Annotated in this window: 104 protein-coding genes, 1 tRNA gene, 7 pseudogenes and 1 riboswitch (2 of these 113 running past the window's edge); of the genes and pseudogenes, 63 read left to right on the top strand and 49 right to left on the bottom strand. The window is 64.4% G+C overall.

The annotated features are described in order from the left end of the window. A protein-coding gene (locus AB3L03_RS17930; protein ID WP_018459695.1) for a DNA topoisomerase IB crosses the window boundary here: on the bottom strand, positions 1-1,071 show its 5' portion. 99 nt of this gene lie to the left of the window's left edge; only the first 1,071 of its 1,170 coding nucleotides appear in the window; its start codon is at positions 1,069-1,071; its stop codon lies beyond the left edge, outside the window. 400 nt (positions 1,072-1,471) lie between these two features. Here AB3L03_RS17930 and acs point away from each other — a divergent pair, with 400 nt between their 5' ends. Further along, complete coding sequence (gene acs / locus AB3L03_RS17925; RefSeq protein ID WP_204512902.1) at positions 1,472-3,418, top strand: acetate--CoA ligase; 1,947 nt, start codon at positions 1,472-1,474, stop codon at positions 3,416-3,418. A gap of 443 nt (positions 3,419-3,861) precedes the next feature. Continuing rightward, positions 3,862-4,377, top strand: a complete 516-nt coding sequence (locus AB3L03_RS17920; protein WP_018459693.1) for a L,D-transpeptidase — start codon at positions 3,862-3,864, stop codon at positions 4,375-4,377. A 54-nt stretch (positions 4,378-4,431) separates the two neighbouring features. Here AB3L03_RS17920 and AB3L03_RS17915 read toward each other — a convergent pair whose 3' ends face one another. Continuing rightward, a complete protein-coding gene (locus AB3L03_RS17915; RefSeq protein ID WP_368508989.1) occupies positions 4,432-5,019 on the bottom strand; it encodes a thermonuclease family protein in 588 nt (195 codons plus the stop codon). A 57-nt stretch (positions 5,020-5,076) separates the two neighbouring features. Beyond that, on the bottom strand, positions 5,077-5,286 hold the full coding sequence (locus AB3L03_RS17910; RefSeq protein WP_085359609.1) for a DUF1674 domain-containing protein: 210 nt from the start codon (positions 5,284-5,286) through the stop codon (positions 5,077-5,079). Between the two features lie 186 nt (positions 5,287-5,472). On the opposite strand from AB3L03_RS17910, the gene AB3L03_RS17905 reads away from it, so the two are divergent. The 3 genes from AB3L03_RS17905 to purH all read left to right on the top strand — a co-directional run bounded on the left by AB3L03_RS17905 (position 5,473) and on the right by purH (position 10,450). After that, positions 5,473-6,819 carry an RsmB/NOP family class I SAM-dependent RNA methyltransferase gene (locus tag AB3L03_RS17905; protein ID WP_204512903.1) on the top strand — a complete coding sequence of 449 codons (1,347 nt, stop codon included), beginning with the start codon at positions 5,473-5,475 and terminating at the stop codon, positions 6,817-6,819. A gap of 156 nt (positions 6,820-6,975) precedes the next feature. Further along, entirely contained in the window at positions 6,976-8,694 is a 1,719-nt protein-coding gene (locus AB3L03_RS17900) for a heparinase II/III family protein (RefSeq protein WP_026233860.1), read from the top strand. Positions 8,695-8,753: 59 nt separating this feature from the next. Then, positions 8,754-8,835, top strand: a riboswitch (ZMP/ZTP riboswitch). 22 nt (positions 8,836-8,857) lie between these two features. Continuing rightward, complete coding sequence (gene purH, locus AB3L03_RS17895; protein WP_368508988.1) at positions 8,858-10,450, top strand: bifunctional phosphoribosylaminoimidazolecarboxamide formyltransferase/IMP cyclohydrolase; 1,593 nt, start codon at positions 8,858-8,860, stop codon at positions 10,448-10,450. A 161-nt stretch (positions 10,451-10,611) separates the two neighbouring features. Here purH and AB3L03_RS17890 read toward each other — a convergent pair whose 3' ends face one another. After that, positions 10,612-12,000: an MFS transporter gene (locus tag AB3L03_RS17890; RefSeq protein WP_368508987.1), complete on the bottom strand. Its 1,389-nt coding sequence runs from the start codon at positions 11,998-12,000 to the stop codon at positions 10,612-10,614. A 99-nt stretch (positions 12,001-12,099) separates the two neighbouring features. On the opposite strand from AB3L03_RS17890, the gene ggt reads away from it, so the two are divergent. Both ggt and AB3L03_RS17880 read left to right on the top strand, forming a co-directional pair. Beyond that, a complete protein-coding gene (gene ggt / locus AB3L03_RS17885; protein WP_368508986.1) occupies positions 12,100-13,851 on the top strand; it encodes a gamma-glutamyltransferase in 1,752 nt (583 codons plus the stop codon). Positions 13,852-13,962: 111 nt separating this feature from the next. Beyond that, complete coding sequence (locus AB3L03_RS17880) at positions 13,963-15,258, top strand: MFS transporter (protein WP_368508985.1); 1,296 nt, start codon at positions 13,963-13,965, stop codon at positions 15,256-15,258. A 10-nt stretch (positions 15,259-15,268) separates the two neighbouring features. On the opposite strand, the gene AB3L03_RS17875 is transcribed toward AB3L03_RS17880, so the two are convergent. Next, entirely contained in the window at positions 15,269-15,934 is a 666-nt protein-coding gene (locus tag AB3L03_RS17875; RefSeq protein ID WP_368508984.1) for a glutathione S-transferase family protein, read from the bottom strand. Positions 15,935-16,085: 151 nt separating this feature from the next. Here AB3L03_RS17875 and AB3L03_RS17870 point away from each other — a divergent pair, with 151 nt between their 5' ends. The 4 genes from AB3L03_RS17870 (at position 16,086) to panE (ending at position 19,935) form a co-directional block, all read left to right on the top strand. Further along, positions 16,086-16,682, top strand: coding sequence for a DUF2239 family protein (locus AB3L03_RS17870; RefSeq protein WP_018459683.1), 597 nt, complete (start codon positions 16,086-16,088; stop codon positions 16,680-16,682). Between the two features lie 74 nt (positions 16,683-16,756). After that, a complete protein-coding gene (locus tag AB3L03_RS17865) occupies positions 16,757-18,121 on the top strand; it encodes an MATE family efflux transporter (RefSeq protein ID WP_368508983.1) in 1,365 nt (454 codons plus the stop codon). 89 nt (positions 18,122-18,210) lie between these two features. Beyond that, positions 18,211-18,825, top strand: a complete 615-nt coding sequence (locus AB3L03_RS17860; protein ID WP_085349218.1) for a 2-hydroxychromene-2-carboxylate isomerase — start codon at positions 18,211-18,213, stop codon at positions 18,823-18,825. A gap of 186 nt (positions 18,826-19,011) precedes the next feature. Next, positions 19,012-19,935 carry a 2-dehydropantoate 2-reductase gene (gene panE, locus AB3L03_RS17855; RefSeq protein ID WP_085359599.1) on the top strand — a complete coding sequence of 308 codons (924 nt, stop codon included), beginning with the start codon at positions 19,012-19,014 and terminating at the stop codon, positions 19,933-19,935. A 12-nt stretch (positions 19,936-19,947) separates the two neighbouring features. Here panE and AB3L03_RS17850 read toward each other — a convergent pair whose 3' ends face one another. The 4 genes from AB3L03_RS17850 to AB3L03_RS17835 form a co-directional block, all read right to left on the bottom strand. Beyond that, on the bottom strand, positions 19,948-20,541 hold the full coding sequence (locus tag AB3L03_RS17850) for a cytochrome c (RefSeq protein WP_018459679.1): 594 nt from the start codon (positions 20,539-20,541) through the stop codon (positions 19,948-19,950). Positions 20,542-20,757: 216 nt separating this feature from the next. After that, positions 20,758-22,038 (bottom strand): sorbosone dehydrogenase family protein, encoded by a 1,281-nt coding sequence (locus tag AB3L03_RS17845; RefSeq protein WP_085349220.1) that lies wholly within the window; start codon positions 22,036-22,038, stop codon positions 20,758-20,760. Positions 22,039-22,416: 378 nt separating this feature from the next. Continuing rightward, entirely contained in the window at positions 22,417-23,403 is a 987-nt protein-coding gene (locus AB3L03_RS17840) for an NAD-dependent epimerase/dehydratase family protein (protein WP_368508982.1), read from the bottom strand. A gap of 75 nt (positions 23,404-23,478) precedes the next feature. After that, positions 23,479-23,553: transfer RNA gene (locus AB3L03_RS17835), tRNA-Gly, on the bottom strand. Between the two features lie 276 nt (positions 23,554-23,829). On the opposite strand from AB3L03_RS17835, the gene trxA reads away from it, so the two are divergent. Both trxA and AB3L03_RS17825 read left to right on the top strand, forming a co-directional pair. Next, entirely contained in the window at positions 23,830-24,753 is a 924-nt protein-coding gene (gene trxA, locus AB3L03_RS17830; RefSeq protein WP_368508981.1) for a thioredoxin, read from the top strand. Positions 24,754-24,784: 31 nt separating this feature from the next. Then, entirely contained in the window at positions 24,785-25,462 is a 678-nt protein-coding gene (locus AB3L03_RS17825; protein WP_018459676.1) for an LON peptidase substrate-binding domain-containing protein, read from the top strand. Positions 25,463-25,474: 12 nt separating this feature from the next. Here the strand turns inward: AB3L03_RS17825 and AB3L03_RS17820 are convergent, their stop codons facing one another. After that, a complete protein-coding gene (locus tag AB3L03_RS17820) occupies positions 25,475-27,904 on the bottom strand; it encodes an EAL domain-containing protein (RefSeq protein WP_368509058.1) in 2,430 nt (809 codons plus the stop codon). Between AB3L03_RS17820 and AB3L03_RS17815 the strand changes: the two genes are divergently transcribed. Then, positions 27,869-28,036 carry a hypothetical protein gene (locus AB3L03_RS17815; protein ID WP_231191005.1) on the top strand — a complete coding sequence of 56 codons (168 nt, stop codon included), beginning with the start codon at positions 27,869-27,871 and terminating at the stop codon, positions 28,034-28,036. The two genes, AB3L03_RS17820 and AB3L03_RS17815, sit on opposite strands and share 36 nt — an antisense overlap. A gap of 231 nt (positions 28,037-28,267) precedes the next feature. On the opposite strand, the gene AB3L03_RS17810 is transcribed toward AB3L03_RS17815, so the two are convergent. The 3 genes from AB3L03_RS17810 to AB3L03_RS17800 all read right to left on the bottom strand — a co-directional run bounded on the left by AB3L03_RS17810 (position 28,268) and on the right by AB3L03_RS17800 (position 29,759). Further along, positions 28,268-28,861 carry a cytochrome b/b6 domain-containing protein gene (locus AB3L03_RS17810; RefSeq protein WP_198959232.1) on the bottom strand — a complete coding sequence of 198 codons (594 nt, stop codon included), beginning with the start codon at positions 28,859-28,861 and terminating at the stop codon, positions 28,268-28,270. Between the two features lie 47 nt (positions 28,862-28,908). After that, positions 28,909-29,187, bottom strand: a complete 279-nt coding sequence (locus tag AB3L03_RS17805) for a PepSY domain-containing protein (protein WP_007598654.1) — start codon at positions 29,185-29,187, stop codon at positions 28,909-28,911. A 221-nt stretch (positions 29,188-29,408) separates the two neighbouring features. Further along, positions 29,409-29,759 carry a hypothetical protein gene (locus AB3L03_RS17800; RefSeq protein ID WP_368508980.1) on the bottom strand — a complete coding sequence of 117 codons (351 nt, stop codon included), beginning with the start codon at positions 29,757-29,759 and terminating at the stop codon, positions 29,409-29,411. A gap of 104 nt (positions 29,760-29,863) precedes the next feature. Between AB3L03_RS17800 and AB3L03_RS17795 the strand changes: the two genes are divergently transcribed. Both AB3L03_RS17795 and AB3L03_RS17790 read left to right on the top strand, forming a co-directional pair. Next, the gene (locus tag AB3L03_RS17795; protein WP_018459671.1) at positions 29,864-30,394 is read left to right on the top strand and encodes a TetR/AcrR family transcriptional regulator; all 531 of its coding nucleotides are present in this window, start codon (positions 29,864-29,866) and stop codon (positions 30,392-30,394) included. 61 nt (positions 30,395-30,455) lie between these two features. Further along, positions 30,456-30,653: a Trm112 family protein gene (locus tag AB3L03_RS17790; RefSeq protein ID WP_007598651.1), complete on the top strand. Its 198-nt coding sequence runs from the start codon at positions 30,456-30,458 to the stop codon at positions 30,651-30,653. A gap of 118 nt (positions 30,654-30,771) precedes the next feature. Here AB3L03_RS17790 and AB3L03_RS17785 read toward each other — a convergent pair whose 3' ends face one another. After that, positions 30,772-31,992: a ubiquinone biosynthesis hydroxylase gene (locus AB3L03_RS17785; RefSeq protein ID WP_368508979.1), complete on the bottom strand. Its 1,221-nt coding sequence runs from the start codon at positions 31,990-31,992 to the stop codon at positions 30,772-30,774. 139 nt (positions 31,993-32,131) lie between these two features. Between AB3L03_RS17785 and tesB the strand changes: the two genes are divergently transcribed. Then, on the top strand, positions 32,132-32,995 hold the full coding sequence (gene tesB, locus AB3L03_RS17780) for an acyl-CoA thioesterase II (protein WP_018459668.1): 864 nt from the start codon (positions 32,132-32,134) through the stop codon (positions 32,993-32,995). 40 nt (positions 32,996-33,035) lie between these two features. Here the strand turns inward: tesB and AB3L03_RS17775 are convergent. Further along, positions 33,036-33,925, bottom strand: a pseudogene (locus tag AB3L03_RS17775) (DUF4339 domain-containing protein). A 238-nt stretch (positions 33,926-34,163) separates the two neighbouring features. Here AB3L03_RS17775 and AB3L03_RS17770 point away from each other — a divergent pair. The 13 genes from AB3L03_RS17770 (at position 34,164) to xth (ending at position 47,764) form a co-directional block, all read left to right on the top strand. Next, entirely contained in the window at positions 34,164-34,502 is a 339-nt protein-coding gene (locus tag AB3L03_RS17770; RefSeq protein ID WP_007598647.1) for a P-II family nitrogen regulator, read from the top strand. 125 nt (positions 34,503-34,627) lie between these two features. Continuing rightward, entirely contained in the window at positions 34,628-35,929 is a 1,302-nt protein-coding gene (locus AB3L03_RS17765) for an ammonium transporter (RefSeq protein WP_368508978.1), read from the top strand. 41 nt (positions 35,930-35,970) lie between these two features. Then, a complete protein-coding gene (locus AB3L03_RS17760; RefSeq protein WP_018459665.1) occupies positions 35,971-36,285 on the top strand; it encodes a helix-turn-helix transcriptional regulator in 315 nt (104 codons plus the stop codon). Beyond that, positions 36,282-36,656 (top strand): SRPBCC domain-containing protein, encoded by a 375-nt coding sequence (locus tag AB3L03_RS17755; protein WP_085349225.1) that lies wholly within the window; start codon positions 36,282-36,284, stop codon positions 36,654-36,656. Before AB3L03_RS17760 ends, AB3L03_RS17755 begins: the two co-directional genes overlap by 4 nt. Before the next feature lie 42 nt (positions 36,657-36,698). Further along, on the top strand, positions 36,699-37,301 hold the full coding sequence (locus AB3L03_RS17750; protein ID WP_018459663.1) for an ATP-dependent Clp protease proteolytic subunit: 603 nt from the start codon (positions 36,699-36,701) through the stop codon (positions 37,299-37,301). Between the two features lie 435 nt (positions 37,302-37,736). Then, positions 37,737-38,075 (top strand): P-II family nitrogen regulator, encoded by a 339-nt coding sequence (locus AB3L03_RS17745; protein ID WP_007598642.1) that lies wholly within the window; start codon positions 37,737-37,739, stop codon positions 38,073-38,075. 38 nt (positions 38,076-38,113) lie between these two features. Further along, positions 38,114-39,562: an ammonium transporter gene (locus tag AB3L03_RS17740; RefSeq protein WP_018459661.1), complete on the top strand. Its 1,449-nt coding sequence runs from the start codon at positions 38,114-38,116 to the stop codon at positions 39,560-39,562. Between the two features lie 204 nt (positions 39,563-39,766). Next, positions 39,767-41,365: a caspase domain-containing protein gene (locus tag AB3L03_RS17735; RefSeq protein ID WP_368508977.1), complete on the top strand. Its 1,599-nt coding sequence runs from the start codon at positions 39,767-39,769 to the stop codon at positions 41,363-41,365. 119 nt (positions 41,366-41,484) lie between these two features. After that, entirely contained in the window at positions 41,485-41,889 is a 405-nt protein-coding gene (locus AB3L03_RS17730) for a GFA family protein (RefSeq protein WP_368508976.1), read from the top strand. 310 nt (positions 41,890-42,199) lie between these two features. Further along, positions 42,200-43,414, top strand: coding sequence for an aminotransferase class I/II-fold pyridoxal phosphate-dependent enzyme (locus tag AB3L03_RS17725; protein ID WP_026233857.1), 1,215 nt, complete (start codon positions 42,200-42,202; stop codon positions 43,412-43,414). Between the two features lie 9 nt (positions 43,415-43,423). After that, a complete protein-coding gene (locus AB3L03_RS17720; protein ID WP_204512914.1) occupies positions 43,424-45,898 on the top strand; it encodes a DNA translocase FtsK in 2,475 nt (824 codons plus the stop codon). 151 nt (positions 45,899-46,049) lie between these two features. Continuing rightward, positions 46,050-46,805 carry an outer membrane lipoprotein carrier protein LolA gene (locus AB3L03_RS17715; RefSeq protein WP_018459655.1) on the top strand — a complete coding sequence of 252 codons (756 nt, stop codon included), beginning with the start codon at positions 46,050-46,052 and terminating at the stop codon, positions 46,803-46,805. A 143-nt stretch (positions 46,806-46,948) separates the two neighbouring features. After that, positions 46,949-47,764, top strand: a complete 816-nt coding sequence (xth, locus tag AB3L03_RS17710; RefSeq protein ID WP_368508975.1) for an exodeoxyribonuclease III — start codon at positions 46,949-46,951, stop codon at positions 47,762-47,764. Positions 47,765-47,885: 121 nt separating this feature from the next. Here the strand turns inward: xth and AB3L03_RS17705 are convergent, their stop codons facing one another. Continuing rightward, positions 47,886-48,329: a cyclic nucleotide-binding domain-containing protein gene (locus tag AB3L03_RS17705; RefSeq protein WP_007598631.1), complete on the bottom strand. Its 444-nt coding sequence runs from the start codon at positions 48,327-48,329 to the stop codon at positions 47,886-47,888. A gap of 58 nt (positions 48,330-48,387) precedes the next feature. Further along, positions 48,388-49,074, bottom strand: coding sequence for a response regulator transcription factor (locus AB3L03_RS17700; RefSeq protein ID WP_007598630.1), 687 nt, complete (start codon positions 49,072-49,074; stop codon positions 48,388-48,390). 235 nt (positions 49,075-49,309) lie between these two features. On the opposite strand from AB3L03_RS17700, the gene AB3L03_RS17695 reads away from it, so the two are divergent. Next, complete coding sequence (locus AB3L03_RS17695; protein WP_368508974.1) at positions 49,310-49,846, top strand: L,D-transpeptidase; 537 nt, start codon at positions 49,310-49,312, stop codon at positions 49,844-49,846. 6 nt (positions 49,847-49,852) lie between these two features. Next, positions 49,853-50,626 carry a 2-keto-4-pentenoate hydratase gene (locus AB3L03_RS17690; RefSeq protein WP_368508973.1) on the top strand — a complete coding sequence of 258 codons (774 nt, stop codon included), beginning with the start codon at positions 49,853-49,855 and terminating at the stop codon, positions 50,624-50,626. 138 nt (positions 50,627-50,764) lie between these two features. Here the strand turns inward: AB3L03_RS17690 and AB3L03_RS17685 are convergent, their stop codons facing one another. Beyond that, positions 50,765-51,454 carry a YggS family pyridoxal phosphate-dependent enzyme gene (locus AB3L03_RS17685; RefSeq protein WP_368508972.1) on the bottom strand — a complete coding sequence of 230 codons (690 nt, stop codon included), beginning with the start codon at positions 51,452-51,454 and terminating at the stop codon, positions 50,765-50,767. A gap of 108 nt (positions 51,455-51,562) precedes the next feature. Between AB3L03_RS17685 and AB3L03_RS17680 the strand changes: the two genes are divergently transcribed. From AB3L03_RS17680 to holA, 4 genes are all read left to right on the top strand, one after another. Beyond that, positions 51,563-53,260 carry a diguanylate cyclase gene (locus AB3L03_RS17680; protein ID WP_018459650.1) on the top strand — a complete coding sequence of 566 codons (1,698 nt, stop codon included), beginning with the start codon at positions 51,563-51,565 and terminating at the stop codon, positions 53,258-53,260. 197 nt (positions 53,261-53,457) lie between these two features. Continuing rightward, positions 53,458-56,082, top strand: a complete 2,625-nt coding sequence (leuS, locus tag AB3L03_RS17675; protein ID WP_368508971.1) for a leucine--tRNA ligase — start codon at positions 53,458-53,460, stop codon at positions 56,080-56,082. Continuing rightward, positions 56,069-56,620 (top strand): LPS assembly lipoprotein LptE, encoded by a 552-nt coding sequence (lptE, locus tag AB3L03_RS17670; RefSeq protein WP_018459648.1) that lies wholly within the window; start codon positions 56,069-56,071, stop codon positions 56,618-56,620. Before leuS ends, lptE begins: the two co-directional genes overlap by 14 nt. Before the next feature lie 47 nt (positions 56,621-56,667). Continuing rightward, on the top strand, positions 56,668-57,696 hold the full coding sequence (holA, locus tag AB3L03_RS17665; protein WP_368508970.1) for a DNA polymerase III subunit delta: 1,029 nt from the start codon (positions 56,668-56,670) through the stop codon (positions 57,694-57,696). A 154-nt stretch (positions 57,697-57,850) separates the two neighbouring features. Here holA and AB3L03_RS17660 read toward each other — a convergent pair whose 3' ends face one another. The 7 genes and pseudogenes from AB3L03_RS17660 to hemJ form a co-directional block, all read right to left on the bottom strand. After that, complete coding sequence (locus AB3L03_RS17660; RefSeq protein WP_085384736.1) at positions 57,851-58,735, bottom strand: ParB/RepB/Spo0J family partition protein; 885 nt, start codon at positions 58,733-58,735, stop codon at positions 57,851-57,853. 79 nt (positions 58,736-58,814) lie between these two features. Then, entirely contained in the window at positions 58,815-59,669 is an 855-nt protein-coding gene (locus AB3L03_RS17655) for a ParA family protein (RefSeq protein WP_027514828.1), read from the bottom strand. A gap of 29 nt (positions 59,670-59,698) precedes the next feature. Continuing rightward, positions 59,699-60,472: a 16S rRNA (guanine(527)-N(7))-methyltransferase RsmG gene (gene rsmG, locus AB3L03_RS17650; RefSeq protein ID WP_085359575.1), complete on the bottom strand. Its 774-nt coding sequence runs from the start codon at positions 60,470-60,472 to the stop codon at positions 59,699-59,701. A 7-nt stretch (positions 60,473-60,479) separates the two neighbouring features. Continuing rightward, positions 60,480-62,360, bottom strand: a complete 1,881-nt coding sequence (gene mnmG, locus AB3L03_RS17645) for a tRNA uridine-5-carboxymethylaminomethyl(34) synthesis enzyme MnmG (RefSeq protein ID WP_368508969.1) — start codon at positions 62,358-62,360, stop codon at positions 60,480-60,482. Between the two features lie 428 nt (positions 62,361-62,788). Further along, positions 62,789-64,146, bottom strand: a pseudogene (gene mnmE, locus AB3L03_RS17640) (tRNA uridine-5-carboxymethylaminomethyl(34) synthesis GTPase MnmE). A gap of 248 nt (positions 64,147-64,394) precedes the next feature. Further along, a complete protein-coding gene (gene rho, locus AB3L03_RS17635) occupies positions 64,395-65,660 on the bottom strand; it encodes a transcription termination factor Rho (protein ID WP_007598612.1) in 1,266 nt (421 codons plus the stop codon). Positions 65,661-65,906: 246 nt separating this feature from the next. Beyond that, positions 65,907-66,341, bottom strand: coding sequence for a protoporphyrinogen oxidase HemJ (gene hemJ / locus AB3L03_RS17630; protein ID WP_204512921.1), 435 nt, complete (start codon positions 66,339-66,341; stop codon positions 65,907-65,909). Between the two features lie 458 nt (positions 66,342-66,799). Here hemJ and AB3L03_RS17625 point away from each other — a divergent pair, with 458 nt between their 5' ends. From AB3L03_RS17625 to dnaQ, 4 genes are read left to right on the top strand one after another with little or no spacing between them, the layout of a single operon-like run. Then, positions 66,800-67,639: a pyruvate, water dikinase regulatory protein gene (locus AB3L03_RS17625; protein WP_018459640.1), complete on the top strand. Its 840-nt coding sequence runs from the start codon at positions 66,800-66,802 to the stop codon at positions 67,637-67,639. Between the two features lie 17 nt (positions 67,640-67,656). After that, entirely contained in the window at positions 67,657-68,265 is a 609-nt protein-coding gene (locus tag AB3L03_RS17620) for a nucleoside triphosphate pyrophosphatase (protein ID WP_204512922.1), read from the top strand. A 23-nt stretch (positions 68,266-68,288) separates the two neighbouring features. After that, positions 68,289-68,888: a dephospho-CoA kinase gene (gene coaE / locus AB3L03_RS17615; protein WP_085349243.1), complete on the top strand. Its 600-nt coding sequence runs from the start codon at positions 68,289-68,291 to the stop codon at positions 68,886-68,888. A gap of 28 nt (positions 68,889-68,916) precedes the next feature. Further along, complete coding sequence (dnaQ, locus tag AB3L03_RS17610) at positions 68,917-69,633, top strand: DNA polymerase III subunit epsilon (protein WP_018459637.1); 717 nt, start codon at positions 68,917-68,919, stop codon at positions 69,631-69,633. Here dnaQ and secB read toward each other — a convergent pair. Next, complete coding sequence (secB, locus tag AB3L03_RS17605; RefSeq protein WP_007598595.1) at positions 69,630-70,112, bottom strand: protein-export chaperone SecB; 483 nt, start codon at positions 70,110-70,112, stop codon at positions 69,630-69,632. The two genes, dnaQ and secB, sit on opposite strands and share 4 nt — an antisense overlap. A gap of 415 nt (positions 70,113-70,527) precedes the next feature. Here secB and AB3L03_RS17600 point away from each other — a divergent pair. The 3 genes and pseudogenes from AB3L03_RS17600 to AB3L03_RS17590 all read left to right on the top strand — a co-directional run bounded on the left by AB3L03_RS17600 (position 70,528) and on the right by AB3L03_RS17590 (position 73,311). Further along, a pseudogene (locus tag AB3L03_RS17600) lies at positions 70,528-71,224 on the top strand (Tim44/TimA family putative adaptor protein). Beyond that, complete coding sequence (locus tag AB3L03_RS17595) at positions 71,202-72,725, top strand: murein transglycosylase A (protein ID WP_368508968.1); 1,524 nt, start codon at positions 71,202-71,204, stop codon at positions 72,723-72,725. Before AB3L03_RS17600 ends, AB3L03_RS17595 begins: the two are co-directional and overlap by 23 nt. After that, positions 72,722-73,311 (top strand): annotated as a pseudogene (locus AB3L03_RS17590) (Smr/MutS family protein). Before AB3L03_RS17595 ends, AB3L03_RS17590 begins: the two are co-directional and overlap by 4 nt. Here AB3L03_RS17590 and AB3L03_RS17585 read toward each other — a convergent pair. The 5 genes from AB3L03_RS17585 to hslV all read right to left on the bottom strand — a co-directional run bounded on the left by AB3L03_RS17585 (position 73,308) and on the right by hslV (position 77,480). Then, entirely contained in the window at positions 73,308-74,432 is a 1,125-nt protein-coding gene (locus AB3L03_RS17585; protein ID WP_368508967.1) for a hypothetical protein, read from the bottom strand. The pseudogene AB3L03_RS17590 and the gene AB3L03_RS17585 overlap by 4 nt on opposite strands. Positions 74,433-74,460: 28 nt before the next feature. Then, a complete protein-coding gene (gene hslU / locus AB3L03_RS17580) occupies positions 74,461-75,741 on the bottom strand; it encodes an ATP-dependent protease ATPase subunit HslU (RefSeq protein ID WP_368509057.1) in 1,281 nt (426 codons plus the stop codon). A 75-nt stretch (positions 75,742-75,816) separates the two neighbouring features. Further along, a complete protein-coding gene (locus AB3L03_RS17575; RefSeq protein ID WP_085349248.1) occupies positions 75,817-76,434 on the bottom strand; it encodes a DUF2585 domain-containing protein in 618 nt (205 codons plus the stop codon). After that, positions 76,431-76,916 (bottom strand): GNAT family N-acetyltransferase, encoded by a 486-nt coding sequence (locus AB3L03_RS17570; RefSeq protein ID WP_085359563.1) that lies wholly within the window; start codon positions 76,914-76,916, stop codon positions 76,431-76,433. The genes AB3L03_RS17575 and AB3L03_RS17570 overlap by 4 nt, the downstream gene beginning before the upstream one ends. 3 nt (positions 76,917-76,919) lie before the next feature. Then, a complete protein-coding gene (gene hslV / locus AB3L03_RS17565; RefSeq protein WP_018459630.1) occupies positions 76,920-77,480 on the bottom strand; it encodes an ATP-dependent protease subunit HslV in 561 nt (186 codons plus the stop codon). 189 nt (positions 77,481-77,669) lie between these two features. Between hslV and hisB the strand changes: the two genes are divergently transcribed. From hisB to coaA, 7 genes are all read left to right on the top strand, one after another. After that, positions 77,670-78,263 (top strand): imidazoleglycerol-phosphate dehydratase HisB, encoded by a 594-nt coding sequence (gene hisB / locus AB3L03_RS17560; protein WP_368508966.1) that lies wholly within the window; start codon positions 77,670-77,672, stop codon positions 78,261-78,263. A 66-nt stretch (positions 78,264-78,329) separates the two neighbouring features. Further along, positions 78,330-78,860, top strand: a complete 531-nt coding sequence (locus AB3L03_RS17555; protein WP_368508965.1) for a DUF2628 domain-containing protein — start codon at positions 78,330-78,332, stop codon at positions 78,858-78,860. Beyond that, positions 78,857-79,507, top strand: coding sequence for an imidazole glycerol phosphate synthase subunit HisH (hisH, locus tag AB3L03_RS17550; protein ID WP_018459628.1), 651 nt, complete (start codon positions 78,857-78,859; stop codon positions 79,505-79,507). Before AB3L03_RS17555 ends, hisH begins: the two co-directional genes overlap by 4 nt. Further along, positions 79,495-80,241, top strand: coding sequence for a 1-(5-phosphoribosyl)-5-[(5-phosphoribosylamino)methylideneamino]imidazole-4-carboxamide isomerase (gene hisA, locus AB3L03_RS17545; protein WP_368508964.1), 747 nt, complete (start codon positions 79,495-79,497; stop codon positions 80,239-80,241). The genes hisH and hisA overlap by 13 nt, the downstream gene beginning before the upstream one ends. A 10-nt stretch (positions 80,242-80,251) precedes the next feature. After that, the gene (hisF, locus tag AB3L03_RS17540; protein WP_085349252.1) at positions 80,252-81,028 is read left to right on the top strand and encodes an imidazole glycerol phosphate synthase subunit HisF; all 777 of its coding nucleotides are present in this window, start codon (positions 80,252-80,254) and stop codon (positions 81,026-81,028) included. 100 nt (positions 81,029-81,128) lie between these two features. Then, complete coding sequence (locus tag AB3L03_RS17535) at positions 81,129-81,455, top strand: phosphoribosyl-ATP diphosphatase (protein ID WP_007598445.1); 327 nt, start codon at positions 81,129-81,131, stop codon at positions 81,453-81,455. A gap of 20 nt (positions 81,456-81,475) precedes the next feature. Beyond that, the gene (coaA, locus tag AB3L03_RS17530) at positions 81,476-82,432 is read left to right on the top strand and encodes a type I pantothenate kinase (RefSeq protein ID WP_007598451.1); all 957 of its coding nucleotides are present in this window, start codon (positions 81,476-81,478) and stop codon (positions 82,430-82,432) included. 431 nt (positions 82,433-82,863) lie between these two features. Here the strand turns inward: coaA and AB3L03_RS17525 are convergent. The 5 genes and pseudogenes from AB3L03_RS17525 to AB3L03_RS17505 all read right to left on the bottom strand — a co-directional run bounded on the left by AB3L03_RS17525 (position 82,864) and on the right by AB3L03_RS17505 (position 88,483). Then, a pseudogene (locus AB3L03_RS17525) lies at positions 82,864-83,491 on the bottom strand (histidine phosphatase family protein). 101 nt (positions 83,492-83,592) lie between these two features. Continuing rightward, the gene (locus tag AB3L03_RS17520) at positions 83,593-85,818 is read right to left on the bottom strand and encodes a PAS domain-containing hybrid sensor histidine kinase/response regulator (RefSeq protein ID WP_204514031.1); all 2,226 of its coding nucleotides are present in this window, start codon (positions 85,816-85,818) and stop codon (positions 83,593-83,595) included. Positions 85,819-85,958: 140 nt separating this feature from the next. Further along, entirely contained in the window at positions 85,959-86,426 is a 468-nt protein-coding gene (locus AB3L03_RS17515) for a hypothetical protein (RefSeq protein WP_204512927.1), read from the bottom strand. 119 nt (positions 86,427-86,545) lie between these two features. Continuing rightward, the gene (locus AB3L03_RS17510; RefSeq protein WP_204512928.1) at positions 86,546-86,887 is read right to left on the bottom strand and encodes a hypothetical protein; all 342 of its coding nucleotides are present in this window, start codon (positions 86,885-86,887) and stop codon (positions 86,546-86,548) included. Between the two features lie 55 nt (positions 86,888-86,942). Continuing rightward, a pseudogene (locus tag AB3L03_RS17505) lies at positions 86,943-88,483 on the bottom strand (YifB family Mg chelatase-like AAA ATPase). Positions 88,484-88,711: 228 nt separating this feature from the next. Between AB3L03_RS17505 and AB3L03_RS17500 the strand changes: the two are divergent. Together AB3L03_RS17500 and AB3L03_RS17495 are read left to right on the top strand one after the other, a co-directional pair. Continuing rightward, positions 88,712-88,957, top strand: coding sequence for a PilZ domain-containing protein (locus AB3L03_RS17500; RefSeq protein WP_007598461.1), 246 nt, complete (start codon positions 88,712-88,714; stop codon positions 88,955-88,957). Between the two features lie 80 nt (positions 88,958-89,037). After that, positions 89,038-89,823: a tetratricopeptide repeat protein gene (locus AB3L03_RS17495; protein ID WP_204512930.1), complete on the top strand. Its 786-nt coding sequence runs from the start codon at positions 89,038-89,040 to the stop codon at positions 89,821-89,823. A 69-nt stretch (positions 89,824-89,892) separates the two neighbouring features. Here AB3L03_RS17495 and AB3L03_RS17490 read toward each other — a convergent pair whose 3' ends face one another. The 7 genes from AB3L03_RS17490 to rsmI all read right to left on the bottom strand — a co-directional run bounded on the left by AB3L03_RS17490 (position 89,893) and on the right by rsmI (position 96,959). Further along, on the bottom strand, positions 89,893-91,182 hold the full coding sequence (locus AB3L03_RS17490; RefSeq protein WP_085349264.1) for an AAA family ATPase: 1,290 nt from the start codon (positions 91,180-91,182) through the stop codon (positions 89,893-89,895). After that, entirely contained in the window at positions 91,179-91,913 is a 735-nt protein-coding gene (locus tag AB3L03_RS17485) for a CpaD family pilus assembly protein (RefSeq protein ID WP_204512931.1), read from the bottom strand. Before AB3L03_RS17485 ends, AB3L03_RS17490 begins: the two co-directional genes overlap by 4 nt. A 57-nt stretch (positions 91,914-91,970) precedes the next feature. Further along, complete coding sequence (locus AB3L03_RS17480; RefSeq protein WP_026233853.1) at positions 91,971-93,488, bottom strand: type II and III secretion system protein family protein; 1,518 nt, start codon at positions 93,486-93,488, stop codon at positions 91,971-91,973. A gap of 10 nt (positions 93,489-93,498) precedes the next feature. Beyond that, a complete protein-coding gene (cpaB, locus tag AB3L03_RS17475; RefSeq protein ID WP_018459615.1) occupies positions 93,499-94,302 on the bottom strand; it encodes a Flp pilus assembly protein CpaB in 804 nt (267 codons plus the stop codon). 363 nt (positions 94,303-94,665) lie between these two features. After that, positions 94,666-95,610 (bottom strand): glutathione synthase, encoded by a 945-nt coding sequence (gshB, locus tag AB3L03_RS17470; RefSeq protein WP_204512932.1) that lies wholly within the window; start codon positions 95,608-95,610, stop codon positions 94,666-94,668. Positions 95,611-95,620: 10 nt separating this feature from the next. Beyond that, positions 95,621-96,022: a YraN family protein gene (locus tag AB3L03_RS17465; RefSeq protein ID WP_018459613.1), complete on the bottom strand. Its 402-nt coding sequence runs from the start codon at positions 96,020-96,022 to the stop codon at positions 95,621-95,623. Next, positions 96,009-96,959, bottom strand: coding sequence for a 16S rRNA (cytidine(1402)-2'-O)-methyltransferase (rsmI, locus tag AB3L03_RS17460; RefSeq protein WP_018459612.1), 951 nt, complete (start codon positions 96,957-96,959; stop codon positions 96,009-96,011). Before rsmI ends, AB3L03_RS17465 begins: the two co-directional genes overlap by 14 nt. 408 nt (positions 96,960-97,367) lie before the next feature. On the opposite strand from rsmI, the gene AB3L03_RS17455 reads away from it, so the two are divergent. Next, positions 97,368-98,558 carry a penicillin-binding protein activator gene (locus AB3L03_RS17455; RefSeq protein WP_368508963.1) on the top strand — a complete coding sequence of 397 codons (1,191 nt, stop codon included), beginning with the start codon at positions 97,368-97,370 and terminating at the stop codon, positions 98,556-98,558. Positions 98,559-98,609: 51 nt separating this feature from the next. On the opposite strand, the gene hemW is transcribed toward AB3L03_RS17455, so the two are convergent. Genes hemW through rph form a run of 3 tightly spaced genes read right to left on the bottom strand, consistent with a single transcriptional unit; the run spans position 98,610 to position 101,111 of the window. Continuing rightward, on the bottom strand, positions 98,610-99,764 hold the full coding sequence (gene hemW, locus AB3L03_RS17450; protein ID WP_018459610.1) for a radical SAM family heme chaperone HemW: 1,155 nt from the start codon (positions 99,762-99,764) through the stop codon (positions 98,610-98,612). Further along, complete coding sequence (rdgB, locus tag AB3L03_RS17445) at positions 99,751-100,386, bottom strand: RdgB/HAM1 family non-canonical purine NTP pyrophosphatase (RefSeq protein WP_018459609.1); 636 nt, start codon at positions 100,384-100,386, stop codon at positions 99,751-99,753. The genes hemW and rdgB overlap by 14 nt, the downstream gene beginning before the upstream one ends. Positions 100,387-100,397: 11 nt before the next feature. After that, positions 100,398-101,111: a ribonuclease PH gene (gene rph / locus AB3L03_RS17440; protein ID WP_368508962.1), complete on the bottom strand. Its 714-nt coding sequence runs from the start codon at positions 101,109-101,111 to the stop codon at positions 100,398-100,400. Positions 101,112-101,291: 180 nt separating this feature from the next. On the opposite strand from rph, the gene hrcA reads away from it, so the two are divergent. Both hrcA and grpE read left to right on the top strand, forming a co-directional pair. Further along, positions 101,292-102,380 (top strand): heat-inducible transcriptional repressor HrcA, encoded by a 1,089-nt coding sequence (gene hrcA, locus AB3L03_RS17435; protein ID WP_007598483.1) that lies wholly within the window; start codon positions 101,292-101,294, stop codon positions 102,378-102,380. Positions 102,381-102,477: 97 nt separating this feature from the next. Then, entirely contained in the window at positions 102,478-103,095 is a 618-nt protein-coding gene (grpE, locus tag AB3L03_RS17430) for a nucleotide exchange factor GrpE (protein WP_085349936.1), read from the top strand. A 142-nt stretch (positions 103,096-103,237) separates the two neighbouring features. Here the strand turns inward: grpE and pncA are convergent, their stop codons facing one another. Both pncA and AB3L03_RS17420 read right to left on the bottom strand, forming a co-directional pair. Further along, positions 103,238-103,960: a bifunctional nicotinamidase/pyrazinamidase gene (pncA, locus tag AB3L03_RS17425; RefSeq protein ID WP_026233851.1), complete on the bottom strand. Its 723-nt coding sequence runs from the start codon at positions 103,958-103,960 to the stop codon at positions 103,238-103,240. 146 nt (positions 103,961-104,106) lie between these two features. Continuing rightward, entirely contained in the window at positions 104,107-105,048 is a 942-nt protein-coding gene (locus AB3L03_RS17420) for a hypothetical protein (protein WP_018459606.1), read from the bottom strand. Between the two features lie 395 nt (positions 105,049-105,443). On the opposite strand from AB3L03_RS17420, the gene dnaK reads away from it, so the two are divergent. The 8 genes from dnaK (at position 105,444) to AB3L03_RS17380 (ending at position 112,908) form a co-directional block, all read left to right on the top strand. Further along, entirely contained in the window at positions 105,444-107,345 is a 1,902-nt protein-coding gene (dnaK, locus tag AB3L03_RS17415) for a molecular chaperone DnaK (protein WP_007598490.1), read from the top strand. Between the two features lie 274 nt (positions 107,346-107,619). Beyond that, complete coding sequence (gene dnaJ, locus AB3L03_RS17410) at positions 107,620-108,753, top strand: molecular chaperone DnaJ (RefSeq protein ID WP_018459605.1); 1,134 nt, start codon at positions 107,620-107,622, stop codon at positions 108,751-108,753. A gap of 88 nt (positions 108,754-108,841) precedes the next feature. Further along, positions 108,842-109,441: a class I SAM-dependent methyltransferase gene (locus tag AB3L03_RS17405; protein WP_007598495.1), complete on the top strand. Its 600-nt coding sequence runs from the start codon at positions 108,842-108,844 to the stop codon at positions 109,439-109,441. A 57-nt stretch (positions 109,442-109,498) separates the two neighbouring features. Then, positions 109,499-110,077 (top strand): NADPH-dependent FMN reductase, encoded by a 579-nt coding sequence (locus AB3L03_RS17400; RefSeq protein WP_368508961.1) that lies wholly within the window; start codon positions 109,499-109,501, stop codon positions 110,075-110,077. 6 nt (positions 110,078-110,083) lie between these two features. Next, positions 110,084-110,794: an orotidine-5'-phosphate decarboxylase gene (gene pyrF, locus AB3L03_RS17395; RefSeq protein WP_018459602.1), complete on the top strand. Its 711-nt coding sequence runs from the start codon at positions 110,084-110,086 to the stop codon at positions 110,792-110,794. Positions 110,795-110,817: 23 nt separating this feature from the next. Then, the gene (locus AB3L03_RS17390) at positions 110,818-111,129 is read left to right on the top strand and encodes a DUF1330 domain-containing protein (RefSeq protein WP_027566211.1); all 312 of its coding nucleotides are present in this window, start codon (positions 110,818-110,820) and stop codon (positions 111,127-111,129) included. Between the two features lie 258 nt (positions 111,130-111,387). After that, positions 111,388-112,203, top strand: coding sequence for a 4-hydroxy-tetrahydrodipicolinate reductase (gene dapB / locus AB3L03_RS17385; protein WP_018459600.1), 816 nt, complete (start codon positions 111,388-111,390; stop codon positions 112,201-112,203). A gap of 81 nt (positions 112,204-112,284) precedes the next feature. After that, positions 112,285-112,908, top strand: a complete 624-nt coding sequence (locus AB3L03_RS17380; protein WP_085359533.1) for a 2,3-bisphosphoglycerate-dependent phosphoglycerate mutase — start codon at positions 112,285-112,287, stop codon at positions 112,906-112,908. A 94-nt stretch (positions 112,909-113,002) separates the two neighbouring features. Here the strand turns inward: AB3L03_RS17380 and AB3L03_RS17375 are convergent. Further along, positions 113,003-113,341 (bottom strand): annotated as a pseudogene (locus tag AB3L03_RS17375) (methylated-DNA--[protein]-cysteine S-methyltransferase); it runs 557 nt beyond the window's last position.

Genomic DNA, 113,341 nt, shown 5'->3' with positions numbered 1-113,341 from the left:
GTCCTCGAACGCGGTGACGATGGTATCGTGAACATAGCTCTTGCGGCAGATCGCCGGCGTGTTGGAGAGCTGGTCGGCAGCGCCGCGGATCGCCTCCAGCACCTGCTTCTTGCGGCCGCGCTGGCTGGTCGCCGGCGTGATCCGCGACAGCGATTCCACGACGACGGCAGAGGCCATCAGCGTGCGGAAATCCTTCAGCGAGATCTTGATGCCGGCGATCTCGCGCAGAAACGCGTTCACCTGCGTGGTGCTGACCGCGCGCACGATGCCATAGGGATCGCGATACTGGAACATGCGCTTGCCGGGAACGCCCTGCAAGATCCCGATGGCGCGCACGAGCTTGGCCGCGTCGCACTCCTTGCGCACCGCCTTGCCGCCCTTCGCCTTGAAGGTCAGCACGAAGCTGTCGTCTTCCAGCGAGACGTTGGACTTCAGCAGCGTGGTGGCGCCGCGGGTGCCGTTGAGACGGGCATAGGATTCGTTGCCGGGGCGGATCGCGGTGCGCGCGATCAATTCGATGACGGCGGAGAGCGCGAACTCGCGGGTCGGCTCGTCGCCCGACAGGAACGCCGAGACCTTGCGCCGGATCTTGGGCAGCGCGCCGACGAGCTTTTCCAGGCGATGCGCCTTGCGTTGCTCGCGGACCTTCTCCCAATCGGCGTGATAGCGATATTGCAGCCGGCCCGCGGCATCGCGTCCCACTGCCTGGAGATGCGTGCTCGGATCGGCCGAGTAGCGCACCTCGCGATAGGCCGGCGGCACCGCCATCGAATGCAGCCGCCGAATGGTGCGGGCATCGCGGATGTGGACGCCGTTAGGCCGCACGAACGAATAGCCCTTGCCGCGCCTGACGCGGCGGATGGTCAGCTCGTTCTGGTCGCCGAGCCGCAGGCCCAGTTCCTTGGCGAGGGCCTCGACCGTCGTCGACGGCGCCGCGTCGAACACTTTCTTCGGGCTGGGACGGCCGGAACCGGCCGGTTTCGGCCATTGTCCGAGGGCTTTGGCCAGCGCGATGGCTGCAGGATCGGCTGAAGCGGGCCGTATCGTCCCGAGATTCTGCTGATCCATCATAGTCTTATGCCTTAGCCCTGTCTGTTGTCGGTCAATGCCGCTGTTCTGATTTTTGTTCCAAGGGGTCTCGTTGGACCCGGGTTGGCCATTTAGGGTGTTCCGAACCGCATTGCGAGTCCCGAATCAGTGAGAGGCGGTTTCTAAATACCTCTGCTGAATGCACGGCGCTCTGCGCGGGCCCATTCCGAGCATCTGGGTGAAGACCCCAAAGCCGCCCGTCGCCCTGTTTCAAAACTGCGACAGTCGCACGAAACGGCTTGATCCTCCGCATGGCAGGCTGCTCGCCGAAGGTCCAGCTTGTGCACCTTGTCGGGTCCGGTTAGCCCGACGCATAATCGGTTCAACGATCAAGTCGGCTCGCCAGTGGTCCGTGCTCGGCTCGCCGTATGTGGAGGGAAACATGTCCGAGAAGATCTACGACGTCCCCGCAGAATGGGCGAAGCGCGCCTGGGTCGACCAGGCCAAGTACAAGGACATGTACGCCCGCTCGATCTCGGACCCGAACGGTTTCTGGGCGGAGCAGGCCAAGCGCATCGACTGGATGCACGCGCCGACCAGGATCGAGAACGTCTCCTTCGCGCCCGGCAACATCTCCATCAAATGGTTCGAGGACGGCGTTCTCAACGTCGCCCATAATTGCATCGACCGGCATCTCCACAATCGCGCCAACCAGACCGCGATCATCTGGGAAGGCGACGATCCCTCCCAATCCCGGCACATCACCTACAAGGAGCTGCACGACGAGGTCTGCCGGATGGCCAACATCCTGCGCACCCGGAACGTCAAGAAGGGCGACCGCGTCACCATCTACCTGCCGATGATTCCGGAGGCGGCCTACGCGATGCTGGCCTGCGCGCGGATCGGCGCGATTCACTCCGTGGTGTTCGCCGGCTTCTCGCCCGACAGCCTCGCCCAGCGCATCAACGACTGCCAGTCCAAGGTGATCATCACCGCCGATGAGGGCCTGCGCGGCGGCAAGAAGGTGCCGCTGAAGGCCAATGTCGACGCGGCGCTCGCCAAGGCAGACGGCGTCGACTGGGTCGTCGTGGTCAAGCGCACCGGCGGCGCGGTCGAAATGAATCCCTCGCGCGACCTCTGGTACCACGACGCCGCCAAGATGGTGACGACCGAGTGCCCGGTCGAGCACATGCACGCCGAGGATCCGCTGTTCATCCTCTACACCTCGGGCTCGACCGGCCAACCCAAGGGCGTGCTGCACACCTCCGCCGGCTATCTCGTGTTCGCCGCGATGACGCATCAATACGTCTTCGACTATCACGACGGCGACATCTACTGGTGCACCGCCGACGTCGGCTGGGTCACCGGCCACAGCTACATTCTCTACGGACCGCTCGCCAACGGCGCGACCACGCTGATGTTCGAAGGCGTGCCGAATTACCCGGATAATTCGCGATTCTGGAACGTCATCGACAAGCACAAGGTCAACATCTTCTACACCGCGCCGACCGCGATCCGCGCGCTGATGCAGAGCGGCGACGCGCCCGTGAAGAAGACCTCGCGCGCCAGCCTGCGCCTGCTCGGCTCGGTAGGCGAGCCGATCAATCCGGAAGCCTGGGAGTGGTATCACCGCGTCGTCGGCGACGACCGCTGCCCGATCGTCGATACGTGGTGGCAGACCGAGACCGGCGGCATTTTGATCACGCCGCTGCCCGGCGCCACGAAGCTCAAGCCGGGCTCGGCGACGCAGCCGTTCTTCGGCGTGGTGCCTGAGATCGTCGACGCCGACGGCAACGTGCTGGACGGCGAGACATCAGGCAATCTGTGCCTGACGCGGTCATGGCCGGGCCAGATGCGCACGGTCTATGGCGACCACGCCCGCTTCGAGCAGACTTATTTCTCGACCTACAAGGGCAAGTACTTCACCGGCGACGGCTGCCGGCGCGATGCGGACGGTTATTACTGGATCACCGGCCGCGTCGACGACGTCATCAACGTCTCCGGCCACCGCATGGGTACCGCCGAAGTCGAAAGCGCGCTGGTGGCGCATGAGAAGGTCTCGGAAGCCGCCGTGGTCGGTTACCCGCACGACATCAAGGGTCAGGGCATTTACGCATATGTGACCCTGATGGCCGGCATCGAGCCAACCGAGGATCTACGCAAGGAGCTCGTCACCTGGGTGCGCAAGGAGATCGGCCCGATCGCTGCGCCCGACCAGATCCAGTTCTCGCCCGGCCTGCCCAAGACCCGATCCGGCAAGATCATGCGCCGCATCCTACGCAAGATCGCCGAGGACGAACCGGGCAGCCTGGGCGACACCTCGACCCTGGCCGATCCCGGCGTGGTCGACGACCTCGTCAAGAACCGTCAGAACAAAAAGGCGGTCTGAGCCACATCGTCCTGTGCCCCGGACGCAGCGTAGCGCGCACTTCGCGGTGCGCTGCAGAGTCGGGGCCGATGCAACGGCAGACTCTGTGGCCTTCTAGATCCCGGCTCTGCGTCGCACCGCTTCGCGCTGCGCCGCGTCCGGGACACGAGATCGCATCCCCGCGTTAGCGCTCCCCCGAACAACGGCCGTTCACATCCTCACGCACTTGTCAGGCCGCGCCCCGGCGCCCGGGCATCTTTCCCGCCAAGTGTTGTTTTCAGGTCATTTACTTTGTTTCGAACATTTCCTTTGTTCCCCCTGCTGGCTGGCCCTTGGCGGCCGTGCGTGGAAACCATCCGGTTAACAGGCGCGGTTAAGAATGTCCCCTAACAAGGACTTGGCGAGCCGGCGATTGCCGGTTTTGCGTAATCTTGGACGGTCCGTTCGGGGCAAGGGGAAAATCGATGTCGATGAGGATTGCTGTGGCGCTGGCCGCCACCGTCGTGACTGGGGTCTTGACGTTGACGGCGGCGCAGGCGCGGCCGGAAATGGTGGGGACGAACCTGGCTGACTATTCGCCGGGCACCATCGTGGTCAAAACCAACGAGCGTCGGCTCTATCTCGTCCTCGATAGCGGCCACGCCGTGCGCTACCCGGTCGGCGTCGGCAAGTCCGGCAAGCAGTGGGCCGGCACCACCCGCATCGACGGCAAGTACCGCAATCCGGCCTGGGCGCCGCCCGCCGAGGTGAAGCGCGACAAGCCCAGCATCCCGGACGTCATCCCGGGCGGCTCGCCCCGCAATCCGATGGGCGTCGCGGCGATGACGCTGTCCGGCGGTGAATACGCGATCCACGGCACCAACGTGCCGGGCTCGATCGGCGGCTTCGTCTCCTATGGCTGCATCCGCATGCTCAACGACGACATCACCGATCTCTACAGCCGCGTCTCGGTCGGCACGACGGTGGTCGTGACGCGCTGATCGCCGGCATCAGGACGACACGGCAATAGCCGCGTCGTTCGACGCGGCTTTTTGTCACCAGAAGCGCCAGCTCCGCGCGCACCAGCCGTCGCGATGGCCGCCATTGTAGCTCCGCGCGTAACCGCCCGCGAGCAACGCCGCCGAGACATTGGTCGTGCGTTTGGTCGCGACGTCGGCGAGAACGCGACCATATTTGTCGGCACCGAGGTTGGTGATCGTCACGCCACCCTGCGCGAGCAGATCGCGCAATGCGCGGGCCGCGGCTTCGGCCTTGTCCAGTTCCTCCTGGCAGGATGCTTTCATCTCGGGTGCGTCGATGCCGCGCAGGCGAACGCGCACGATGAGATCGCGGCCGTCGCGCTGACGAACGCGTGCGAAGGTGTCGCCGTCAATGGTGCGAACGACATCGACCGGCTCGCGACGATCGGGATGGCCGCCTTGCTGGAGCACAATCTCGGCGTCTCGTGATTGACCGTCGGTCACGTGAGGGAACTGCCAGTTCATCCCATGCCGGGACGTGAACACCACGGCCACGACGATTCCAACCACGAACATCCACGGCAACAGCCCTGAGAACCGGCGACCAAATGGCGAGCCGCTGTATGAAGGCCGATATGGATGGCTTGGATCGAAACGCGACATCCGCGCACGCTAGGGCTGAGTCGGGCAGTCCGGCAAGCGAGCCTCAAAAGACAAGCTTCAGAAGTCGGAAGCGATGCCCTTGCGCTCCCAATCGCCATAGCGGGTCGGTTCGGGTCCTTTTGGGCCCTGCAACTCCTTTGGCGCCGCCTGGCCGTCGTTTTTAGTTCCGACTGCCGCAGCCTGACGGCGCGCTTCGGCCTCGGCCAGCGCGCGCTGGGCGGCCGGCGTAAGCTGCTTGCGGTCGGGAACGGGAGGCTGGTCGCTCATCGCCGGCTTTCTAGCGCGGGATGGCCCGCGACGCGACGCCCAATAACGCATTCCTGAAATGGCTCCGAAAGGGCTGAAAAACCCGGAAGCGATTCTTACATTTGGCATATTCGCGTGCCAGAGATCGCCTTCTCAAGGCATGCGCCCATTACGGCGAACTGCCGCTGCTCAGAACCTTGTTTCCGCATGCCTTCTCAACGTTTCGCTCCTCCATCCGAAGTGCCCGGTCTCGCGGCGCGGCGGATTGCCGCCGACATCGTCGACGGCGTGCTGCAAAAGCACCGCACACTTGACGAGCAGCTCGACGGCAGCGGCGCCCATCCCGGACTGAAGACGCTCCCCGACCGCGACCGCGCGCTGATGCGCCGCCTGGTCGCCACCGTGCTGCGCCGGCTCGGCACGCTCGGCCATGTGCTGTCCCGCCTGCTCGACAAGGGCATTCCCTCCGACGCGCCGCGCGCGCAGAGCGCGCTGTTGATCGGCGCCGCCCAGATCCTCTGGATGGACGTGCCCGATCACGCGGCCGTCGATCTCTCCGTTCGCCTCGTGCAATCCGACCGGCGCGCCGCGCGCTATGCCGGCCTCGTCAACGCCGTGCTGCGCCGCTGCGCCCGCGAGGGCAAGGCGCTGGTGGACGAGGTTGCCGCGCAGTCGCTGGACCTGCCGCCCTGGATGGTCGCGCGCTGGAGCGCGCATTATGGCGAGACGGTCGCAAGGGACATGGCGCTCGCGCTCAGCCATGATCCGTCGCTGGATCTGACCGTGAAGTCGGACGCCGCGCAATGGGCGAGCCGGCTCCATGGCGAAGTGCTACCGACCGGATCGGTGCGCACGGTGCTGCACGGCGCGGTGACCATGCTTCCCGGCTTCGCCGAAGGACAATGGTGGGTGCAGGACGCCGCCGCTGCGTTGCCAGCCCGGCTGTTCGGCGACATCAAGGGCAAATCCATCGCCGATCTCTGCGCCGCTCCCGGCGGCAAGACCGCGCAACTGGCGCAGGCCGGCGCGCACGTCACCGCCATCGACCGCTCGCCTGCCCGGGTGGCACGGCTGCGCGAGAATCTGACGCGGTTGTCGCTGCAGGCCGAGACCGTCGTCGCCGACGCCGCGGAATGGGCCGGCCCTGCCGATGGCTTCGACGGCATCCTCATTGATGCGCCTTGCACATCGACCGGGACGATCCGCCGCCACCCCGATGTATCCTGGCTCCGGCAGGAATCCGACATCGCCGCAATGACCGCGCTCCAGCGGCGGCTGCTGCAAAAATCGGTCTCGCTACTCAAGCCCGGTGGGACGCTAGTTTATTGCACCTGTTCGCTGGAACCTGAAGAGGGCGAGCATGCGGTCGCCGCGCTGCTGACCGCGGAGCCCGGTCTCCGCCGGGTTCCGATCGATGCGTCCGAGGTGTCTGGGCACAGCGAGATCATTACCGCCGAGGGCGATCTGCGCACCCTGCCCAGCCATCTGCCGAACGCCGATCCCAAGCTCGGCGGCCTCGACGGATTTTTCGCGGCCCGGCTCGTTAAATCCTGATTTTGCACTGGATTTTGCAAACACGGCACTGATTCGCGTCGTTCAAGGTGGTGTCGGCCGTCCGATTTTGGGATTAATAAGGATTCGTCGGAATCCTCTCCCCCATCAAGGCAAGGCGTGTCGGTCGCTCAACGCAGACGTATCTCGACGCTGGTGATGAACCGCTTCGCGCGGAACATGCTCGCGCGCGCGAGCGGCGGTTCCGTCGCCCTGTCGCGGGTTTGGCCCGGCCGCGCCGACCGGCTGATCATCGCGCCGCATGATCTACGCACCGCGGATGCGACCCGCGCCGCCGAGATCTATGCCGGCCGCTTCGTCTTCGCCGGCAAGATCGTCAATTGCCACGGCCGCTCGATCTTCGATCTCGAGCCGCCGTCGGAAGATTGGGAAGTTGCGCTGCTCGGCTTCGGCTGGCTGCGCCATTTGCGCGCCGCCGACACCGCGCTGACGCGCGCGAATGCGCGCTCGCTGATCGAGGACTGGATCGGCAACCCCGCCAGCAAGCGCCGTCCCGTCGCGCGACGCGCCGACGTGCTGGCGCGCCGCGTGATCTCCCTGCTGTCGCAGGCGCCGCTGGTGCTGAACGATACCGACAACAAATTCTATCGTCGGTATCTGCGCGCGCTGGCGCGCGAAATCCGCTTGCTGCGCTACACCATGGTCAACATCCCCGACGGAGTGCCGAAGCTCCAGGTGCTGATCGCGCTGTGCTATGCGGCGTTGTGCCTTGCCAACCAGGCAAGTCACATCCGCAGCACCTCGAAAAAGCTCTCGGATGAATTGCAGCGGCAGATCCTGCCCGACGGCGGGCATGTCTCGCGCAACCCGGGCGCGCTGATCGAGCTCTTGATCGACCTGTTGCCGCTGCGGCAGACCTTTGCCGCGCGCAACATCGCGCCGCCGCCCGCGCTGCTCAACGCGATCGACCGCATGATGCCGATGCTGCGCTTCTTCCGCCACGGCGACGGCAATTTCGCGCTTTTCAACGGCATGAGCGCGACCCCGTCGGACCTGCTCGCGACGCTGCTTGCCTATGACGACACCCACGGCGCGCCGATGTCGAACATGCCGCATACCGGTTTCCAGCGCCTCGATGCCGGCCAGACCACTTTGATCATCGACACGGGCCCGCCGCCGGCGGCCAGCGTCAGCCACGACGCCCATGCCGGCTGCCTGTCGTTCGAACTCTCCTCCGGCATCAGCCGCATCGTCACCAATTGCGGCATGCCGGCCACGGGCCGCGACAATTGGCGGCCGTTCGCACGCGGCACGGCGGCGCATTCGACGCTGACCTATCACGACACCTCGTCATGCCAGTTCGTGGAGATGTCGGCGATGAAGCGGCTCTTGCACGGTGCTCCGGTCACCAGCGGCCCGGTCGAGGTCGAGAGCTATCGCGAAATCGTGCAGAACGGCACCCTGCTCACGACGTCGCATGACGGTTACCTGACAAAATTCGGCGCGATCCACCGCCGCGTACTGATGATCGCCAATGACGGCGCGCGCATCGACGGCGAGGACACGTTGTCGCCGCCGCAAGGCGGGCGCTTCAAGGGTCCGGACGCCGATTTCGCGCTGCGATTCCATCTGCACCCGGCGGTGAAGGCGAGCCGGCTGTCCGACGCCCGCGGCGTCATGCTGGTGCTCCCGAATCGCGACGTCTGGACCTTCGAGGCGCTCGACGACAAGGTGGAACTCGAGGACAGCGTGTCCCTGGCCGGCAATGACGGCCCGCGCCGCACCGCGCAGATCGTGATCCGTCAGGATGCGCGGCAGGCGCCCTCGATCCGCTGGAGTTTTGTCCGCTCCACCGCCTCGCCGGCGGTCACGAATGCCCGCAGAAATGCACGGCGGGAGCCGGAACTTCCGCTGTAGACGCATGCGATTCGGCACCATCTGGTCGTTGTGATAGCGACCGAAAACTGCTATCGAGCCCTCGCTCGCGCGACTGGCGACCTTGGATGGAGCACCATCGGGAAGCGCGGGACACAGCTGCCGCGCGCCTGGGCATTACTCCTTCAGACAGAGGATCTTGCTCATGACTGACCATCCCCGCCGCGTCACCCGCGCACTTCTCTCCGTTTCCGACAAGACCGGCCTGATCGACTTCGCAAAGGCGCTTGCCGCGCACGATGTCGAACTAATCTCGACCGGCGGCACCGCAAAGGCGATCGCCGCGGCCGGCCTCGAGGTGAAGGACGTGTCCGAGCTGACCGGCTTCCCCGAGATGATGGATGGCCGCGTGAAGACGCTGCATCCGAAGGTGCACGGCGGTCTGCTCGCGATCCGCGACAACAAGGACCATGCGGATGCGATGACGGCGCATGGGATCGCGCCGATCGATCTCCTCGTCGTCAATCTCTATCCGTTCGAGGCGACCGTCGACAAAGGCGCGGGCTTCGAGGATTGCATCGAGAACATCGACATCGGCGGCCCCGCGATGATCCGCGCCGCCGCGAAGAATCATGACGACGTCGCCGTCGTGGTCGAGGCGCAGGACTATCAGGCCGTGCTCGATGAGCTCGCCGCCAACAGCGGTGCAACCACGCTGAAGTTGCGCCGGCGCCTTGCCGCCAAGGCTTACGCGCGCACTGCCGCCTATGACGCCGCGATCTCGAACTGGTTCAATCGCCAGCTCGAGATCGACGCGCCCGATTTCCGTGCCTTCGGCGGCCGGCTGATCCAGTCACTGCGCTATGGCGAGAATCCGCACCAGACCGCGGCGTTCTATGCGACGCCCGACAAGCGGCCGGGTGTCTCGACCGCGCGGCAGCTCCAGGGCAAGGAGCTCTCCTACAACAACATCAACGACACGGATGCGGCCTATGAATGCATCGGCGAGTTCGACGCCAAGCGCACCGCAGCCTGCGTCATCGTCAAGCATGCCAATCCCTGCGGCGTCGCGGAGGGCTCCGACCTCGTCGGCGCCTACCGCAAGGCGCTGGCCTGCGATTCCACCTCGGCGTTCGGCGGCATCATCGCGATGAACCGCGCACTCGATGCTGACACCGCGCGCGAGATCACGAAAATCTTCACCGAGGTGATCATCGCGCCTGACGCTAGCGAGGAAGCGATCGCCATCATCGGCGCGCGCAAGAACCTTCGGCTTCTGCTCGCCGGCAGCCTGCCCGACCCGCGCGCGCCGGGCCTCACCGCCAAGACGGTGGCGGGCGGTCTCCTCGTGCAGAGCCGCGACAACGCCGTCGTCGACGACATGACCTTCAAGGTTGTCACGAAGCGCGCGCCCACTGATGCCGAGATGCGCGACCTGAAGTTTGCTTTCCGTGTCGCAAAACACGTCAAGTCCAACACCATCATCTACGCCAAGGATCTCGCGACCGTCGGCATCGGCGCCGGCCAGATGAGCCGGGTCGATTCAGCGCGGATCGCGGCACGCAAGGCTCAGGATGCGGCCGCCGAGCTGAAGCTCGCCGAACCGCTCACCAAGGGCTCGGTGGTGGCGTCGGATGCGTTCTTCCCGTTCGCCGACGGCATGCTCGCCTGCATCGAGGCCGGCGCCACCGCCGTGGTGCAGCCCGGCGGCTCCATGCGCGACGACGAAGTGATCAAGGCCGCCGACGAGCATGGCATCGCCATGGTGTTCACGGGCACGCGGCACTTCAGGCACTAGATCTGTCGTGTACTAAACTCGACGGGTCGTCCCGGCGAAGGTCGGGACCCATAGCCCAGGAAGTAGTTTGGTGTGCGGTACTGGCCGTGTCGCGGCAACGAGCAATCACGCGGTATGGGTCCCGGTCCCCATGCGCAATTGCGCACTAGGCCGGGACGACGCTAATTTTCCCGCACCCGCATCAACAGCGCCAGACCCGCGACGAAGAACACCACCAGCACGGCCATGCCGGCCTTCTGGCTCGCCGTCACCGCGGTGATCACGCCGATCAGCAGCGGGCCGATGAAGGAGGTCACTTTCCCCGTCAGTGCGAACAGACCGAAATACTGCGCGATGCGGTCCTTCGGTGCGAGACGGATCAGAAGCGTACGTGAGGCCGCTTGCAGCGGACCACCGGCCGCACCGATCAGGCAGCCCAGCACCAGATACGCGCGCTCTGACGCAGCCGCGAACAATGCACCGCCGGGCGTGGGCGGCGCGACCTTGATGAAGAGGATCGAATCCTTGTCGACCAGCAGGATCGCCGCCAGCGCCAGCAGCAGGATCAGCATGCTGCCGGCGATCACGCGCTTCGGCCCGAAGCGATCGTCCAGCTTGCCGCCGGACCACGCGCCAAACGCGCCGGCGATCGCGAGCATGATGCCGAAGGTGCCGATCTGGATCGTGTGCCAGCCGAACGTGCCCGCGGCATAGATGCCGCCGAAGGCAAACAGCGACACCAGACCGTCGGTGTAGATCATGTTGGCGAGTAGAAACGCCGCAAGCGATTTCTGCTGCGGCAGCCCCTTGATCGATTGCTTCAGCTCCGACAGGCCTTCGTGCAGCGCCTCACGCACCGGACGCTTCGCGGGATAGTCCGGCGTGAACAGGAACATCGGCGTCACGAAAATGATGAACCAAAGTCCGGTCAACGGTCCGGCGGCACGATCGCCCTGACGGCTGATCGGATCGAGCCCGAACAGAGGCGTGAAGCCGAGCAACGTGCGGCCGGTCTCGGGATTCGCGGCGAGCAGGCCGAGCACGATGACCAGGCTGACGATGCCGCCGACATAACCCGTCGCCCAGCCGGTGCCGGAGAGCCGCCCGATGCGCTCCGGCGGCACCAGCGTCGGCATCATCGCATTGTTGAAGAGAGTGGCGAATTCCGCGCCAACGCTGGCGAGCGCGACCGCGGTGAGCAGCGGCGGAATGATCGAGGGATCGCCGGGCTTGCCGATCCACAGCGTGCAGGATGCCAGCACCAGCACTGCGCCGAATCCGGCGATCCACGGCTTCCTGCGGCCCGACGCATCGGCGATAGCCCCCAGCACCGGCGACATCAAGGCAATCGCGAGGCCCGCGGCAGCCATCGCAAAGCCCCACAACGATTGCCCGGTGGCGGGATTCGGCGCAATGCCGGTGGCGAAATAGGGCGCGAACACGAAGGTCGTGATCAGCGTAAAATAAGGCTGCGCGGCCCAGTCGAAGAAGATCCAGCTGACGACGGCGCTGCGCGGCGGATAGGTCCGCTGCGCGGCGGCGATCCGCGCATCCCGGGCGATCGTCGTCACTCCATAATCCTCATCACGAACAGTTTTGCCTCTGTCGGGGCAAACCGTATAGCATTGCAGCGCTGCATGTGAACTGCCCATGGCCATTGCGGAAGTTTGATGATGTCGTCTTTTTCGACACGGCGGACATTTTTCGCCTTCCTTGCCACTCTGGCGTTCGGACTTCCGACCGCGACCGCGCAGGATGCGCGGCGGGCCTATGTGCCGCCCGCGCTCGACACCGTGCACGCCGTTCCCGCCGAACACGGCATGGTCGTAGCGCAGGAGAAAATCTCCGCGCAGGTCGGCGCCGATATCTTGCGGCGCGGCGGCAATGCCGTCGATGCCGCGGTCGCGACCGGCTTTGCGATGGCCGTGACCTATCCGCGCGCCGGCAATATCGGCGGCGGCGGCTTCATGGTGATTCATTCCACCGAGCGCAACGAAGACATCACGATCGATTATCGCGAGACCGCGCCGGCTGCGACGACGCCGCAGATTTTCCTCGGCGCCGACGGCAAGCCCGATGCGGCGAAGTCGCGGGATTCCGCGCTCGGCGTCGGCGTGCCTGGCACCGTCGCGGGTCTTGCGCTGGCCCTGGAAAAATATGGCTCGGGGCGGTTCACGCTGGCGCAACTGCTCGAGCCCGCGATCGTGCTCGCCCGCGACGGCTTCCTCGTCGGCGACGACATTGCCGACACGCTGCCGGGCTGGCACAAGCGGCTGGTGCGCTGGCCCTCCTCGGCCCAGATCTTCTCGCGGCCTGATGGCACGCCGCTTGGCGAAGGCGACAAGCTGGTGCAGAGCGATCTCGCCGAAACGCTGTCGGCTGTCGCCGCACAGGGCCCGCGCGGTTTCTATGAGGGGCCGGTCGCGGAAAAACTTGCCAAGGCCGTGACTGACGCGGGCGGCATCATGACGTCGGCCGATTTGAAATCGTATCAGGCTGTGATCCGCGCGCCGGTGCGCGGCACCTATCGCGGCTATGACATCGTGTCGATGCCGCTGCCGTCGTCGGGCGGCGTGGTGCTGGTGGAGACGCTCAATATCCTCGAAGGTTTTCAGCTCGCCGATCTGAAGCAGGGATCGCCGGCCTCGCTGCATCTGTTGATCGAGGCCATGAAGCGCGCCTATGCGGACCGGGCGCGCTATCTCGGCGATCCCGCCTTCGTCAACGCGCCGATCGGGACGCTCACCGGCAAAGATTACGCCGCCAAGCTGCGGGCAACCATCTCCGCGGATCGCGCCACGCCGTCGAAACAGCTCGTTTCCACCGCGGCCTCACCGCATGAGGGCAGCAACACCACGCATTTTTCCGTCATCGACGGCGGCGGCAACGCCGTCAGCAACACCTATACGCTGAACTTCAGCTACGGCGTCGGCCTCGTCGCCGACGGCACCGGCGTGCTGCTCAACAACGAGCTCGACGATTTCACCGCAGCGGTCGGCGCTTCCAATGCCTATGGCCTCGTCGGGTTCGAGCCCAATTTGCCCGGGCCGGGCAAGCGGCCGCTGTCCTCGATGTCGCCGACCATCGTCCTGAAGGACGGCAAGCCGGTGCTGGTGACGGGCTCGCCGGGCGGCAGCCGCATCATCTCGACAGTGCTCCAGGTGATCGTCAACGTCCTCGATTACAACATGGAGGTCGCCGCCGCCGTGGCCGCACCGCGACTGCATCACCAATGGCTGCCCGACGAGGTCCGGGTCGAGAGCGGCTTTCCCGATAATGTGCTGCTCGAGCTGAAGGCGATGGATCATCACATCGTCGCGCCGATGGGGCAGACATCGGCGAATTCGATCGCGGTGACCGCCAACGGGCCGCTCGGCGCGCCCGATCCACGCACCCGGGGCGCGGAAGCAGCGGGGCAGTAACTCTGTCCTTGCATGGCGCGAAGGCCGGCGGCCGGCTTACGCGCGCCGCCGCGCGTGCTACCATCGCGAGGCCAGAGAAACAGCCAAAGAAAACACCGTCGGGAAACGCGCATGACCACCGTTGATCCGAACCAGCGCATCGAACGCGCCGAGATCGAGGACACCAGCCTTCTTGCCTTCTATCGCGACATGAACGCGCCGGAGCGGCGGACATTCTGGGCGTGCGCCGCGGGCTGGGCGCTCGACGGCATGGACTTCATGATCTACCCGCTGGTGATCGGCACCATCGTCGCGCTGTGGAAGGTCGATGCGGGATCGGCTGGCCTCGCCGGCACCGTGACGCTGCTGGCCTCCGCCATCGGCGGCTGGCTCGGCGGCTATCTCTCCGACCATATCGGCCGGGTCAGAACGCTCCAGATCACCATCATCTGGTTCTCGTTCTTCTCGCTGATCTGCGCGGTCGTGCAGAATTTCGAACAGCTCCTGATCGCACGCGCGGTGCTGGGCCTCGGCTTCGGCGGGGAGTGGGCGGCGGGCGCCGTGCTGATGGGTGAAGCGATCCGGCCGCAATATCGCGGGCGAGCGGTCGGCTCGGTGCAGTCAGGCTGGGCGGTCGGCTGGGGCCTCGCGGTGCTGTCGCAGGCGATCCTGTTCTCGGCCTTGCCGGCGGAGACGGCGTGGCGCTGGATGTTCGTGATCGGCGCGCTACCGGCGCTGCTGGTGTTCTACATCCGCCGCTCCGTGACCGAACCGGAGATCGCGGCCGAGGCCCGCGCCAAGCAGGCCGCGAGCGGCAATCGTCCGGCGCTCTGGGAAATTTTCTCGGGCCCGATCCTGAAGACCACGATCCTGGCGTCGCTGATGGCGACGGGCTGCCAGGGCGGCTATTACGCCGTCACCTTCTGGGTGCCGCAGTTCTTGACCAAGGAGCGGCACCTGTCGATCGTCGGCTCGACCGGCTATCTCTCGACCCTGATCATCGGCTCCTTCATCGGCTATCTCACCGGCGCCTGGCTCGCCGACCGGATCGGACGGCGCAATCTGTTCCTGACCTTCTCGATCGGCGCGATGGCGGTTGTGCTGCTCTACACGCAGCTGCCGCTCACCAACGAAATCCTGTGGGTGCTCGGCTTCCCGCTCGGCTTTTTCGCCTCGGGCTATTTCTCCGGCGTCGGCGCATTCCTGACCGAGCTTTATCCAACGCGGCTGCGCGGCTCGGGCCAGGGATTTTGCTACAATTTCGGCCGCGGCATTGGCGCGTTGTTTCCGTTCCTGGTCGGAGCGCTGTCGGCGACGACGTCGCTTGCGAATGCGATCGCGATCTTCGCAGTGGTGGCTTACGCGCTGTTCTTCATCGCCGCCTTCGCGCTGCCGGAGACGCGCGGGCGCGTGCTGCACGCGGACTGATGCAGGCTAACTATCGCCCCACCTGATACGGCCCGCCCTTTTCGAGGGCGCGGCTGTAAGCCGGCCGTGCATGAATGCGCTCCAGGAACGCCATCGCCTTGGGGTGGCCGAGCTCGAGCCCGCCGCGCGCCTGGGCAGCTTCGAGCGGAAAGCTCATCTGGATGTCGGCGGCGGTGAACTCGTTGCCGGCGAACCACTCGGTCTTGCCGAGCTCGCCTTCCCAGTAATCCATGTGCTGCTTGAGCTGCGGATTGACCAGCGCAGTCAGCGCCTGGTTCGAGACCTTGCGCACCAGCGGGCGGAGCAACGCCGGCGCGCGCTTCGGCATCAGCGTGAACAGCAGCTTGAGCAGCAGCGGCTGCATCGCCGAGCCTTCCGCATAGTGCAGCCAGTAGGTGAAGCGCAGCCGCTCCGGCGTGTTCGGCGGCGGGACCAGCCGGCCGTTGCCATAGGTGGCGATGAGATATTCGGTGATCGCGCCGGATTCGGCGATGGTGTTGCCGTTGTCCGTGATAACGGGCGACTTGCCGAGTGGATGGATGGCGCGGAGCTCCTTCGGCGCGCGCATGTCCGGCTGGCGCTGATAGCGCACGATCTCGTAAGGCACGCCCAACTCTTCGAGCAGCCACAGCACGCGCTGCGAGCGGGAATTGTTGAGGTGATGAACGGTCAGCATCGCGTGGTCCCCGGGGCTAGGCATAGTTCGATCGGCCGCGCGTTCGTGCCAGCCCGGGAACGCAATGTCGAGCCATCCGGTCGGGTATTTTAACCCGGGTATATTGACCTTAGCAATTTACCCGGGTATTAAAGCTGCCATCGCGACCAATATGGCAATGATTCCAATGCAGAAGACTTTCACCGCTTTCCAAGGGCATCGCCGTCTGGTCTCCGGGCCGGCAGGAGAGGTCGCGCTGGTCATCAAGAGGATGACGGAGCGACCGGACGAGCCCATCATCATCTTCGAGGACGCCACGGGCAGATCGATCGACTTCGATCTGCGCGGCGGAGACCGGGAGGTGCTGGCGCGGCTGGCGAAGCTTGTGCCGCCCCCGGTTGAGGACACCGCATCGCCGAGCGAGCCGCGCGGTCGCGGCCGGCCGAAGCTCGGCGTGGTCGCGCGCGAGGTGACGCTGCTGCCGCGGCACTGGGAGTGGCTCAGCGCGCAAGCAGGCGGCGCCTCGGTCGCACTACGGAAACTTGTCGAAGAGGCGCGGCGTGCCAGCGGCGACAAAGACCGCGAGCGGCAGGCGCGCGATGCGGCCTATCACTTCATGTCGACCATGGCCGGCAATCTGCCGCAGTTCGAGGAAGCATCGCGCGCGCTGTTTGCGGATGATCGGCGGCGTTTCACCGGACTGATCGCAGATTGGCCCGCCGACATCCGCGACCACATTGTCAAGCTCGCCTACAGCGACCGCGCTTAGGTGCGCGCCTTCTCACAACCCCATCGACGGCCAGGCCACGCGCATTGCGCGTGGCGACGGTTTCGCAGGCCCTGATGAAAGGCCAATCCATGTCCGCAGCCAAGCCGCTCTGGAAAAGTTTTCTGCGCTTCCTGGCACCGTTGATGCTGAGCAACGCGCTGCAATCACTGTTCGGCACCGTCAGCAACGTCTATCTCGGCCAGATGATCGGGATCGACGCGCTTGCATCGGTCTCGGTGTTCTTTCCGGTGATGTTCTTCCTTTTCGCCTTCGTCATGGGGCTGAGCACCGGCGCCACGGTGCTGATCGGCCAGGCCTATGGTGCGGGCGAGCAGGGCCGGATCAAGCTCATCGTCGGCACGACGCTCGCAATCGGCCTGCTGCTCTCGATTGCAATTGCACTGATCGGCGGCATCTTCAGCCGGCAATTGATGATGATGCTCGCAACGCCCGCAGACATTCTCGACCAGGCTAGCGCCTATGCCCGCATCATGCTGCTCACCATGCCGCTCGGCTTCGTCTTCCTGCTGATGACGGCGATGATCCGCGGCGTCGGTGACGCGCTGACGCCTTTGCTGGCGCTGGCCTTGTCGACCGCGATCGGCTTGATCCTGACGCCGATGCTGATCCGCGGGTCGTTCGGATTGCCGGCGGCCGGCATCACCAGCCCGGCCTGGGCGGCAGCGATCGCCAACGCGCTGACGCTGGTCGCGCTGGCGGCCTATCTGCTGCGGAGAAAACATGCCTTGGCACCGGACGCTGCACTGCTGCGCCATCTGCGGCTCAATCGTGTGGTGCTGGGACAGATCCTCGGCATTGGACTGCCGAGCGCGATCGGCATGGTGGTGATGGCGATCGCCGAGCTGGTGCTGCTCGGCCTCGTCAACGGCTTCGGCTCGAACGCCACCGCAGCCTATGGCGCGGTCAACCAGGTGATGGGCTACACGCAGTTCACGGCGATGTCGATTTCGATAGCAGTCTCCATCCTCGGCGCCCAAGCGGTCGGCCGCGGCGACAGAGCGGGGCTCGACGGCATCGTGCGCACCGGACTTGCGTTCAACATCGTCTTGACGGGCGGGCTGGTGGCGCTGATCTATCTCGCGCCGCGCGCCGTGCTCGGCATCTTCATCACGGATGACGCCGTGCTCGAGCTGGCCAAGAGCTTGCTCAACATCGCACTGTGGAGCTCGGTGCCGTTCGGCCTGGCGACGGTGTTTTCCGGCGCGATGCGCGCTGCCGGCGTGGCACTGACGCCAATGCTGCTCGCGGTCTTCGCCATTATGGCGATCGAGCTGCCATCCGCAGTGATCCTGAGCCGCACGATTGGCCTTCAGGGTGTGTGGGCCGCCTATCCGATCGTGTTCTGCGCCATGTTCCTTTTGCAGATGGGCTATTACCTTCTGGTGTGGCGCAAGCGGACGATCCGGCGCCTGACCTGACCAAATCATCAAGAGATTATGACCGTCATTAAACGGTAGACCCGCGGCGCGCGCTGCGCCACAATGCGAAAAAAGCGACGTCAGGGAGCATGATTTTGACCCGCACAGCCCCGCAATTCCTGTTCGATTTCGGCAGTCCGAACGCCTATCTCAGCCATCTCGCGATCCCCGCCATCGAGCAGCGCATCGGCGTCAAATTCGAATATGTGCCGATCCTGCTCGGCGGCATCTTCAAATCGACCAACAACAAGTCCCCCGCCGAGACGCTTGCCGGCATCAAGAACAAGCGCGAATTCCACGCGGTCGAGACCGAGCGCTTCGTCAAGCGCTTCCAGGTGCAGCCCTATGTCATGAATCCGTTCTTCCCCGTCAACACGCTGAACCTGATGCGCGCAGCGATCGCGGCGCAGCTCGAGGGCGTGTTCGAAACATACGTCGAAGCCGCCTTCCACCACATGTGGCGCGAGCCGAAGAAGATGGACGATCCGGAAATCGCCGCGAAGGCGCTGGCGTCCTCCGGCCTCGACGCGCAAAAGCTGTTCGCTCGCGCCGGGGAACCGGAGGTGAAGGGCAGACTGATCAAGAACACCGAGGAGGCTGTCGCGCGGGGCGCGTTCGGCTCGCCGACCTTCTTCGTCGGCAACGAGATGTTCTTCGGCAAGGAGCAGTTGCGCGAGGTCGAGGAGATGGTGTCGGGGAAGTGATTTTCTCGAAGCAGGGAAACCGAACAATGTCCTCGACGTCATCCTGGCGAAAGCCAGGACCCATAACCACCGGATCGCGTTTGGCGATAGGCGGGGGCTCCGACTTGTCCGACAAGAGGCAGTCGGGGTAATGGGTCCTGGCTTTCGCCAAGACGACGAAAAAGAACCAACAACAAGGACAATCCCATGCGTATCCTCGTGGTCGGCGCTGGCGCCATCGGCGGCTATTTTGGTGGCAGGCTGTTGCAGGCCGGCCGCGACGTCACCTTCCTGGTCCGGCCGCGGCGCGCCAGCGAGCTCGCGAGCGCCGGCCTCGTCATCAAAAGCCCGAACGGCGACGTGACCTTGAAAAATCCGCCGACCATTCAGGCCGACGCGCTCAAGGACAAGTTCGACGTCGTGCTGCTGAGCTGCAAGGCCTTCGACCTCGACGACGCCATCAAATCGTTCGCGGCAGCAGTCGGGCCCAATACGGCGATCATCCCGATGCTCAACGGCATGAAGCATCTCGATATCCTCGACGACAAGTTCGGCAAGGAGCGCGTGCTCGGTGGCCTCTGCGCCATCGCCGCGACGCTCAACGAGAAGCGCGAGGTGGTGCAGCTCCAGCCGATGCAGTCGATCAATTACGGCGAGCGCGACGGCGAGCTGTCGGATCGCGTCAAGGCGATCGACGAGGCCTTCAAGAGCGGCATCGCTGGGGCCACCGCCAGCCAGAACATCGTGCAAGACATGTGGGAAAAGTGGGTGTTCCTTTCCTCGCTGGCCGCGTCCACCAGCCTGATGCGCACCTCCGTCGGCAATATTCTCGCCGCTCCCGGCGGCAGGGATTTCCTGCTCGGCATGCTGGACGAGACCAGCGCGATCGCCACCGCGTCGGGCTACACGCCGGGCGGGCCGTTCTTCGAGCGCGTGAAGGGCAACCTCACCACCGAGGGTTCACCGATGACGGCCTCGATGTTCCGCGACGTCAAGGCGGGCCTGCCGGTCGAGGCCGATCACGTCATCGGCGACCTCATCGCTCGCGCCGATGCCGCCAAGGTGCCGGTGCCGAAGCTGCGCATCGCCTACACGCATTTGAAAGCGTATGAGAAGCAGCGGGTGGGGTAGCCGCAGCTTCCGCTATTTGAAATACGCGAGATAGTGCGAGACGGCGGTGATTTCCTCATCGCTCATGTGATAGGCGACATCGGCCATCGCAGCGCCACCGCCGCCGACGCGCTGGCTGCTCTTGTAGTCGTGCAGCGCCTTGACCAGGTATTCCTCGCGCTGGCCCGCCAGCCGCGCGACGGCCTTGGTGCCGGCAAAGCTATCCGTATGACATGAGGCGCAGCGGCGGCCGGCGGCAACTTGGGCGCCCTTTTTCGACAGGTCCGGATCCTTGTCCTCCGCCGCTGTGGGCGGCGTCAGCGCGGCGAAATAGGCGCCGAGATTGCGGACGTCCTCGTTGGTGATTTCCTCGGCGATGGGTTGCATCTGGTCGTTCTTGCGCGAGCCGGCGCGGAAAAACACGAGCTGCCATTGCAGAAATTGATCGGGCTGGCCCGCGAGCGAAGGAATGTTCTCGGTCTGCGAGATGCCGTTCTCGCCGTGACAGCCGGCGCAGACGGCGGCCTTCTCCTTGATCGCGGCATTGTCGGCGGCGCTTGTGGGGAGAGAACCGAGCGCGAGGAGCGCGACCGCGCTGATTGCGTGCGAGATGAACTGCCGGCGCATGATTGGAATTCCGATCTATCGAACGCGTCATTCCGGGGCGAAGAAGCGCGAGCTATGATGCGCAATGACGCATCTGAGAATTCGATAACCCGCGTTCGTGGCCAAGGGTTCCGGACTTGCGCGCAAGCGGTGCGCGATCGGAAACGACAGCGTGCGAAATTGAAATGAGAAAGGCTGCGGCGCCCTCTCGGCACCGCAGCCTCGCGTCGTCTTACGCTACTTCTTGCTGTAGCTGATGCGGTAGATCGCGCCGGCCCAGTCGTCGGCGACCAGGATCGAGCCGTCCTTGGCGAGAATGATGTCGTCGGGACGGCCGAGATAGCCTTGGTCGCCCTCGATCCAGCCGGAGGCGAACACCTCCTGCTTGGCGTTCTTGCCATCGGGACCGACGATCACGCGCATGATGCGGCCGCCCTGGTACTTGTGACGATTCCAGGAGCCGTGCTCGGCGATCAGGATGTTGTTCTTGTACTCGGCCGGGAATTGGTCGCCGGTATAGAACTTCATGCCCAGCGGAGCGACGTGAGCGCCGAGGTTCAGCACGGGCGGCGTGAACTCGGAGCATTTGTGGCCCATCGCGAACTTGGTATCCGGCAGATCACCCTGGTGACAGTAGGGATAACCGAAGTGCTCGCCGATCTTGCTGATCATGTTCAGCTTGTCTGAGGGCAGATCGTCGCTGATCCAGTCGCGGGCATTCTCGGTGAACCAGAACTTGCCGGTGCGCGGATCGACGTCGCCCCCGACCGAGTTGCGAACGCCGAGCGCATAGATTTCCGCATTGCCGGTCTTGGGATCGACGCGGCGGATCTGCGACACGCTGGTCGGGGGAATGCCGATGTTGAAGGGCGGTCCGAACGGAATGTAGAACCAGCCTTCCTTGTCGACCGCGATGTATTTCCAGCCATGCGCGGCATAGGACGGCATGTCGTCATAGACGACCTTGCCCTCGCCGGGATTGTCGAGCTTGTTTTCGATGTCGTCGTAGCGGATCAGCTTGTCGACCGCGATGACGTAGAGGGCACCGTCCTTGACGGCCAGACCCGTGGGCATGTTCAGGCCCTTGAGGATCGTCTTGACCTCTTTCTTTCCGTTGTTGTCCTTGATCGCATAGACGTTGCCGAGGCCGAACGAGCCGACGAACAGCGTGCCCTTGTCACCCCAGGCCATCTGCCGCGCGGCCAGCACGCCGGAGGCGTAGACCTCCATCTTGAAGCCCGGCGGCAGCTTGACCTTCTTGACGATATTGGCGAGCTCGGCGTCGGACGCGCCGGTGGGCGGACCCGACGGCGGCGCCAGGCCCTTCTGCGCCTCGGTCTCGTCGCCGAGGAACCAGTCGTCCGGCGGATGGGTCCAGAACTCCTTGGTGCCGGATTCGTATTTCTTCAGCGGCTTGTTCTTGTCCTGCTGCTGCGCGTGACCGACGCTTGTCCCCGCGAGAAGGGCAACCGCTGCAAGCGCCAGGACGGATTGAAAGACGGATCGATGGAATTTCATCGCGTCACTCCCCTAAGGCAGCCATCAGGGCTGCACATTTATTTTATTTTGCTATCGAGAGGCGAAGTTCGGACTCTGTCGAGAGGACAGACGCAGAAGGTTAGCACATCTGCGAGCGGTGAGAAGCGCGCCGCGTGCGCTGCGATAGCGCTCAGTAAAAATTGAGACGGAAAGGCAATGATCGCGAATGCCGCTACGACAACGCTCTCGCTGCAGCGCGGAATCGAGATCATGCGCGGCTAATTTGCAGGCAGCAGGAGGTCTGGAACAAAAAAACGCGAAAACAACCCCATGCAAAGTAGAACGGCTCCGGCCATCTTGCTGCCGGTGACTCCGGGTAGACATCTGACGGATCGAGCGAATTAGCAAAGCTGGCGGCTACGGGGCGACGGGGTAAGGACCATCGTCGAAAATCGTCTCATGATAGCCTTTCAACCCGACATCGCGCGCCAGCGTGCTGCGAAAATCGCGGTCATCGCGAAGGCATTTCAGGACATGCGCAAAGTCGAATTCGGGCCGCCAGCCGAGTTCGTGCCGCACGCGCTCGTTGACATAGACGCGGTCAATCGCGGGGAACAGCCGCCAACCTCGCGCCGCATAGAGCTCCGCACAATCCGGATAGAGCTCGCGCACCACACCGGCCGCATCGCGCGCCAGCGCGGCGAGGTGGCGCTGCTCGAACGGGCTCGTGGCCGACAGGATGTAGCGGGCAAACCGGATGTCCGGCGCGCGCTCGGCGGCGAGCAGATGGGCGCTCACCGCGTCCGCGATATCCAGCCGGCGATAGAGCAGCTCGTTGGCCTGCGCATTCTCCGGCGCGTAAGCCGACCGCATCGCCGGATCGTCATCGTCTTCCGGGAAGAAGCGCGAGGTCCTCAAGACCACGACAGGCAGGCCGCGCTCGCGACAGAACAGCTCGCAGAGAGTCTCAGCCATCAGCTTGGTCGTGCCGTAGATGTTCTTCGGAATCGGCGGCAGGTCCTCGGTGACCCACACCGCGGCTTGGCCCGCCTCGGGGCGAAGCTGCGAGCCAAACGCGCTGGTGGTACTGGTAAAGACAAAACTGCGCACGCCGGCGGCCACGGCCGCTTCAAGCAGGTTGAGCGTGCCGGTGACGTTGGTGTCGACAAAGTCTTGCTTGCTGTGGGTCGCCACATGCGGCTTGTGCAGGGTCGCAGTGTGGATCACCGCGGTGACGCCGTCCATCTGGGCCCGGACGAAGTCGGAATCGACGATCGAGCCCACGGCATCGGTGAAGGGCGATGGCTTCAGGTCAATCCCACGCACAGACGAATCGCGCCCGCGGAGCGTGCGGAGAAGACCCTCGCCGAGATGGCCCGCGCTGCCTGTGACCAGAATTGTCATTCGAGACTCAAACGGCCGCCAGAGGCGTGGAAAACCACGTGCCCGTCCGGCTCACTGGATGCTTTGGGAGAAAATTGGAGCGGGCGAAGGGGCTCGAACCCTCGACCCCGACCTTGGCAAGGTCGTGCTCTACCACTGAGCTACACCCGCATCCTGTGTCGGTCGCATGACTGCGCCGGCAACGGCTGTCGTATGCCAAAAGCGGGAGGGGAATGCAACAGCTACCGGCGGCATAGATGCGCAATCGGAGGCCCGATATGGACCCGAACGCGGCCAAATGCCCCAAAAAAGGCTCCGGAACCGGCGAATCGGCCCACACGGATTGAAATTCGGCCGTCCCGGCCCAATTTAGGGCCAACAGCGAAGCATATGAATTGGCGACGTGCTAAAGACCCGCCAATTCCAGACATCAGACGAGGGGATCCCGTGACGATCATCGACCAGGGTAACGGAGCAGCGGGCCCGGCTGCCGCCGATCTGATCAAGGACACGACTACCCAGACCTTCGTGAAGGACGTCATCGAGGAATCGAAGCGCCAGCCGGTGCTGATCGACTTCTGGGCGGAGTGGTGTGGCCCCTGCAAGCAGCTCACGCCCTTGCTGGAAAAAGCGGTCAAGGCCGCCAAGGGCAAGGTCAAGCTGGTCAAGATGAACATCGACCAGCACCCGGCGATCCCGGGCCAGATGGGCATCCAGTCGATTCCGGCGGTGATCGCCTTCGTCAACGGCCAGCCGGCCGACGGCTTCATGGGTGCGGTCCCGGAGAGCCAGCTCAACGCCTTCATCGAGAAGCTGACCAAGGGCGTGACCGCGCCGGGTGAGCCGAATATCGCGGAGATCCTCCAGGAAGCCGAGGCCGTGCTCGCAGAGGGCGATGCCGCCGCGGCCGCCCAGATCTACGCGGAGGTGTTGCAGCTCGAATCGACCAACATTGCGGCCCTCGCCGGGCTCGCGAAATGCTACGCCGTCTCCGGCGCGATGGAGCAGGCCAAGCAGACGCTGGCCATGGTCCCGGAATCCAAGCGCAACGACCCGGCTGTGAAAGCCGTGCAGACCGCGATCGATCTGGCCGAGCAGGCGGAACAGCTCGGGCCCGTCGCCGAGCTGGAACAGAAAGTCGCCGCAAACCCGCTCGATCATCAGGCCCGATCTGACCTCGCGATCGCGCTCAACGCGCAAGGCAACCGGGCAGCGGCCACCGAGCAGCTGCTCGCGATCGTCAAGCGCGACCGCAAATGGAACGACGACGGCGCCCGCAAGCAGCTGGTACAGTTCTTCGAGGCCTGGGGCGGCACGGACGATGCAACCGTCGAGGGACGCAAGCGCTTGTCGATCATCCTGTTTTCCTGACGCGCGCTGGCAAGGCCAGGGGACCCGGCAGATGCCGATCAACATCGAATATCGCGGGCCCGCCGACCTTCCGGAGATCCTTCCGGTGTTTCCGCTGCCGGGCGCGCTGCTGCTGCCGCGCGGGCAGATGCCGCTCAACATCTTCGAGCCGCGCTACCTCGCGATGATCGACGATGCCTTTCGCGACGGCCATCGCTTGATCGGCATGATCCAGCCCGACATCGCGCATTCGCCCAAGAATTCCGACAAGCCGGCGCTGTTCCGTGTCGGCTGTGTCGGCCGCATCACCCAGCTCGCGGAATCCGGCGACGGCCGCTACATCCTCGAGCTCACCGGTGTCTCGCGCTTCAAGGTCGTCGAGGAGCTTGAGGTTCTCACCGCCTACCGGCAGTGCAAGGTGGATTTCTTTGCCTTCGTCGACGACTTCACGCCGCGCATGGGCGAGGAGGAGGTCGATCGCGAAGCACTGCTGACGGTGCTGGCGGACTTTCTGAAGGCCAACAACCTCAAGGTTGACTGGGAGGGCGTCGAGACCGCTCCCAACGAAGCACTCGTCAACGCGCTGGCGATGATGTCGCCCTATGGCGTGGCCGAGAAGCAGGCGATGCTGGAAGCGCCCGACCTGAAGACCCGCGCCGAAATTTTGATCGCGGTGACCGAGATGGACCTCGCGAAGAAGCGCACCAGCGGCGATCCGCCGCTGCAGTGAGGGTAGGAATGCTCATGCAGCGTGGTAGGCCGCTTCGGCACCTCGCCGCAGCATGCTGGTGATGCTGGATGCAGGCATCGGCCGGCTGAAATAGTAGCCTTGTGTTTCGACGCAGCCTTCCTCACGGAGGATGTCCAGCTGCTCTTTCGTTTCGACGCCTTCGGCGGTCGTTATCTTGCCGAGGCTGACAGCAAAACGAACCACTGCCCGCGCAAGATGGTGCGCCTCTGCGCTCGGGCTGGATAGTTCGCTGACGAAACTGCGGTCGATCTTGATTTTGTCGAACGGGAATCTCTGCAGAAAGCTCAGAGACGAATAGCCGGTGCCGAAATCGTCCAGGGCAACTCGCACGCCAAGCTCGCGCAATTGTCCGAGCACCGCGAAAGCAGCCTCGCTATCGTGCATGATCACCGTCTCGGTGACCTCGAGCTCGAGCCTGTGTGGCGCCACTCCCGAACTCGCCAGCGCGCCGACAATGACGGCAACGAGTTCCTTGCTCCTGAATTGAGCGGGAGATAGGTTGATAGCGATCCTGACATGCGCAGGCCAATTGGCGGCTTCCGCACAGGCGGTCCGCAAGACCCATTCTCCGAGCGGCACGATAAGGCCTGTCTCCTCCGCAAGCGGGATGAATTCGCTCGGCGTGACCAGTCCTCGCTGTGGGTGATGCCAGCGGAGCAGGGCCTCGAAGCCGCGGGTCTCGCCGGTAGCGGCGCTGACGAACGGCTGATAGTGGAGCTCGAACTGACGATCGGCAAGGGCATCCCGCATATCGTGCTCCAGGTTGCGTCGCGCGTGCATGAGCTCGTCGAGTTCCGGCTCGAAGAAGCGGTATGCGCCACGTCCGCCACTTTTGGCGGAGTAGAGGGCGAGATCCGCGCTCTTCATGATCACGTCGGAATCGCTGCCATCGCGCGGCGCGATGGCGATTCCGATGCTGGTGCCGACCGTGACCCGGTGATCGCCGAGATCGAAGGGCTCGCAAAGCGCCCTTCCGATGCTCTCGGCCAGGCCGGCAGCCTCCACGGCTGGATTGGTGACGTAATCGATCACTGCGAACTCGTCGCCGCCCAGTCGAGCGATCAACGCGGTTTCGGTGGTGCATTCGCGCAGGCGCGCGGCGACGGCGCGGAGCAGGGAATCCCCCGCCGGATGTCCAAGCGTGTCGTTGACTTCCTTGAAGCGGTCGAGGTCGAGCATGAGCACGGCCAAGTCGACGCCACCGTTGCGAGTAACTGCGATGGCATGCTCCATCCGCTCCCTGAGCAGCACGCGGTTGGGCAGATCGGTCAACGCGTCATGTTGCGCCATATGAGTGATTTTGGCCTCAGACCGGCGCTGCTCGGTCACATCGAGATGTGTGGCAACCCATCCGCCACCGGCCATTGGCTGCCGCGTCACGCAGATCAACCGGCCGTCGGCAAACTCGTCGATCCTGCTTGAGACCGCATCGAACGGCAGCGCGGCCAGCTTCGAGATGAATTGCTCGGCAGCCCCCTCGCTGAGATCGCCCTTGAGGATTCCGTTCACGATGCGATGCCTGATGATGTCGGTGTGCGACGTCCCCGTCCGCAGCAGTTCCGGCGGCAGCCGATAGAGTCGGGCGTAGCGCTCGTTGCAGACGACAAGCCGCTTCTCGGCATCAAACATGCAAAGGCCCTCAACCATGTGGTTGATCGCGGTGTCCAGCCTGAGCGTCTGATCCTGCAACTCTCTCTGCGAGCCTTCGAGCTGCTGCCGGGCGATCGAAAGCTGGCTGATGATCTCCTCGAATTTGCTGGTTCTACTTGCCAGGCGGCGGTCGGCGAGTACGCCGATCAGGCTCATCCCAAGTACAGATAGTGCCACGCCGGCGATGGCGAGAGCGAGGAAAGTCGGCGAAAGCGACAGACTGTCGGTTGAACGCGTCGGATCTGGAACGATCTGCACGGCACCCATCGCCGTGAAGTGATGCGAGACGATAGCAAGGGTCAGCAGGACTGCCGCCAACAGTGCGCCCCAGGAGTTCTTGTACCTGACTGCAACAACGAGGGCGGCACAGCCGAGGCACATGCCCAGAATGACCGAGGCAAACACCAGATCCAGCGACCAGGTGACGCGGCCCGGCACTTCAAGTGCCCACATTCCGAGATAGTGCATGCTGGCGATGCCGCCGCCAATGACGACACCGCCTGCCGCGGCGCGCCACCGGCCGGAATAGCTGGCCGCAATGCCGAAGCCGCCGGACGTCAACAGCATTGCCGTAGCAAGCGAAAGCGCCGTCAGTACGATGCCGTAGCCGGTCGTAACGCCGGGTTCGTAGGCGAGCATCGCGATGAAATGCGTTGCCCAGATCCCATATCCGATGGCAGCGCCGGCAATCCCGATCCAGATCAACCGCGTTCTTGCGGGCGCCACGATCGCACGATGAAAGATACTGACCGCGACGCTACTCGCGAGCAAGCAGACCAGACCGGCGAGCAGGACAAGCCGCCAATCGTGCTCGACGGCAAGGCAAGCGAAAACCCGAAACATCCCAGCCGCTCCATCGTGGATATTGCCGATAGTGTCCGTGCTAATCCGCCTTCGCGTTAATTTTGTGCAACGCCTGATTGCATGCTTATTGGTTGCTTAACGTGGTCAGTGCAATTTGAAATCTGGCGGGCGCCCGCGCAGGACAATGCGCGCCACCGGTCGTAGAGCCAACCGAGAGCACTCTGGAACCGGCAGCGAGGCCTGGAGCGGAGGAAGGCGACACCGATTGGCGGGGGAGGAGACGCGCCGAACCGAAGCTTCGGTTCTGACACAATCAGAACCAATAGTGCTCTAGAGGTGATGACGGATGCGCTTACGTCCAGTGATCATCGCGCTGATCAGATTCTCGCGCTGAAGACGCCCCATCATCAGCACGCCCAAGACGTGCAGCACGATCAGGACGATGACCGCGTCGGATGAATAATGGTGAGTGTCCTCGACCCACCAGACACCGAAAAAGGTCACGGTCACCGACATCGCGCCCGTGATCGTCGAGACCGCCAGCGAGACCAGCAGCGCCACCAGCATCAACGTGCCGGCTGGATTGAGACCAATATAGCGGCCGGTGATGCCGCGGCGCAGATTCCAGAGATAACCCGGCGCGGCCCGAAGCCTGACGCCGACCATGCGAAAGCGCGAATAGCGGCTTCCCCAAAAACCCCAGACCAGACGGAACGCAAGAAGGCCGAGTACGGCATAACCGACGATGCGGTGAAGTCCGTCATAGACGGTCGGCGTGAACCACGCGGCCAGAACGCAAGCCGCGAGCGCCCAGTGCCAGAGCCGCAGCGGGAGGTCCCAGACCGCGACTGTCCGCGCGGCGGTTCGATCCGCGGGGGTCCGGTCGGACCCCCCGCGTGCGTGCGGCACCGTTTCTTCGATCAAGCGAGGACCACCCTCAGGCGTAGCATTGCGCAGACACTTCGCGCGGTCTACTTCGCAATCGTGTGCTTCAGGCTGAGATCTTCTGGGCTGTAGAACAGCTCGTAAAGCTTGCCTTCCTTGACGCCGTAGACCTCGTAGCACGAGCCTTCGATCTTGGAGCGCCGCACCTCGTAGCCGAGCGCCTTGGCCTTGGCTTCGGCGTCGCTCGCCGGCTTCCACGACGCCTTGTCGAGTTTGGTGCAGTCCTTGAAACCATCGGCCAAGGCTGCCGATCCCATGCCAATCCCGATCGTCAATGCAACGGCAACAACACGAATAACCTTCACGAACGTCTCCTCTTCTGTCGTGGGCGCTGCGCCGGCAGGCGAAGCGGGACCGAAGGAAGCAAAGCACATGATGAAGTCAATGCGGTTCGCGGCCAGTTCGCTTTAGAGTTATTCTAACGATCCGAAAAAGTTCAGCGCTCTCCGTATGCAGCGCGGATTTGAGACGACACTGCGGCCTTACGTCTCACGGTTTGACAGCAGGCTGATCCCGACGCGCAAGCTCAGTAGCCGGCGACCGCCATGACGACGACGGCCGTGAGCGCCATCCATCCAAAATGCCGGCCGCTTGTGGCCCATGCGTTGGCGAGAGCAGAGAAGCCGAACACACCGGCCATGGTGACGACGATCCAGTGACGCGCTGGCTCCGATTGCATCCAGGGCGCCGCGATCAGGAGCACACCGCCGCCGATCCAGGCGACGGTCGAGGCCTGCCAGACCAGGCGGATCAGGGTGCGGAGCCGCTCCGGCTCGATGCGGGCGCGGGCAAGGACCTTGGTCTCGCCGAGAATGCCATGAATGAGGGCCACGGCAATGGTCAAGACCCCGGCGCACTGGAGCAAGAGATCACGCATCGGCAAAGCTCCCTGCATCTGGTCCATACAGTTGTGTATGGTGAGATAGGCGCTGGCCTGCCGGCTGTCAATACACTAGTGTATGTTTGCATCCGGAACCCGATATGGCCGAACAGCTGACCGCCGACGACTGGATCAAACAGGGCCTGAAGGCGCTCGCGAGAGACGGCTTCACCGCGCTGAAGGCCGATCCGCTGGCAAAAGCCATGGGGGTCTCGCGCGGCAGCTTCTATTGGCATTTCGCCGATCTCGGCGCGTTCCATGCTGCTCTCTTGAAGCGCTGGCGCGAGATCGCGGCCGAGCAGATCATCGCCGATGTCGAGGCGGACAGCGACGAGCCGCTGAAAGCGCTGCTGCGCAGGACTTTTGGCGCGCGGCTCGACCTCGAGCGCGCGGTGCGGAACTGGGCGGCCTTCGATGCGGCGGCACAAACGGCGGTGCGTGCCATCGACCGGCGCAGGCTCGACTATATCGAGGAGCTGCTGAGGAAGCGCGGGTTCGAGGCGGCGACAGCGCGAGCCCGCGCGCAAATCCTGTACTGGACGTTTCTCGGCTTCGCCCTGTCGGGCCCGCCAGCGCCGGCCGCGCGGCTTGAGGGCCTGCTCGACGAGATTCTGCGGATGGTTGCCGCTTGAGGCGACGCGATGGGCTGCTACGATTTTTTATGCTAGAGGCAACCGACCGTCGGAGACCCCCATGAACGCGCCCACCGAACGCCCCGAAGCCAGCGTCGATCCCAAATTGCTGGAGATTCTGGTCTGCCCGCTGACCAAGGGTCCGCTGGAGTTCGATTCTGCAAAGCAGGAGCTGATTTCGCGCAGCGCCAAGCTCGCCTATCCGATCCGCGACGGCATCCCGATCATGCTGCCGGAAGAGGCCCGCAAGATCGATTGAGGGACTTGTGGTCCGATGAGAGACTTGTAGCCCGGATGGAGCGCAGGGAAATCCGGGGTTCCTCGTATGACGCAGCGGCCCCGGAATACGCTGCGCTCCATCCGGGCTACCGAAAATCCTACAGCGCCTCGCCCTTCAACAGCCGCGGTATCTCACCGGTCAAACCCGCGGCTTGGCGGATAAAAAGATTCTTCAGCGGCGGGGCGCGATCGACCAGGCCGAGGCCGATGTCGCGGACGGTGCGCAGCAAGGTGGACTGGTTGGAGAACAGGAAGTTCAGCGAGTTGGTGGCAACGCCCATGGCCATGGTGTCGAAGCGGCGCCAGCGCTGATAACGTTCGAGCACGTCGACGCCGCCGATATCCATGCCGAGCCGCGCGGCATCGACCACGACCTCGGCCAGCGCGGCGACGTCCTTCAGCCCCATGTTGAGACCCTGGCCCGCGATTGGGTGGATGACGTGGGCGGAATCGCCGACCAGCGCGAGGCGCTGGGCAATGAAGGAGCGTGCGACGAAATAGGACAGCGGAAACGCGCGCGGCTTGTCGAGCACCTTCACCTCGCCGAGATGCAGGCCGAAGCGCTGCTCGAGCTCGCCGTGAAATTCCTCATCCCTCAACGCAATGATACGCGCGGCTTCGCTGCGGCGCTCGGTCCATACCAGCGAGGAGCGCTTGCCCGAAAGCGGCAGGATAGCAAACGGACCCGCCGGCAGAAAATGCTCTTCGGCGCGGCCTTCGTGATCGCGCTCATGGCCGACAGTGACGACGATGCCGGATTGATCATATTCCCAGCCGTGGGTGGCGATGCCGGCGCGCTCGCGCAGTTTCGACTTCGCACCGTCGGCCGCAACCAGGAGGCTCGCTGCAATCACGCTGCCATCACCGAGCGTCACGTCGATACCTTCGGCCCGCGCGTCGTAAGACGACACTGTGGTCGCGCGGAGATCGATGCCCTCGGCCTCGGCGCGCACCACCAGCGCATCAATCAGGCGGCGGTTCTCGACCATATGCGCGAAGGGCTCGCCCGGCGCGACGTCGCCGGCAAAGTTGAGGAACGCCGGACGGGTGGCGTCTTCCAGCTTGGAATCGGTGACGATCATGTCGAGGATCGGCTGCGCCTCGCCCCTGACGTCGTCCCAGCCGCCGATCGCCTCGAACAGGCGGCGGCAGGCGGCCACGATCGCGGTCGCGCGCGGGTCCCGGCTCGGACGTGTGGAGAGCGCGGGGTCGGCGACGATGACGGGGATCTCGGGGCCGAGCCCCTGGCGCAGCGCCAGGGCCAGCGCCAGGCCCGCAAACGCGCCGCCACCGATGACAATGCTACCCTGTACCGACATACCCAATTCCCGGCTAAATCCTGGCCTTGCTAGCAGACTTGAGGTGGGCGAAACAGTGCGGTGAAACAAGGGCGGACAGCCCCCATTGTGTCAATCCGGAGCAGCGAACCCCGGGGCGGCAAGGCGAAAGCTGAAATCCATGTCCAAGAGCCTGATCGACCTCATCTCGATCCTCGACCTCGAACAGCTCGAGGTGAATCTGTTCCGCGGCAACAGTCCGAAGACCAGCTGGCAGCGGGTGTTCGGCGGCCAGGTGATCGGACAGGCGATGGTTGCAGCGTGCCGCACCGTCGAGGGCAGGCTGCCGCATTCGCTGCATTGCTATTTCATCCTGCCGGGCGATCCGCAGATCCCGATCATCTATCAGGTCGAGCGCCTGCGCGACGGCAAGAGCTACTCGACGCGACGCGTCACCGCGATCCAGCATGGCAACGCGATCTTCTCGATCATGGTGTCGTTCCACGCGGAGGAAGAGAGCGCGTTCGATCATCAGGACAAGATGCCCGACGTGCCGCCGCCGGAAAAGCTGACGGCGGAGGAAGTCGCGAAGCAGCCGATGTTCAAGGAGATGCCGGAGTTCATCCGCCGCTATTATGAATCCGACCGTCCGATCGAGCTGCGCCCGGTCGAGCTCGGCCGTTATTTCGGTGAGAGGATCGAGGACGGCCGCATCCATGTCTGGATCAAGACCGCGGCAACGCTGCCGGACGATCCGGCGCTGCACATGTGCGCGCTGGCCTATGCGTCGGACTTCTCGCTGCTCGATGCGATTATGGCGCGCTACGGCCGCACCCTGTTCGACAAGCGCATGATGCCCGCGAGCCTCGACCACGCGATGTGGTTTCACCGCCCGTTCCGCGCCGACGAATGGCTGCTCTACGCACAGGATTCGCCGAGCGCGCGAAGCGGCCGCGGCTTGACCCGCGGCTCGATCTTCAAGCCTGACGGCACGCTGGTGGCCTCCGTCGCGCAGGAAGGCTCGGTGCGCGAACGGAGAGCCTAAGAGGCACAAGCACGATCGATCGCGCTTGTGCCTTTCGAGGTCAGGCCCGGAGCGATCCCCGCGGAGCCAGAACCGTCTCCGACGCGAACCAGTTCATGATCCAGCGATAGACCCACGGGATCGGGATGATGAAGCCGCACAGGAATGCGGCCACGATGCCCCGCCAGAGAATCCCGAGACCGCTGCCGTTGAACACGATCTCGCGCCGCGTGCCTTCGATGCTGCGGCAGAACCAGCGCATCTGAGCCGCGGCGACCCAGGCCCAGCCGATGATGGTGATGATGGAAATCGCGAACAGCAGGCTCCAGCCGACATAGGCCCAAACCGTGCCGGTGAAGCTCAGGCCGAGCGGCTGCCCATTGGAGGCGAGATTCGCGACCATCCATTTGATCAGGAGCCAGTACAGAACGAGCTGGGCGATGAACAGCAAATTGCTCAGCAAGGGAACGCCGATGTAGCCGATCACGACCGCCAGAACGATGAAGCCGAAATACCAGGGCACCAGCGCCATCGCATTGCCGGTGAAGCTGAGATTGGGCCGCCCGGGGACCTTCACGCAGGACACGATCCATTTCGTGTACCAGACGAACACCCACGGCACCGGGATGATGAAGCACATGCCGATCAGCATCACGATGCTGCGCCAGGTGAACTCGAGGATGCCGAAATCGACCGCCAGCGATCCTCCGGCGCCACCGCCGCCGTAGCCCCCGGAGCCCATCATCGGCGGGCCGCCAGCCGGCATCATCGGGGGCGCACCGCCCCCGCCGATCAGGCCGGGGATTTCGGCCGCCTTCTGCCAGCCGGCCATGCCCTCCGACCACACCAGCGTATCCGGACGCACGACTCCTGGGCGACGAGGTCACGGAATTGCCCTTCCGGATAGGGCCCCTGCTGCTTGCCCTCGGATGCGTAGAACCAACTCGCCATGAAGCGTCCCCCTCGAACATAGTTTTGTACCGGCCGCGACGCTTGGGTTCATCGCATCCATGCCAAAAACGCATTGTGGAGGATGAACGGCTGCCCTGTACAGAGGCGGCCGTTCACATGGCCCAACGATTTTCCGCTTCAATCTGCAAGTTTTTTATGCCATTTGCCCGGAAAGATGCCAGATTGACGCTGCGCCGGGGACATACGGCGCGGCGCATCCCGGGGAATAGGCCTGACCATGAAACTCGTCGTCGCGATCATCAAACCCTTCAAGCTCGATGAGGTCCGTCAGGCCCTGACGGCGATCGGCGTCCACGGCATGACCGTGACCGAAGTGAAGGGCTATGGCCGCCAAAAGGGCCACACCGAGATCTATCGCGGCGCCGAATATGTCGTGAATTTCCTGCCGAAGCTGCGGATCGAGATCGCGGTTGCCTCCGATATCGCCGAGAAGGCCGTCGCGGTCATCACCGCGACCGCGCGCACCGGCCAGATCGGCGACGGCAAGATCTTCGTCACGCCGATCGATCACGCGACCCGCATTCGCACCGGCGAGACCGACAGCGACGCGCTCTAGATTTTTGCTTTGACGCGTTTTCTTTTCGCGAACCGGTAACCGCTTCGCTCGACAACGCTCTTCTTCGATCGCACCGGGCAACGGCGCCACGGCGTGCGACACAATCAATAGCTGGGGGAAACGACATGGCGGGATTGTTGCGCCGCGCGGCTGCTATCGCCGCGCCGATCGGGCTTGGGTCGATCATGGCTTCGCCGGCGCGTGCCGCGGGCTCCGAGATCAACACTGCCGACACCGCCTGGATGATCGTCGCCACCGCGCTGGTGCTGATGATGACGATCCCGGGGCTCGCGCTGTTCTATTCCGGCATGGTGCGCAAGAAGAACGTCCTCGCCACCATGGCGCAGAGCCTCGCCGCAGTGACGATCATCTCCATTCTCTGGGTCGCGTTCGGCTATTCGTTGTGCTTCGTCGGCGACGGCCCGTGGATCGGCACGCTCGACCGCTGGTTTCTCTCCGGTATGACCATGGACAGCGTCAACCCGGCGGCGAAGACGATCCCGGAAGCGCTGTTCATGCTGTACCAGATGACGTTTGCGATCATCACGGTGGCGCTGGTCGCGGGCGCGGTGGCCGACCGGATGCGGTTCTCCGCTTATCTCCTCTTTTCCGTGGCCTGGTTCATCTTCGTCTACATTCCACTCGCGCATTGGGTGTGGGGCGGCGGCTTCCTCGCCGGAATGGGCGTGCTGGATTTCGCCGGCGGCCTCGTGGTGCATCTGTCGGCCGGCACCGCCGGCCTCGTCGCGGCGAAGGTGATGGGACGCCGTCACGGCTACGGCACCGAAAATCTCTCGCCGTTCGATCTGTCGCTTGCGGTGATGGGCACCGGCCTGTTGTGGGTCGGCTGGTTCGGCTTCAACGGCGGCTCGGCGGGCGCAGCCAATTCGCGCGCGGTGCTGGCGATCATCGCGACCCATCTCGCAGCCTGCTCCGGCGCGCTGACCTGGGGCGCGATCGAATGGTCGACGCGGCGCAAGCCGTCCGTGCTCGGCATGATCTCCGGCGCGGTGGCCGGGCTCGGCACCATCACGCCGGCCTCGGGATTCGTGGCGCCCTGGCACGGCATCGTCATCGGCGTGATCGCAGGCCTCGTCTGCTACTGGGCCTGCACCTGGCTGAAGCACCGCTTCGACTATGACGATTCGCTCGACGTGTTCGGGGTCCACGGCATCGGGGGGATGACCGGGACCCTGCTGGCCGGCGTGTTCGCAACGAGCGCGATCGGCGGCACCGCCGGCGTGCTCGAAGGCCATCCGCAGCAGCTTTTTATCCAGCTCTACGGGGTCGCCGTCACCTTCGTCTGGTCGGCAGGCATGAGCTTCGTCCTGCTCAAGCTGGTCGGTCTGTTCGTGCCGTTGCGGGTCTCCCGCGAGCACGAACTCGAGGGCCTGGATATTTCGCAGCACGGCGAGGCGCTGCAGTAATTGGGCTTGCGCAACATATAAGCGTATGCTTATGTGTCGCCATGATCGAAGCCGACATCTTCAAAGCGCTGGCCGACCCGACCCGCCGCAAGGTCTTTGAGAAGCTTGCCGGCGGAAGCCTGAATGCCAGCGCCTTGCGCGACGGATTGGAGATCAGCCAACCGGCGATGTCGCAGCATCTCGCGGTGCTGCGCGGCGCGGGCCTGGTGCGCGAACAGCGGCAGGGCCGCTTTGTGAATTACGAAGTCGATCCCGAAGGAATCTCCGCGATCGGGGCCTGGCTTGCGCGCTACCGCGCCTATTGGCCGAAACGCATGGATGCCCTCGCCGATCTCTTGAAGGAGATGGATCAATGAGCGACGCCGTGAAGCCTGATCCCTCCGACGCAGACTTGGCGCTCAAAACAGACTTGGTGCTCGAATATGAATTCGATGCGCCGCCGGCCAAGGTCTGGCGCGCGGTGACCATTCCGGCTTTGCGCGAGCGCTGGTTGCCGGATTGCGATCTTGCGGGCGCCGAGCCGGAATCAGCGATCCCGGGCCAGGAGGTGCGCTACCGGCTTCGCGATTCCGAACCGCCGTTTCGCGAAACCCATGTCATCTTCCGGATCGAGCCGAACGAGGACGGCGGCACCCGCTTTCGCATCATCCAGCAAGCCTGCGAGATCCGTATGAAGCTGCCGCAGCCGGCCAACAGCAATGGCTGCCTGATGCGCGCGGCCGCCTGACACCAACACCACTTCATCACCCGCAGAAAATGGAGGTCGCCGATGCGCGACATGCTTCAGCTCGTCCCTATGGTCGTCGAACAATCCGCCCGCGGCGAGCGATCCTTCGACATCTATTCGCGCCTGTTGCGCGAGCGCATCATCTTCCTCAATGGCGAGGTCAATGATGCGATGTCCGGACTGGTCTGCGCGCAGCTCCTGTTTCTGGAGGCGGAGAATCCGAACAAGCCGATCAATCTCTACATCAATTCCTATGGCGGCGTGGTCACCAGCGGCCTTGCGATGTACGACACCATGCAATTCATCAAGGCGCCGGTGCATACGCTGTGCATGGGCACCGCGCGCTCGATGGGCTCGTTTCTGCTGATGGCCGGCGAGCCCGGTCACCGCGCCGCCCTGCCCAATGCGAGCCTTCACGTGCATCAGCCGCTCGGCGGCTTTCAGGGCCAGGCGTCCGACATCCTGATCCACGCCACCGAAATGCAGGAAACCAAGCGGCGCATCATCCGGCTCTATGCCCAGCATTGCGGGCGCCCCGAACCGGACGTGGAACGGACCTTGGACCGCGACCATTTCATGACGGCGCAGCAGGCGGTCGACTGGGGCCTGATCGACCGGGTCTTCGCGGAACGCAGCGCCGCCTGACGGTCCCTGCCGGGGACCCGTCCGGCAAGCCTCGCCCGCTCAAGCAGGTTGGCCGGTTGCGCGCATTCCGTGAGCACAAGTGCGACGGGCCCGATATTTCGCGGCACGACAAGCCCTGCAATAGGCGCGCGCCTTACGGAAATACCTTTCTGCTGCCCTACGTGTGAGCACCAATGTGTCGACAGCCTGTCGTGCCTGTATTTTAATCAGGCATGGTCAGGTATTGAGCGCGGCGTAATGGCGCACTGCACGGCACTACGCGTCAAACGCGAAAACACCCGTTTTCATAGTCCGTTAGGCAACACGCCCGATCTGGCACGGCATTTGATTCTAAGGGTCCTGGCTGTGCCCGCGTAGTGAACTTTCTCCCTCGTGGCGAACCAGTCGAGAAGCGCCCGGCCACGTCCGGACCGGGCCCAAGCGGGGATAGGACCCATGAAAATTGTTATGGCGATTATTAAGCCATTCAAGCTGGAAGAAGTCCGTGACGCCCTGACCGCCATCGGCGTTCACGGTCTCACGGTGACGGAAGTCAAGGGATATGGCCGCCAGAAGGGCCATACGGAAATCTATCGCGGCGCCGAATATGCCGTGAGCTTCCTGCCCAAGATCAAGATCGAGGTCGCTGTCGCCTCCGACCAGGTCGACAAGACCATCGACGCCATCACGACCGCCGCGAAAACCGGACAGATCGGCGACGGCAAGATCTTCGTCATCAATCTCGACCATGCGGTTCGCATCCGCACCGGCGAGGCCGATGCTGCGGCCCTTTGATTTCGCGCTCAATCAAAATTCAATCAGGAGTAAATGAAATGACGTTTAAGCGTCCCTATGGCGCGGGATTGGCGGCTCTCGCAGTCGGCCTGTTCGCTGCGACCGCAGCCTACGCCGAGCCAACGGTCAACAAGGGAGACAACGCCTGGATGCTGACATCGACAGTGCTCGTGCTGTTGATGACGATCCCCGGCCTCGCGCTGTTCTACGGCGGCCTCGTCCGTTCCAAGAACATGCTCTCCGTCCTGATGCAGGTGTTCTACACCGTCTGCGTCGTCACCGTGATCTGGGCCGTGTACGGCTACAGCCTCACCTTCACCGGCGGTTCCGACTTCATCGGCGGCTTCTCCAAGGCCTTCATGATGGGCGTCACCACCGACTCGAAGGCCGCGACCTTCTCGGTCGACGCCAACATCTCGGAGCTCATCTATATGTGCTTCCAGATGACCTTCGCGGCGATCACGCCCGCCCTCATCGTCGGCGCCTTCGCCGAACGCATGAAGTTCGCGGCGCTCGCGCTCTTCGTCCCGCTCTGGGTCACGCTGATCTACTTCCCGATCGCGCACATGGTCTGGTACTGGCCCGGCCCGGACATGATCCAGGACGCAGCCAAGGCTCTGGCTGCTGCGGCTGATGGCGCGGCGAAGACCGCAGCGCAGGCCAAGCTCGATGAGATCAACGCCGACGCAGGCTGGATCTTCAAGAAGGGCGCGATCGACTTTGCGGGCGGCACCGTGGTGCACATCAACGCCGGCATCGCAGGCCTCGTCGGCGCCCTGCTGATCGGCAAGCGCGTCGGCTACGGCAAGGAGCTGATGGCTCCGCACTCGCTGACGATGTCGATGATCGGCGCCTCGCTGCTCTGGGTCGGCTGGTTCGGCTTCAACGCCGGCTCCAACCTCGAAGCCAACGGCGGCGCAGCCCTCGCCATGACCAACTCCTTCGTCGCCACCGCAGCCGCCGCGCTGTCGTGGATGTTCGCGGAGTGGATCATCAAGGGTCACCCGTCGGTGCTCGGCGTCATCTCCGGCGCTGTCGCGGGCCTCGTGGCCGTCACGCCTGCCGCCGGCTTCTCCGGCGTGATGGGTGCGATCGTCCTCGGCCTCGTGGTCGGCGTGGTCTGCCTGTTCTTCTGCACCGTCGTGAAGAACGCGCTCGGCTACGACGACTCCCTCGATGTGTTCGGCGTGCACTGCGTCGGCGGCATCATCGGCGCCCTCGGCACCGGCATCCTCGTCAATCCGGCGCTGGGTGGTGCGGGCATCATCGACTACACCGCGATCCCGCCGAAGGTTGCCGATTACGACTTCGCGGCGCAGATGATCTCCCAGGTCTGGGGCGTCGGCACCACGCTGGTGTGGTCGGGCATCGGTTCGGCGATTCTCTACAAGGTCGTCGATGTGATCGTTGGCCTCCGCGCCAATGTCGAGAGCGAGCGTGAAGGCCTCGACATCACCGAGCACACAGAGCGCGCCTACAACATGTAAGTCTCCTCCCGGGCGCGGCCTCCTCGGAGGTCGCGCTCACAACTACGGTTTGGGGCACATACCCGGCAATGTCCCGACCGTTGAGGGGCTCCAGCGCAAGTTGGAGCCCCTTTCTTTTGGTCCCGTGCCGCTGGGCCGTCATAAGTTAAATTGCATTGCTGCGAGCTTGCTGAATATCATGCTCCCCGTTTGGAGCAGGATTTCATGCGTCTGCCCTATTGCCTAGTCTGGTGTTTCCTGTTGCTCGCTTTGTCGAGCCTCGATGCCCGCGCGGACAAGCGCGTCGCGCTGGTGATTGGCAACGGCGCTTACCGAAACGTTCCCCCGCTCGCCAATCCGACCAACGATGCGGCCGATGTCGGCGCGGCCCTCAAGCGATCGGGGTTCGATCCTGTTGTCACGACCGACCTCGACCAGTCCGCCATGCAGGACACCATTCTTCGCTTCGCGCGTGAGGCCCGCGGCGCCGATGTCGCCCTGTTCTATTACAGTGGGCACGCGCTCCAGTTCGCCGGCGTCAACTATCTGGTGCCTGTCGATGCCGTCGTTCGCGACGAGGTCGATCTGCGCCGTCTGGTGCGCGCCGACGAGATCCTGGCGGATCTGCAGCAGGCCAAGAACCTGCGCATCCTCGTGCTCGACGCCTGCCGCGACAATCCATTTGCCGACGAGTTGCGGCGAAACGTCGGACAGGGCCGTGGCGTCACCGTCTCACGCGGCCTTGCCAAGATGGAAAGTCCCGAGGGCACCATCATTTCCTACGCGACACAGGCCGGCCGGACCGCCGACGACGGCAGCGGCCGCAACAGCCCCTACACCAGCGCGTTCCTGGAGCACATCGGCGACAAGGGCAACGTCAACACGGTATTTCAGACGATCAGCGCCGGCGTCTACCAGCGCTCCAAAGGCTCGCAAGTACCGGAGCTGTCGCTGTCGTTCTTCGGCGAGTTCTACCTGAACGGCAAGCCCGAGACGGCGGCGTTGTCGCCTGCGACGCCTCAGGTCGATCCCTGCGCGGAGGCCGGAGACCATTGGCGTAGCGCGGAAGCGCTGGGAACGCTCGCGGCATTCAAGGATCACCTCGCACGCTTCCCGGCCTGCGCGTTCGCAGATCTGGCGAAATCGCGCGTCGAGACCTTGGCGAAACCATCAGACACCGCCAAGCGCGTAACCGCATTCGATGGAACCTGGATCGCGAAGGAGACTTGCGAGAACAAGCCCCCATTTCCCGAGGCCTATTTCCAGTATGCCCTGCGCGTCAAGGATGGCGTGCTGCACACTCTCTCCGGGGAAGAGGGCAAGCCCGGTGCCACAATCTATGACGGGAAGATTGAAGCGGATGGCAGCGCGGCTGTCACCGTCAACGGGCTGATTGGCGAGAAGGATCCGCTGCGCCGCACAGCCGGCGCGCCCTATCAGTACAAGCTCGCACTCGAGCTGAAAGGAACCACCGGCGCCGGCGTCCGCACCGATACCAGCCGACCGTGTCGGATGGAACTCTCCAAGCTGACGACACAGAGCCCCGCTGCAAGTCCGGGCCAACCTGATTCGAAGCGGGCGCCCAAGCGCGAGGACAAGACGGCCGTGCTGCCGCCAGATCAGGCCGGAGCAGGGCAACCGCGGCAGACCGGAAGCGGCATGAGCTGTTCGTTCATGCGAAGCAGGTGCGCCACGGCATGCGTCGGTATGGGTGGCCGCGCGGATTGCGCTTCAACCGCTTGTCCACGGCTGGAAGCCGAGTGCATGAGCAGCGGGTGCTGGCGCGGCCGGGGATTCAACGGCTGCGGACTTGCCAAGAGATAGATGCACGAACCGGCTGCAGGAGGTCTGTCTTGGTCCGTCCAGGCGAAAGAAAAAGATTGCCATTCCACACCGCCCGCGCAGAAATATCGACCACAAGAAACAACAATCGGGAGGTCGTCATGCGTTTGGAAGGCGGATGCTATTGCGGCGAAGTGCGCTATGTCGCCGAGGGCGACCCGATGATGCAGGCGCAGTGTCATTGCCGCGAGTGCCAGTACATCTCGGGCGGCGCGCCCAACACCTTCATCGCGATGCCGGCGGCTGGCTTCAGCTACATCGCCGGGCAACCCAAGCAATTCGCGCGCAAGGACCTCGAACGCGCCGTCACGCGCGAATTCTGCGCTCGATGCGGGACCCATCTGGTGACCAAGGTTCCCGGCCTGCCGGCGGCGATCCTGAAGGTCGGCACGCTGGACGAGCCTGCGCAGTTCCATCCGCAGATGGCGATCTACACCTGCGACAAGCAGGACTTCCACGCGATCCCCGCGGGCATGGCGACATTCGAGAAGCTGCCGGGGCATTAGGGCGCCTATCCGCCAAAGCCGTCATAAGCCGTCATGCCCGGGCTTGTCCCGGCATCCACGTTCTTGGACGCCGTCGGAAAGGCCATGGGTGGCCGGGACAGGCCCGGCCATGACATCGCCAAGACGTCCACCCTCTCGCAATGGCATGACCAGCTCCGAGAGCCGCCCGTGGCCTCATTATTCCTGCTCTGGACCGAGGCGGCGACCGATGGTTAATCGCGTCTTAACCTCGCCCTATCTATGGTGAACTGAACCGCTTCCCGTCGGCGCCGTGCTGCGACCGGCTGTTCCAAGAGTGCTGGCGTCCAGAATGGCTATGACCGCTTCATCCCGTGCGCCGCAGGACAGTGGAAGCTCCGATAGCGAACGCTCTCCCTTCGTCCGGCTGAACGAGCTGCTGGCACCGCATCAGCCCGGCAAGCCTTTGATTTCGCTTGCCGTCGGCGAGCCGCAGCATCCGGTGCCTGATTTCGTCGGCCCGGTACTGGCCAAGCACATCGCCGATTTCGGCCGTTACCCCGCGAACAAGGGCACCGACCCGTTCCGCTTGGCCGCGGGCGCCTGGCTGTCGTCGCGTTTCAAGCTGCCGCGACCGCTCAATCCCGAGAGCGAGATTCTCGTCCTCAATGGCAGCCGCGAGGGGCTGTTCCTCGCCGCCATCGCGGCTGCGCGCTATGTCGGCCCGCGTCCCGGCAAGCCCGCGATCCTGATGCCGAACCCGTTCTATCCGGTCTATGGCGCCGGCGCCCGCGCCGCTGCTTGCGAGCCGGTCTACCTGCCGACCACCGCCGAGAACGGCTTCCTGCCCGATCTCGACGCCATCGACGAGGCGACGCTGGCGCGCACGGTGGCGTTCTATCTGGCCTCGCCCGCCAACCCGCAGGGATCGGTGGCCTCGCGCGATTATTTCATTCGCCTGAAGCAGCTCGCCGACCGCTACGGCTTCGTGATCCTCAGCGACGAGTGCTATTCGGAGATCTACACCCGCGAAGCGCCCGGCAGCGCGCTCGAATGCGCTGGCCCTGATTTCACCCGCGTGGTCGCGTTCCAGTCGCTGTCCAAGCGCTCGAACCTGCCGGGCCTGCGCGTCGGCTTCGCCGCCGGCGACAAAAAACTCATCGGCATGTTCCTCGAATTGCGCAACATCGCGGCGCCGCAGGTGCCGGTCCCGTTGCAGCATGTCGCGACCGTTGCTTACGGCGACGAGGCGCATGTCGAGGAGAACCGCAGGCTCTACCGCATCAAGTTCGATCTCGCCGACCAGATCATCGGCAATCGTTACGGCTATCGCCGGCCCGATGCCGGCTTCTGCGTCTGGCTCAACACGTCCGAAATCGGCGACGATGTGTCTGTGTGCCTGAAACTCTTCAAGGAAGCAGGCGTGCGCGTGGTGCCCGGCAGCTATCTGGCGCGGCTCCAGCCCGACGGCTTCAATCCCGGCGCAGGCTACATTCGCCTTGCGCTGGTGCAGGATGGCGAGACCACGGCGCAGGCGCTGCACCGCCTGGTCGAGACTCTGGGTTAGGCGGGGCCCATGAGCATGTCGACAATCGAACGTGTCATTCCCTTGGTCAGCCATCTGCCGCCCTCGATCCGCGAGGGGCTGGCGCGGCGCGTGCGCGAGCTCAGCGGTCTCGGCCTGATCGCATTGTCGGGCGTCGCCTCGGCGGCGCTGATGACCTGGTCAGTGCAGGATCCCAGCCTCAGCCACGCAACGTCGCGGCCGATCCGCAATATTCTCGGCTATGCCGGCGCGATCGGCGCCGACCTTGCGATGCAGATCCTCGGGCTCGGCGCGATCATGCTGGTCCTGACCGTCGCGGTCTGGGGCTGGCGCATGCTGACCCATCGCCCGTTCGACCGCGAGGCGCTGCGGCTCGGCTGCTGGATTCTCTGCACGGTGATCGCGGCGGGCTTCGTCAGCTGCTGGCCACATGGCGGCGCCTGGCCGCTGCCGACAGGCCTCGGCGGCGTGGTCGGCGATGCCCTGGTTCGCGCGCCCGCGGTGATCTTCGGACCGCCGGGCATGATCTATCGCATCGTGCTCGGCACGATCCTGTTCGCCGCGATGGCGGCGACCTTCCTGATCGCCTGCGGCCTCGGCGCACGCGAGCATGACGACGAACTCGCTGAGATCGAGGACGATGACAAGCCGCTCGACCTGGACGAGGAGAGCGATCGCGGTTCGGTATCGCTGGGCTGGCTGTTCCACGCCTTGATGAGCACGAAGGCACGGCTGATCTGGTTGCTTGGCGCGGCCTACCGCTCGCTGGTCTCGAGCGGACCGAAGACCAAGGCCGTTGCCTTCAGCCGTCAGGAGCCGAAGCTCGGTGGCGGCCGCGCCGCGCCGCCGATCTCGCCGCAGTCCGAAGACGAGCACGACGAGGACGAGCACGAAGAAGACCACGAGGAGGAAGAGGAGGAGGAGCCCGCCGCGCGCGCGCCGCGCAAGAAGGCTGCTCCAAAGGCTGCTTCCAAGAAATCTTCCGACAAGTTCGAGCTTCCGTCCGTGTCGGTGCTGGCCGCGCCCAAGGCCGGCGATCGCCAGCCGCTCAGCAAGGCCGAGCTGGAAACCAATTCGCGCGCGCTCGAAGGCGTGCTGCAGGATTTCGGCGTTCGCGGCGAGATCGTGAAGGCCCATCCGGGTCCCGTGGTCACGCTGTACGAGCTGGAGCCGGCGCCGGGGATCAAATCGTCGCGCGTGATCGGACTTTCCGACGACATCGCCCGTTCGATGAGCGCGCTGTCGGCGCGCGTCGCCGTCGTGCCGGGCCGCAACGCCATCGGCATCGAGCTGCCGAACGCGCATCGCGAAAAGGTCTATCTGCGCGAGCTGCTGGTCGCCAAGGAGACTGTCGATTCGGTTGCGAAACTGCCGCTCTGCCTCGGCAAGACCATCGGCGGTGATCCCGTCATCATCGACCTCGCACGCACGCCGCACATGCTGATCGCCGGTACCACCGGCTCCGGCAAGTCGGTCGCCATCAACACCATGATCCTCAGCTTGGTCTATCGGCTGCGCCCGGACCAGTGCCGCCTGATCATGGTCGATCCGAAGATGCTCGAACTCTCCGTCTATGACGGCATTCCCCATCTGCTCACGCCCGTCGTGACCGACCCAAAGAAGGCGGTGGTCGCGCTGAAATGGGCCGTGCGCGAGATGGAAGAGCGCTACAAGAACATGGCCAAGCTCGGTGTGCGCAACATCGACGGTTACAACACGCGCTTGCTCGAATTGAAGGCCAAGGGCGAAGAGCCGACGCGCACGGTGCACACCGGCTTCGACAAGGAAACCGGCAAGGCGATCTACGAGGAAGAGAAGCTCTCGCTCGACCCGCTGCCCTACATCGTCATCATCGTCGACGAAATGGCCGACCTGATGATGGTTGCCGGCAAGGACATCGAAGGCGCGGTGCAGCGCCTCGCGCAGATGGCGCGCGCCGCCGGCCTGCACGTGATCCTCGCAACGCAGCGTCCATCGGTCGACGTCATCACCGGTACCATCAAGGCGAACTTCCCAACCCGCATCGCCTTCCAGGTGACGTCCAAGATCGACAGCCGCACGATTCTCGGCGAGATGGGTGCCGAGCAGCTGCTCGGCCAGGGCGACATGCTCTACATGGCCGGGGGCGGTCGCATCAGCCGCGTGCACGGACCTTTCGCGTCGGACGAGGAAGTCGAGAAGGTGGTGCGCCACCTCAAGACGCAGGGACAGCCGGAATATCTCGAAGCCGTCACGGCCGAAGAACCCAGCGAAGACGAGGACGGCGCGGTGTTCGACGCGTCCGCCATGGGCGCGGATGGCGGCGGCGATTTGTTCTCGCAGGCTGTTGCGATCGTCAAACGCGACCGTAAGGCCTCTACCAGCTATATCCAGCGCCGCCTGCAGATCGGCTATAACCGCGCCGCATCGCTGATGGAGCGCATGGAACTGGAGGGCATCGTCGGACCCGCCAACCACGCCGGCAAGCGCGAGATCCTGGTCGAGGAAGAAGACAGCCATATGTGAGGCGAGCCGCCTCAAACCATCATTCACGCAAAAACGTTATCTGCTTTTGGCCGAAATCACGCTAAAAGGGCGCCCAGCCACACAGGACGACGCGTTGATCAGACATCCGGACATTCGATTCGCTGCCATTGTCGCCGCGCGGAGCGCGCGCATGGCCGGCGTAATTCTCGTCACCGCCGCGATGGTGATCACGGCGTCGTTCGCGCAGACCGTTCCCGTGCCGAAGCCTGCACCGAAGGGCCGCGACGGCGGTCCGGCCGTTGGAGGGCCCGCGGTCACCGGCGCGACCCAGACGCCGCCCAATCCGGTGATTCCGGATCCACGCCGCAACGTGCCGAGCAGCATCTTCCAGACCTTCGATGCGAACCAGAAGGCCCAGGCCGCCAAGGTCAGCGCCTATTTGTCGTCATTGTCGACGCTGGTCGGGAATTTCGTCCAGGTCGGCCCCGACGGCAGCAAGACGCAAGGCGACTTCTACATCCAGAAGCCGGGCAAGGTGCGCTTCGAATATGACGCGCCGAGCCCGATCGACATCGTCGCCGACGGATCGTCGCTGGTGGTGCGCGACCGCAAGCTCGCGACGCAGGACGTCTATCCGCTGTCACAGACACCGCTGCGTTTCCTGCTGTCCGACCGCATCGACCTGATGAAGGACACCAACGTCGTCAACGTCTCGGCCGACGACGTTTTCGTCAGCGTCACCATCGAGGAGAAGCAGGCGCTGGTCGGCACCAGTCGCCTCTTGCTGATGTTCGGCGCCAAGGACGGCCAGTTGAAGCAGTGGACCGTCACCGACCCGCAGGGCTACGACACCACGATCGCGGTCTATAATCTGGATACGAGCAAGAAGCTCGATCCCGGCATGTTCAAGATCGATTTTACCAATTACGGCCCGTCGCCGGGCTGAGACTTACTCGCTGCTGCGATGATCGTCATGCCCGGGCTTGTCCCGGGCATCCACGTTCTGGACCTACAATCTGGACCTACAAAAAGGCGTGGATGGCCGGGTCAAGCCCGGCCATGACGGATGGAGTTTGTTAGATCAATCTCATGCGTTTTTCCCTGACAACCTGGAACATCAATTCGGTGCGGCTGCGCATCGATCTGGTCGCAAAATTTCTCAAGAGCGCGCGGCCGGACGTGCTGTGTCTCCAGGAGACCAAGTGCATCGACGACGCTTTTCCGCTGAAGCGCTTCAAGCGGCTCGGCTACGAGCATGTCGCGTTGAACGGCCAGAAGGGTTATCACGGCGTCGCCATCGTCTCGAGGATTCCGTTCGAGTCGAAGGACATCCGCACCTTCTGCGACAAGGTGGATTCACGCCACATCTCGGTATCGTTCGGTGAGAGGGCCGGGATCGCAAAGCCGCTGGTGGTGCATAATTTCTACGTGCCGGCCGGCGGCGACATTCCCGATCCCGCGCTGAACGAGAAATTCGATCACAAGCTCCGCTTCCTCGACGAGATGAAGGCGTGCGAGCCGTTGCATCCGCGCGGCGAGGATCGCCACATCCTGGTCGGCGATCTCAACGTTGCCCCGCATGAGAATGACGTCTGGTCGCACAAGCAGCTTCTGAAAGTGGTGTCGCACACGCCCATCGAAACCGAGAAGCTGCAAGCCGCGCTCGCCGCCGGCGAATGGGTCGATGTCGCGCGCGATCGCATTCCGATGTCGGAAAAGGTCTACACGTGGTGGAGCTACCGCTCCGCCGATTGGACTGTCGGCGACCGCGGCCGCAGGCTCGACCACATCTGGGTCTCGCGCGCGCTGAAAGATGCGGTGAGTGATTTCAAGATTTTGCGCGATGCGCGGAGCTGGGAGCGTCCGTCGGATCATGTGCCGGTGACGGTGACGCTCGAGGTTTAATGTCGCTCTGGCGAAAGCCAGGCCCATTACCACCAATCTTCGTTGTTGCGCGAGGACATCGGCAATCGCACCAAGCCAGAAACATTTGGGATGACGGGTCCTGGCCTTCGCCAGGACGACATCACGACGTCAGCTTCGCACCCGCCATCAATATATCGCTGGCGATCTGGCTGGAGCGCACCGCGAATTCGTCGCGCAGGCGGACGGCGGCGGCGGGGTCGCTTTCGAGCACACGCTGAAACAGGCTGCGCGCGACGCGGATGACGGAGGCGTGCTCGATCGCGATCGCGCTCGACGGCCGCTTCATCGGCACGATCAGCGCGAGCTCGCCGATCAACGCACCGGGACTTGCGATCATCTCCGCACCGGCGCCGTCGTCGACCCGGAAGGCGCCGCGCTGGACCACGAAGCCGGCATCGGCATCGTCGCCGAGATTGAACAAGACGTCGCCGCGGACGAAGTCACGCTGCTCGGAGCCGATCGCCAGCATGCGCAACGAAGCGTCTCCCAACAGGCGCAGTGTCGGGACACGCTCGAGAAGCGCTACATCATCGTCGATTGACATTCAGGTCCGGGGCTCAAGGGCACGCAATCTAAAACGATTCGCACGCCCCTGAAGCGTATCACGGCACCAGCTTGTAGCCACCGGCTTCCGTGACCAGGATTTCCGGGTTCGCGGCGTCCTTCTCGATCTTCTGGCGAAGCCGGTAAATGTGGGTTTCCAGCGTGTGGGTGGTGACGCCGGAATTGTAGCCCCAGACCTCCTGGAGCAGGGTCTCGCGCGAGACCGGCATCTGGCCGGCCCGGTAGAGGAAGCGGAGGATGGCGGTTTCCTTCTCCGTCAGCCGGACCTTGCGCGCATTGGCGGCGGTCAGCATCTTGGAGCCGGGCCGGAAAGAGTAGGGGCCGACCGAGAACACTGCGTCCTCGCTGGCTTCGTGCTGCCGGAGCTGGGCGCGGATGCGCGCCAGCAGTACGGCGAAGCGGAAGGGTTTTGCGACATAGTCGTTGGCGCCGGATTCCAGCCCCAAAATCGTGTCGGAGTCGGTGTCATGCCCGGTGAGCATGATGATCGGAGCCTTGAACCCGCCCTTGCGTAAGGAACGGACCACTTCGCGGCCATCGGTGTCGGGCAGGCCAACATCCATCAGGACGAGATCGGGGGCATTGGCCTTCGCGGCGCTCGCGCCCTTGGCGCCGGTATCGACCGCGGAGGCTTCAAATTCTTCGTGCAGCGACAATTGCTCCACCAACGTATCGCGCAGATCGGTATCGTCATCCACGATCAGGATCTTGCGGGCATTGGCCATAGGGGGTCATCCTTTTGGGGTCCGGCGCGGCGCGCATCCATGCTGCACCCAGCCGAGAGGGAAGTTTAGGGGTCGCCGTTATTATTGTTGTTCGTCTTGAAGTAGTGGGCTGTTACCGATTCACAAGCCAGAACCACTCTAACCTAGAATAGCAGGCCGTTTTGATGAATGTCCTGTAATGAATTCGACATCGCACGTTCACATGAAAAATAAAGCTGCTTCAGCTAGTTACACCATGAACCGGAGCGCCGGGCCGCTCTCGGTGATCCGCGTTAAGCCTGCCGCCGGGAAGCCGCGCCGGGGCTGGCTGACCGCCGGAGCGCTGACGATTCCGGTGGCGCTCGGACGCGGCGGCATTCTGGCGAACAAGCGCGAGGGCGATGGCGGCACCCCGCGGGGCAGCTTCCGTCCGAGGCGATTGTGGTGGCGGGGCGACCGGCACAGCCGCCCGCAGACCTTCCTGCCGGCCCGGATCATCACCGGCGAGGACGCCTGGTGCGAGGATCCCAAGGACGGTCATTACAATCAGGGAATCCGCCTCGGCGAGGGGCAGGGCGGCGACCGGCTCAAGCGGGCCGACCATCTCTATGACTTCATCATCGAAATCGACCACAATACGAGGCCGCGGATCGCCGGCCGGGGCAGCGCGGTGTTCTTGCATCTGGCCCGCGACAATTTCGGCCCCACCGCAGGCTGCGTCTCGATGACCGAAGCGGCGATGCGACAATTGCTGCGGCGGCTTGGACCAAAAACAAAAATCATCATCGGATGAGGACACATGCTCGACAAGGATCAGATCGCCGCCGCTTCGCAGGTCCTGGTCAAACATTGGCGCGACGGCACCAAGCTTGACGCGCTGGAGCCAGAGTTGCGGCCTCAGAACCGCACCGAGGCTTACGCCGTGCAGGCTGCGCTCAGCGGGACTTTGTTCGGCTGGAAGATCGCGGCAACGAGCGAGTCCGGACAGAAGCACATCGATGTCGCGGGACCGTTGGCCGGTCGGATCATGAGCGACACCGTGATCGCCGATGGCGGCACCGCCTCGATGAAGGGCAACGCGATGCGCGTCGGCGAACCCGAGTTCGCTTTCGGCATGCGGCGCGATCTGCCGCCGCGCGCGGCGCCATATACTGTCGACGAGGTGCTCGCCGCCGTGGACAGCTTGCATCCCGCGATCGAGATTCCCGATTCGCGCTTTGCCGATTTCGCCAGCGCCGGCGAGGCGCAGCTCATCGCCGACAACGCCTGTGCGCATCTGTTCGTGCTGGGCGCAGCGACGAATGCGAACTGGCGTGCCATGGACCTCGTCGAAGAGCGGCCGCAGATCACGCTGCGCGGCCAGCGCTATCTCGGCCACGGCAAGAACGTGCTCGGCGATCCCCGCATTGCCCTGGCCTGGCTGGCCAACGAGCTGCGTGGCCTCGGCATCACCTTGCGGGCAGGGGAGGTAGTGACCACGGGCACGTGCCATCCGCCGCTTCCGATCCAGGCGGGTGATCGGTTTGTCGCGGACTTTGGCGCGCTGGGGAAGGTGGCGGTGGGGTTTGAATAGGCCCCACATACACCACCGTCATTGCGAGCGCAGCGAAGCAATCCAGAATCTTTCTGCAGAGGGACTCTGGATTGCTTCGCTCCGCTCGCAATGACGAAATCGAGAGTTCGTATGGCGCTCTGCCGTCGCTAACGGCTCTCACCGGCGCCCGAAGATCGCACTGCCCACGCGCACATGGGTGGCGCCGAGCATGATCGCGGTCGCATAATCCGCGCTCATGCCCATCGAGAGCTTCTTCAATCCATTGCGCGCGGCGACCTTGGCGGTCAGCGCGAAATGCGCCGCCGGCGGCTCGTCTACCGGCGGGATGCACATCAACCCCGAGATCGTCAGCCCGTAGGTGTCGCGGCAGCTCGCGATGAAAGCATCGGCCTCGCCGGGCGCGATGCCCGCCTTCTGCGGCTCCTCACCGATATTGATCTGCACGAACAATTCCGGGTGCTTGTTCTGGGATTCGATTTCCTTGGCTAACGCCTGGCAAATGCTCGGGCGATCGACCGAATGGATGGCATCGAACAGCGCGACTGCCTCTTTCGCCTTGTTGGATTGCAGCGGGCCGATCAGATGCAGCGCGATATCGGGGTAAACAGAAGTTAACGCGGGCCACTTGCCTTTGGCCTCCTGCACGCGATTCTCCCCGAATACGCGCTGCCCGGCGTCGATGACCGGGGTAATTGCATCCGCGGCGAAAGTTTTCGACACCGCGATCAGCGTCACGGAGGCACGCTCGCGCCGCGCATCCTTGCAGGCGCGCGCGATTTCGGCTTCGACCGCGGCGAGCGCGTTTGGTGAATGGCCGGTTAGCGGCGCGGCGTTGGCTTCAGTCATGATGTCGCATCGGAGCTGGTTGTTGCGGAGCTAGTTCTAATTTTACCGAGTTCAAGAAAGAGTTTTTGAACCCCTCGCTTTACCTTAGCCGCGGGGTGGGCAGCGAAGATGTCAAACGTCAGTTTCAACCGCAAACGAGCGAAACTCAAGCAGGTTCTCGGAATCCGGGCGCGGCTTGCGTTGCTCGCGGTGATTCTGGTGACGCCTTTGATGTTCGAACGCATCCGATCGCTGGAAGACACGCGCACACGGCAGATCGCACAGGCCACAGCCGAATTCACCACCGTTGCAAGACACAGCGCCGATGCGCAGCGCGAGGTGATCTCGTCGGTCGAGACCATCCTGAAATCGGAAGCTTTCATCCGCGCCTCCGCCGGCGGCATCAGCAAGAGCTGTGACGTGCTGCGCGCGAGCCTGCCGTCGAACCTTCCCTGGATCCGCACGCTTCTGATCGCCGGCCAGGACGGGCGCATCCAGTGCGCCACCAACAACATGTATGTCGGCCTGGACCTCAGTGACCGGCCGTATTTCCAGCAGGCGCAGGAAACCGGCCGCTTCGTCCTGAGCGACTTCATCCTGTCGCGCCCGGTGCTGACACCGACCGTCATGGCGGTTTACCCGGTGTCCGCCTTCAGCGGCGTAGCGGATGCCGTCGTGCTCGCCACCGTCAACCTCGACTGGATGTCGAAGGTCATGAGCAATCTGGGGGGTCGCGCCGGCATCACGGCCGTGCTGGTCGACAGCACCGGTACCGTGCTGGCGGCACCGGCCGACCAGCATAGTGCGATCGGACGTCCGCTCGACAACATGCCGCTGATGTCGGCGATCGCCGACAAGGCGCTGAGGTCTGACCAGGACGAAGGTTCACTCTCTTTCCTCGCTGCCGACGGCTCCCGCCGCGCGGTCAGCTATATCCGCATCGCCGGAACCAATGCCCGCCTGATCGCCAGCATCGACGAGGACAAGGTGTCCGCGGCCGTGAGCCGCGACATCCGCACCGCCTATCTCCAGCTCGGTTTCGTCGTCGTATTCGTGCTGCTCGGCGCGCTGATCGCAGCCGAGAAACTGGTGATCAAGCCGATCAGGATGCTCGCCGACATGGCCAAGCGTCTGGGCGAGGGCGATCTGTCGGCGCGTGCCGCGCGCAATCGCCTGCCGGCCGAGTTCGTGCCGCTCGCCCGCGCGTTCAACGCGATGGCCGCACAGCTCAGCCAGCGCGAACGCGAGCTGATGGCGAGCAATGACCGACTCACGGTGATGGCCTCGATCGACATGTTGTCGGGGCTTGCCAACCGCCGCGGCTTCCAGAGCCGCCTCGATTTCGAATGGATGCGCGCGCAGCAATATGGCAGCGACCTAGCGCTGTTGATGATCGACGTCGACCATTTCAAGCTGTTCAACGACACCTACGGCCATCTCGAAGGCGATTCTTGCCTGACCAGGCTCGGCGAATCGCTGTCCGGCATCGCCGCCGACACGATGGGCTTCGCGGCCCGCTACGGCGGCGAGGAATTCTGCCTGTTGCTGCCGAACACCGACGTGGCGCGCGCCGTCGAAATTGGCGAACAGGCGCGTGCGGCCGTGCTGAAGCTGGGCCTGCCGCACATCACCTCCGACCACATGATCGTCACCGTCTCGATCGGCGTTGCCGCGACCAAGCCCAACGAGAGCTTGCGTCCGGGCGATTTGATCGAAGCCGCCGACGCCGCGCTCTACGCCGCCAAGCACCGCGGTCGCAACAACGTCGTCGAGCATGGCATCACGGTGATCGACAACGGCGCGGCGGAAATGATGATGGCGGGCTGAGGGCTAACCCGCAGCCCGGACGCGATCGACCTCGCTCTCGGTGACCAGGCCCGGCGAGCCGAACAGGACTCTCCGTATTTTTGCGGAGCAGCCTTGCGGCGCCGCGCCGCCAGCGGCAACCCATTGACCCCCCGAGGACTTCTATGGCCTAGTCCGCCGTCTTTAGACGGCCAGATCCACGAAAACCCAACGATTCCATGACCTCCGAACGCTACAACGCCCGCGACGCCGAACCGCGCTGGCAAGCCGCCTGGGACCAACAGGCGATCTTCGTCTCCAAAAACGACGATCCGCGGCCGAAATACTATGTGCTTGAGATGTTCCCCTACCCGTCGGGGCGCATCCATATCGGCCATGTCCGCAATTACACGCTTGGCGACGTACTGGCCCGCTTCATGCGAGCCAAGGGTTTCAACGTGCTGCACCCGATGGGCTGGGACGCTTTCGGCCTGCCGGCCGAGAACGCCGCGATCGAGCGCAAGGTCGCACCGAAGGCCTGGACCTACGCCAACATCGCCGCGATGAAGAAGCAGCTCCGTTCGATCGGACTGTCGCTGGACTGGAGCCGCGAGATCGCGACCTGCGATCCCTCCTATTACAAGCACCAGCAGAAGATGTTTCTGGACTTCCTGCGCGAAGGCCTCGCCGAGCGCGAGAAGCGCAAGGTGAACTGGGACCCCGTCGACATGACCGTGCTCGCCAACGAGCAGGTGATCGACGGGAAGGGCTGGCGTTCGGGTGCCGTTGTCGAGCAACGGGAAATGAACCAGTGGGTCTTCAAGATCACGAAGTACTCGCAGGAGCTGCTGTCTGCACTGGATACGCTGGACCGCTGGCCCGACAAGGTGCGGCTGATGCAGCGCAACTGGATCGGCCGGTCCGAGGGCCTGCTGATCCGCTTCGCGCTCGACGCGGCGACGACGCCGGCCGGCGAGAGCGAGCTGAAGATTTTTACGACACGCCCCGACACGCTGTTCGGCGCGAAGTTCATGGCGATCTCGGCCGATCATCCGCTGGCGCAGGCAGCCGCGGCTAAGAATCCGAAGCTTGCCGGGTTCATCGGCGAGATCAAGCGGATGGGCACGGCGCAGGAGATCATCGACACCGCCGAGAAGCAGGGATTCGATACCGGCATCCGCGCGGTCCACCCGTTCGATCCGAGCTGGAAGCTGCCGGTCTATGTCGCCAACTTCGTGCTGATGGAATACGGCACCGGCGCCATTTTCGGCTGTCCCGCACACGACCAGCGCGACCTCGACTTCGTCAACAAGTACGCTCTCGGCAACACGCCGGTGGTGTGCCCCGAGGGCCAGGATCCGAAATCATTCGTCATCACCGATACCGCCTATGACGGTGACGGCCGCATGATCAATTCGCGTTTCCTTGACGGCATGACCATCGATCAGGCCAAGGACGAGGTGGCGAAGCGTCTCGAGACCGAGCTGCGCGGCAACGCGCCGGTCGGCGAGCGCCAGGTCAATTTCCGCCTGCGCGACTGGGGCATTTCGCGCCAGCGCTATTGGGGCTGCCCGATCCCCGTCATCCATTGCCCCAAATGCGATGTGGTGCCGGTGCCTGACCCAGACCTGCCGGTGAAGCTGCCGGATGATGCGACCTTCGACAAGCCGGGCAACGCGCTCGACCATCACCCGACCTGGAAGCACGTCAGCTGCCCCAAATGCGGCGGCAAGGCGCAGCGTGAAACCGACACCATGGACACCTTCGTCGATTCGTCCTGGTACTTTGCGCGCTTCACCGATCCCTGGAACGAGAACGCGCCGACGACGCCCGCGGTCGCCAACCGCATGCTGCCCGTCGACCAGTATATCGGCGGCGTCGAGCACGCGATCCTGCATCTGCTCTACAGCCGCTTCTTCACCCGCGCGATGAAGGCGACCGGGCACATCGCCCTGGACGAGCCGTTCGCGGGCATGTTCACGCAGGGCATGGTAGTGCACGAGACCTACCAGAAGGCCGACGGCACCTACGTCCAGCCGGTCGAGGTGAAGGTCGAGACCGGCGCCAACGGCCGCCGCGCCACGCTGCTAACGTCAGGCGAAGACATCCAGATCGGCCCGATCGAGAAGATGTCGAAGTCGAAGAAGAACACGGTCGATCCCGACGACATCATCGAGACCTATGGCGCCGACGTCGCCCGCTGGTTCATGCTGTCGGACTCCCCGCCCGAGCGCGACGTGATCTGGAGCGACGAGCGCGTCCAGGGCGCCTCGCGCTTCGTGCAGCGGCTGTGGCGGCTGGTGAACGATTCTGTGGAACCCGGCAAGGGCGCGCCGACGGCCCGGCCGGCCAGCTTCGGCCCGGACGCCACCGCCTTGCGCAAGGCTGCCCATGGCGCGCTGGACAAGGTCACCACCGGAATCGAGCGACTGCACTTCAACGTCTGCCTCGCCCATATCCGCGAATTCACCAATGCGTTTGCGGAGATCTTGCAACGTCCCGGCCAGCCGGCTCCAGATTTGGCCTGGGCGATCCGGGAGGCCAGCCAGATCCTGGTCCAGCTGTTCTCCCCGATGATGCCGCATTTGGCCGAGGAGTGTTGGCAGGTTCTGGGCCATAGCGGGCTGGTTTCCGAGGCCAATTGGCCCCAAATCGAACGCGATTTGCTGGTTGAAGACAGTGTGACCCTGGTGGTCCAGGTCAACGGTAAGAAGCGGGGCGAGGTCACAGTTGCAACAGCGGCCGAGAATCCGGAAATCGAGGCTGCCGTTTTGGCCCTCGATGCGGTAAAACTGGCCTTGGATGGCAAACCCGTCCGCAAGGTGATTATCGTCCCCAAGAGGATCGTGAATGTTGTCGGCTAGGATCCGCATCGCAGCCCGCTTGCTGGCGGTCGCCGCACTGGCGGCCATGACGGCCGGCTGCTTCCACCCGATGTATGCCGAGCACACCGACGGCACCCCCGGTCTGCGCGAGAAGCTGATGGGGGTCGATCTACCCCCGATCGCCAAAGCCAATGCCTCACGCGAGGCCCGGGTCGGCGTCGAGGTCCGCAACGCGCTGGCCTTCAAGCTCTATGGCAGCGCCACTGGCATGCCGCCAACCCACCGCCTCGAGATCCGCTTCGCAAGCAGCAAGACGTCGCTGATCGTCGATCCCAACACCGGCCTGCCCAGCAGCGAAAACTACGGTCTCGACGCCCAGTACAATCTGATCGAGGTCGTCAGCGGCAAGTCGGTGATGACAGGCACCACGTTCTCCCGCGTGTCCTACGACATGCCCGGCTCCTATCAGCGTTTCAGCCGCAACCGCGCGGTACGTGATGCCGAGGATCGTGCCGCCAACGAGATCGCCGAGAACATCACGACTCGACTCGCCTCGTTCTTCACCGCGGGCACTTAATTCATCCCGTCACCCCGGTTCGCCCGGAATGACGAGTCCCAGGCAACATGGTCGCGCTGCGCGGAAAAGAGATCGACGCCTTTCTCGCCCGCCCCGATGCGGGCCGTCCGATCATCCTGCTCTATGGTCCCGACGCCGGCCTGGTCCGCGAACGCGCGGATGCGCTGATCGCCTCGGCCGTCGACGATCCCAATGATCCCTTCTCGCTGGTCAAGGTCGATGGCGACGAGCTCTCCGCCGAGCCGTCGCGCCTCGTCGACGAGGCCATGACGGTGCCGCTGTTCGGCGGCCGCCGCGCCATCCGCGTGCGCGCCGGCTCGCGCAGCTTTGCCAGTGCTATCGACACGCTGGCGGAGATGGGCGTCAGGGATTGCCGCATCGTGATCGAGGCCGGCGAGCTGCGCCCGGAATCGCCACTGCGCAAGGCCTGCGAACGCGCCAAGACGGCCGTCGCGATCGCCTGCTATCCCGATACCGAGCGCGATCTCGCCAAGCTGATGGAAGACGAGCTCCGCATCGCCAATTTGCGCATCGCGCAAGATGCCCGCGCGGCGCTGATGTCGTTCCTCGGCGGCGATCGCCAGGCCTCCCGCAACGAGCTGCGCAAGCTCACGCTCTATGCCCATGGCAAGGGCGAGATCACGCTGGATGACGTGATGGCTGTCGTCGCCGATGCGTCGGAACTGAAACTCGATCCGATCGTCGATGGCGCCTTCGCCGGCCGGCCCGAGATCGTCGAGAACGAGTTTGCCAAAGCCATGATCGCCGGCACCTACCCCGGCGTGATCATCTCCGCGGCGCAGCGTCAGGCGGCGTGGCTGCACAAATCGGCGCTCGCAATCGCCGACGGCACGCCCGCATCCGCGGTGCTCGACAGCGGCTATCCGCGCCTGCATTTTTCGCGGAAGCCCGCGGTCGAAACCGCATTGCGCAATTTCAGCGTGGCGCGGCTCGCCGTCATCATCGAGCAGCTCGCGACCGCCGCGCTCGATACCCGCAAGCAATCCACCCTCGCCACCGCCATCGCCCAGCGCACGCTGATGGCGATCGCCGCAAACGCGAAGCGGCGGAGCTGAGCTTCCCGCACTGTCCCCTCGTCATTGCGAGGAGCCCTTGCGACGAAGCAATCCAGAATCTCTCCGCGGAAAGATTCTGGATGGCTTCGCTGCGCTCGCAATGACGTGTGGATCGGCATGAGGTCCTGGCTTTCGCCAGGACGACACCAAGCGGCTACAGCGCGCCCTTCGCCAGCCGCCGCATCACCTCGTCGAGCTGATCGAGGTTGCGGTAGTTGATCTGGACCGAGCCGCCGGGGTCTCGGTGGCTCACCGTGACCTTGAGCCCGAGCGCGTCGCTGACGCGCTTTTCGAGGTCGACCGTGTCAGGGTCTTTTTCCTTCGCCCCCGAGCGCGCCTTCTGCGGCTTGCGCTCCGGCACGCCCTCTTCATGCGCCAGCGCCTCGGCCTGGCGGACGTTGAGGCCCTCCTCGACGATGCGCTTGGCGGCCGCGAGCGGATCAGGCACGCCGATCAGCGCGCGGGCATGACCTGCGGTCAGCTCGCCGCTCGTGATCAGGGTTTGCACCTCGGCGGGAAGCTTCGTCAGCCGCATCATGTTGGCGATGTGGCTGCGGCTCTTGCCGACGACTTTGGCGATGTCGTCCTGGCTGCGTTTGAACTCGTTGGCGAGCGCGTGATAGCCGAGCGCCTCTTCCATCGGATTGAGGTCTTCGCGCTGCACGTTCTCGACGATCGCGAACTCCAGCGCATCGCTGTCGCTGATGTCGACGGGGACGATCGGCACTTCGTGCAGGCCGGCCATTTGCGAGGCGCGCCAGCGCCGTTCGCCGGCGATGATCTCGAAGCGGTCCTGCGCACCCTTCACCGGGCGCACCACGATCGGCTGGATCACGCCATGCTGCCTGATCGAATCGCTGAGCTCCCTGAGCTCGCTCTCCGAAAAGGTGCGGCGCGGGTTGCGCGGATTGGGCTTGATGAACTCGATCGGCACCTTGCGTTGCGCGCGCGGCCGATCGACATGCTGAGCCTCGCCGCCGACGTCACCGATCAGACTCGCAAGACCCCGGCCCAGTCGCGAACGCGCTTCGTCGGCCATCGCCAGCTCCCTTGGATTCACGATGCAGCACTCCAGAACTGAATTGTCGAAACTCGTAACTCGTAGGATCAACGCCGCTTCAATGCGTCGTGCGAAGCTCGCGCTCGCGCTGGATCACTTCGGTGGCGAGCCGCAAGTAGGCTTCGCTGCCGACGCATTTGAGATCGTAGACCAGCACCGGCTTGCCGTAGGACGGCGCCTCCGAGATGCGCACGTTGCGCGGGATCATGGTCTTGTAGACCTTCTCGCCCATGAACTGCCGGACGTCGGCAACGACCTGGTTCGAGAGATTGTTGCGCGAGTCGAACATGGTCAGCACGATGCCGTGGATCGACAAGTTCGGATTGAGCGTCGAGCGCACCTGCTCCACCGTCTGCAGCAATTGCGACAGACCTTCGAGCGCGAAGAACTCGCACTGCAGCGGCACCAGGATCGCGTCGGAAGCCGCCATCGCGTTCACGGTGATCAAGTTGAGCGAGGGCGGGCAGTCGATCAGCACATAGGTGTAATCGGCGTCGGGCGAAACGTTGTTGTTGAGCGCGCTGATCGCGTCGCGCAGCTTGTACGCACGACCAGGCGTGGTGCCGAGCTCGAGCTCGAGGCCGGAGAGATCCATGGTCGAGGGCGCGATATGCAGCCGCGGCACTGCCGTCGACACCACCGCTTCCCGCAGGCTCGCCTCGCCGATCAGAACGTCATAGGTCGAGCAGGAGCGGTTGCGGCGATCGATGCCGAGTCCCGTCGAGGCATTGCCCTGCGGATCGAGATCGACGATCAGGACGCGTTCGCCGATCGCCGCGAGCGCTGTCCCGAGATTGATCGCCGTGGTTGTTTTTCCCACGCCGCCCTTCTGATTCGCCAGCGCCAGGATGCGCGGATGGCCCTGCGGGACGGCGGCGGTCTGTTCTTGCTGCGGTTCGTCAATCACGCTCATCGCAAATTCCCCACTCGGCCCCTGACGCCTCACCCGCGCCGTTCGACGGAAGCCAGCTCGACGATCCAACCGTCGCCTGTACGGCTGTGGTGGAGCTGCGGCTGAATATTCCAATATTTAGTGGCTTCGGTCAATTCAGACTCTACATCTTGACCCTTGAGAAACAACGCTTTTGCGCCCCGGCGCATCAGCGGCTCCGCAAAGCCGATGAGTTGATGTAGCGGAGCCAGCGCACGCGCGGTGACGCAATCGACCGGGCCGGTGATTCTATCCACATTATCCCCGATCTCAGCGAGATGTACGACTCCCGGAGATGTCGTGACGCGCACGGCTTCGCGCAGGAAGGCTGCCTTCTTGGCGATTCGCTCGACCAGATGGACGCTCGCCCCGGCCGTCCCGGCCATGGCGCAGGCCAGGACGATCCCGGGAAAGCCGCCACCGCTGCCGAGGTCGGCCCAACGTTTGGCCGATGGGGCGAGAGCGACGAGCTGAAGCGAGTCGGCGATGTGCCGGGTCCAGAGGTACGGCAATGTCGAGGGCGCGACGAGGTTGGTCTTGGCCTGCCACTCCCGTAGCAGTGCAATGTAGCGATCGAGCCGGGCTTCCGTTTCATGTGAAACAGGCGCGAGGTTGAGCGCCGCAACCTTGTCGGCTGCAATGACGACGTCCCACGATCGATCGTTGGCGCTGGCCTTGTCGATCTTTGGCCGGGCAGGCGCCGGTTCGGAGCGAACACCGGCACCCTCACCCGCCGAGGGTTTTCCTGATGACGATCTGCCGCCGCCGGTCCCGCGCTGTTTCACGTGAAACCTATGCGATTGCTTTGGAAGTCTTCCGCGCTTCGCGGCGGAGATAGGCCGCAAGAATGCCGAGCGCGGCAGGCGTCATGCCGTCGATTCGGCCGGCCTGGCCAACGGTGAACGGCCGCGCGTTCTCCAGCTTGGCCCGCACCTCATTGGAGAGACCGGGGACCTGCTGGTAATCGACGTCCGACAACACCATCCCCTCGTCCCGCCTGAAGGCTTCGACGTCCGCGCTCTGGCGCTCCAGATAGACATCGTACTTCGCGTCGATCTCGAGATGGGTGGCAATGACGGGATCAATGCCGGACAGCTCGGGCCAGATCGCACGGACCTGGCTCCAGCCAATATCGGGATAGGCCATCAGTTCGAAAGCCGAGCGCCGCTGGCCGTCCCGGTTCAGGGTCAGACCCTGCTTAATGGCCTCGTTCGGGGTGACCGTCAGCGACTTCGAGAGCGCTCGTGCCGCATTCAAGGCGACCATCTTGGCGCGGTGATGCACGGTCCGGGCGCTCCCGACGCATCCCGAGGCGATGCCCTTCTCGGTTAGACGCTGGTCGGCGTTGTCCGCACGCAGTGTCAGCCGGTACTCGGCCCTGGAGGTGAACATCCGATAGGGTTCGCTGATGCCGCGGGTGACGAGGTCGTCGATCATCACGCCGAGATAGCCATCAGCTCGGTCGAACACTGTCAGCGCGGCGCCGCTCGCAGCCAATGCCGCGTTCAGCCCGGCCACGATGCCTTGGCCGGCGGCTTCCTCGTATCCGGTCGTGCCGTTGATCTGGCCAGCCAGGAACAAGCCGCGCAGACGCTTGGTCTGGAGGGTCGGATCGAGCTCACGCGGATCGATGTGGTCGTATTCGATGGCATAGCCCGGCCGGACCATCTTCACCCGCTCCAGGCCGGGAATGGTTGCGAGGATGGCGAGCTGAACCTCCTCCGGCAGCGAGGTCGAGATGCCGTTGGGATAGACAGTGCTGTCGTCGAGCCCTTCCGGCTCCAGGAAGATCTGGTGACCGTCGCGATCGCCGAAGCGAACGATCTTGTCCTCGATCGAGGGGCAATAACGCGGTCCGGAGCTCTTGATCTGGCCGGAGTACATCGGAGAGCGATGAACATTGGCCCGGATCACCTCGTGAGTCGCGGAATTTGTCCGGGTGATCCCGCACTGGATCTGTGGCGTCGTGATCCGCTCGGTCATCACGGAAAACGGCTCCGGAGGCTCGTCCCCCGGCTGCATCTCGACCGCCGACCAGTCGATCGTCGTCCCATCCAGACGCGGCGGGGTCCCTGTCTTGAGCCGTCCGAGGGTGAACCCCGCGCGCTCGAAGGAGGTCGAAAGGCCCATCGCTGGCGCCTCGCCGACCCTGCCGGCGGGCCAAATCTTCTCTCCGAGATGGATCAGACCGCGGAGGAAGGTGCCGGTGGTGACGACGACGGCCCCTGCCCGAAGCTCGCGGCCATCTGCCAGGCGCAGGCCGATCACCCGTCCCTCGACCACGATCAGCTCGTCCGCTTCGCCTTCGACCACGGAAAGACCCTCGGTCTCCCGGATCGCCGCCTGCATCGCGGCCGCATAGAGCTTCCGGTCGGCCTGCGCGCGCGGACCACGGACCGCTGGGCCCTTACGGCGATTGAGAACGCGAAACTGAATACCGCCGGCGTCGCCGACCCGGCCCATCAGACCATCGAGCGCGTCGACCTCGCGAACCAGATGGCCCTTGCCGAGACCGCCAATGGCGGGATTGCAGGACATCGCGCCGACCGTGGAGAAGCGGTGCGTGACCAGAGCGGTCGCCGCGCCCATCCGGGCAGAGGCAGAAGCGGCCTCACAGCCGGCATGGCCGCCGCCAATCACAATGACGTCGAAGCTCTCTCGCTCTGTTCGCATGGACGGACTTCTAGCTCAGAGGCGGGGAAGCCGGAAGCGGAAACTGGAAAGGCGGTTGTTTCACGTGAAACGGTGCAAGCGGAGCCCAGATGTTTTCGCGAAACAACCCCATGCATAGTAGAACCGCCCTTGGAAAAATTATCATTTTCAGCGGTAGAAAACGGAGCTCCCGAAGCATAAAGTGTCTACTGAAGGGCCGTAACGTCCAGATGCGGCCCGGTCTCCGAAGCTCGATGGCAGCGGCATACTCCCATCATCGCGAGCGGAGTGATCCGGGATCTCTCCGCTCACCCGCTCCCTTAGCTGCCACGTTTGCCAGCAAATATGGGTAATGGAGCCACGTTTCACGTGAAACGTCTCGGAACGCGACTGATTCACGTGAAACGAAGAAGTGGAACAAAGGCTAGTTCTACAATGAAGAACTAGGTCTACTTCCCAACGCAGAACTTCTGAAAAATCGCCCCCAGGACGTCCTCGACATCCACCCGACCCAGCAGCCGGCCCAAGGCATAGGCCGCAGCGCGCAGCTCTTCGGCAGCAAGCTCCTCGCTGTCTTCTACAAGCTCCAGACTCCGCCGCAAGCTGTCCGACGCTCGGCGCAGCAAATCCCGCTGCCGGGCTCGCGTCACCAACGCGCCCTCAGTCGTTCCGAAGAAGTCGGCGGCGAATTTCACCATAGCATGGACCAGCTCGGGAATGCCGTCCCCCGGCTGGCGGCGATTCCGAACTCACCGTGCAGGCCGACGTCCTCGACCCCGCCGAGATCGATCTTGTTGCGCACGATCCAGACCGAACCGCCGGAGCGGCTGCCTGCGTTGCCGGACTTCCCCAGCAACGGCATTGCGGCCGGATCGACCGCGCGCCCCGCCTCCACCAGCCACAACACGAGGTCGGCGTCTTCGGCTCGGGCTCGCGCCCGGCGAACACCCTCCTGCTCCACCGGATCGTCGGTCTCGCGAATGCCGGCCGTGTCGATCACCGTGACGGGATAGCCATCAAGATCGAGCTGCACCTCGATCACATCGCGTGTCGTGCCGGCATGCGGCGAGACGATCGCGACGTCGCGGCGCGCGAGCTGGTTGATCAGCGTCGACTTGCCGACATTCGGCTCGCCCGCGATCGCAACCACCAGGCCGTCGCGCAAGCGTTCAGCTTGTCCCTGTGCCGCAAGGACTTCTGCGATTTCGTCATGCAGCGCACTGATCGCCTTGACCGCAGGCGCTCTCAACTCGGCGGGCACATCGCCCTCGTCGGAGAAATCGATGCCGGCCTCGATCAAGGCCGAGGCGTCGATGATGCGCTCGCGCCAGTCGCGCGCGCGGTTGCCGAGGAGACCCTGCAACTGCCGCAACGCCTGGCGGCGCTGGCGGTCGGTGTCGGCATGAATGAGATCGTCGAGGCCCTCCGCCTCGGTCAGGTCGAGCTTGCCGTTCTCGAAGGCGCGCCGGGTGAATTCGCCCGGTTCGGCAGCTCGCATATTCGGAATTACGGAAATTGCGGTAAACAGTGCGGCCAGCACCGCGCGGCCGCCATGGACGTGAAATTCGGCGACGTCCTCGCCGGTCGCGCTGCCGGGCCCCGGAAACCACAACACCACCGAATCGTCGATCGGCTGGCCCACGCCGTCATGAAGGAGCCGGCGGCTGGCCTGCCTCGGCGCCGGCAGCTTGCCCGCCAGCGTCGTCAGCACCAGGCTGGCGCCTGGCCCGGAGACACGCACCGCCGCAAGCGCACTTGGCGGACGGCCAGACGACAGTGCAAAGATGGTGTGGTCTCGCGGATACATAGCCTATTTGTCCGGCTGAAAGGGAAAAGGCAAACATCCGTTTCGGCTGACAAATCGAGCGATTATGCTGCATGGATTCTCGCAGCAAAACCTATGGTGCGATGCAAAAAACTCCCGAGCGTCTCCTGCAAGACCCACTTCCAACGGAATGAGCGGCATCCCTCGATCCCGCTATTCCCTCCGCTGCAACAAAGCCGCACAAAGAAAAAGGGCGCCCGAAGGCGCCCTTTAATCATGTTGCATTGCAATCAGGTGTTCATCGAATCGAAGAACTCGGAATTGCTCTTGGTCGAGCGGAGCTTGTCGAGCAGGAAGTCGATTCCGTCCATCGTCCCCATCGGATTCAGGATGCGGCGGAGCACGTACATCTTCTTCAAGACCACCGGATCGGTGATCAGCTCTTCCTTACGGGTGCCGGAGCGCGAAATGTCGATCGCCGGGAAGGTCCGCTTGTCCGACACCTTGCGATCGAGGATCAGCTCGGAGTTGCCGGTGCCCTTGAACTCTTCGAAGATGACTTCGTCCATACGGCTGCCGGTATCAACCAGCGCAGTCGCGATGATCGTCAGCGAGCCGCCCTCTTCGATGTTGCGGGCGGCGCCGAAGAACCGCTTCGGCCGCTGCAGCGCGTTGGCATCGACACCACCGGTCAGCACCTTGCCCGATGACGGCACCACGGTGTTGTAGGCGCGGCCGAGGCGCGTGATGGAGTCCAGCAGGATCACGACGTCGCGGCCATGCTCGACCAGACGCTTGGCCTTCTCGATCACCATCTCGGCGACCTGGACATGGCGCACCGCCGGCTCGTCGAAGGTCGAGGAGACGACCTCGCCCTTCACCGAGCGCTGCATGTCCGTGACTTCTTCCGGACGTTCGTCGATCAGGAGCACGATCAGATAGCACTCGGGATGATTATGCGCGATCGAGTGCGCGATGTTCTGCATCAGCACGGTCTTGCCCGTGCGCGGCGGCGCGACGATCAGCGCGCGCTGACCCTTGCCGATCGGCGCAACGATGTCGATCACCCTTGCAGACAGGTCTTTCCGCGTGGGGTCGTCGATTTCCATGCGGAAGCGCTGATTCGGAAACAGCGGCGTGAGGTTGTCGAAATTGACCTTGTGCTTGGCCTTTTCCGGGTCCTCGAAATTGAGCGTGTTGACCTTCAGCAGCGCGAAATAGCGCTCGCCCTCCTTCGGGCTGCGGATGTGGCCTTCGATAGTGTCGCCGGTGCGCAGGCCAAAACGGCGGATCTGCGAGGGCGAAACGTAGATGTCATCCGGGCCCGGCAGATAATTCGCATCGGGCGAGCGGAGGAAGCCGAAGCCGTCGGAGAGAACCTCGACGACACCTTCGCCGACGATGTCGGTCTCGGCGAGCGCAAGCTGCTTGAGGATGGCGAACAGCAGCTCCTGCTTGCGCATGGTGCTGGCATTCTCGACCCCATTCTCTTCCGCGAACGAGACGAGCTCGGCCGGCGTCTTCGACTTGAGGTCCTGGAGTTTGATTTCCCGCATTGGGGTGGTCCTGTGGGGTAACCTGGGAGGGGGTGCGAGGAGGCTCTGAAATGCGGACGCGAAAAGGTAAGGTCCGCAGGTCTGGCAAGGAGAGCGCCGGTGAGGCTTCAAACCTGATGGGGTGTCCGGCCTCTGGAAAGCTCAGACACGACCACATCCGCCTGCGTTGGGTGGGATATCGCTAATATAGAAAATCGCCTCACACTCCGCAAGCAGAAGCACTGAGCGATTGTTCGCGACCGCTGCCTAGAACGGCTTCACGATCACCATGATGACGATCAGAATCATCAAGGCAGTTGGTACCTCGTTGATAATCCGATAGAATTTCTGGCTCCGGAGGCGCCGATCCGCTGCGAAATCCTTCAGCCAGCGCGAAAAAAAGCCGTGGACCGCGGACATCGCTAGGACCAGTGCCAGTTTTACGTGCAGCCAGCCGAAAGTGAACCAGTGGCCAGCCCAGGCGAGATAGAGCCCGGCGAGCCAGGTCACGATCATGGCGGGGTTGATGATCGCCTTGAACAGCCGCCGTTCCATGATCTTGAACGTTTCCGACTGCTTCGAGCCGATTTCGGCCTCACAATGATAAACGAACAGTCGCGGCAAATAGAGCATGCCCGCCATCCAGGAGATGACGGCGATCACATGCAGCGCCTTGATCCAGAGATAGACGTCTTCAAACATGTCTCGGGTCCGGATTGCCGCCTGGCCGAAGGGAACGCTGGGGATAGTAAGAACTCGTTAAGGTCTTACCTGCACACATATCCGTCCGTAGCGCCCTTCTCCAATAAGAATCTTAGATTCTTAAGGTTTGAGTCTATGTGACGGTGAATTGGACTCACACATTTCCGTCCGCCCATTCACACGCGCTTGTTCACATCCATCAACATATCCTCTGACAGCTCCGGCCGCTTTCGATAAGGCGGTCAGCTTCAAAGGCTTGCGCGTTTCTGTCGGCAGCTTATCAAGAGGGTTATCGACGCAATCCCGTTTCCTTTTCGGGAGGGCGTCGAAGTTGTTCTCAGGGGCAGTGGTGTGAAGAAATTGGCACTTGTCCCGCCCCCGGTGTCGCACATCCCTTTCCGGGGGGTTAAGCTCCACAGAAATCCACAAACCACACCGACTCCATACAAAGGGCTTTTGTGCCGACTTCGAACAATTATTTCCATCTGCACCTCGTCTCCGACTCCACCGGTGAGACGCTGATCACGGTCGCGCGCGCCGTTGCTGCCCAGTACGCCAACGTGACCCCGGTCGAGCACGTCTATCCGCTGGTGCGCAGCCAGAAACAGCTCGATCGCGTGCTTGACGAGATCGAGGAAGCGCCGGGAATCGTGCTGTTCACGCTGCTCGAGAAGGATCTGGTTTCGAGGCTCGAGGACAAGTGCAAGGGGATCAATGTTCCGAGCCTGTCGATCATCGGGCCGGTGATGCAGTTGTTCGAGGCCTATCTCGGAGCTGCCACGACCGGCCGGGTCGGCGCCCAGCACGTGCTCAATGCCGAATACTTCAAGCGTATCGACGCGTTGAACTACACGATGATCCACGATGACGGCCAGCATGTCGAAGGGCTCGACGACGCGGACGTGGTGCTCGTCGGCGTTTCCCGCACCTCCAAGACCCCGACGTCGATCTACCTTGCCAACCGAGGCATCCGCACTGCCAACGTGCCGCTGGTTCCAGGCATTCCGGTGCCCTCGCAGCTGGAGACGTTGACGCGACCGCTGGTGGTGAGCTTGCATGCGACGCCGGAACGATTGATCCAGGTGCGCACGAACCGCCTGCTCTCCATGGGGGCCGATTCCAGCAGCGACACTTATACCGACAAGCAGTCGGTCGCCGAGGAGGTCGCATTTGCCCGCAAGCTGAGCGCCAAGCACGATTGGCCGCTGCTCGACGTCACGCGGCGCTCGATCGAGGAAACCGCCGCGGCGATCATGAAACTCTACAGCGATCGTCAGCGTAACCGGCCTTCTGAATAGTTTGGGATAGTTTCGCGATGGGTCTGTGGCTCGGCAAATCTTCGTTGATCCTGGCCTCGCAGAGCAGCGCGAGAAAGATGCTCCTGGCCAATGCCGGGCTCGAGTTCAAGGCGATCACGGCTGATATCGACGAGCGCGGCATCCAGGCCGCCTCCGGGCTTTCTGGTCCGCGCGAGATCGCCCTGCTGCTGGCGCGCGAAAAAGCCAAGGCAGTCTCGGCCCATCACGTTGGAAGCACCGTCATTGGTGCTGATCAAACGCTGGCGCTTGGCGATCGCCTCTTCAACAAGCCAGCGGGCCGCGCCCAGGCGCTGGCGCAGCTGCGCGATCTCTCCGGCCATAGCCATGAGCTGAATTCCGCCGTGGCGATCGCACGCGATGGCGAGATCATCTTCGAGGACGTCTCGGTTGCCCGCCTCACGATGCGGCAGATGACCGAGGCCGAGCTTTCGGCCTATCTCGACATCGCCGGCGGCGCCGTCAGCACCAGCGTCGGCGGCTATCAGCTCGAAAGCCTGGGGATCCATTTGTTCGAGCGTATCGAGGGCGACCACTTCACCATTCTCGGCTTGCCGCTGCTGCCGCTGCTTGCGTTCCTGCGGCGCGAGCGGCTAGTTGCGGTGTGACTGGCAGATATGGTTGGGCGCTGATGCGGATCCTGGGACTGACAGGCTCGATCGGGATGGGCAAATCCACCACCGCGAAATTATTCGCGGAGGCTGGCGTGCCTGTCTACGATGCCGATGCGGCCGTCCATCAGCTCTATGAGGGCGAGGCCGCACCCGCGATCGAGGCCGCCTTCCCCGGCACTACCGCGAACGGCAAGGTTGATCGGCCAAAACTCTCGGCGCGTGTGGTGCACGATCCTGCGGCCATCAAGCAGCTCGAGCAGATCGTCCATCCGATGCTCGGCGCTTCCCGGAAAAAGTTCTTCGCCGACGCCGAAGCCGCCAACGCGCCGGTCGTGGTGCTGGACATACCGCTGCTGTTCGAGACGGGTGGCGAGACGCGGGTCGATGCCGTAGTCGTCGTCACCACGTCTCCGGAACTGCAGCGCGAGCGGGTGCTGGCGCGCGGCACGATGGACGAGGCCAAGCTCGACGCCATCATCGCCAAGCAGACACCCGATGCGGAAAAGCGCAGGCGTGCCGATTTCGTGGTGGATACATCCCACGGACTCGAACCGGTGCGCGCCCAAATCGCGCACATCCTCGCCGACGTCGTTAAGATGCCGCAGCGGCGCGCCTGATTCGCCGCCTGACACGGCTTCCCAGATCATGCGCGAAATCGTTCTCGACACAGAAACCACCGGCCTTGACCCGTTGCGGGGAGATCGCCTGGTCGAAATCGGCTGCGTCGAGATGCTCAATCGCATGCCGACGGGGCAGAGTTTCCACGTCTACATCAATCCCGAAAGGGACATGCCGGCAGAAGCCTTTGCGGTGCACGGGCTGTCGGCCGAATTCCTGGCGACGAAGCAGCTGTTTCACGAGGTCGTCGACGATTTTCTGGAGTTCATCGGCGACGCGCCGCTGGTGATCCACAATGCCTCGTTCGACATCAGCTTCATCAATGCCGAGCTCGACCGGATCAAGCGCCCGGCGATCCCGCGCGAGCGGCTGGTCGATACGCTGCTGCTGGCTCGGCGCAAGCATCCCGGCGTGTCGAACCGGCTCGACGATCTCTGCTCACGCTATGCGATCGACAATTCACGCCGCACCAAGCACGGCGCATTGCTCGACGCCGAGCTGCTTGCGGAAGTCTATGTGGATCTGGTCGGGGCGCGGCAGTCGCAGCTGCTGCTTGCTTCGGAATCCGAAGAGACTCGCGCCAATGGGGCTGCCGATGCGCCTCGGCGGCAACGGCCGGCGCCGCTCACCCCGCGCATTTCGGACGCCGAGCGCGAGGCCCACCGGGCCTTCATCGCAACGCTCGGCGACAAGGCGATCTGGAACGAGTTCTTGCCCGCTCCAGCCGCCCCTTTGGCTGGTTAAGCCTGGCCGCTCGGCTGAGCGGCCATTTGCCGCTCCATGTTCTGGCGATAGAGGCCGACGAAGTCCACCGGATCCAGCATCAAAGGCGGGAACCCGCCGTCGCGCACGGCAGTGGCGATGATCTCACGGGCAAACGGGAACAGCAGGCGCGGGCATTCGATCATGACCAGCGGATGCAAATTGTCCTTCGGCACGTTGGAGATGCGGAAGACGCCGGCATAAGCGAGCTCGAACGAGAACATGATCTTGCCGGCGGTCTCGGCCTTGCCCTCGACCGACAGCGTCACCTCGAACTCCTGTTCGCTGAGATTGTTGGCGCTGACATTGATCTGGATGTTGATCTGGGGCGGCTGGCTCTGCTGCTGGAGCGAGCTGGGCGCATTCGGATTTTCGAACGAGAGGTCCTTGGTATATTGCGCCAGGACGTTGAGCTGGGGAGCCTGGGCCGCCTCGGGAGGGGTGCCGTTACCGTTGGTCATAAGAGTGTCTCCTTACCCGATTGGGCTGAATTTCGCGGCGGTTGGCTAACATAGGGCTACCTCGTTCCACAAGGACGAACGGTCCCGGATGGGGAAATCCGGCCACGCCCACAACTGTGGCGTTCACCCCGGCGATCCCGCGCAACTGCGCCTTAAACGATTGAAGATGCGCGATTTCCGGGCAGGATCGGGTTTCCCCTTAAGCATAAAACGCGCTACACTCGGTGCTGTGCCAAAAGGCGCCATTGGCCGGGCAAGATTTCGTGCCTACATCCCACGGACCTGACGCGCGGACCCAAAATGGTGATGTAGACTTGCCGTTCCGGTATGGAACGGTCTACTGGCCGGATCGATTTTCCCGGCACGATCCTTTCGAGACGGCCCCTTCTACAGACGACCAGAAAGCGAATACGACGTGGACATCTACACCATCATCTTCCTGGCGCTGGCGGTCTTCATCTTTCTGGAGGCTGCGCAGCGTGCTGGGGCAGCGCACGGGCAACGAGCGGCCGCCGTTCGACCGCAACGCGCTCCAGGGCGCCCAGGACAAGAACGTCGTCACCATGCCGGGCAAGGTCATCGACCAGGCTCCCTTGGCGCCGGCGGCCGAGCCGACCCCGCCCTCCGACCGTTGGAAGGGCCTGACCGAGCCGGGCACCGTGCTTGCCCAGGGTCTCGACGCCATCGTCGAAAAGGATTCCACCTTCGATCCGCGGCATTTCATCTCCGGCGCCCGCGGCGCCTATGAGATGATCGTGCTGGCCTTTGCCAATGGCGACCGCCGCGCGCTGCGCGACCTGCTGTCGTCGGAGGTCTATGAAAGCTTCGATGCCGCGATCAAGGAGCGCGAGAAGAACGAGCAGAAGACCGAGACGCGTTTTGTCTCGATCGACAAGGCCGAGCTCGTCGGCGCCGAACTGCGCGACCGCACCGCCCAGCTCACGATCCGCTTCGTCTCGCAGATGATCTCGGCCACCCGGGACAAGGCCGGCAACATCGTCGACGGAAGCGCCGACACGGTCGCCGACATCACCGACATCTGGACTTTCGCCCGCGACATCACTTCTCGCGATCCGAACTGGAAGCTGGTTGGCACCGGAAGCGCGAATTAAGGTTTTCCTGAAGACCAGCGCGACGGCGCTTTGCGCAGGTGCCGTCGCGCTGTCGTCGTTTTCACTCGGCGCTGAGGCGGCGCGGCGCCACTATCGCAGCCATCACCATCATCTCCCGGAATTGCCTGCCGCGCCGCCGCGCGCCTTGCCATATCCGCAGCTTCCCCTGCCGCTCGAAATTCCCGGCGCCCAATATCTGCCGCTGGCCTGGGCCGACGTGAAGGGCTGGGGCGACGACAATCATCTCGCCGCCTACAAGACCTTTCGCGCGAGCTGCCGTCCGATCAACGCGCAGACCGGCGCTCCCGAACCGAAGGCTTTGGGCGCCTCGCTGGGCGAACCCTGCCGGGTCGCCAAATCGCTCGAGCTTACCGACGACGCTCGGGCCAAAACCTACTTCGAGGAGAATTTTGCGCCGCTGCGGATCTCGCGCCTCGGCGAGCCCGATGGTTTCGTCACCGGCTATTACGAACCGGTGCTGGAGGGATCGCGCACGCACACCGACGTCTACAACGTCCCGGTCTATCGCCGCCCCTCGAATCTCTTTGTGCGCGGTTACAAGCAGGATTCGGTCAGCCTGCCCAACAAGGGCCCGGTCTATCGCAAGATCGGCCGCCGCAAGCTCGTGCCTTATTACGACCGCGCCGAGATCGAGGACGGCAAGATCGCCGGCCGCGGACTCGAGATTGCCTGGCTGAAGGACCCGACCGATCTGCTGTTCGCCCAGATCCAGGGTTCGGCGCGGATCAAGTTCGACGACGGCGGCACGGTCCGGCTCAACTACGACGCCTATAACGGCTATCCCTATACGGCGGTCGGTCGCATCCTGATCGAGCGCGGCATCATTCCAAAGGAAGAGATGTCGATGCAGAAGATCAGGGAGTGGATGGCGCAGACCCCTGACGGTGCCAAGGAGCTGCGCCGCCAGAACCGCTCCTACATCTTCTTTCGCGAGGTCAATCTATCCGACAAGGAGGAGGCGGTCGGCGCGCAAGGCATTCCGTTGACGGCCGGCCGCTCGATCGCGGTCGACAAATCGCTCCACGTCTACGGCACCCCGTTTTTCATCGAAGGTGAGCTGCCGATCGATTCCGAACGCGCGAAGACGCCGTTCCATCGCTTGATGATCGCGCAGGACACGGGCTCGGCCATCATCGGTCCGGCGCGCGCCGATCTCTATTTCGGCGCGGGTCAGGATGCCGGCCGGGTCTCCGGACGGCTGCGCCATGCCATGCATTTCGTGATGCTGGTGCCGAAGAGCCTCGATCCCACAACGCGCGGCGCGCGGCTCCCGGTGCCGGACCCGCGGCCCTCGGAGAAGATCGCAAAGCTGTTTCCGCAAACGGAGCCTGCGAAGGACAAGCCGCCTGCCGAGCTGCAAAGCAAGAGCGAGAGGGTCGCTGTCGCCGGTCCAGTCCCGCTGCCGGTGCCGCGTCCCGTGATCGAGCCAGTTCAGGAGCCGCGGCGGCCGGTGAAAAATCGCCCCCATCGGCAACAATGAAGCGATCGTCCCGTCCGCCCGTGCTGGAGCCTCGTCCCTCGCCGCGCCGTCGCGCGCTGAGTGAGGAAGAGCGCGCGCTGTGGGATACGGTCGCAAAGCAGGTCAAGCCGCTGAGAAAGCATCGTGCGGCGAAGGCGCAAGCTGCACCACGCACCGAGTCTTCGCCTGCAGCGCCCGCCCCCGGCTTGCGCCGTCGCCACGTCCGATTGCCGCTGCCCCGGCACCGCGCGCAGCGAAGCCGGCGGTGCCGCCGCTGGCGCCGCTCGGCAAGCGCGAGCGCACAAAGCTGTCGCGCGGGCGCAGCGAGATCGAGGCGCGGCTCGATCTGCACGGCATGACCCAGATGCGTGCCCACCGCGCGCTGAGCGGCTTCCTGCACCGCGCCCACCATGACGGCCTGACCTTTGTGCTCGTGATCACCGGCAAGGGCCGAAGCGGCGGCGAAAGCGGCGTGCTGCGCCGTCAGGTGCCGGAATGGCTGAGCCTGCCGGAATTCCGCGCCTTCGTCGTGGGGTTCGAGGAAGCCGGCATCGGCCATGGCGGCGAGGGCGCGCTCTACGTGCGGATCAGGCGGGCGAGATACTAGAACGGCCGCACGATTCCGACGCGCGGGATCAATGTGACAATCAGGCCGAAGATATTTGTCTTCCGATCTTCCGCCGAAATCAGCGGCGTCTCGCGTGCGGCGGGCAGCATCTTCACCGCGTGCAGGATCAGGAACATGCAGACTGCCCAGTTCGAGATCCAGCGCGAATAGTCGAATACCATCACGAACATCACGACACAGGCGAGGCTGACGCCGATCAGCGCCGCAATGACGAGGCGGCGATGCGTGTCGCTTGCGAGCGCGCCGATCAAATTCGCAAAATAGCGCCACAGCGGTGTGTGCAGCCAGATCAGCAGCGCGAACACGGGCACGCCGAGGATGTTGTGCGGCAGGCGGCCCCAGGTGTCGGAAATCTCCTTCGCCAACGGCTGATACCAGATGTAGGCAAACTGCAGCAGGTCGGTCCGCGACGGATCGGCCATCCGGCTCTTCAGATCGGCGACGAAATCCGCCTCCGGGACCGGCATCGTTCCCCAAAACTGCGCGGCGAAGAACAGCGCGGAGACGGCCAGCAGGGCCATGATGCCGAACGCGACATTGGTGCGATCGCAGCCATGCGTCAGATAATGCCTGATCACGACGATGGTGATGACGGTCGGCACATACATCAAGAGATGGATGTGGTGGATCAGGACGAGAACGATCGAGAACAGCGCAGCCAGCGCCACGAACAGCAGCGAGCCGGCCGGCACCAGCAGCAGGACGATCGCCAGCGCGCAGCCATAGATGTCGAAATGGCCGAGCGTGTGCATGAAGTTCTTGAGGAAGAACGGCGAGCCCGCGATGAAGACGAACGTCGGCAATGTCTTCGCGGTGAAGCCGAACGTTGTCTGGAATAGTCTTGCGTACAGCCCGAGCGTCACCAGCCATGTCGCGCCGCCGAGCGCGAACACCAGCCATAGCGGCACCTTGTCGGTGAACAGCGCGACGATCGTCCCGATCAGCGCGCGCTTGATGAAGCCAAAATGGTAATCGACGAGGAGGTGGATGTAGGGGACGTAAGGCGGCAGCTGGATCTTGTGAACGAAGACGCCAACGATGATTGCCGCGTTGATCGCGAGCAGCAGGCGCCAGGGGTTTTGCAGGAAGCGTGCGGTCACGCCGCATCCATAGCGCGACCGTCCGGAATTACAAAATGAACCGGCTCAAATCCGCGTTCTTGGCGAGGTCGCCGACGTGCTTCTGCACGAAATCGGCGTCGACCCTGACGGTCTCGCCGCTGCGATCTGGGGCGGTGAAGGAGATCTCGTCCAGCACCCGCTCCATCACGGTCTGCAGCCGCCGCGCGCCGATGTTCTCGACGGTGGAATTCACGGCCACCGCGACGTCCGCAAGCGCGTCGATGGCGTTGTCGGTGATGTCGAGCGTGACGCCTTCGGTCTGCATCAAAGCGACATATTGCTTGATCAACGAGGCCTCGGGCTCGGTCAGGATGCGGCGCATGTCGTCACGGGTCAGCGCCTGCAGCTCGACGCGGATCGGCAGGCGGCCCTGCAGTTCCGGCAACAGGTCGGACGGTTTGGCGACGTGGAAGGCGCCTGAGGCAATGAACAGGATGTGGTCGGTCTTCACCGCGCCGTGCTTGGTCGAGACGGTGGTGCCCTCGATCAGCGGCAGCAGGTCGCGCTGCACGCCCTCGCGCGAGACGTCGCCGCCGGCGCGGCCTTCGCGGGCGCAGATCTTGTCGATCTCGTCCAGGAATACGATGCCGTTGTTCTCGACCGCGCTGATCGCCTCCATCGTCAACTGATCGCTGTCGAGCAGCTTGTCGGATTCCTCGTTGATGAGGATCTCGTGCGAGCTCTCCACCGTCAGCCGCCGCGTCTTGCTGCGGCCGCCGAGCTTGCCGAAGATATCGCCGATCGACACCGCGCCCATCTGCGCGCCAGGCATGCCCGGGATCTCGAACATCGGAAAGCCGCTGCCGCCGCCCTGCGTCTCGATCTCGATTTCCTTGTCGTTGAGCTCGCCCGCGCGCAGCTTCTTGCGGAAGGAGTCCCGCGTCGCGGCGCTGGAATTGGCGCCGACCAGGGCATCAAGTACGCGCTCCTCAGCGGCGAGCTGCGCACGTGCCTGCACGTCTTTGCGCTTGCGCTCGCGGACCTGGGAAATCGCGACCTCGACGAGATCGCGCACGATCTGCTCGACGTCGCGGCCGACATAGCCGACCTCGGTGAATTTCGTCGCCTCGACCTTCAGGAACGGCGCGTTGGCAAGCTTGGCGAGCCGCCGCGCGATCTCGGTCTTGCCGACCCCGGTCGGGCCGATCATCAGGATGTTCTTCGGCAGCACCTCTTCGCGCAAGGAGCCTTCGAGCTGCTGCCGCCGCCAGCGGTTGCGCAGCGCGATCGAGACGGCGCGCTTGGCATCGGCCTGGCCGACGATGAAACGGTCGAGTTCGGAAACGATTTCGCGGGGGAGAAGTCTGTCATGGGACCTTAGCTAGGATCAGATGCGGGGCGGGACAAGCCGCTTTTTTTGCCGTCAGATGATCGGCGGACCCGATTGCCATAGTTTCACGGCCTCGATCGGATGGATCAGCATCAGGATATTGAGCGTCAGATTGTCGCGAATATGCAGCGCCAGCATGATTTCGAAGGCGAGCCCAAGCAGGATGGTCACTGATACAGGCAGCAGGCGCGCTACGAGGAAACCCAGCATCATGGACAAATTGTCAGAGATCGAATTGACGATGCTGTCGCCGAAATAATCCAGCGAGATCGTGCCGGCGCGGTAGCGTTCGATGATGAAGGGCGAGTTCTCGACGATCTCCCAGGCACCTTCGATCAGAATGGCGATGATCAGGCGGGCGGGCCAGGACAGAGACACGAACGGCAGCCGCGCGAACAGCAGCCAGGTCAGCCCGTAAAACAGGAAGCCGTGCAGGATGTGCGAGAAGGTGTACCAGTCGGCGATGTGCTGCGAATTCTCCGAGCTGTTCACCACGCCATGCCACAGCTTGACATAGCCGCAGGTGCAGATCGGCACCCGGCCCATCGCAAGCAGGATCGAGGCCTGCATCGCCAGCAGCAGCAGCGCGATGCCGACCCAGGCGAGCGGCGGAAACGCGGCCCTGCTCTCATGCGTGGTTGCCAGCGTCATGGCTCGCGCACCATCAGGAGTGCGGGCCCGTCGGGCGTCTCGACCATGCGTTCCCGGACAAAGCCGGCCTTCTCATAGGCGCGCACGGCGCGCGCGTTGAGCGGATCAGGATCAGTGACGATGCGCGGCAGGCCCTGCCGCAACTGCGCGTCGGCGAATTGCCGGATGAATGCCGAACCGTGCCCGCGCGCGATCATGTCGCTTTCGCCGATGAACTGATCGATGCCACGGGTGGCCTCCGGTTGCGGCCCAAGACCCGTATTCCAGGCGGTCAGGCGGTAGCATTGAAGATAGCCGAACGGCTTGCCGTCGGCCAACACGATGAACTGGTCCATTGCCGGCTCGCCGAGATCGCCGCTCACGAGCGCGAACTGCTCGTCCGGATCGCCCCACCATTCCCGCACATGCGCTTCGCCCAGCCATCGCCGAATCAGCGGCAGAACGGCCGCGGTCATCGGGCGGAAGGTGTAGGCGAGGGCCATGGCCTACCCGGCCGACAGCGCTTCGATGGTCACATTGCGGTTGGTGTAGACGCAGATATCGGCGGCGATGTCGAGGGAGCGGCGGACGATGGTCTCGGCGTCCTTGTCGGTGTCGAGTAGGGCGCGGGCGGCCGCCAGCGCGTAATTCCCGCCGGAGCCGATCGCCATGACGCCGGCTTCGGGCTCCAACACGTCGCCGGTGCCTGTCAGCACCAGGGAGACGTCCTTGTCGGCGACGATCATCATGGCCTCCAGCCGCCGCAAATAACGGTCGGTGCGCCAGTCCTTGGCGAGCTCGACGGCGGCCCGGGTCAATTGCCCCGGATATTGCTCGAGTTTGGCTTCCAAACGCTCGAACAGCGTGAAGGCGTCGGCGGTGGCGCCGGCAAAGCCGCCGATGACGTCGCCCTTGCCGAGTTTCCGGACCTTCCTGGCGTTGTGCTTGATCACGGTCTGGCCGATCGAGACCTGGCCGTCGCCGCCGACCACCACCTTGCCGCCCTTGCGGACCGTCAAAATCGTGGTGCCGTGCCAGCCCGGCGAGCTGTTTGGGGAGTCCTGCATGAATGATCCTCGTTGACCGGGCTGATTTAGGCGGTCGGGAGCGGGGGCACAACGGGCCGCTCCGGGCCCAATTCGCTCACCATAGGCAGAAGTAGAGGCCCGGCCAGCCGTTGCCGCAGTAGCGAAGGCGTCATTTGGCTGTTAAAAGACCGGCGTTTTCGGCCCGAACTAGGATGGAAGCGTGTTTTGATGCGCACCGCGACGATCAAGCGCAAGACCAAGGAAACCGACATCGAGGTCACCGTGAACCTCGATGGCTCCGGCGTGTCCAATATCGCGACCGGCATCGGCTTTTTCGACCATATGCTCGATCTCCTCGCCCGCCATTCCCGCATTGACCTCACGGTCAAGGCGGTCGGCGATTTGCACATCGATCATCACCATACCACCGAAGACACCGGCATCGCGCTCGGCCAGGCCGTCAAGCAGGCGCTCGGCAACATGGCGGGCATCACCCGCTATGCCGGCGCGCACATGCCCATGGACGAGACGCTGTCACGCGTGGTCATCGACATCTCGGGCCGCCCGGTCCTGGTGTTCAAGGTCGACTTTCCCCGCGACAAGATCGGCGAGTTCGACACCGAGCTGGTGCGCGAGTGGTTCCAGGCCTTCGCCATGAACGCCGGCGTGACTCTTCACGTCGAGACCCTATATGGCGATAACAGCCACCATATCGCCGAGTCCTGCTTCAAGGGTCTGGCACGGGCGCTGCGTACCGCCGTCGCGATCGATCCGAAGGCGGTGGGCGAAATCCCGTCCACCAAGGGCTCGCTCGGCGGCTGACATCTTTCGGCCCGCGGCGCGCGCCGTTTGCGGTATCACTGTATTCCTAGGGAACGGGCCATCGCCATGTCCGTCTACACAGTTCATGCTCCCTCCCCCGCAGGAGCCGATCTGCGCGCGACCGACAAGTTCGTCTTCGTGCGCGACGGCTTCCATTTCTGGGCGATGATCTTCGGACCGGTCTGGCTGCTGTGGAATCGGCTGTGGCTGGCGCTGATCGGCTGGGTGATCTTCGTTGCCGCGTTCAACGTCGGGCTGTCCAGCCTTGGCGTCGGCCGGTCGTCGATCGTCTTCGCCGACGTCATCGTCGCGCTGCTGATGGGATTCGAGGCCTCCAGCCTGCGCCGCTGGACGCTCTCGCGCGGTAAATGGCGACAGCTCGACGTGGTGATTTCCGACGACGAGGACACCGCCGAGCGCCGCTTCTTCGAGCGCTGGAGCCAGAAGCAGCGCGGCATCGTCAACGATCAATGGGCCGTCGATCGCGGTGGCCCGCCGCCGACCCGCAACGTGCCGGGTCAGCAATTCTCCAACCCGCCGCCAATGCCGGCAGGTGGCATCATTGGTTTGTTTCCAGAACCGGGAGGGTCAAGATGAGCGTCGCCATCATCGATTACGGTTCCGGCAATCTGCATTCGGCCGCCAAGGCGTTCGAGCGCGCCGCGCGCGGCATGGACAACCCGCAAAAGGTGTTCGTCACCAGCGATCCGGACCAGGCCTACAGCGCCGACCGTCTGGTACTGCCGGGCGTCGGTGCCTTCGCTGATTGCCGGCGCGGGCTCGATGCCGTCAACGGCATGGTCGAGGCGATCACCGAAGCGGTGCGCGTCAAGGCGCGGCCGATGTTCGGCATCTGCGTCGGCATGCAGCTGTTCGCCACTCGCGGCAAGGAGCATGTGATCACGCAAGGGCTGAACTGGATCGGCGGCGACGTCGAGAAGATCACGCCGAACGACGAGAGGCTGAAGATCCCGCACATGGGATGGAATACGCTCGATGTGCTGCGCGAGCATCCGGTGCTGGACAGGCTGCCGCTCGGCCCCAAGGGCCAGCACGCTTATTTCGTGCACTCCTACCACCTCAACGCCACCAACGAGGCGGACGTGCTCGCGCGCGCCGATTACGGCGGGCCCGTCACCGCGATCGTCGGCAAGGACACCGCGATCGGGACGCAGTTTCACCCCGAGAAGAGCCAGCGCTTCGGCCTCGCCCTGATCTCGAATTTTTTGCGATGGAAACCGTGATTCTCTTTCCCGCGATCGACCTCAAGAACGGCCAATGCGTGCGCCTCGAACAGGGCGACATGGCGCGCGCGACCGTGTTCAACCTCAATCCCGCTGCGCAGGCGGCGAGCTTCGTCGCGCAGGGCTTTGAGTATCTCCACGTCGTCGACCTCGACGGCGCGTTTGCCGGGAAGCCTGTGAACGCGCAGGCCGTCGAGGCGATGCTGAAGACGATCACGATTCCGGTGCAGCTCGGTGGCGGCATTCGCGATCTCGCGACTGTCGAAGCCTGGCTCGAAAAGGGCATCACCCGCGTCATCATCGGCACCGCCGCGGTGCGCGACCCCGAATTGGTGAATGCTGCCGCCAGGAAATTCCCCGGCCGCGTCGCGGTCGGGCTCGATGCACGTGACGGCAAGGTCGCGGTCGAAGGCTGGGCCGAGACCTCGCAGGTGACGGTGCTGGAGATCGCACGGCGTTTCGAGGATGCCGGCGTTGCCGCCATCATCTTCACCGACATCGCGCGCGACGGCCTGCTCAAAGGCTTGAATCTCGATGCGACCATTGCGCTGGCGGATGCGATCTCGATTCCCGTGATCGCCTCCGGCGGCCTCGCCTCGATCGAGGACGTCAAGGCGATGCTGACGCCGCGCGCGAAAAAGCTCGCCGGCGCGATCGCCGGTCGCGCGCTCTATGACGGCCGACTCGATCCCGCGTCCGCCCTCGCCCTGATCCGCAACGCACGCGCTGCCTAGGAGACCTCCGATGTTCAAGGTGCGCGTGATCCCATGCCTCGACGTCAAGGACGGCCGCGTTGTCAAGGGCGTCAACTTCGTCGATTTGCGCGATGCCGGTGACCCCGTCGAAGCGGCGATCGCCTATGACGCCGCCGGCGCGGACGAACTTACGTTTCTCGACATCACCGCGACCCATGAGAATCGCGGCATCATGCTGGACGTGGTCCGGCGCACCGCGGAAGCCTGCTTCATGCCCCTCACCGTCGGCGGCGGCGTGCGTGAGGTGAGCGACATCAAGACCCTGCTGCGCGCCGGTGCGGACAAGGTCTCGATCAACAGCGCCGCGGTGTCGCGGCGCGAGTTCGTCAAGGAAGCCGCCGAGAAATTCGGCGGGCAGTGCGTGGTGGTCGCGATCGACGCAAAGCGGGTCAAGCGCGCCGGTGGCGGAGAGCGCTGGGAGATCTTCACCCATGGCGGCCGCAACTCGACCGGCATCGATGCCGTCGAATATGCCCAGGAGGTGGTCTCGCTCGGCGCCGGTGAAATCCTGCTCACCTCGATGGACCGCGACGGCACACGGCAGGGTTTTGACATCCCGCTGACCCGGGCGATCGCCGACAGCATTCCCGTTCCTGTGATCGCCTCGGGCGGCGTCGGCAATCTCGACCACCTCGTCGACGGTATTCGCGACGGCCACGCCACCGCCGTGCTGGCCGCCTCGATCTTCCATTTCGGGGAATTCACCATCCGCGAAGCCAAGGAGCACATGTCCCGGCGCGGGCTGCCCATGCGCCTCGATGCCTGACGACTCCCGTTCCTAAAAATGCTAAATCATCGGCGGGAACCGGCTTATCCCGTCAGAAACCGGCCAATCATCGGCCAAGGCGCGTTTTCCGAGTATTTGTATGCCGCGTTTCACCATCCACGATCTGGCCGAGACCATCGACGCCCGCGCGGCAGCGGGTGGCGAGGCGTCCTATACCCGCAAGCTCCTCGACAAGGGCGCCGAACATTGCGCCAAAAAGTTCGGTGAGGAGGCAGTCGAAACCGTAATCGCAGCAGTCGAAAACGATCGCGCGCATCTGATCGCCGAAGGCGCCGACCTGCTCTATCATTTCCTTGTGCTGCTCAAGGCCCGCGGCGTAAAGCTGGAAGAGGTCGAGGCCGCATTGGACAAGCGGACCAATATGTCAGGGTTGGAAGAAAAGGCGTCGCGTAAGGGCGGCAGCTAGCCGAGGTGGAGAGTCGCGTCATGGATATCCGCGCACCCGAGCAGCAGTATAATCCGTACCGCGTCTATACGCGCGAGGAGTGGTCGCGACTGCGCGACGACACGCCGATGACGCTGGAGCCGGGCGAGTTCGACCGGCTACGCTCGCTGCACGACCGCCTCGACTTGCAGGAGGTCGAGGACATCTACCTGCCACTGTCGCGCCTGCTGTCGATCTATGTCGATGCGATGCAGCGGCTCTATTACGCGGAGCGCCAGTTTCTCAATATCCGCGACCGCAAGATGCCCTACATCATCGGCGTCGCCGGTTCGGTCGCGGTTGGAAAATCCACCACGGCCCGCGTGCTTCAGGCGCTGCTGGCGCGCTGGTCGCCGCGTCCCAAGGTCGAGCTGATCACCACCGACGGATTTCTGTATCCCAACGCCGTGCTGGAGCGGCAGGGCATCATGCAGAAGAAGGGTTTTCCGGAGAGCTACGACCTGCCGCTGCTGCTCAGCTTCCTCTCGGACATCAAGGCCGGCCGCCGCCATGTGCGCGCGCCGGTCTATTCGCATTTGACCTACGACATTGTGCCGAACCAGTGGGCCGAGATCGACCAGCCCGACATCCTGATCGTCGAGGGCGTCAACGTGCTGCAGACCGGCAAGCTGCCGCGTGACGGCAAGGCCGTGCCCGTGGTCTCCGACTTCTTCGATTTCTCGGTCTATATCGACGCCGACGAGGCCGCGCTGCGGCAGTGGTACATCAGGCGCTTCCTGTCGCTGCGCGACACCGCGTTCACCAATCCAAAATCCTACTTCAACCGCTACGCGCTGTTGTCGGACGAGGAAGCCACCGCCACCGCGATCGCGATCTGGGAACGCACCAACCTCGCCAATCTCGAGGACAACATCCTGCCGACCCGTCCCCGCGCGACCCTGATCCTGAAGAAGGGCGCCGATCACACGGTGGCGAGCGTGGCGCTCAGGCGGCTGTAGCAGCCTTGATGGACGGCGCCCTTTGTCAAATTTCGGGCTGAGTATCTTTTGTTGCAGACCGGCGAGGGGTATTTGGTTATGGCTTTCGGAAACGCAAACGGGCCCCATGGTTGATCGTCTCAGAAGCGCCGCCGAGCATCTCGAAGCACCGACCTGCCCGGACTGCCATATCGAGATGAAGTGGTTCCGCTCCGAACTGCTCGCGGACGAGCCGACCCCGATCATCGCGCATCTCTTCGTGTGTCCGCATTGCAAGCGCGCCGCCCAGGTAGACACCATGTTCAGGGGAGGCCAGGCGCCGCATGACAAGCTGTCTGCGCCCGCGGTTTATGGCTTATGCCGCATAACGGTTCATCCCGTCGGAGCGCGCAGTGATGCCGAGCGCCCGGCCTGCTCCGCACCCAAGCTGACGTGCGTCGCCGGCAGGTGGCTCACTTGCCTGCCTTCGCGATCCAATCCGCAGGCTTGATGCGTCCTGCGAAAGCCGCCGCACCGGTGGTGCTTGCCCGGTAGACGAAAGCTTCGCCTTCCTGAGCGTCCCCGGCATCCTTGCCGAAGGCATCGGCGATGTTGGTCTTGTGGGTGACCAGGAAGGTTGGTGCCGGCCTTGGGCGGCGCATCGACGAGCTGCCGCACGGCCTGGCCCGCCTTTGCATTTGCACCGGTCGGATTTGCCATGCCCGACGCACTCGCGTTACTGCTGTCCGTCAATGCGTCGACCGGCTTGATCTCGCGGCCGGAGATCAGTCTGCCGGCCTCGATCGCGCGGTTCAGCCGGCTGGTGTAGACGTCGCCGATCGGGATCGCGAGTTCCTTGATGGCCGTCCCGATCTGGCGCGCCATGTCCCGGCCCTTTTCACTGAGCTGACGCTGGGCGCTCATGTCGTCGAATTTGAAAGGGTAGACATCCTTTTGGCTGTCGTCGGTAGCGGTGTGGCGAAACACCAGCACGTAGCCGCCTTGCTTGAGCGAGGCGATCAGTTGCGAGCTATCGGCCGCGGCGGCTTGAGTGGAACCACAGAGAAGGATCACGAAAGCGAGGCGGCAAAGCACGTTCATGCGAAATCCTCTGTTTAAATGCCCCAGAGGATGGTGACGTGCGACGCGGTCGATTTCAATTGTCGATTACCGGCCGAGATCAGGTTCCTATGAAATCCGAATCAAACCGCGAGCTGCCGCGCCGCCGCCAGTCCGGCCAGCGCCTCTTCCAGCTTCTCGCGATCGAGCGGCTTGATCAGAAACCCGTTCATGCCCGCTTCAAAGCAGGCGTAGCGATCTTCCACCAGCGTATTGGCGGTGAGCGCGAGGATCGGCGTGTGATGGCCGCCTCTAGCTGCCTCATGCGCACGGATTCGTTTTGTCGTTTCGATGCCGTCAAGCTGCGGCATCTGGATGTCCATCAGCACGAGATCATAGGGCGTGCCGGCCGATGCCGCGCCGAGCCAGGATTCCAGCGCGGCCTCGCCATTGATCGCGATGACGACGCGGTGGCCGAGTTTCGTCAGCAGCGAGCGCATCAACAGCGCGTTGATCTCGTTGTCCTCGGCGACGAGAACCGACAGGCCTTTCGCCGGTACCGCGGCGGTGGATGGGGCCGAGGGCTCCGGCGCGAGATCGGGCGAGGCGACCTCCGGGGGTAGCGTGAGGCGTGCGGCGAGCGAGGCCGCGCGCAGCGGCTTCACCAGGAAGCCCGTGAAGGCCGGCGAAAGTTTCTCGTGGCGCGAGCCGGACGTCAGCAGCACGAGGCGTTGCGTCGCATGACTGCGTGCGGCTTCGCCGAGGCGGTCGGCGGTGGCAGCGCCGAGCGCGCGATCGATCAGGACCGAATGCCATGAGCGTTCCGGCAGCAGCGCTTCCGCCACGGCGACGTCCGTCACCATGCAGGTCTGGCCGCCCCAGCGCTCCAGCCGGCGCGCGATCAAGGAGGCCTCGATGCCGTCGGCGATCAGCAGGATCGACTTGCCGGTGAGATCGGGACCGGGGAACGCCGTCTGTTCTGCGCCAGCGTGCGCTGGCGCGAGCGGAATCGCGACCTCGAAGGTCGAACCCTTGCCCGGCTCGCTCGTGAGCGTGATGCGGCCGCCCATGCGCTTGACGATGCGCTCGCTAATGGCGAGACCGAGGCCGGTGCCGCCATAGGTGCGGGCGACGCGTTCGTCGGCCTGCTCGAATTCGCGGAAGATGCGCTGTTGCGCGTCGGCTGCGATGCCGATGCCGGTGTCGCGCACCAGAAAACTGATCTCGTTCGGCCAGATGCCGGGCTCGACGATCAGCGCGACGCCGCCGCTCGCAGTGAACTTGATGCCGTTGCCGGCGAGGTTGAGCAGCACCTGGCGCAGCCGCGCGGCGTCGCCGACCACTTCGAGCGGCAGCCGCTCGTCGACATAGGCGGCGATCTCGAGCTGCTTCGCCTGCGCGCGCGGCGCGAGCAGCTCGGTGATGTCCTCGATCAGGGCCGAGAGCGCGAAGGGTCGCTGCTCGAGGTCGAGCTTGCCGGCTTCGATCTTGGAATAGTCGAGCAGCTCCTCGATCAGCGCCATCAGCGCTTCGCCGGAGGTCTTCACGGCCCTGGCGTAGGTCGACTGCTCCGGCGTTAGCGTGGTGTCGAGCAGCAGCCCGCCCATGCCGATGATGCCGTTCAGCGGCGTGCGGATCTCGTGCGAGGCCATCGCCAGGAAGCGCGATTTGGCCCGGTTGGCGGCGTCGGCCTGATCGCGGGCGTCGGACAGCGCGCGCTCGGTCTCGGTGCGGTCGGTGACGTCGCGTCCGACGCTCTGCAATTCGGCGGGCTGGCCGGCGTCGAGGCGGACATAGCCTTCGCGCCAGGCGATCCAGCGCGCGCCGAGCGGGGTTGCGATCTTCTGGTCGTGAATCCGCGTGCCGTTGCTCTCGCGAGCGCTGTCGCCCTGCTCCAGCACGGCGAAATCAAAGCGCGTGCCGACCAGCGCGCCGCGCGCCTGTCCGGCAAGCGCGCAATAGGCGTCGTTGGCGAAGGTGATGCAGCCATTTGTGTCGCGCAGCACGATCAGATCGCCCTGCTGTTCGAACAGGTTGCGGGCGCGTTCTTCCGCTTCCTTCAGCTCCCAATTGCGGTCGATCAGCGTTTCGTTGTGGGCAGCCAGCGCCCGCATCCGCTTGTTGACGAAGCGCAGGCGCATGCTGAGCGTGGCGAGGCCGAGGCAGGCGAGCGCGAACAGGAAGCTGACGCCGATCGCAAACGCATTGGGATCGTAGCCGGACGTCTCGGACCGGCTGCCGGAGACAAACCCATAGGCGCCGCCGAAGGTCGCCGAGAAGATCATGAAGGAGCGGATCGCAAAGGCGATTCGGGGGTGCTGTCGCCTGAAGCGGCGCATGCGCACCTTGATCCGGAACGTCCGACCCATCGCCACCGACCCGACTGTTTTCATAAAACGCTACGCTCGCTGTAAACGACGATGTGCCGCCGACCTTGCGAACAGTTTGAGGCCCTGCGACCGCCTCCAAACAGGGTTGACGAGGCGTTAACGGCGCAAAGCGACGCGGCTCAAAGCGAGGCGGCCTGGAGACGGCGGTGGCCGCCGCGGGCGCCGACGATCAGCGCCGCCGCCTCGCGCTGCGAGAAGGTTTTCGAGCGCACATAGACACGGTAATCCGCCGGCCCCTCGGTGGAGAGATAGATCACCTGACCGCCGTCGACGGGCTGCGCGGCAATCGAGATCAGGCGAGTCGAGGGGTTGGCCTGGCAGGACTCCGATTCCGAGCCGAGGCCGTCGTCGACGACGGCGAAGTCGGCCGCGTCCGCATCCCCGGTGATCTGAACCCGCACCGTGGCGCGCGCGGGATCATCGGTGAAGGCGACATGCACGCCGGCGGTCCAGAACAGCGACGTCAGCTCGACCGAGGTGTCGCCGAGGGCGATGCAGGGATGCGAGACCGATCCGATCTCGCTTCGGGTAAACACCGCGGCCGCCAACAGGGGAACAACCGACGCCAGGATCTTGAAACGCAACATGGCACGCTACTCGCCGGGCCCGGTACGGGGAACTGATGGGCCTTATGGTTTGCAGAGCGTAAAGGAAACTCGTTACCGCCGGGTTGATGCCGGTATCCGGGGATGAGGATCTCAGTCGGTTAGGCGCTTCTGTTCGTTTTTCGCTCAACTTCAGTGAGAACCAAATAGCTGTTCTTGCCGAAGCTGATCGCCCACAGCGCCGCCCAGGCACCCCACCTGTTCCTGACCTCGATCTCGACGGTTTGGCCGGGAGTGGTGCGAACGACGAGCGGCTGGCTCCTGCCCCAATCAATGCTCGCCTCGATCGTGCAGGCGCCGGCCGGCAGCGTGATCTCCAACACGCCGTTGCGCGCAAGCTTCCCAACGCTGGTCCCGTTGACCCACAGCTCGTATGACCTCAGCCAATCAGCATATTGGGACGCACGAACAAATCTGATGGTGCAGGCATTGGCGTCGGTCATAGCTTCACTCTCGGGGAACGTGCTGTTCGTCAGGAAGATGCCGCGGGCGTATCGGTCAGGCGATCTGGCGCACATCCTCCGCGAGTGCGCGGTAGGACAAGGCCTCGGCGAGATGCAGCCGGCCGATCCTGTCGGCATGATCGAGATCGGCCAGCGTGCGCGCCACCCGCAGCACGCGGTGATAGCCGCGCGCCGACAGCCGCATGGTCTCGGCGGCGTCGCGCAGCAGCTTCTGGCCTTGCGCATCCGGCTTGGCGATCTCCTCCAGCACCGAGGCCGGCGCTTCGGCATTGGTGCGAACCTTCGGCAGGCCGGCATTCGCGTAGCGTGCCAGCTGGATGTCGCGCGCGGCGGCCACGCGCGCGGCGACTTCGGCCGAGCCCTCTGCGGGCGGCGGCAGGATCAAATCGGCCGCGGTCACTGCGGGAACCTCGATGCGCAAATCGATGCGGTCCATCAGCGGCCCCGAGATGCGGGCCTGATAGTCGCCCGTGCAGCGATCGATGCGGCCGCGCTTGCAGGCATAGCCGGGCTCGAACGCATTGCCGCAGCGGCAGGGATTCATCGCCGCGACCAGCATGAAGCGTGCGGGATAGGTGACGCGGTGATTGGCGCGGGACACCGAGACCTCGCCGTTCTCCAGCGGCTGGCGCAGCGAATCCAGCACGCGCGGATCGAATTCGGGGAGCTCGTCGAGGAACAGCACGCCCTGATGCGCGAGCGAGATCTCGCCGGGCCGGGCGCGCATGCCGCCGCCGGTGAGCGCAGCCATGCTGGCGGAATGATGCGGCGAGCGAAACGGCCGCCGCGCCGTCAGTGCGCCGCCCTCGATCTCGCCGGCAACAGAGGCGATCATCGAGACCTCGAGCAACTCGCCCGGTGACAGCGGCGGCAGGATCGAGGGCAGGCGTGCCGCCAGCATCGATTTGCCGGCGCCGGGCGCGCCGATCATCAGCAGGTGATGGCCGCCGGCGGCCGCGATCTCCAGCGCCCGCTTGGCGCTCTCCTGGCCCTTGATGTCGCGCAGGTCGAGCGGCGAGCTTGCTGCTTCATGCACCTTCGGCACAGGCCGCGACAGCACCTGCGTTCCCTTGAAATGGTTGGCTATCTGGATCAGCGAACTTGCGGCGATGATCTGGATGTCCGGGCTCGCCCATGCCGCTTCCGAGCCGCAAGCCGCCGGACAGATCAGCCCCTCCTCCCGCACATTGGCCCCAATCGCCGCGGGAAGAACACCGGCCACCGGCGCGATCGATCCGTCGAGGCCAAGCTCGCCCAGAACGGTGAAGCCGGTCAGCGCATCCGGAGGGATCGCGCCGATCGCCCCCATCAGGCCGAGCGCGATCGGCAGGTCATAATGGCTGCCCTCCTTGGGCAAATCGGCGGGCGCGAGATTGACGGTGATCCGCCGCGCCGGCGCAGCGCCAGCCCCGAGGCGATCAGCGCCGAGCGGACCCGCTCGCGCGCCTCCGACACCGCCTTGTCCGGGAGACCGACGATCGCGAAGGCCGGCAGACCGGGCGCGACCTGCACCTGCACGTCGACCGCGCGGGCCTCGATCCCCTCAAAGGCGACGGTAGAAACCCGCTGAACCATGCCCGAACCAGCCTGCCCTTTTGCACAATTAGGGGTAGCAGAGCGGGCCAATTCTTGCAAGAACAATACAGGAACGCGTCGAGGGGCGCCGGAAGGTCCTAACCAATCGTAAACACGACGAAGACACTACGCCTCGAATGCAAGCTGCTCTGCTCAGCACATTCCAACGAATGTCCGCTACTCTTAGGGGTGCGGGATGGGCCGTGGTCTAACGGGTGAACAATTCAAATGCTTGCAAATCGCCGGAGAAGCGAACGACGGATGTGCACGCGGCTCGCCAAGATTCATTTTGGCGCGGGTTCGCTGCCGCGGGACTGCACGATCACGGATATTTCGGATGGCGGCGTGAAAGTCGTGGCGGAATTTCTGGAAGTGCCGCCGCAATTCACCATCATCTTCGCGCCCGACTATTCCCGGCAGTGCCGCCTGCGCTGGCGCATCGGCTGCGAGTTCGGCGCTGAATTCACCGACTGAGCTTTCGGAAGCGCCCCGCCTTAACGGGACTTTAGCGTTAATCGGTAAGCATCTCTGATCAGTCGCCGAGTGATCAGAGTATGTCCAAGCGTTTGTCCGTCGCCTCTCTTCCGGCGAGATATCTGTTTTCCGCGCTTCTGATCCTGGCCCTCGGCGGCTGTCAGACAACCGGCATCGAGGACATCACCGGCGCGCTCGGCGGAAAGTCGGACACGGCTGGCAGGGCCGAGGCCAAGCCGGACGTGAAGCCGGACATGGATGCGCTGCGCGAGCGCTATCGCGCCAAGCCTGGCGATCCCAACGTCGCGCTCGAATACGGCAAGGCGTTGCGCCAGACCGGCCAGCGCGCGCAGGCGCTCGCGGTGCTGGAGCAGGCCGTGCTCGCCCATTCCAGCAACAAGGCGCTGCTCGCCGGCTACGGCCGTGCGCTCGCCGACAGCGGCAGTTTCCAGCAGGCGTTCGACGTCCTCGGCCGCGCGCATTCGCCCGAGGATCCCGACTGGCATATCCTGTCGGCGCAAGGCGCCGCGCTCGATCAGCTCGGTCGCAACGAGGAGGCGCAGCAATATTACGCCGCCGCGCTGAAGATCGTGCCGGACGAGCCGTCGGTGCTGTCCAATCTCGGACTGTCCTACATGCTGCAGAACAATCTGCCGCGGGCAGAGGAAACGATGCGCCGGGCGCACGAGCGCAATCCCGCCGATCTCCGGGTGCGCGCCAATCTCGCGCTCGTGCTGGGACTCGAAGGAAAGCAGGCCGAGGCCGAAGCCATCGTGAAGGCGGACCTGCCGCCGGATCAGGCGGCGGCCAAGGTCACGGCGCTGCGGCAGTTGCTGGTGAAGAAGCAGCAGCGGGCGGAGAAGTAACTCGCTCGCGCGCGTCAGGATGCCGTGTCAGGAAGCCTTGGTCCGAACGCCTTGCTCAGAACGCCTTGCTCAGGATGCCTTGCGATGCGGGGCTGACCCGCGACCCGACCTGCCCTTCAGCTTCTTCAGCAGCGGCCCGAGCAGCGAGCGCTTCGGCTTCTTCACTTCGCCCCGCCCGGCGAGGCGGTTCGCCATGTTCTGGAACAGCTCGGTGGTGCGGTGGCTCTTGGAGACCTCCGCGATCATCTGGCCGTTGTTGGCCGCGGTCGAGAACAGCTTCGAATCGAACGGGATCACCGCGATCGGCTGGCTCTCCATGGTCTTGGCGAAGGCCTTGACCTCGATCTCCGCCCGCTTGGGCATGCCGACCTGGTTGATGCAGTAGAGCGGCGGCCGGTCGTTCGGCCGCGCCGCCTTCAAGACGTTCAGCATGTTCTTGGTGTTGCGCAGGTTCGCAAGATCGGGCTCGGCCACGATGACGATGTCGTCCGCGTTGACCAGCGCGCGACGGGTCCAGCCCGACCATTGATGGGGAACATCGAGCACGATGCAGGGCGTGGTCATGCGCAGCGTGTCGAACACCGCGTCAAAGGCCTCCGCGCCGAAATCGTAGACGCGGTCAAGGGTGGCGGGCGCAGCAAGCAGGCTGAGACGCTCGGTGCATTTGGAGAGCAGACGCTCTATCAGGGCCGTGTCCGGCCGATCCTGCGACAGCACCGCATTGGCGATGCCTTGCACCGGGTCCTGGTTGTAGTCGAGACCCGCGGTGCCGAAGGCGAGGTCGAGATCGATCACGACGGAATCGAGCGCGAGGTCGCGGGCGATGGTCCAGGCCACATTGTGCGCGACGGTGGAGGCACCGACACCGCCCTTGGCCCCGACCACCGCGATGACGCGGCCGGTGATGATGGTTTCGGACGCCGAGAACAGGCTGCAGATCGAGCGGACGACGTCGAGCGTTTCGACCGGTCCCACCACATAGTCGTTGACGCCGCGGCGGACCAACTCGCGATAGGGCGCGGTGTCGTTGGGATTGCCGATCACGACCACACGGGTGCCGGGATCGCAGACGCCGGCGAGGTCGTCGAGGCCCTCGAGGATGTCGCGGGTGCCGTCGGATTCGATCACGATGACGTTCGGCGTCGGCATCGTTTCATAGACTTCGATTGCCGCCGCGAGGCCACCGTCCTTGGCCGTGAGATGCGCCTTGGCGAGACGGCGATCCTGCCCGGCCGCGGTCACCGCGGCGAGCGTCTGCTCGGTCTCGCAAAAGGCTTGCACGGAGATGCGAGGAACCGGCGCAATGTGTTCCTCGGGGTGCTGCGGATCGTCCGCTTCTTCGTCGTGGACGCGTGTCATCTGCCTGTATCGCTGAGTTTGGCCTTGTCGGCGTCTGGATTGCTGCTCGCGATCGGCGTGCCCTTGCGATAGCGCTCGAAGGCCATGTCACGCCGTGCGTTATAGACCGGCGTCTCGGACCGCGGCTGCTCCAGGTCGGCCGGATTGTCGATCATGGCCGCGAGGTTGCGCTGGCTGGCGCAGCCCAGATTGAAATAGGGCCGGTTCTCGTTGTAGCCGGGGTCGAGGATGGAGGGGCCGATATCTTCCGGCCACAGCCCGCAGGGGCCGGCGACCGCGGCGATCCGGGAATAGCTCAGGCGGATGGTGGGCAGCAGCCCTGGATCCTCGGGCTGATAGGGATGCTGGACGATGGCACGCGATGGCACGCCGACGGATGCGAGCACGGAACGGATCTCGTGATAGGTCGCCGCCGCCGCGCGCGAATTCGCCGCGTTGACCGGGACGTCGACCACGACCGAGCCGGTGCCTTCGCGCACCCAGTCCCGGGCAATGCCGGCGACGTCCGCGTGCTGCGCGGCCGAGAGGCCGCCGCGAGCCTTGCCGACGAATATCACGATCGACTTCTTGGCTTCCTCGACCGCGATCGGGTGACGCTGGCGATAGTCGGTCGGCACCGTCTGGGTGACGATCTCGCCGGTGGTGTTGCAGGCGCCCAGCATGACGGAGAGCCCCGTCAGTGCCAGCGCGACGCTCAACCCGCGACGTCGATCGGCCATGGTCTTCGTCATCGCTTCATCCCCTCGTGCCCCGTCTCTTGCCCCGTTCCTCAGGCTGTCCGTTCGTCGTCAGTCGATGATGAAGCCGAAATCGCCGGGCGTGCCCGCGATCGGATCGACGCGGCGCGCGACGCCATAGAGGCGGTTCATGCGACCGAGCAGCGCCGTCTGGGCGTCAGACGCCGGGGCGAAGCCGTCGTCGGGCCGGGACAGTTCCTTCTGAGCCACCGCGCGCACCACATAAGGCGTCACGATCACCATCAGCTCGGTCTCGTTGTTGACGAAGTCCTGGCTGCGGAACAGCGCGCCGATGATCGGTACCTGGTCGACGCCGGGCAGGCCGTTGATCGCCTGTTTGGTCTGCTGCTGGATCAGGCCGGCCATGGCCATCGAACCGCCCGAGGGAATTTCCAGCGTCGTTTCGGCGCGACGGGTCTGGATCGAGGGGATGGTGATCGAGTTGGTCGAGCTCGACGACAGCGCCTGGGTCACCGTGATGGCGCTTTGGTTCGACAGCTCGGACACCTCGGTCATCACCCGCAGGCTGATCCGTCCCTCGCTCAGCACGACCGGGGTGAAGTTCAGGGAGATGCCGAACTTCTTGTAGGTGATCTGGGTGGTGCAAACGTGGGTGACGGGATCGCAGGCATAGCCCGAGGGAATGGGGAATTCGCCGCCGGCGATGAAGGTGGCGGATTCGCCGGAGATCGCGGTCAGGCTCGGCTCGGCGAGCGTGCGCATGACACCGGCACTTTCCATCGCGCGCATCGTGGCGCTGACGGTCGCGAAGCCTTTGGTGAGACCGGCGACACCTAATCCGTTGTTGCTGACGATCGGTCCGCCGCTGACCGAGAACGGGTTGGAATTGTTGAAGTTCACCACCGCGGTGCCGGCGTTCAGACTGGCGCTGAGATCGACGCCCAACTGCTTGACGATATCGCGGCGCACTTCGCCGACGACGACCTTGAGCATCACCTGGTCGCGGCCGCGCACGATGATGTTATTGACCACCTTGTCGGAGCCGCCGACCAGTTTCGCGGCGACGTCGCCGGCCTGCTGGGCCTCGACCGGGCTCGACACCGAGCCTGTCAGCATCACGCTGTCGCCGACGCCTTCGATCTGCACGCCCGGCAGCGACTGGCGCAGCGCCGTGCGCATGCCGTTGAGATCGCGCTTCACCGCGATATCGTAGGCGGCGACCTGCTGGCCGTCGGCGGCGAAGAACACGACGTTGGTCTGGCCGACCTGTCCGCCGATGATATAGGCGCGTTGGGCCGAGCGGATCACGGCATTGGCGATCTTGGGATCGGCGACCAGCACGTCCTTGACGTCGCGCGGCAGGTCGATGACGGCGGACTTGCCGACGCCGAGCGACAGGAAGCGCGTCTTCGCCGGCGCGATCGTCCCGACCGGCGAAACATCGAGATCGGCTGCCTGCATCGGCGCCTGGTCGCCGACCGGCGCATCTGCGGCGCTGACGACATCGGGGGCTGCGAGGAGCCCCAGGGTCAGCATCGTCCCCGTCCAGAACGAGCGCGCGCGATTCCCCCGAATGCGCATGCCCGTCCGATCATCCCCGTAGTTCATCATGTCCCCATCACTTCTGTGACGTCAGTTGCCGCGCCTGTACGCCGTAGCGGATCACGTTGACCCCGCCGGACCGCTTGCTCGCCTGGTCCTCGGGCGTGCTGTCGACCGAGTTGGCATCGACGATGCTGCGCAGCGCGAGTGTCAGCGTGCCGCCCTGGCGCGCTGCCGATAGCGCGGCGACCTGGTCGGGTTTAAGCTCGAGCGTGACGGTCCTGCCGACGACGGCGTTCTGGCCGTCCTTTTCCTTCGGCGCCTGGTCGATCGCGAGCACGCGGATATTGGTCAGGATCGCTTCGGATAGGATGAGGTCGTTACCGGCGGCCCCGTCAGGATTCTTCAGGCGGCGGGTCAGCATGATGTCGACGCGGTCATTCGGCAGGATGAAGCCGCCGGCGGCAGTCTCGGCTGAAATCTCGGTGGAGACGGCGCGCATGCCCGACGGCAGGATCGCGGCCATGAAGCCGGAGCCGTCGGCCCTGACCAGCTTCTGCTCGCGGATTGGCTCGCCCTGCATCAACGGCACGCGTGCGATCGAGCCTGCAATCTGGATCTGCGCCTCGGGCCTGTTGTCGCGGCGGATGAAGGCGCTGCTCGCGGTCGCCGCCGGCCAGAGCTGCCATTGCAGGTCCTCGGGCTTCACGGCTTGACCGAGCTGAATGTCATTCTTGGCGACCAGGACCTCGACCGTCGGCAGCTTCTCGGCGACGGGGAGAACGGGCGCGGGCTTATTGTCATAGCCGCTCGCCAGATACGCAGCGACGCCGCCGGCGCCCAGCGCGATGACGAGAACGACAATGCGTGCGGTGTTCATACGCCTCTACTCTTACGCAGGGTACTCGAACCGCACCTGGCGGGTCCCCGTGTCGATGAGTAGGCAGCAAAAGTATAAGTGGTGTTGCGAGGCCGAATGTGATCGACGGCCGCACTGTGGTCTTTCGGCAGATGGTGAACGTCGCGTTAGCCGGTCGGCCACTGGCCCCGTAGTTTCACGCAGTGCGGCCACTGCGTTCGAATGATGCGCGCGGCGTCATGGTAAATGGGTGGTTAGTGGTGTGTGGGGTGATGCCGCGCATGCATTACGTAGCCTGGATGGAGCGAAGCGCAATCCGGGGCCGCTGAACATGATGTGGCATCCCGGATTTCGCTGCGCTCCATCCGGGCTACGGGCCGGCGGCTACTTCGCGCGCTTTTGCTCGATCACGTCCCAGAGCTTTGCGGCAACGTCCGGTCCGCCGAGCCGCGCGATGGCGCGGATGCCGGTCGGCGAGGTCACGTTGATCTCGGTGAGGTTGCCGTTGATGACGTCGATGCCGACGAACAACAGCCCGCGCTCGCGCAGCGCCGGGCCGACGGTGGCGCAGATCTCGCGCTCGCGCGGCGTGAGCTCGGTCTCCTGCGCTGCGCCGCCGCGCACCATGTTGGAGCGGAGGTCGTCCGTGGCCGGCACGCGATTCACCGCGCCGGCGAACTCGCCGTTGATCAGGATGATGCGCTTGTCGCCGTGCTTTACCTCGGGGATGAACTGCTGGATCACCCAGGCTTCCTTGAACGTCACGGAGAACATGTCGAACAGCGAGCCGAAATTCATGTCCTGCGGCATCACGCGGAACACCGCAGCGCCGCCATGGCCGTGCAGCGGCTTCATGACGACGGCGCCATGCCTGTCGCGAAACGCGTTGATCTCGTCGAGGTCGCGCGAGATCAGCGTCGGTGGCATCAGCTGCGGGAAGTTCATCACGAACAGCTTTTCCGGCGCGTTGCGCACCGATGCGGGGTCATTGACGACGAGTGTCTTCGGATGGATGCGTTCGAGAAGGTGCGTCGAGGTGATGTAGGCGAGGTCGAACGGCGGATCCTGGCGCAGCAACACCACGTCGAAGCTGTTGAGCGCCTCGCGCCTGGGTTCGCCCAGGGTGAAATGATTGCCGGGCTCGTCGCGCACGGTGAGCAGCTGAACCGGAGCGACGATTTCCTCGCCGACCATCGAGAGCTTGTCGGGCGTGTAATAGGACAGGCCGTGGCCGCGCTTCTGCGCCTCCAGGAGCAGCGCAAAGGTGGAATCGCCCTTGATGTTGATGCGGGCGATGGGGTCCATCTGGACGGCGACGTTCAGTTTCATGGTCTGCCTTTCAGGTCGAGGCGTCGAATGCCGCCAACACATGGCGTGGAAGTCGTTTCGGCGCAATCAGCATGGCATCGAATCGCATTTCAAATTCCGCATGCTCGGGATGCGCGACGAGCCAGCCTTGCGCGGCATCGATGATGCGCTGCTGCTGGCGCGGCGTCACGGCGAAGGCGGCGTCGTCCAGCGTCGCGCGCGCCTTGACCTCGACGAAGGCGATCAAATTGCGGCGGCGCGCCACGATGTCGATCTCGCCATGCGGCGTGCGGTAACGTTTGGCGAGGATGCGGTAGCCCTTGGCCATGAGATAAGCCGCAGCGCGGCTTTCCGCAGAGATGCCGGTGTGGAACGCGGCGACGCGCTCGGGCGAGGCGATTTTCGGTTCCGACGGGACGTCAGTCTTCGCCATCGCCGCCCCGCAGATCTTTGGCAAGCTCAAGCGCGCGGGCATAGACCTCGCGGCGCGGCCGGCCCGAGAGGGCGACCGCATGCGCCACCGCATCCTTGACGCTGTTCGCGGCAAGCTGCTCACGCAGGACGTCGTCGAGCGCATCCGATGTCAGCATCTCGGCATCCGCCGCAGGCGGAGCGATCACCAGCACGAATTCGCCGCGCGTCTCCAGCGTGTCGGCATCGCGCGCCAGCTCACGCAGCGTCGCGCGCGAAATCTGCTCGTGCAGTTTGGTCAGCTCGCGGCAAATCGCGGCTTCCCGGGTCCCCATGATCTCGGCGAGCTCGGCGAGCGTGTCCTGCACGCGGTTGCCGGAATCGAACATCACCAGCGTCGCATCGATGCGCGCAAGCTCGGCCACGCGCGACTTTCGCGCGGCGGATTTCGAAGGCAGAAAGCCTTCGAAGAAGAAGCGGTCGGTCGGCAGCGCTGCGACCGATAGCGCCGCCAGCACCGAGGACGGGCCGGGCAGCGCGTAGACCGCGTGGCCGGCGGCGCAGACCTCGCGCACCAGCTTGTAGCCGGGGTCCGAGATCAACGGCGTGCCGGCATCCGACACCAGCGCGATCGAGCCGCCCTGCGAAAGCCGCTCCAGGATCTTCGGACGGGCCGCTTCAGCGTTGTGCTCGTGATACTGCTTGAGCTGCGCAGAGATGTCGTAGCGCTCGGTCAGACGCCGCGTGATGCGGGTGTCCTCGCAGGCGATGACGTCGACCCCGGCGAGGGTCTGCAGCGCCCGCAGCGTGATGTCACCGAGATTGCCGATGGGGGTCGCCACCAGGTGCAGGCCAGGCGCGGCCTTCGGCGCGACAAGCCGATGGGCGTCGACGGAGAAACCGCGCGAGGCGGCCTCCGTCGTCTCAGGTGTGTTTGTCGGGGACGGCTTTGCGCGCATAATCAGACGAACTTAGGTATGATCCCCGGGGCTGGGAACCGGTCCCCGGAAAAAGATCGTGCCTGGGCGAGGCAAGGGGCGAGGCAGGACTGGAATGTGATCCATTCGGCATCACATTCCCCAGGGAATGAAGCGTCAGCGCCATATTCGCGGCGGAAACGCCGCCTTGATGCTGGGTGACGGACGGCGGACAGCTAGCCAGAACTTGAGAGGAAGCCGCGTTAAGCGGGCATTATCCTTTTGTTTGAGTTAACTATTTGCCGACAATATGCCTGAATCCATGGCCGGTGTCGTGGAAAGAATGTCGTGACCGGCTGGCGACGGTCGGTCGGAAGAGAAACTGTCATGACGGGCCCACGTGATCCCAGATCCTCCTTTTCGGAGGAGTCTCCCGTTCAGGGGCCCCTGATGTCAGGGGCGACGCGGCGAAGCGCGCTCGGTCTGTTGCTCGGCGCGCCGCTGCTGTCGGCCTGCGCCGGCGTGCAGCAGAGCCTGAGCCAGTTCTCCAATCCGTTCAGCAGTTCCTCCCCGCCTCCGGCCCAGCCGGCCGGCCCGCCGCAACAGGCGACGACCGCCGGCACCGGCGGGGTGAAGGTTGCCGTGATCCTGCCGTTGTCGGCATCTGGCAATGCCGGCCTTGCCGCGCAGTCGATGCGCAACGCCGCCGAGATGGCGCTGGCCGAGTTCCAGAATCCCAACATCCAGCTCCTGATCAAGGACGACAATGGCAGCCCGCAGGGCGCGCAGGCCAGTGCGCAGCAGGCGGTCGATGAGGGCTCCGAGATCATCCTGGGGCCGCTATTCGCGCAGTCGGTGCCTGCGGTGGCGCAGATCGCGCGCACGCGCGGCATCCCGGTGATGGCGTTCTCGACCGATTCCAGCATCGCCGGCCGCGGTGTCTATCTGCTGAGCTTCCTGCCGGAGTCCGACGTCAACCGCATCGTCGAATATTCCGCCAGCATCGGGAAGCGCTCCGTCGCCGTGCTCGTGCCCGACAATGCCTATGGCAATGTGGTCGAGGCCGCGGTGAAGGCGGCGGTGCCGCGCCGCGGAGGGCGCATCGTCGCGTTCGAGAAATACGGCGCCGATCGCGCCACGCCGGCCCGGACCGTGGCGCAGCAGCTCGGCAGCGCCGATGCGCTGTTCATCGCCGATGATGGCGACGCCGTCGTCTCGGTCGCCGATGCGATGAGCGCGGCGGGTGCAAATCTGCGCAATATCCAGCTGCTCGGCACCGGCCTGTGGGACAGTCCGCGCGTCTATGCCAGCTCCAACTTGCAAGGCGGCCTCTACGCCGCGCCGGACCCGGCCGGCTTCCGCGCCTTCTCCGGCCGCTATCGCACCAAATATGGCGCCGAGCCCGTGCGCACCGCCACGCTTGCCTATGATGCGGTCGCCCTGGTGGCCGCGCTGGCGCGTACGCAGGGCACGACGCGCTTTTCGTCGGACGTGCTCACCAATCCCTCCGGCTTTGCCGGCATCGACGGCCTGTTCCGCTTTCGCGCCGACGGCACCAATGAGCGGGGCTTGGCGGTGATGAAGGTCACGACCGGCGGCGGCGTTGCGGTCGCGGGCTCGCCGAAGAGCTTTGGGGCGTAGCTGTTTCCTCGACGTCGTCCTGGCTTTCGCCAGGACGACGATGGAGAGACTTTACGCCGCGAGATCCGCGACCACCGCGTCCAGCACCGGAAAACCGCTGCTCGTCACGCGCAGCCGTCCCGTTGCATCCACCGTGATTGCACCTTCTTCGCTCAGCAGCGTGATGCGCTTGGGATCGAGTGAGCGGCCGGAGAGCGCTTTGTAACGCTCGGGGTCGATGCCCTCGGCGAGGCGCAATCCCATAAGCAGGAATTCGTCGGCGCGCTCTTCGCTGTTGAGGAGATCGTCGGTGACGACGCCGTGGCCGTTGGTCTCGACCCGCATCAGCCAGGCTTCGGGGCGCTTCTCGGTGGCGGTCGCGTGCCTGATACCGTCGATGTCGAGGCGGCCATGGGCGCCGGGGCCGATGCCGGCATATTCTTCGCCGCGCCAGTAGACCAGATTGTGCCGGCACTCGGCGCCGCGCCGCGCGTGATTTGAAATCTCGTAGGCGGGCAGGCCGAGCCTGTCGCAGGTCTCCTGCGTGACGTCGTAGAGCGCGCGTGCGACCGCTTCATCCGGCGTCTTCAGCTTGCCGGCTTGATGTAGGCCGAAGAACGGCGTGCCTTCTTCGATCGTCAATTGATAGAGCGACAGATGCTCGGCCGCCTCGCCGATCGCGAGACGCAATTCATCGGCCCACATCGCGGGCGTCTGGTCGGGACGGGCGTAGATCAGGTCGAACGAATAGCGATCGAACGAGCGGCGCGCGATAGCGACGGCATCGAGGGCCTCGCGCGCGCTGTGCATGCGGCCGAGCGCTTTCAGCGAGGCATCGTCGAGCGCCTGCACGCCGAGCGAGACGCGGTTGACGCCGGCGGCGCGATAGCCGGCGAAGCGCGTAGCCTCGACGCTGGTCGGGTTTGCCTCCAGCGTGACTTCGACGTCTTTCGCCACGGTCCAGTGCTTGCCGATGGCGTCGAGCACAGCGCCGACGGTTGCAGGCTGCATGAGCGAGGGCGTACCGCCGCCGAGAAAGATCGAGGTGACTTCGCGTCCGGGCGCGCGCTCGGCGGTCGCAGCGATTTCGCGCGCGAATGCTGACGCAAACCGCGGCTCGTCGATCGGGGCGTGGCGAACGTGGCTGTTGAAGTCGCAATAGGGGCACTTCGACAGGCAGAACGGCCAGTGCACGTAGACGCCGAAGGCTTCCTTAGCGCGGCTCAAGGCAGATCTCCGCCAGTTTCACGAAGGCGCGGGCACGATGCGACAGGCCGAGACCGAGCGGCGGCAGGCCGTGCTTCTCGATGCTCTCCATCTCGCCGAAGGTGCGGCTATGGCCGTCGGGCAAAAACATCGGGTCGTAGCCGAAGCCGGCGGTGCCGCGCGGCGGCCACACCAGCGTGCCGTCGACGCGCCCCTCGACCTCTTCGAGATGATCGTCGGGCCATGCAACGCAGAGCGCGGAAACGAAGTGCGCCTTGCGTTTGGCCGGCGTGGTCGCGCCGCGCTCCTGCAACAGACGCTCGATCTGCGCCATCGCTGCGGCAAAATCCTTGTTCGGGCCGGCCCAGCGCGCCGAGTAGATGCCGGGCGCGCCGTCGAGCGCGTCGACCACGATGCCGGAATCATCGGCGAAAGACGGCAGCTTCGTTGCCTGCGCCGCCGCGATCGCCTTGATCGCGGCATTGCTGCGGAAATCGTTTCCGGTTTCTTCCGGCTCGGGAAGGCCGAGCTCGCCGGCCGACACTGCTTCGATGCCGTAAGGCGCGAGTAGCTCCTTCATCTCGGCGAGCTTGCCGGGATTATGGGTCGCGATAACCAGCTTTCCGGTGATTCGGCGGTGCATCGGGCTATTGACTACGCTACCGCCAGTTTCTGCAAGTCCACGAGACGCGCGACGCCCTTGCGCGCCAGCGCTATCAACGCCAGGAACTCGGCTTCCGTGAATGGCTCGCGTTCCGCGGTGCCCTGGACCTCGATGATGCGGCCATCGCCGGTCATGACGAAATTGGCGTCGGTGTCGGCTTCGGAGTCCTCGGCATAGTCGAGGTCGAGCACGGGCGTGCCCTTGTAGATGCCGCAGGAGATCGCGGCGACGTTGTCGCGCAACACATTGGCCTTGACCATGTTGCGCGCCTTCATCCAGCTGACGCAATCGGCGAGCGCGACCCAGGCACCGGTGATCGAGGCGGTGCGGGTGCCGCCGTCGGCCTGGAGCACGTCGCAATCGACCGTGATCTGGCGCTCACCGAGCGCTTCGAGATTGATGATGGTGCGAAGCGAGCGGCCGATCAGGCGCTGGATTTCGACGGTGCGGCCGCTCTGCTTTCCGGCGGAGGCCTCGCGGCGGGTGCGTTCCGAGGTCGCGCGCGGCAGCATGCCGTATTCGGCGGTGACCCAGCCGCGGCCCTGGCCCTTCAGCCATGGCGGCAGGCGGTCTTCCAGCGTGGCGGTGACCAGCACGTGGGTGTCGCCGAATTTCACCAGGCACGAGCCTTCCGCATATTTGACCACGCCGCGCTCCAGCGTCACGGGGCGCAATTCGTCGGGCGCACGGCGGCTTGGCCGCATGGGAAATCCTCCAAAACTCTCGGAAAAGGGCTGTTGGCGGTGCTTGTAGGGGGGTGAGGGTGGGCGGCAAGGGGGAAGATCGAGGCCTTCTTCACCCCCGATTTCCAATCCGCCAACGCCACGCTTGTCAGAAGCATCCGGGATAGACAAATTACCTGTGTCTTAGAGGAGTTACCGTCTGTGGCCCATCACGATCCGATCCATCTGATCGCGCCGCGCGCGGGCCTCGCCCAGCTCAACGAGCGTTCCCGCGACATCTTTCGTCAAATCGTCGAAAGCTATCTCGCGACCGGGGAGCCGGTGGGCTCGCGCAATATTTCGCGCCTGATTGCCATGCCGCTGTCGCCCGCCTCGGTCCGCAACGTCATGGCCGATCTGGAACAGCTCGGCCTGATCTACGCCCCGCACACCTCCGCCGGCCGATTGCCGACGGAACTCGGCCTGCGGTTCTTCGTCGATGCCCTGATGCAGGTCGGCGACCTCAATGACAGTGAACGGCAGGCGATCCAGAGCCAGTTGACCTCCGTCGGCCACGCGCAATCGGTGGAGGCTGCGCTCGAGGAGGCATTGACGCGGCTCTCCGGCCTGACCCGCGCGGCCGCGGTCGTGCTGACGCCGAAATCCAATGCGCGGCTGAAACATATCGAATTCGTCCGCTTGGAACCGGAAAAGGCATTGGTGATCCTGGTCGGCGAGGACGGGCAGGTCGAAAATCGCGTGTTGACGCTGCCGCCGGGAGTTCCATCCTCGGCGTTGACCGAAGCCGGCAACTTCCTCAATGCCCGCATTCGGGGCCGGACCCTGGCCGAGGCGCGGCTGGAGCTCGAGACCGCGCTCGGAGAGGCGCGCACCGAGCTCGATCAGCTGACGCACAAGGTGATCTCGGCCGGCATCGCCAGCTGGTCCGGCGGCGAGAACGAGGATCGCCAGCTCATCGTCCGCGGCCACGCCAATCTGCTCGAGGATTTGCATGCGCTGGAGGATCTCGAGCGCGTTCGCCTGCTGTTCGACGATCTCGAGACCAAGCGCGGCGTGATCGACCTGCTCGGCCGGGCCGAAACCGCGGAAGGCGTGCGGATCTTCATCGGCAGTGAGAACAAGCTGTTCTCGCTGTCGGGTTCGTCCACCATCATCTCGCCCTATCGGGACGCCGCCGGCCATATCGTCGGCGTTTTGGGCGTGATCGGGCCGACGCGGCTGAATTATGCCCGCGTGATCCCCACCGTGGACTACGCTGCCCGCATCGTCAGCCGGCTCCTGGGGGGCTGACCGGCGGCCGGGCCGATCACGGGCGCTTGATTTTCGCCGCCCGAAGCACGATATCCGGGCCAGAAATCCCCTGAGACGAATGCGAAAAAGAGAGCCGATGACCGATCGAGACCGGCAACCCGAAGACACGAGTGCTGCGGCCGGCGAGCCCGTGGTGTCAAAACCCTACATCATGCCCGACGATCCCGAGCCCGGCTCCGTCGAGCTTCTGCAGAAGGAAGTCGCCGAGGCGCGCGACCGCATGCTGCGGACGCTGGCCGAAATGGAGAATTTGCGCAAGCGGACCACCAAGGAGGTCGCGGATGCCCGCCTCTACGGCATCACCGGCTTTGCCCGCGACGTGCTCGACATCGCCGACAACCTGCAGCGCGCGCTCGATGCCGTTCCGGCCGAAGCCCGTGCGGCGGCCGATGCAGGCCTCGCCTCGCTGATCGAGGGCGTCGAGCTGACTGAGCGCTCGCTGCTCAGCGCGCTGGAAAAACACGGCGTGAAGAAGTTCGACCCCTCGGGCCAGAAGTTCGACCCGAACTTCCAGCAGGCGATGTTCGAGGTGCCCGATGCGTCGGTGCCCGCAGGCACGGTCGTCCAGGTCATGCAGGCCGGCTACACCATCGGCGAGCGCGTGCTGCGTCCCGCCTTGGTCGGTGTCGCCAAGGGCGGCGCCAAGGCTGCGCCCGCTGCCAACAGCAACGAGCCGAACGGCGCGGCCAACTAAGTCGATCCTCATGGCGAGGAGGCGCGTCAGCGCCGTCTCGAACCATGCAGGCCGCGCTGCTGCAGCGCGGCCTGCATCCTTCGAGACGCGCGCGAAGAAGCGCGCTCCTCAGGCTGAGGGTCTTGCAGTTTTTTGACCGGGCCTACGCGCTCGCCGCGATATCCGCGGACTGAATCCGCTTCACGCCGGCCTTGGCCATGTCGGCCCAGGCTTTTGCCAGCGAACCCTGATTGTCGATGCCGCGGCAGGCGTCTTCCACCACATAGACCTCGAAGCCCGCCTTGCGCGCGTCGAGCGCGGTCCAGGCGACGCAGAAATCCGTCGCCAGCCCCGCGACGAAGACGCGCTTGATCTTGCGCGCCTTCAGATAGCCGGCGAGACCCGTCGAGGTCTTGCCGTCGGCTTCGAGGAAGGCCGAATAGCTGTCGACGTCCTTGTGAAAACCCTTGCGGATGATGAGCTCGGCGTGCGGGATCGCAAGGTCTTTCGACAGCGCGGCGCCGTCGGTGCCCTGCACGCAATGGTCGGGCCACAGCACCTGCTTGCCGTAGGGAAGATCGACGGTCTCGAACGGCTTCTTGCCGGCGTGGACTGACGCAAAGGAAATATGGCCTTGCGTGTGCCAGTCCTGCGTCATCACCACATTCGAAAATGCTTTCGAGATCTTGTTGATGACGGGCACCACCTGCTCGCCTTCCTTCACGGCAAGGCTGCCGCCGGGCAGGAAGCAGTTCTGCACGTCGATCACGAGCAGCGCGGATGCATCGTCCGGCTTGATCGATGCCGCTGCCAGAATTGCCGTGGGCGCGAGCGCCACGAGCGCGCTCGTCCCGAGCGCCGCCAAGACTTGTCGCCGATCCAGCATCATTCGCCTCCCTCCAGGATGAACTCAACGGAAGGGGAGCCTAGTTCCGTTCGTATACGAACAGAAGCCCGAAAATGCAGCCGGCTTTGGTGAGTGGTTGGGCTTGAGCCGCGGGTTCGGTGCACCTCTCCCGCTTGCGGATGCTGCTAGCCCTTCGGCTGGATGCCGTCGCGGACCGCGCGGAAGCGGGTGAAGGCGGCCGGCCATTGCTCGCGCGGGGCGCTGGCGATGATGCGCAGCGAGGCGCCGCCGCTGCTGAAGCGGATCCACTGCACCACGGTCACCGGCGTCTTGTCCTTGCCGCTGACGCCGTCGATCCGGGTCTCGAAACCCTGCTGGCCGCTGATGCGGATCGGCTCGGACATGGTGACGCGCGACTCGCGCACGCCGGGAATCTGGAGCGCCGCCTCCTGGGCGAAGCGGGCGCGGTCGTCGGCGGCTTGCGGGGTGGCGCCAATCACGCCGAGGATGATAAACGGCTTCGATTCATAGCCGGAGCTCTCGTCGCCGTCGGCCAGGATGATACTCGAGCCCGGCGCCAGCGTGCGGACGTCCTTGAAGTCGGCGAGATCGGTGATCTTGAACGGCATCAGTGCGATCTGCTCTTCGGCCGAGACCTGCTTCCGGGTGACGACGCTCGCGAACATCTGCCGCACCGCCTCGTCGGTGTAGATCTTGATCGCATTCTCCGGAATCTGCACCGCGACGTAGCCGGAGAAGCCGGCGCCCGGCACGATCATCGAATAGCGCCGCACTGGCGTCTCGCCCGCCTTGCCGCTCTCCGTGGTGAAATAGGCCACGCCCGCGGGCGTCTCGATCTTGTCCTGCTTGACGCCGTTGGTGCCGGCCGGGTTGGAGTTGAAGGCGCTCACGACCTCGCCATAGGCGGCCGGCGGCAGCTCCGTGATCAGCACCTTGACGTTGCCGTCCTCGCTCTCGAAGCCGGGAAAGGTCTTGGCCGTGCTGAGGCCGACCAATGGCACCATGCCGAGGCGCAAGCCGGGTGGGAAAACGGCGTCGGCGGCCAGAGCCGGAAGCGTAGAGGCGACGAGGAGGGCGAGCGCGGCGAGGGGGCGGATCAGCTTCATGGGCACTCTGATTGGTTCACATTGAGGCCGTTCGATGGTGGCCAGCCGGCCGCTTTGTCGCGCGAGGCAGCCCGAGGACGAGCCCGGCCGGCTGCCCGCCTTTTAACGGTTTTGGTCTGGCCGCAACAGGGCGGGGCGGGATGCGGTAGCGGATGCCGGCCAATCGCGGACCTGTTAATAATTCCTCACCCGCAAGGGCGGTGCAGCCCGGATATGTTCTTCCAAAACCCAATGTTTTCACGGCCGAAAATTGCGTTCGGTCCTTGCAGGCACCTCGCCCCCTCCTATATGACCCCCAACCATCGCAATATCGCGAATGTTTGATCTTAGGGGGGTTTCGGTTCGGGTGCCTTCTGGGCCCAGCCAGCCTGCCGCAAAAACAAGGATACAGGACCATGGGAAAGGTCATCGGGATCGACCTCGGCACCACGAATTCGTGCGTCGCCGTAATGGATGGCAAGAACGCCAAAGTCATCGAGAATTCCGAAGGCATGCGCACGACGCCTTCGATCGTCGCCGTGACGGACGACGGTGAGCGCCTCGTCGGCCAGCCGGCCAAGCGCCAGGCCGTCACCAATCCCGAGCGCACGTTCTTCGCAGTGAAGCGCCTGATCGGCCGCCGCTACGACGACCCGATGGTCGAGAAGGACAAGAAGCTCGTTCCGTACAAGATCGTGAAGGCTTCCAACGGCGACGCCTGGGTCGAGGCCGACGGCCAGACCTACTCGCCCTCGCAGGTCTCGGCGTTCATCTTGCAGAAGATGAAGGAGACCGCGGAAGCCCATCTCGGCCAGAAGGTCGACCAGGCCGTCATCACCGTGCCCGCCTACTTCAACGACGCCCAGCGCCAGGCGACCAAGGACGCCGGCAAGATCGCGGGCCTTGAAGTGCTGCGCATCATCAACGAGCCGACCGCGGCCGCGCTCGCCTACGGCCTCGACAAGACCAAGGCCGGTACGATCGCCGTGTACGATCTCGGCGGCGGCACGTTCGATATCTCGATTCTCGAAATCGGCGACGGCGTGTTCGAGGTGAAGTCGACCAACGGCGACACCTTCCTCGGCGGCGAAGACTTCGACATGCGCCTGGTCGGCTATCTCGCCGACGAATTCCAGAAGGAGCAGGGCATCAACCTGCGCAACGACAAGCTCGCGTTGCAGCGCCTGAAGGAAGCCGCCGAAAAGGCCAAGATCGAGCTGTCGTCGACGACGCAGACCGAGATCAACCTGCCCTTCATCACCGCGGACCAGACCGGCCCGAAGCATCTGACGATGAAGCTCACCCGCGCCAAGTTCGAGGCGCTGGTCGATGACCTCGTTCAGAAGACCGTCGAGCCCTGCCGCAAGGCGCTGAAGGATGCCGGCCTCACCGCCGCCGAGATCGGCGAAGTGGTGCTGGTCGGCGGCATGTCGCGCATGCCGAAAGTCCAGGAAGTCGTGAAGCAGCTGTTCGGCAAGGAGCCGCATAAGGGCGTCAACCCGGACGAAGTCGTGGCGATCGGCGCCGCGATCCAGGCCGGCGTGCTTCAGGGCGACGTCAAGGACGTGCTGCTGCTCGACGTGACCCCGCTGTCGCTGGGCATCGAGACTCTGGGCGGCGTGTTCACCCGCATCATCGACCGCAACACCACGATCCCGACCAAGAAGAGCCAGGTGTTCTCGACCGCCGAGGACAGTCAGAACGCGGTCACCATCCGCGTCTTCCAGGGCGAGCGTGAAATGGCGGCCGACAACAAGATGCTCGGCCAGTTCGACCTGATGGGCATTCCGCCGGCTCCGCGCGGCATGCCGCAGATCGAGGTGACGTTCGACATCGACGCCAATGGCATCGTCAACGTCTCGGCCAAGGACAAGGCCACGTCCAAGGAGCAGCAGATCCGCATCCAGGCCTCCGGCGGTCTATCGGAAGCCGACATCGAGAAGATGGTCAAGGACGCCGAGGCCAATGCCGAGGCGGACAAGAAGCGCCGCGAGGCCGTGACTGCCAAGAACGACGCGGATGGACTGGTGCATTCGACCGAGAAGGCACTGGCCGAGCACGGTTCGAAGGTCGCCGAGACCGAGCGCCGCGCCATCGAGGATGCCGTCAGCGACCTCAAGGAAGCGCTGAAGGGCGACGATGCCGAAGCGATCAAGGCCAAGACCCAAACGCTGGCCCAGGCTTCGATGAAGCTCGGCGAGGCCATGTACAAGCAGCAGGCCGAAGCCGACGCCAAGAAGGATGCGGCCAAGGACGACGTCGTCGACGCGGAATTCACCGAAGTCGACGACGACAAGACCAACAAGAAGTCCGCCTGAACCCCGCGAGGGTGATGATGCGGACGGCTTGGACCCCACACGCGCCAACGGCCTCCTCCTCGCGGGGGAGGCCATCGTGTCGGGCTCGACGGGCCAAGACTCTTTGAAAATCGGCTCTGTTAAATTCGGGCCCGTTGCGATCGATCAATTCCCAGCCGTTATTCTGAACACTGCCGTGCAATCCTCTGCCGCGAGGCCGAAGGCTGCCTATATCGTTGCATGGCGACGTTGCGTCGCTCCGACTTGAATCGCGATCGGATAGACTGAGCTCATCATGTCCACGTCCACCAAGCGCTGCTACTACGAAACCCTCGAAGTCGAACGCGATGCCGACGATTCCGCGCTGAAATCGTCGTTCCGCAAGCTGGCGATGAAGTTTCACCCCGACCGCAATCCGGGGGACAACACCAGCGAAGTCAAGTTCAAGGAAATCAACGAGGCCTACGAGGTCCTGAAAGACAAGGACAAGCGCGCTGCCTATGACCGTTACGGCCATGCCGCCTTCGAGCAGGGCGGCGGTGGCGGCGCCGGTTTCGGCGCGGGCTTCGCCTCCTCCTTTTCCGACATTTTCGAAGATTTGTTCGGCATGGCCGGACAGCGCGGCGGCCGTGGCGGCCGCGAGCGCGGCGCCGACCTGCGCTACAACATGGAAATCACGCTCGAGGAAGCTTTTGGCGGCAAGACCGCGCAGATCGAGATCCCGGTCTCGGTCACTTGCGAAGCCTGCTCGGGCATCGGGGCCAAGGCCGGTACCAAGCCGAAGACCTGCTCGACCTGCGGCGGCGCCGGACGCGTACGGCAGTCGCAGGGCTTCTTCACGCTGGAGCGCACCTGTCCGGGCTGCCAGGGCCGCGGCCAGATGATCGAGGACGCCTGCCCGTCCTGCTCGGGTCAGGGGCGCGTCACCCGCGAGCGGACGCTGTCGGTCAACATTCCCCCTGGAGTCGAGGACGGCACCAGGATCAGGCTTGCCGGCGAGGGCGAGGCCGGGGTCCGCGGCGGCCCGCCCGGCGACCTCTACATCTTCCTGTCGCTGGCCCAGCACCAGTTCTTCCAGCGCGACGGCGCCGATCTGCATTGCCGCGTGCCGATCTCGATGGTGACGGCGGCGCTTGGCGGCGAGTTCGAGGTGCCGACCATCGAGAAGGGCAAGACCAAGGTGAAGGTCCCTGCGGGGACCCAGTCCAGCCGTCGATTCCGCATCGCATCAAAAGGCATGCCGGTGCTGCGCTCGCGCCAGATGGGCGACATGTACGTTCAGGTCGTGGTCGAGACCCCGCAAAATCTCACCAAAAAGCAGCAGGAATTGCTGGCCGAGTTCGACAAGCTCTCCTCCGGCAACACCCAGCCGGAATCCGAGGGTTTCTTCACCAAGGTCAAGGATTTCTTCGGTAATCGGGCGAGTTGACGCGTCTTGACCGTGCCGCTTTCGGCCTATACGTCTTTATGACCATTTTCTGACACGCCGCGGTCCCGCGGTCCCGGCCGGTCCCGACATGCCATTGCCATCGTCCGCGCGTGCGTTGAAGAAGCCCCGTCTCGATGACGAGGTGCGTTTTCTCCGGTCATGGATCGAAAAGCCCCTGCACATGGGTGCGGTGATGCCGTCGGGCAAGCTTCTGGCCCGGACCATGGCCCATTACGTCGACGTCAATTCGGACGCACCGGTGGTCGAGCTCGGGCCCGGCACCGGCGCCATCACCTCGGCCCTGGTCGAGCGCGGCGTCGATCAGAAACGTCTCGTCCTCGTCGAATACAATCCGGGCTTCTGCGCCCTGCTGCGCGACCGCTATCCGCAAGCCAAGGTGGTGCAGGGCGACGCCTATCGCCTGCGCGACACGCTGTGGAACGTGCTGAGCGCGCCGGCCTCTGCGGTCGTCTCCGGCCTGCCGTTGGTCACAAAACCGATGCTGACGCGGCTGCGGCTCATCCGCGACGCCTTCACGGCCTTGGCCCCCGGTGCGCCCTTCGTCCAGTTCACCTATGCGGTGGTGCCGCCGATTCCGAAATCGCTGCCCGGCGTGTCCACAGAGGCCTCGGAACGTATCTGGATGAACCTTCCGCCGGCCCGCGTCTGGGTGTATCGCAAGGACTAATTCCGCCGGCATTCCTGTTTGCGTGGCGGGCTCGTTTCGCCGAACGCATGGAAGCGGATGTCCGCAACGAAAATCCTGATCATTCCCGGCTCCCTGCGCACCGGCTCGCACAATGCGAAGCTGGCAGCGGTCGCCGCCTATGCATTCGACCAGGCCGGTGTCGACGTCACCCGCATCTCGCTCGCCGATTTTCCGCTGCCGATCTATGACGGCGACCTGCAGGCCAAGTCCGGTGTGCCCAAGCACGCGATCAATCTCAAGCGCATGATCGGCGCGCATGATGGCGTGCTGATCGTCTCGCCCGAATACAACGCGTCGGTGCCGCCGCTGCTGAAGAACGCGATCGACTGGGTCAGCCGCGTGCATGAACTGCACGAGCCGCGCGGCGAGGTGTTCCGCAACCGCGTCTTCGCGCTCGCCGGCGCCTCGCAGAGCCGGCTCGGGGCGGCTCGCGCGCTGCAGGCGCTGCGTCTGATCCTGACCTCCTGCCACGCCAATGTGATTGCCAGCCAGCTGACGCTCGCCTTTGCCGACCAGGCCTATGACGATATGGACAGGCTGAAGCACGAGGGCGATATCGCCGCGTTGAAGGAACTGGTGCGGCAGTTGATCGACGTTTCCCAACGCATGATGTGAGGTGACATGACGCCAGCCGAGATTGCCCCGAAAGACCGCCTGATCGTCGCGCTCGATCTGCCCAGCGTTGATGCCGCGGAAGCTATGGTCAACCGGCTCGGCGACAGCGTCACCTTCTACAAGATCGGCTATCGGCTCGCTTATGCCGGCGGCTTGCCGCTGGTCGGCAAGCTCGCCGACCAGGGCAAGAAGGTCTTTCTCGATCTCAAGCTGCACGACATCGGCAACACCGTGGCGCAGGGCGTCGACAGCATCACAAGGCTCGGCGCGACCTTCCTCACCGTGCACGCTTATCCGCAGACCATGAAGGGTGCCGTCGAAGGTCGCGGCAGCTCGAACCTGAAGATCCTCGCCGTCACTGTTCTGACGTCCTACAACGAGGACGATCTGCACGCGGCAGGCTTCCGGCTCGGCGTCTCCGAGCTCGTCGAAGCGCGCGCGCAGCAGGCGCAGGTGCTCGGCATCGACGGGCTGGTATCGTCGCCCGAGGAGGTCGGAGCCTTGCGCAAGATCGTCGGCCACCAGATGAGCCTCGTCACCCCCGGCATCCGGCCGGCGGGCGCCGCGAGCGGCGACCAGAAACGCATCATGACGCCGGGCCGCGCGATTGCGGCCGGCGCGGATTATCTCGTGGTCGGGCGGCCGGTGGTGGAAGCCACGGACTCCAGGGCGATCGCCGAGGCCATCCAGGCCGAGATCGCGCAAGCGCTCGGCTAACTAACAACACAGGGAGACGAACAATGGCAAAAGGCTACTGGATCGGACGCGTCGACGTGAGCAGTGACGAGGGCTACAAGCCCTATGCCGTCGCCAATGGTCCGATCTTCAAGAAATGGGGTGGCCGCTTCGTCGTCCGCGCCGGCAAGTTCACCACCGTCGAAGGCGCCAGCCGCACCCGCAATGTCGTGATCGAATTCCCGGACTACGAGACCGCGATCGCCTGCTACAACTCGCCGGAATACCAGGCCAACATCAAGGTGCGCCAGCCGCACTCCGTCGCCGACCTCATCATCATCGAGGGCTATGACGGCCCGCAACCGTCAGACGGCTGAGGCGCGAACTCCTCTTATTACTCTTGCCGAAATGCTCGGCCTGCATGGTTCGCCCGGCGATGCAGAGCATCGTCCGGAACGCCCGCCTTGCGGGCTCCTCACCATGAGGGTCTGATATCTTGCCGCAAGACGCGACCTCATCCTGAGGGCCGCCACAGGCGGGCGTCTCGAAGAATGGCCGCAGGCGACCTGCCCCTAATCCCCCTCGGTTGCCGGAACTGCATCCCCCCGCTACAACGGCCGTGAGAGGATCGCACCATGTCCGATATGCGCTTGATCGTTGCTGGAGCCGGCGGCCGGATGGGCCGGGCGCTGACGCGGGCGATTGCCGAGACCAAAGGCGCGGTGCTGGCCGGCGCGCTGGAGGCGCCGGGCTCGGAGCTGCTCGGCAAGGATGCCGGCGTGCTGGCAGGTCTGCCGGCCAATGGCATCAAACTCTCCGGCGATCTCTGGGCGATGTCGAAGGACGCCGACGGCATTCTGGATTTCACCGTGCCCGCGGCGACCCTCGCCAATGTCGCGATCGCCGCCGAGCGCGGCCTCGTGCACGTGGTCGGAACGACCGGCCTGTCGGGCTCCGACAACGCCGTGATCAAGAGCGTCACCAACCGCGCCGTCGTGGTGCAGTCCGGCAATATGAGCCTGGGTGTCAATCTGCTTGCCGCTGTGGTCAAGCGAGTCGCCAAGGCGCTCGACGAGAGCTTCGACATCGAGATCGTCGAGACCCATCACCGCATGAAGATCGACGCGCCCTCGGGCACGGCACTGATGCTGGGCCAGGCCGCAGCTAGCGGCCGCGGCATCGCGCTCGACGAGCATGCAGACCGCGGCCGCGACGGCATCACCGGCGCACGCAAGCCCGGCGACATCGGCTTTGCGTCGTTGCGCGGCGGCACCGCGGCCGGCGATCACAGCGTGAGCTTCCTCGGCGCGTTCGAGCGCCTGACGCTGTCGCATCACGCGGAGGATCGCATGCTGTTCGCCCACGGCGCGCTGAAAGCCGCGCTCTGGGCGCATGGCAAGAAGCCGGGGCACTACTCCATGGCCGACGTACTCGGCCTGTCCGACATCTGAACGAAGCATGATCCGGAAAAGTGTGAAGCGGTTTTCCGACAAGATCATGCTTAAACAACGAACGAAACGGAAAAGCAGTCGATGAGCGAACGTCTTCTCGTGCTGGTGCGGCACGGCCAGAGCGAATGGAATCTGAAGAACCTCTTCACGGGCTGGAAGGATCCTGATCTCACCGAGCTCGGCGTCAAGGAAGCCTCGGAAGCCGGCCGCAAGCTGAAGGCGCAGGGTCTCGTGTTCGACGTTGCATACACCTCGGTCTTGACGCGCGCACAGCACACGCTCGATCTCATTCTCGGCGAGCTCGACCAGAAGGGCCTGTCAACGACGAAGAACCTCGCGCTGAACGAGCGCGACTATGGCGATCTCTCCGGTCTCAACAAGGATGACGCCCGCAAGAAATGGGGCGAGGACCAGGTGCTGATCTGGCGCCGCTCCTACGACGTGCCGCCGCCCGGTGGCGAAAGCCTGAAGGACACGCTGGCGCGCGCGCTGCCATATTACGTGCAGGAGATCCTGCCCGGCGTGCTCAACGGCAAGCGCACATTGGTCGCGGCTCACGGCAATTCGCTGCGCGCGCTGATCATGGTGCTGGAAAAGCTCTCGCCCGAAGGCATTTTGAAGCGCGAGCTCGCCACCGGCGTGCCGATCATCTACCGGCTCAATGCGGATTCGACGGTGACATCGAAGCTGGATCTGGCGGGTTAAAGACGTTCGCGCGCGACTGAGTCCCGCCAAGCACTCGGTGTCGTCCTGGCTTTCGCCAGGACGACTAAGTGGGGCAGTTTACGCGTAGCAACTCTTACTGCAGCCCCAGCTGCCCGGCCTCCCAGCCCAGCATCGCCTGCTTGCGGGTGATGCCCCAGTGGTAGCCGGTGAGCGTGCCGCTCTTGCCGAGCGCGCGGTGGCAGGGCACGACGAAGGACACCGGGTTCTTGCCGACGGCGGCGCCTACGGCGCGTGACGCTTTCGGGCTGTTGATGTTGCAGGCGATGTCCGAATAGGACACCGCGCGGCCCATCGGGATCTTCAGCAAGGTCTCCCACACCCGCACCTCGAAATCGGTACCGATCATCACCACGCGCAGCGGCTGGTCCGGCCGCCAGAGTTTTGTGTCGAAGATGCGCTGCGCCAATGGTGC

Source organism: Bradyrhizobium lupini (genome assembly GCF_040939785.1).
GTDB classification, from domain to species: domain Bacteria; phylum Pseudomonadota; class Alphaproteobacteria; order Rhizobiales; family Xanthobacteraceae; genus Bradyrhizobium; species Bradyrhizobium canariense_D.
The sequence above is the reverse complement of the archived record's forward strand: the minus strand, read 5'-3'. Positions and strand labels throughout refer to the sequence as shown.

Excerpts from the sequence above, each read along its gene's own strand:
- hisA (WP_368508964.1), top strand. The coding sequence starts at position 79,495 with ATGGAAACCGTGATTCTCTTTCCCGCGATCGACCTCAAGAACGGCCAA.
- AB3L03_RS17815 (WP_231191005.1), top strand. The coding sequence starts at position 27,869 with ATGAAAGATACTGACCGCGACGCTACTCGCGAGCAAGCAGACCAGACC.
- AB3L03_RS17850 (WP_018459679.1), bottom strand. The coding sequence starts at position 20,541 with ATGCGCCGGCAGTTCATCTCGCACGCAATCAGCGCGGTCGCGCTCCTC.
- AB3L03_RS17755 (WP_085349225.1), top strand. The coding sequence starts at position 36,282 with ATGAGCGACGCCGTGAAGCCTGATCCCTCCGACGCAGACTTGGCGCTC.
- coaE (WP_085349243.1), top strand. The coding sequence starts at position 68,289 with ATGCGGATCCTGGGACTGACAGGCTCGATCGGGATGGGCAAATCCACC.
- hisB (WP_368508966.1), top strand. The coding sequence starts at position 77,670 with ATGCGCACCGCGACGATCAAGCGCAAGACCAAGGAAACCGACATCGAG.
- AB3L03_RS17660 (WP_085384736.1), bottom strand. The coding sequence starts at position 58,735 with ATGGCCGACGAAGCGCGTTCGCGACTGGGCCGGGGTCTTGCGAGTCTG.
- AB3L03_RS17620 (WP_204512922.1), top strand. The coding sequence starts at position 67,657 with ATGGGTCTGTGGCTCGGCAAATCTTCGTTGATCCTGGCCTCGCAGAGC.
- AB3L03_RS17790 (WP_007598651.1), top strand. The coding sequence starts at position 30,456 with ATGAACGCGCCCACCGAACGCCCCGAAGCCAGCGTCGATCCCAAATTG.
- xth (WP_368508975.1), top strand. The coding sequence starts at position 46,949 with ATGCGTTTTTCCCTGACAACCTGGAACATCAATTCGGTGCGGCTGCGC.
- AB3L03_RS17760 (WP_018459665.1), top strand. The coding sequence starts at position 35,971 with ATGATCGAAGCCGACATCTTCAAAGCGCTGGCCGACCCGACCCGCCGC.
- dapB (WP_018459600.1), top strand. The coding sequence starts at position 111,388 with ATGTCCGATATGCGCTTGATCGTTGCTGGAGCCGGCGGCCGGATGGGC.
- rsmI (WP_018459612.1), bottom strand. The coding sequence starts at position 96,959 with ATGCGCGCAAAGCCGTCCCCGACAAACACACCTGAGACGACGGAGGCC.
- AB3L03_RS17910 (WP_085359609.1), bottom strand. The coding sequence starts at position 5,286 with ATGAGCGACCAGCCTCCCGTTCCCGACCGCAAGCAGCTTACGCCGGCC.
- AB3L03_RS17765 (WP_368508978.1), top strand. The coding sequence starts at position 34,628 with ATGGCGGGATTGTTGCGCCGCGCGGCTGCTATCGCCGCGCCGATCGGG.
- AB3L03_RS17875 (WP_368508984.1), bottom strand. The coding sequence starts at position 15,934 with ATGCTGACCGTTCATCACCTCAACAATTCCCGCTCGCAGCGCGTGCTG.
- AB3L03_RS17695 (WP_368508974.1), top strand. The coding sequence starts at position 49,310 with ATGAACCGGAGCGCCGGGCCGCTCTCGGTGATCCGCGTTAAGCCTGCC.
- AB3L03_RS17825 (WP_018459676.1), top strand. The coding sequence starts at position 24,785 with ATGCCGATCAACATCGAATATCGCGGGCCCGCCGACCTTCCGGAGATC.
- AB3L03_RS17680 (WP_018459650.1), top strand. The coding sequence starts at position 51,563 with ATGTCAAACGTCAGTTTCAACCGCAAACGAGCGAAACTCAAGCAGGTT.
- AB3L03_RS17380 (WP_085359533.1), top strand. The coding sequence starts at position 112,285 with ATGAGCGAACGTCTTCTCGTGCTGGTGCGGCACGGCCAGAGCGAATGG.
- AB3L03_RS17685 (WP_368508972.1), bottom strand. The coding sequence starts at position 51,454 with ATGACTGAAGCCAACGCCGCGCCGCTAACCGGCCATTCACCAAACGCG.
- rph (WP_368508962.1), bottom strand. The coding sequence starts at position 101,111 with ATGCGGCCAAGCCGCCGTGCGCCCGACGAATTGCGCCCCGTGACGCTG.
- AB3L03_RS17500 (WP_007598461.1), top strand. The coding sequence starts at position 88,712 with ATGCTTGCAAATCGCCGGAGAAGCGAACGACGGATGTGCACGCGGCTC.
- pncA (WP_026233851.1), bottom strand. The coding sequence starts at position 103,960 with ATGCTGGATCGGCGACAAGTCTTGGCGGCGCTCGGGACGAGCGCGCTC.
- mnmG (WP_368508969.1), bottom strand. The coding sequence starts at position 62,360 with ATGCGAACAGAGCGAGAGAGCTTCGACGTCATTGTGATTGGCGGCGGC.
- AB3L03_RS17465 (WP_018459613.1), bottom strand. The coding sequence starts at position 96,022 with ATGGCGAAGACTGACGTCCCGTCGGAACCGAAAATCGCCTCGCCCGAG.
- AB3L03_RS17520 (WP_204514031.1), bottom strand. The coding sequence starts at position 85,818 with ATGGGTCGGACGTTCCGGATCAAGGTGCGCATGCGCCGCTTCAGGCGA.
- holA (WP_368508970.1), top strand. The coding sequence starts at position 56,668 with ATGGTCGCGCTGCGCGGAAAAGAGATCGACGCCTTTCTCGCCCGCCCC.
- purH (WP_368508988.1), top strand. The coding sequence starts at position 8,858 with ATGACTGACCATCCCCGCCGCGTCACCCGCGCACTTCTCTCCGTTTCC.
- AB3L03_RS17740 (WP_018459661.1), top strand. The coding sequence starts at position 38,114 with ATGACGTTTAAGCGTCCCTATGGCGCGGGATTGGCGGCTCTCGCAGTC.
- AB3L03_RS17455 (WP_368508963.1), top strand. The coding sequence starts at position 97,368 with ATGTCAGGGGCGACGCGGCGAAGCGCGCTCGGTCTGTTGCTCGGCGCG.
- coaA (WP_007598451.1), top strand. The coding sequence starts at position 81,476 with ATGGATATCCGCGCACCCGAGCAGCAGTATAATCCGTACCGCGTCTAT.
- AB3L03_RS17515 (WP_204512927.1), bottom strand. The coding sequence starts at position 86,426 with ATGTTGCGTTTCAAGATCCTGGCGTCGGTTGTTCCCCTGTTGGCGGCC.
- AB3L03_RS17730 (WP_368508976.1), top strand. The coding sequence starts at position 41,485 with ATGCGTTTGGAAGGCGGATGCTATTGCGGCGAAGTGCGCTATGTCGCC.
- rho (WP_007598612.1), bottom strand. The coding sequence starts at position 65,660 with ATGCGGGAAATCAAACTCCAGGACCTCAAGTCGAAGACGCCGGCCGAG.
- cpaB (WP_018459615.1), bottom strand. The coding sequence starts at position 94,302 with ATGAACACCGCACGCATTGTCGTTCTCGTCATCGCGCTGGGCGCCGGC.
- AB3L03_RS17860 (WP_085349218.1), top strand. The coding sequence starts at position 18,211 with ATGATTTTGACCCGCACAGCCCCGCAATTCCTGTTCGATTTCGGCAGT.
- hslV (WP_018459630.1), bottom strand. The coding sequence starts at position 77,480 with ATGCAGGACTCCCCAAACAGCTCGCCGGGCTGGCACGGCACCACGATT.
- AB3L03_RS17705 (WP_007598631.1), bottom strand. The coding sequence starts at position 48,329 with ATGTCAATCGACGATGATGTAGCGCTTCTCGAGCGTGTCCCGACACTG.
- AB3L03_RS17915 (WP_368508989.1), bottom strand. The coding sequence starts at position 5,019 with ATGTCGCGTTTCGATCCAAGCCATCCATATCGGCCTTCATACAGCGGC.
- AB3L03_RS17575 (WP_085349248.1), bottom strand. The coding sequence starts at position 76,434 with ATGACGCTGGCAACCACGCATGAGAGCAGGGCCGCGTTTCCGCCGCTC.
- AB3L03_RS17720 (WP_204512914.1), top strand. The coding sequence starts at position 43,424 with ATGAGCATGTCGACAATCGAACGTGTCATTCCCTTGGTCAGCCATCTG.
- AB3L03_RS17420 (WP_018459606.1), bottom strand. The coding sequence starts at position 105,048 with ATGAAGCTGATCCGCCCCCTCGCCGCGCTCGCCCTCCTCGTCGCCTCT.
- dnaJ (WP_018459605.1), top strand. The coding sequence starts at position 107,620 with ATGTCCACGTCCACCAAGCGCTGCTACTACGAAACCCTCGAAGTCGAA.
- panE (WP_085359599.1), top strand. The coding sequence starts at position 19,012 with ATGCGTATCCTCGTGGTCGGCGCTGGCGCCATCGGCGGCTATTTTGGT.
- AB3L03_RS17845 (WP_085349220.1), bottom strand. The coding sequence starts at position 22,038 with ATGAAATTCCATCGATCCGTCTTTCAATCCGTCCTGGCGCTTGCAGCG.
- AB3L03_RS17715 (WP_018459655.1), top strand. The coding sequence starts at position 46,050 with ATGGCCGGCGTAATTCTCGTCACCGCCGCGATGGTGATCACGGCGTCG.
- leuS (WP_368508971.1), top strand. The coding sequence starts at position 53,458 with ATGACCTCCGAACGCTACAACGCCCGCGACGCCGAACCGCGCTGGCAA.
- AB3L03_RS17800 (WP_368508980.1), bottom strand. The coding sequence starts at position 29,759 with ATGCGTGATCTCTTGCTCCAGTGCGCCGGGGTCTTGACCATTGCCGTG.
- AB3L03_RS17655 (WP_027514828.1), bottom strand. The coding sequence starts at position 59,669 with ATGAGCGTGATTGACGAACCGCAGCAAGAACAGACCGCCGCCGTCCCG.
- AB3L03_RS17745 (WP_007598642.1), top strand. The coding sequence starts at position 37,737 with ATGAAAATTGTTATGGCGATTATTAAGCCATTCAAGCTGGAAGAAGTC.
- AB3L03_RS17725 (WP_026233857.1), top strand. The coding sequence starts at position 42,200 with ATGGCTATGACCGCTTCATCCCGTGCGCCGCAGGACAGTGGAAGCTCC.
- AB3L03_RS17900 (WP_026233860.1), top strand. The coding sequence starts at position 6,976 with ATGAACCGCTTCGCGCGGAACATGCTCGCGCGCGCGAGCGGCGGTTCC.
- AB3L03_RS17690 (WP_368508973.1), top strand. The coding sequence starts at position 49,853 with ATGCTCGACAAGGATCAGATCGCCGCCGCTTCGCAGGTCCTGGTCAAA.
- AB3L03_RS17880 (WP_368508985.1), top strand. The coding sequence starts at position 13,963 with ATGACCACCGTTGATCCGAACCAGCGCATCGAACGCGCCGAGATCGAG.
- AB3L03_RS17865 (WP_368508983.1), top strand. The coding sequence starts at position 16,757 with ATGAAAGGCCAATCCATGTCCGCAGCCAAGCCGCTCTGGAAAAGTTTT.
- gshB (WP_204512932.1), bottom strand. The coding sequence starts at position 95,610 with ATGAAACTGAACGTCGCCGTCCAGATGGACCCCATCGCCCGCATCAAC.
- AB3L03_RS17840 (WP_368508982.1), bottom strand. The coding sequence starts at position 23,403 with ATGACAATTCTGGTCACAGGCAGCGCGGGCCATCTCGGCGAGGGTCTT.
- AB3L03_RS17870 (WP_018459683.1), top strand. The coding sequence starts at position 16,086 with ATGGCAATGATTCCAATGCAGAAGACTTTCACCGCTTTCCAAGGGCAT.
- AB3L03_RS17785 (WP_368508979.1), bottom strand. The coding sequence starts at position 31,992 with ATGTCGGTACAGGGTAGCATTGTCATCGGTGGCGGCGCGTTTGCGGGC.
- AB3L03_RS17735 (WP_368508977.1), top strand. The coding sequence starts at position 39,767 with ATGCGTCTGCCCTATTGCCTAGTCTGGTGTTTCCTGTTGCTCGCTTTG.
- AB3L03_RS17570 (WP_085359563.1), bottom strand. The coding sequence starts at position 76,916 with ATGGCCCTCGCCTACACCTTCCGCCCGATGACCGCGGCCGTTCTGCCG.
- AB3L03_RS17490 (WP_085349264.1), bottom strand. The coding sequence starts at position 91,182 with ATGACACGCGTCCACGACGAAGAAGCGGACGATCCGCAGCACCCCGAG.
- AB3L03_RS17485 (WP_204512931.1), bottom strand. The coding sequence starts at position 91,913 with ATGACGAAGACCATGGCCGATCGACGTCGCGGGTTGAGCGTCGCGCTG.
- pyrF (WP_018459602.1), top strand. The coding sequence starts at position 110,084 with ATGACGCCAGCCGAGATTGCCCCGAAAGACCGCCTGATCGTCGCGCTC.
- AB3L03_RS17390 (WP_027566211.1), top strand. The coding sequence starts at position 110,818 with ATGGCAAAAGGCTACTGGATCGGACGCGTCGACGTGAGCAGTGACGAG.
- AB3L03_RS17750 (WP_018459663.1), top strand. The coding sequence starts at position 36,699 with ATGCGCGACATGCTTCAGCTCGTCCCTATGGTCGTCGAACAATCCGCC.
- hemJ (WP_204512921.1), bottom strand. The coding sequence starts at position 66,341 with ATGTTTGAAGACGTCTATCTCTGGATCAAGGCGCTGCATGTGATCGCC.
- hisH (WP_018459628.1), top strand. The coding sequence starts at position 78,857 with ATGAGCGTCGCCATCATCGATTACGGTTCCGGCAATCTGCATTCGGCC.
- lptE (WP_018459648.1), top strand. The coding sequence starts at position 56,069 with ATGTTGTCGGCTAGGATCCGCATCGCAGCCCGCTTGCTGGCGGTCGCC.
- AB3L03_RS17400 (WP_368508961.1), top strand. The coding sequence starts at position 109,499 with ATGTCCGCAACGAAAATCCTGATCATTCCCGGCTCCCTGCGCACCGGC.
- tesB (WP_018459668.1), top strand. The coding sequence starts at position 32,132 with ATGTCCAAGAGCCTGATCGACCTCATCTCGATCCTCGACCTCGAACAG.
- ggt (WP_368508986.1), top strand. The coding sequence starts at position 12,100 with ATGATGTCGTCTTTTTCGACACGGCGGACATTTTTCGCCTTCCTTGCC.
- acs (WP_204512902.1), top strand. The coding sequence starts at position 1,472 with ATGTCCGAGAAGATCTACGACGTCCCCGCAGAATGGGCGAAGCGCGCC.
- dnaK (WP_007598490.1), top strand. The coding sequence starts at position 105,444 with ATGGGAAAGGTCATCGGGATCGACCTCGGCACCACGAATTCGTGCGTC.
- AB3L03_RS17480 (WP_026233853.1), bottom strand. The coding sequence starts at position 93,488 with ATGAACTACGGGGATGATCGGACGGGCATGCGCATTCGGGGGAATCGC.
- AB3L03_RS17535 (WP_007598445.1), top strand. The coding sequence starts at position 81,129 with ATGCCGCGTTTCACCATCCACGATCTGGCCGAGACCATCGACGCCCGC.
- AB3L03_RS17510 (WP_204512928.1), bottom strand. The coding sequence starts at position 86,887 with ATGACCGACGCCAATGCCTGCACCATCAGATTTGTTCGTGCGTCCCAA.
- grpE (WP_085349936.1), top strand. The coding sequence starts at position 102,478 with ATGACCGATCGAGACCGGCAACCCGAAGACACGAGTGCTGCGGCCGGC.
- dnaQ (WP_018459637.1), top strand. The coding sequence starts at position 68,917 with ATGCGCGAAATCGTTCTCGACACAGAAACCACCGGCCTTGACCCGTTG.
- AB3L03_RS17920 (WP_018459693.1), top strand. The coding sequence starts at position 3,862 with ATGTCGATGAGGATTGCTGTGGCGCTGGCCGCCACCGTCGTGACTGGG.
- secB (WP_007598595.1), bottom strand. The coding sequence starts at position 70,112 with ATGACCAACGGTAACGGCACCCCTCCCGAGGCGGCCCAGGCTCCCCAG.
- AB3L03_RS17905 (WP_204512903.1), top strand. The coding sequence starts at position 5,473 with ATGCCTTCTCAACGTTTCGCTCCTCCATCCGAAGTGCCCGGTCTCGCG.
- AB3L03_RS17555 (WP_368508965.1), top strand. The coding sequence starts at position 78,330 with ATGTCCGTCTACACAGTTCATGCTCCCTCCCCCGCAGGAGCCGATCTG.
- AB3L03_RS17770 (WP_007598647.1), top strand. The coding sequence starts at position 34,164 with ATGAAACTCGTCGTCGCGATCATCAAACCCTTCAAGCTCGATGAGGTC.
- AB3L03_RS17495 (WP_204512930.1), top strand. The coding sequence starts at position 89,038 with ATGTCCAAGCGTTTGTCCGTCGCCTCTCTTCCGGCGAGATATCTGTTT.
- AB3L03_RS17795 (WP_018459671.1), top strand. The coding sequence starts at position 29,864 with ATGGCCGAACAGCTGACCGCCGACGACTGGATCAAACAGGGCCTGAAG.
- rdgB (WP_018459609.1), bottom strand. The coding sequence starts at position 100,386 with ATGCACCGCCGAATCACCGGAAAGCTGGTTATCGCGACCCATAATCCC.
- AB3L03_RS17700 (WP_007598630.1), bottom strand. The coding sequence starts at position 49,074 with ATGGCCAATGCCCGCAAGATCCTGATCGTGGATGACGATACCGATCTG.
- hisF (WP_085349252.1), top strand. The coding sequence starts at position 80,252 with ATGTTCAAGGTGCGCGTGATCCCATGCCTCGACGTCAAGGACGGCCGC.
- AB3L03_RS17405 (WP_007598495.1), top strand. The coding sequence starts at position 108,842 with ATGCCATTGCCATCGTCCGCGCGTGCGTTGAAGAAGCCCCGTCTCGAT.